The 115,343-nt window shown below is 62.6% G+C and carries 97 protein-coding genes, 1 tRNA gene and 3 pseudogenes (1 of these 101 running past the window's edge); 59 read left to right on the top strand and 42 right to left on the bottom strand.

Annotation, left to right across the window (positions count from 1 at the left end):
* The 4 genes from CAG46_RS05640 to vasI all read right to left on the bottom strand — a co-directional run.
* Positions 1-2,158, bottom strand: the 5' portion of a protein-coding gene (locus CAG46_RS05640) for a hypothetical protein (RefSeq protein ID WP_085614389.1). 227 nt of this gene lie to the left of the window's left edge; 2,158 of the gene's 2,385 nt are visible here — the first part of the coding sequence; it begins with the start codon at positions 2,156-2,158; the stop codon falls past the left edge of the window.
* 151 nt (positions 2,159-2,309) lie between these two features.
* Complete coding sequence (gene tssM, locus CAG46_RS05635; protein ID WP_085614390.1) at positions 2,310-5,918, bottom strand: type VI secretion system membrane subunit TssM; 3,609 nt, start codon at positions 5,916-5,918, stop codon at positions 2,310-2,312.
* Positions 5,893-7,383, bottom strand: coding sequence for a type VI secretion system protein TssA (gene tssA, locus CAG46_RS05630; protein ID WP_085614391.1), 1,491 nt, complete (start codon positions 7,381-7,383; stop codon positions 5,893-5,895). The genes tssM and tssA overlap by 26 nt, the downstream gene beginning before the upstream one ends.
* A complete protein-coding gene (gene vasI, locus CAG46_RS05625) occupies positions 7,371-8,003 on the bottom strand; it encodes a type VI secretion system-associated protein VasI (protein WP_178080680.1) in 633 nt (210 codons plus the stop codon). Before vasI ends, tssA begins: the two co-directional genes overlap by 13 nt.
* Before the next feature lie 298 nt (positions 8,004-8,301).
* Here vasI and tssB point away from each other — a divergent pair, with 298 nt between their 5' ends.
* The 17 genes and pseudogenes from tssB to CAG46_RS29285 all read left to right on the top strand — a co-directional run.
* Positions 8,302-8,805 (top strand): type VI secretion system contractile sheath small subunit, encoded by a 504-nt coding sequence (tssB, locus tag CAG46_RS05620; RefSeq protein ID WP_025339893.1) that lies wholly within the window; start codon positions 8,302-8,304, stop codon positions 8,803-8,805.
* Between the two features lie 17 nt (positions 8,806-8,822).
* Complete coding sequence (tssC, locus tag CAG46_RS05615; protein WP_025339894.1) at positions 8,823-10,313, top strand: type VI secretion system contractile sheath large subunit; 1,491 nt, start codon at positions 8,823-8,825, stop codon at positions 10,311-10,313.
* A complete protein-coding gene (tssE, locus tag CAG46_RS05610; protein ID WP_025339895.1) occupies positions 10,310-10,720 on the top strand; it encodes a type VI secretion system baseplate subunit TssE in 411 nt (136 codons plus the stop codon). The genes tssC and tssE overlap by 4 nt, the downstream gene beginning before the upstream one ends.
* 3 nt (positions 10,721-10,723) lie before the next feature.
* Positions 10,724-12,490, top strand: a complete 1,767-nt coding sequence (gene tssF, locus CAG46_RS05605; RefSeq protein ID WP_085614392.1) for a type VI secretion system baseplate subunit TssF — start codon at positions 10,724-10,726, stop codon at positions 12,488-12,490.
* Positions 12,454-13,470 carry a type VI secretion system baseplate subunit TssG gene (tssG, locus tag CAG46_RS05600; RefSeq protein WP_085614393.1) on the top strand — a complete coding sequence of 339 codons (1,017 nt, stop codon included), beginning with the start codon at positions 12,454-12,456 and terminating at the stop codon, positions 13,468-13,470. The genes tssF and tssG overlap by 37 nt, the downstream gene beginning before the upstream one ends.
* Entirely contained in the window at positions 13,467-14,024 is a 558-nt protein-coding gene (locus CAG46_RS05595; protein ID WP_085614394.1) for an FHA domain-containing protein, read from the top strand. Before tssG ends, CAG46_RS05595 begins: the two co-directional genes overlap by 4 nt.
* Entirely contained in the window at positions 14,021-14,815 is a 795-nt protein-coding gene (tssJ, locus tag CAG46_RS05590) for a type VI secretion system lipoprotein TssJ (RefSeq protein ID WP_085614395.1), read from the top strand. The genes CAG46_RS05595 and tssJ overlap by 4 nt, the downstream gene beginning before the upstream one ends.
* A gap of 52 nt (positions 14,816-14,867) precedes the next feature.
* Positions 14,868-16,205 carry a type VI secretion system baseplate subunit TssK gene (gene tssK / locus CAG46_RS05585; protein WP_085614396.1) on the top strand — a complete coding sequence of 446 codons (1,338 nt, stop codon included), beginning with the start codon at positions 14,868-14,870 and terminating at the stop codon, positions 16,203-16,205.
* A 1-nt stretch (position 16,206) separates the two neighbouring features.
* Positions 16,207-17,076 (top strand): type IVB secretion system protein IcmH/DotU, encoded by an 870-nt coding sequence (gene icmH, locus CAG46_RS05580; protein ID WP_085614397.1) that lies wholly within the window; start codon positions 16,207-16,209, stop codon positions 17,074-17,076.
* Positions 17,077-17,210: 134 nt separating this feature from the next.
* Entirely contained in the window at positions 17,211-17,726 is a 516-nt protein-coding gene (locus CAG46_RS05575) for an Hcp family type VI secretion system effector (RefSeq protein ID WP_085614398.1), read from the top strand.
* Positions 17,727-17,798: 72 nt separating this feature from the next.
* Positions 17,799-19,784 (top strand): type VI secretion system Vgr family protein, encoded by a 1,986-nt coding sequence (locus CAG46_RS05570; protein ID WP_085614399.1) that lies wholly within the window; start codon positions 17,799-17,801, stop codon positions 19,782-19,784.
* A 48-nt stretch (positions 19,785-19,832) separates the two neighbouring features.
* A complete protein-coding gene (locus CAG46_RS05565; RefSeq protein WP_025339904.1) occupies positions 19,833-20,264 on the top strand; it encodes a DcrB-related protein in 432 nt (143 codons plus the stop codon).
* Positions 20,265-20,316: 52 nt separating this feature from the next.
* A complete protein-coding gene (locus tag CAG46_RS05560; protein ID WP_256575054.1) occupies positions 20,317-24,879 on the top strand; it encodes an RHS repeat-associated core domain-containing protein in 4,563 nt (1,520 codons plus the stop codon).
* Positions 24,880-25,311 carry a hypothetical protein gene (locus CAG46_RS28865; RefSeq protein ID WP_178080679.1) on the top strand — a complete coding sequence of 144 codons (432 nt, stop codon included), beginning with the start codon at positions 24,880-24,882 and terminating at the stop codon, positions 25,309-25,311. It begins immediately after the preceding gene.
* Positions 25,312-25,564: 253 nt separating this feature from the next.
* Positions 25,565-25,864: an RHS repeat domain-containing protein gene (locus CAG46_RS05550; protein ID WP_085614400.1), complete on the top strand. Its 300-nt coding sequence runs from the start codon at positions 25,565-25,567 to the stop codon at positions 25,862-25,864.
* Positions 25,865-25,949: 85 nt separating this feature from the next.
* Positions 25,950-26,363 (top strand): SMI1/KNR4 family protein, encoded by a 414-nt coding sequence (locus CAG46_RS05545; RefSeq protein WP_085614401.1) that lies wholly within the window; start codon positions 25,950-25,952, stop codon positions 26,361-26,363.
* Between the two features lie 229 nt (positions 26,364-26,592).
* Positions 26,593-26,724: pseudogene (locus CAG46_RS29285) on the top strand (hypothetical protein); the annotation flags it as partial.
* 308 nt (positions 26,725-27,032) lie between these two features.
* On the opposite strand, the gene CAG46_RS05540 reads toward CAG46_RS29285, so the two are convergent.
* The 7 genes from CAG46_RS05540 to CAG46_RS05510 form a co-directional block, all read right to left on the bottom strand.
* A tRNA-Gly gene (locus CAG46_RS05540) sits at positions 27,033-27,108 on the bottom strand.
* Between the two features lie 64 nt (positions 27,109-27,172).
* Positions 27,173-27,733 carry a CDP-diacylglycerol--glycerol-3-phosphate 3-phosphatidyltransferase gene (pgsA, locus tag CAG46_RS05535; protein ID WP_025339908.1) on the bottom strand — a complete coding sequence of 187 codons (561 nt, stop codon included), beginning with the start codon at positions 27,731-27,733 and terminating at the stop codon, positions 27,173-27,175.
* Between the two features lie 32 nt (positions 27,734-27,765).
* On the bottom strand, positions 27,766-29,589 hold the full coding sequence (gene uvrC, locus CAG46_RS05530; protein ID WP_013973365.1) for an excinuclease ABC subunit UvrC: 1,824 nt from the start codon (positions 29,587-29,589) through the stop codon (positions 27,766-27,768).
* A gap of 6 nt (positions 29,590-29,595) precedes the next feature.
* Positions 29,596-30,234 (bottom strand): UvrY/SirA/GacA family response regulator transcription factor, encoded by a 639-nt coding sequence (gene uvrY, locus CAG46_RS05525; RefSeq protein WP_015271036.1) that lies wholly within the window; start codon positions 30,232-30,234, stop codon positions 29,596-29,598.
* A 63-nt stretch (positions 30,235-30,297) separates the two neighbouring features.
* A complete protein-coding gene (locus CAG46_RS05520) occupies positions 30,298-30,687 on the bottom strand; it encodes a helix-turn-helix domain-containing protein (protein ID WP_025339909.1) in 390 nt (129 codons plus the stop codon).
* A gap of 117 nt (positions 30,688-30,804) precedes the next feature.
* Positions 30,805-31,236, bottom strand: a complete 432-nt coding sequence (locus CAG46_RS05515) for a GNAT family N-acetyltransferase (protein WP_085614402.1) — start codon at positions 31,234-31,236, stop codon at positions 30,805-30,807.
* Positions 31,237-31,420: 184 nt separating this feature from the next.
* A complete protein-coding gene (locus CAG46_RS05510; protein WP_085614403.1) occupies positions 31,421-31,807 on the bottom strand; it encodes a DUF488 domain-containing protein in 387 nt (128 codons plus the stop codon).
* A 125-nt stretch (positions 31,808-31,932) separates the two neighbouring features.
* Between CAG46_RS05510 and CAG46_RS05505 the strand changes: the two genes are divergently transcribed.
* Positions 31,933-33,549: an inorganic phosphate transporter gene (locus tag CAG46_RS05505; RefSeq protein WP_085614404.1), complete on the top strand. Its 1,617-nt coding sequence runs from the start codon at positions 31,933-31,935 to the stop codon at positions 33,547-33,549.
* A 173-nt stretch (positions 33,550-33,722) separates the two neighbouring features.
* Here CAG46_RS05505 and CAG46_RS05500 read toward each other — a convergent pair whose 3' ends face one another.
* The 3 genes from CAG46_RS05500 to CAG46_RS05490 form a co-directional block, all read right to left on the bottom strand.
* The gene (locus tag CAG46_RS05500) at positions 33,723-34,418 is read right to left on the bottom strand and encodes a glutathione S-transferase N-terminal domain-containing protein (protein WP_085614405.1); all 696 of its coding nucleotides are present in this window, start codon (positions 34,416-34,418) and stop codon (positions 33,723-33,725) included.
* Positions 34,419-34,505: 87 nt separating this feature from the next.
* Positions 34,506-35,003 carry a PaaI family thioesterase gene (locus CAG46_RS05495; RefSeq protein WP_085614406.1) on the bottom strand — a complete coding sequence of 166 codons (498 nt, stop codon included), beginning with the start codon at positions 35,001-35,003 and terminating at the stop codon, positions 34,506-34,508.
* A gap of 60 nt (positions 35,004-35,063) precedes the next feature.
* Positions 35,064-36,446, bottom strand: a complete 1,383-nt coding sequence (locus tag CAG46_RS05490; RefSeq protein WP_025339914.1) for an amino acid permease — start codon at positions 36,444-36,446, stop codon at positions 35,064-35,066.
* A gap of 255 nt (positions 36,447-36,701) precedes the next feature.
* On the opposite strand from CAG46_RS05490, the gene gcvA reads away from it, so the two are divergent.
* A complete protein-coding gene (gene gcvA, locus CAG46_RS05485; protein WP_085614407.1) occupies positions 36,702-37,598 on the top strand; it encodes a transcriptional regulator GcvA in 897 nt (298 codons plus the stop codon).
* A gap of 235 nt (positions 37,599-37,833) precedes the next feature.
* The gene (locus CAG46_RS05480; RefSeq protein WP_085614408.1) at positions 37,834-39,087 is read left to right on the top strand and encodes an aspartate aminotransferase family protein; all 1,254 of its coding nucleotides are present in this window, start codon (positions 37,834-37,836) and stop codon (positions 39,085-39,087) included.
* Between the two features lie 13 nt (positions 39,088-39,100).
* Here the strand turns inward: CAG46_RS05480 and CAG46_RS05475 are convergent, their stop codons facing one another.
* Entirely contained in the window at positions 39,101-39,403 is a 303-nt protein-coding gene (locus tag CAG46_RS05475; RefSeq protein ID WP_013973376.1) for a hypothetical protein, read from the bottom strand.
* 246 nt (positions 39,404-39,649) lie between these two features.
* Between CAG46_RS05475 and CAG46_RS05470 the strand changes: the two genes are divergently transcribed.
* Both CAG46_RS05470 and fusA read left to right on the top strand, forming a co-directional pair.
* A complete protein-coding gene (locus CAG46_RS05470; RefSeq protein ID WP_039613107.1) occupies positions 39,650-40,075 on the top strand; it encodes a hypothetical protein in 426 nt (141 codons plus the stop codon).
* Positions 40,076-40,148: 73 nt separating this feature from the next.
* Positions 40,149-42,260 carry an elongation factor G gene (gene fusA / locus CAG46_RS05465; protein ID WP_085614409.1) on the top strand — a complete coding sequence of 704 codons (2,112 nt, stop codon included), beginning with the start codon at positions 40,149-40,151 and terminating at the stop codon, positions 42,258-42,260.
* 112 nt (positions 42,261-42,372) lie between these two features.
* On the opposite strand, the gene CAG46_RS05460 is transcribed toward fusA, so the two are convergent.
* Positions 42,373-43,815, bottom strand: a complete 1,443-nt coding sequence (locus CAG46_RS05460) for a SulP family inorganic anion transporter (protein WP_025339918.1) — start codon at positions 43,813-43,815, stop codon at positions 42,373-42,375.
* An 84-nt stretch (positions 43,816-43,899) separates the two neighbouring features.
* Complete coding sequence (locus CAG46_RS05455; protein WP_085614410.1) at positions 43,900-45,606, bottom strand: S8/S53 family peptidase; 1,707 nt, start codon at positions 45,604-45,606, stop codon at positions 43,900-43,902.
* A 155-nt stretch (positions 45,607-45,761) separates the two neighbouring features.
* Between CAG46_RS05455 and CAG46_RS05450 the strand changes: the two genes are divergently transcribed.
* Entirely contained in the window at positions 45,762-46,526 is a 765-nt protein-coding gene (locus CAG46_RS05450) for a secretin N-terminal domain-containing protein (protein WP_178080678.1), read from the top strand.
* Between the two features lie 489 nt (positions 46,527-47,015).
* Positions 47,016-48,341: an isocitrate lyase gene (gene aceA / locus CAG46_RS05445; RefSeq protein WP_013973380.1), complete on the top strand. Its 1,326-nt coding sequence runs from the start codon at positions 47,016-47,018 to the stop codon at positions 48,339-48,341.
* 174 nt (positions 48,342-48,515) lie between these two features.
* Here aceA and CAG46_RS27770 read toward each other — a convergent pair.
* Both CAG46_RS27770 and CAG46_RS05435 read right to left on the bottom strand, forming a co-directional pair.
* Positions 48,516-48,653: pseudogene (locus CAG46_RS27770) on the bottom strand (DUF3077 domain-containing protein); the annotation flags it as partial.
* Positions 48,654-48,809: 156 nt separating this feature from the next.
* Complete coding sequence (locus CAG46_RS05435) at positions 48,810-49,019, bottom strand: hypothetical protein (protein ID WP_085614412.1); 210 nt, start codon at positions 49,017-49,019, stop codon at positions 48,810-48,812.
* Positions 49,020-49,237: 218 nt separating this feature from the next.
* Here CAG46_RS05435 and CAG46_RS05430 point away from each other — a divergent pair, with 218 nt between their 5' ends.
* The 14 genes from CAG46_RS05430 (at position 49,238) to nuoN (ending at position 65,249) form a co-directional block, all read left to right on the top strand.
* Positions 49,238-49,900 carry a lysoplasmalogenase gene (locus tag CAG46_RS05430; protein WP_085614413.1) on the top strand — a complete coding sequence of 221 codons (663 nt, stop codon included), beginning with the start codon at positions 49,238-49,240 and terminating at the stop codon, positions 49,898-49,900.
* Between the two features lie 383 nt (positions 49,901-50,283).
* A complete protein-coding gene (locus CAG46_RS05425; RefSeq protein ID WP_003251427.1) occupies positions 50,284-50,697 on the top strand; it encodes an NADH-quinone oxidoreductase subunit A in 414 nt (137 codons plus the stop codon).
* A gap of 9 nt (positions 50,698-50,706) precedes the next feature.
* Positions 50,707-51,384, top strand: coding sequence for an NADH-quinone oxidoreductase subunit B family protein (locus tag CAG46_RS05420; RefSeq protein ID WP_003251429.1), 678 nt, complete (start codon positions 50,707-50,709; stop codon positions 51,382-51,384).
* Positions 51,385-51,462: 78 nt separating this feature from the next.
* Entirely contained in the window at positions 51,463-53,244 is a 1,782-nt protein-coding gene (nuoC, locus tag CAG46_RS05415; protein WP_013973384.1) for an NADH-quinone oxidoreductase subunit C/D, read from the top strand.
* Positions 53,245-53,246: 2 nt separating this feature from the next.
* Positions 53,247-53,744: an NADH-quinone oxidoreductase subunit NuoE gene (gene nuoE / locus CAG46_RS05410; RefSeq protein WP_003251433.1), complete on the top strand. Its 498-nt coding sequence runs from the start codon at positions 53,247-53,249 to the stop codon at positions 53,742-53,744.
* Positions 53,741-55,105, top strand: a complete 1,365-nt coding sequence (gene nuoF, locus CAG46_RS05405; protein WP_025339923.1) for an NADH-quinone oxidoreductase subunit NuoF — start codon at positions 53,741-53,743, stop codon at positions 55,103-55,105. Before nuoE ends, nuoF begins: the two co-directional genes overlap by 4 nt.
* Positions 55,106-55,238: 133 nt before the next feature.
* The gene (gene nuoG / locus CAG46_RS05400; RefSeq protein WP_075045810.1) at positions 55,239-57,953 is read left to right on the top strand and encodes an NADH-quinone oxidoreductase subunit NuoG; all 2,715 of its coding nucleotides are present in this window, start codon (positions 55,239-55,241) and stop codon (positions 57,951-57,953) included.
* Entirely contained in the window at positions 57,950-58,957 is a 1,008-nt protein-coding gene (nuoH, locus tag CAG46_RS05395) for an NADH-quinone oxidoreductase subunit NuoH (RefSeq protein WP_003251440.1), read from the top strand. The genes nuoG and nuoH overlap by 4 nt, the downstream gene beginning before the upstream one ends.
* Before the next feature lie 11 nt (positions 58,958-58,968).
* Positions 58,969-59,517 (top strand): NADH-quinone oxidoreductase subunit NuoI, encoded by a 549-nt coding sequence (gene nuoI / locus CAG46_RS05390; protein ID WP_003251442.1) that lies wholly within the window; start codon positions 58,969-58,971, stop codon positions 59,515-59,517.
* A gap of 10 nt (positions 59,518-59,527) precedes the next feature.
* The gene (gene nuoJ, locus CAG46_RS05385; RefSeq protein WP_085614414.1) at positions 59,528-60,028 is read left to right on the top strand and encodes an NADH-quinone oxidoreductase subunit J; all 501 of its coding nucleotides are present in this window, start codon (positions 59,528-59,530) and stop codon (positions 60,026-60,028) included.
* Positions 60,029-60,031: 3 nt separating this feature from the next.
* Positions 60,032-60,340, top strand: coding sequence for an NADH-quinone oxidoreductase subunit NuoK (gene nuoK / locus CAG46_RS05380; protein WP_003251446.1), 309 nt, complete (start codon positions 60,032-60,034; stop codon positions 60,338-60,340).
* A complete protein-coding gene (nuoL, locus tag CAG46_RS05375) occupies positions 60,337-62,190 on the top strand; it encodes an NADH-quinone oxidoreductase subunit L (RefSeq protein ID WP_025339925.1) in 1,854 nt (617 codons plus the stop codon). Before nuoK ends, nuoL begins: the two co-directional genes overlap by 4 nt.
* Positions 62,191-62,239: 49 nt before the next feature.
* Positions 62,240-63,772, top strand: coding sequence for an NADH-quinone oxidoreductase subunit M (gene nuoM / locus CAG46_RS05370; protein ID WP_015271056.1), 1,533 nt, complete (start codon positions 62,240-62,242; stop codon positions 63,770-63,772).
* A gap of 7 nt (positions 63,773-63,779) precedes the next feature.
* Complete coding sequence (nuoN, locus tag CAG46_RS05365) at positions 63,780-65,249, top strand: NADH-quinone oxidoreductase subunit NuoN (RefSeq protein ID WP_025339926.1); 1,470 nt, start codon at positions 63,780-63,782, stop codon at positions 65,247-65,249.
* Between the two features lie 79 nt (positions 65,250-65,328).
* Here nuoN and CAG46_RS05360 read toward each other — a convergent pair whose 3' ends face one another.
* Positions 65,329-65,592 (bottom strand): ogr/Delta-like zinc finger family protein, encoded by a 264-nt coding sequence (locus CAG46_RS05360; RefSeq protein ID WP_085614415.1) that lies wholly within the window; start codon positions 65,590-65,592, stop codon positions 65,329-65,331.
* Between the two features lie 200 nt (positions 65,593-65,792).
* On the opposite strand from CAG46_RS05360, the gene CAG46_RS05355 reads away from it, so the two are divergent.
* Positions 65,793-66,185 (top strand): helix-turn-helix domain-containing protein, encoded by a 393-nt coding sequence (locus CAG46_RS05355; protein ID WP_085614416.1) that lies wholly within the window; start codon positions 65,793-65,795, stop codon positions 66,183-66,185.
* Here CAG46_RS05355 and CAG46_RS05350 read toward each other — a convergent pair.
* Genes CAG46_RS05350 through CAG46_RS05340 form a run of 3 tightly spaced genes read right to left on the bottom strand, consistent with a single transcriptional unit; the run spans position 66,182 to position 67,144 of the window.
* Positions 66,182-66,544 (bottom strand): hypothetical protein, encoded by a 363-nt coding sequence (locus CAG46_RS05350; protein ID WP_075045812.1) that lies wholly within the window; start codon positions 66,542-66,544, stop codon positions 66,182-66,184. The genes CAG46_RS05355 and CAG46_RS05350 overlap by 4 nt on opposite strands.
* Positions 66,537-66,884 (bottom strand): head completion/stabilization protein, encoded by a 348-nt coding sequence (locus tag CAG46_RS05345; protein WP_085614417.1) that lies wholly within the window; start codon positions 66,882-66,884, stop codon positions 66,537-66,539. Before CAG46_RS05345 ends, CAG46_RS05350 begins: the two co-directional genes overlap by 8 nt.
* A gap of 11 nt (positions 66,885-66,895) precedes the next feature.
* Positions 66,896-67,144, bottom strand: coding sequence for a helix-turn-helix domain-containing protein (locus CAG46_RS05340; RefSeq protein ID WP_085614418.1), 249 nt, complete (start codon positions 67,142-67,144; stop codon positions 66,896-66,898).
* A 220-nt stretch (positions 67,145-67,364) separates the two neighbouring features.
* Between CAG46_RS05340 and CAG46_RS05335 the strand changes: the two genes are divergently transcribed.
* The gene (locus tag CAG46_RS05335; RefSeq protein WP_085614419.1) at positions 67,365-69,431 is read left to right on the top strand and encodes a TonB-dependent receptor domain-containing protein; all 2,067 of its coding nucleotides are present in this window, start codon (positions 67,365-67,367) and stop codon (positions 69,429-69,431) included.
* Between the two features lie 172 nt (positions 69,432-69,603).
* On the opposite strand, the gene CAG46_RS05330 is transcribed toward CAG46_RS05335, so the two are convergent.
* A complete protein-coding gene (locus CAG46_RS05330) occupies positions 69,604-70,164 on the bottom strand; it encodes an NADPH-dependent FMN reductase (protein WP_054572488.1) in 561 nt (186 codons plus the stop codon).
* Between the two features lie 157 nt (positions 70,165-70,321).
* Between CAG46_RS05330 and CAG46_RS05325 the strand changes: the two genes are divergently transcribed.
* Positions 70,322-70,540 (top strand): hypothetical protein, encoded by a 219-nt coding sequence (locus CAG46_RS05325; RefSeq protein ID WP_003261019.1) that lies wholly within the window; start codon positions 70,322-70,324, stop codon positions 70,538-70,540.
* Here the strand turns inward: CAG46_RS05325 and CAG46_RS05320 are convergent.
* From CAG46_RS05320 to CAG46_RS05305, 4 genes are all read right to left on the bottom strand, one after another.
* Positions 70,524-72,773 carry an Orn/Lys/Arg decarboxylase N-terminal domain-containing protein gene (locus CAG46_RS05320; protein ID WP_085614568.1) on the bottom strand — a complete coding sequence of 750 codons (2,250 nt, stop codon included), beginning with the start codon at positions 72,771-72,773 and terminating at the stop codon, positions 70,524-70,526. The two genes, CAG46_RS05325 and CAG46_RS05320, sit on opposite strands and share 17 nt — an antisense overlap.
* A 174-nt stretch (positions 72,774-72,947) precedes the next feature.
* Positions 72,948-73,706: a DNA polymerase III subunit epsilon gene (gene dnaQ, locus CAG46_RS05315; protein ID WP_085614420.1), complete on the bottom strand. Its 759-nt coding sequence runs from the start codon at positions 73,704-73,706 to the stop codon at positions 72,948-72,950.
* Positions 73,707-73,757: 51 nt separating this feature from the next.
* Positions 73,758-74,204: a ribonuclease HI gene (gene rnhA / locus CAG46_RS05310; protein WP_003261021.1), complete on the bottom strand. Its 447-nt coding sequence runs from the start codon at positions 74,202-74,204 to the stop codon at positions 73,758-73,760.
* Between the two features lie 13 nt (positions 74,205-74,217).
* Entirely contained in the window at positions 74,218-74,991 is a 774-nt protein-coding gene (locus CAG46_RS05305; RefSeq protein WP_085614421.1) for a class I SAM-dependent methyltransferase, read from the bottom strand.
* 85 nt (positions 74,992-75,076) lie between these two features.
* On the opposite strand from CAG46_RS05305, the gene gloB reads away from it, so the two are divergent.
* The 9 genes from gloB (at position 75,077) to CAG46_RS05260 (ending at position 86,438) form a co-directional block, all read left to right on the top strand.
* A complete protein-coding gene (gene gloB / locus CAG46_RS05300; RefSeq protein WP_013973400.1) occupies positions 75,077-75,856 on the top strand; it encodes a hydroxyacylglutathione hydrolase in 780 nt (259 codons plus the stop codon).
* Between the two features lie 100 nt (positions 75,857-75,956).
* Positions 75,957-77,387, top strand: a complete 1,431-nt coding sequence (locus CAG46_RS05295) for a lytic transglycosylase domain-containing protein (protein ID WP_025339937.1) — start codon at positions 75,957-75,959, stop codon at positions 77,385-77,387.
* Between the two features lie 279 nt (positions 77,388-77,666).
* On the top strand, positions 77,667-79,496 hold the full coding sequence (locus CAG46_RS05290) for an extracellular solute-binding protein (protein ID WP_218191805.1): 1,830 nt from the start codon (positions 77,667-77,669) through the stop codon (positions 79,494-79,496).
* A complete protein-coding gene (locus CAG46_RS05285) occupies positions 79,493-81,328 on the top strand; it encodes an extracellular solute-binding protein (protein ID WP_085614423.1) in 1,836 nt (611 codons plus the stop codon). The genes CAG46_RS05290 and CAG46_RS05285 overlap by 4 nt, the downstream gene beginning before the upstream one ends.
* A 1-nt stretch (position 81,329) precedes the next feature.
* Positions 81,330-82,403, top strand: a complete 1,074-nt coding sequence (locus tag CAG46_RS05280) for a microcin C ABC transporter permease YejB (protein WP_009686399.1) — start codon at positions 81,330-81,332, stop codon at positions 82,401-82,403.
* A 1-nt stretch (position 82,404) separates the two neighbouring features.
* A complete protein-coding gene (locus CAG46_RS05275; RefSeq protein WP_085614424.1) occupies positions 82,405-83,424 on the top strand; it encodes an ABC transporter permease in 1,020 nt (339 codons plus the stop codon).
* Position 83,425: 1 nt separating this feature from the next.
* On the top strand, positions 83,426-85,039 hold the full coding sequence (locus CAG46_RS05270) for an ABC transporter ATP-binding protein (protein WP_085614425.1): 1,614 nt from the start codon (positions 83,426-83,428) through the stop codon (positions 85,037-85,039).
* A 736-nt stretch (positions 85,040-85,775) separates the two neighbouring features.
* A complete protein-coding gene (locus CAG46_RS05265; RefSeq protein ID WP_023661222.1) occupies positions 85,776-86,018 on the top strand; it encodes a hypothetical protein in 243 nt (80 codons plus the stop codon).
* Between the two features lie 156 nt (positions 86,019-86,174).
* A complete protein-coding gene (locus CAG46_RS05260) occupies positions 86,175-86,438 on the top strand; it encodes a DUF3077 domain-containing protein (protein WP_015271070.1) in 264 nt (87 codons plus the stop codon).
* 192 nt (positions 86,439-86,630) lie between these two features.
* On the opposite strand, the pseudogene CAG46_RS29040 reads toward CAG46_RS05260, so the two are convergent.
* A pseudogene (locus CAG46_RS29040) lies at positions 86,631-86,805 on the bottom strand (ATP-binding protein); the annotation flags it as partial.
* Between the two features lie 138 nt (positions 86,806-86,943).
* Here CAG46_RS29040 and CAG46_RS05255 point away from each other — a divergent pair.
* From CAG46_RS05255 to CAG46_RS29035, 6 genes are all read left to right on the top strand, one after another.
* A complete protein-coding gene (locus CAG46_RS05255; RefSeq protein WP_085614427.1) occupies positions 86,944-89,874 on the top strand; it encodes an aminotransferase in 2,931 nt (976 codons plus the stop codon).
* A gap of 74 nt (positions 89,875-89,948) precedes the next feature.
* Entirely contained in the window at positions 89,949-90,854 is a 906-nt protein-coding gene (locus tag CAG46_RS05250; RefSeq protein ID WP_025339945.1) for a LysR family transcriptional regulator, read from the top strand.
* Between the two features lie 122 nt (positions 90,855-90,976).
* Positions 90,977-91,930, top strand: a complete 954-nt coding sequence (locus tag CAG46_RS05245) for a hypothetical protein (RefSeq protein ID WP_085614428.1) — start codon at positions 90,977-90,979, stop codon at positions 91,928-91,930.
* A 2-nt stretch (positions 91,931-91,932) separates the two neighbouring features.
* Complete coding sequence (locus tag CAG46_RS28860; protein WP_178080677.1) at positions 91,933-93,303, top strand: T6SS effector BTH_I2691 family protein; 1,371 nt, start codon at positions 91,933-91,935, stop codon at positions 93,301-93,303.
* 27 nt (positions 93,304-93,330) lie between these two features.
* On the top strand, positions 93,331-95,133 hold the full coding sequence (locus CAG46_RS28855; RefSeq protein ID WP_178080676.1) for a hypothetical protein: 1,803 nt from the start codon (positions 93,331-93,333) through the stop codon (positions 95,131-95,133).
* A complete protein-coding gene (locus CAG46_RS29035) occupies positions 95,115-95,885 on the top strand; it encodes a DUF6708 domain-containing protein (RefSeq protein WP_256575051.1) in 771 nt (256 codons plus the stop codon). Before CAG46_RS28855 ends, CAG46_RS29035 begins: the two co-directional genes overlap by 19 nt.
* Before the next feature lie 296 nt (positions 95,886-96,181).
* On the opposite strand, the gene CAG46_RS05230 is transcribed toward CAG46_RS29035, so the two are convergent.
* From CAG46_RS05230 to CAG46_RS05170, 13 genes are all read right to left on the bottom strand, one after another.
* Positions 96,182-96,877, bottom strand: a complete 696-nt coding sequence (locus CAG46_RS05230) for a response regulator (RefSeq protein ID WP_085614429.1) — start codon at positions 96,875-96,877, stop codon at positions 96,182-96,184.
* Positions 96,874-99,528: a sensor histidine kinase KdpD gene (locus CAG46_RS05225; protein ID WP_085614430.1), complete on the bottom strand. Its 2,655-nt coding sequence runs from the start codon at positions 99,526-99,528 to the stop codon at positions 96,874-96,876. The genes CAG46_RS05230 and CAG46_RS05225 overlap by 4 nt, the downstream gene beginning before the upstream one ends.
* A 156-nt stretch (positions 99,529-99,684) precedes the next feature.
* The gene (gene kdpC, locus CAG46_RS05220) at positions 99,685-100,236 is read right to left on the bottom strand and encodes a potassium-transporting ATPase subunit KdpC (RefSeq protein WP_085614431.1); all 552 of its coding nucleotides are present in this window, start codon (positions 100,234-100,236) and stop codon (positions 99,685-99,687) included.
* A gap of 10 nt (positions 100,237-100,246) precedes the next feature.
* Positions 100,247-102,301, bottom strand: a complete 2,055-nt coding sequence (gene kdpB, locus CAG46_RS05215; protein WP_085614432.1) for a potassium-transporting ATPase subunit KdpB — start codon at positions 102,299-102,301, stop codon at positions 100,247-100,249.
* A gap of 9 nt (positions 102,302-102,310) precedes the next feature.
* Positions 102,311-104,005, bottom strand: coding sequence for a potassium-transporting ATPase subunit KdpA (kdpA, locus tag CAG46_RS05210; RefSeq protein WP_085614433.1), 1,695 nt, complete (start codon positions 104,003-104,005; stop codon positions 102,311-102,313).
* A 9-nt stretch (positions 104,006-104,014) separates the two neighbouring features.
* Positions 104,015-104,104: a K(+)-transporting ATPase subunit F gene (gene kdpF / locus CAG46_RS05205; RefSeq protein ID WP_003251485.1), complete on the bottom strand. Its 90-nt coding sequence runs from the start codon at positions 104,102-104,104 to the stop codon at positions 104,015-104,017.
* A gap of 238 nt (positions 104,105-104,342) precedes the next feature.
* Positions 104,343-105,395, bottom strand: coding sequence for an AI-2E family transporter (locus CAG46_RS05200; protein ID WP_085614434.1), 1,053 nt, complete (start codon positions 105,393-105,395; stop codon positions 104,343-104,345).
* Positions 105,396-105,407: 12 nt separating this feature from the next.
* A complete protein-coding gene (locus CAG46_RS05195; protein ID WP_025339954.1) occupies positions 105,408-106,202 on the bottom strand; it encodes a DUF4892 domain-containing protein in 795 nt (264 codons plus the stop codon).
* A 109-nt stretch (positions 106,203-106,311) separates the two neighbouring features.
* On the bottom strand, positions 106,312-107,166 hold the full coding sequence (locus CAG46_RS05190) for an alpha/beta hydrolase (protein WP_025339955.1): 855 nt from the start codon (positions 107,164-107,166) through the stop codon (positions 106,312-106,314).
* Positions 107,163-107,951, bottom strand: coding sequence for an alpha/beta fold hydrolase (locus CAG46_RS05185; RefSeq protein ID WP_025339956.1), 789 nt, complete (start codon positions 107,949-107,951; stop codon positions 107,163-107,165). Before CAG46_RS05185 ends, CAG46_RS05190 begins: the two co-directional genes overlap by 4 nt.
* A gap of 305 nt (positions 107,952-108,256) precedes the next feature.
* Positions 108,257-108,715 (bottom strand): phosphohistidine phosphatase SixA, encoded by a 459-nt coding sequence (gene sixA / locus CAG46_RS05180; RefSeq protein ID WP_015271084.1) that lies wholly within the window; start codon positions 108,713-108,715, stop codon positions 108,257-108,259.
* Positions 108,712-109,059, bottom strand: coding sequence for a DUF4389 domain-containing protein (locus CAG46_RS05175; RefSeq protein ID WP_025339957.1), 348 nt, complete (start codon positions 109,057-109,059; stop codon positions 108,712-108,714). Before CAG46_RS05175 ends, sixA begins: the two co-directional genes overlap by 4 nt.
* Positions 109,060-109,095: 36 nt before the next feature.
* Complete coding sequence (locus CAG46_RS05170; protein ID WP_085614435.1) at positions 109,096-110,121, bottom strand: NAD(P)H-dependent glycerol-3-phosphate dehydrogenase; 1,026 nt, start codon at positions 110,119-110,121, stop codon at positions 109,096-109,098.
* 221 nt (positions 110,122-110,342) lie between these two features.
* Here CAG46_RS05170 and CAG46_RS05165 point away from each other — a divergent pair, with 221 nt between their 5' ends.
* Genes CAG46_RS05165 through CAG46_RS05155 form a run of 3 tightly spaced genes read left to right on the top strand, consistent with a single transcriptional unit; the run spans position 110,343 to position 115,314 of the window.
* Positions 110,343-112,496: a TonB-dependent siderophore receptor gene (locus CAG46_RS05165; protein WP_178080675.1), complete on the top strand. Its 2,154-nt coding sequence runs from the start codon at positions 110,343-110,345 to the stop codon at positions 112,494-112,496.
* Positions 112,496-113,386 (top strand): ABC transporter substrate-binding protein, encoded by an 891-nt coding sequence (locus tag CAG46_RS05160; protein ID WP_085592764.1) that lies wholly within the window; start codon positions 112,496-112,498, stop codon positions 113,384-113,386. Before CAG46_RS05165 ends, CAG46_RS05160 begins: the two co-directional genes overlap by 1 nt.
* Positions 113,383-115,314 carry an ATP-binding protein gene (locus tag CAG46_RS05155; RefSeq protein ID WP_085614436.1) on the top strand — a complete coding sequence of 644 codons (1,932 nt, stop codon included), beginning with the start codon at positions 113,383-113,385 and terminating at the stop codon, positions 115,312-115,314. Before CAG46_RS05160 ends, CAG46_RS05155 begins: the two co-directional genes overlap by 4 nt.
* The last annotated feature ends 29 nt before the right edge of the window (positions 115,315-115,343 follow it).

Raw genomic sequence — 115,343 nt, 5'->3', positions numbered from 1 at the left:
GGACCGCCTCCCGGCCCGTCGGGTCAACTTTGGCACTGATCACTATCGGGGTTTTACTCCCCATTTCGGTGACCAGCACACATTCGCAAATTTGTTTGCTCACGGGGTCCTGCACCTGGACCTCTTCAACGACAAAGGCAGCTGTGCCAGTGTCCGCAGGGCTGGTGACCGACATGGCCTGCCCCTTGCCCAGGGGCTTGCCTTGATATTGCCATTGCAATGCAAGGGGGTCACCGAGCACCCAGGCATTGAAGTCCACTTTGCTGTTGGGCGGTGCAACCACGATCGAAGGGTTGGCATGCAGTGTCTGGCTCACCACCGTTATCAAGGCGCAACGTTGAATGGCGCGGTTCGCCTTGTCGGTCGCCGTCACCAGCACCTGGGCAAACGACTTTGTCATGTCGCTGGCCGCTGGTGCGGTCAGAACACCCTTGGGGTCAATGGAAATCCGCACATTATCCGCCAAACCAGACACTGCTTCGGCGGACCACTCCACATTGCTTGAGGCAGGCTCGGTCACGAATGACTGCCTAGCAGTTGCAAGCAGGGTTTTCTCCATCGGGCTGATAGTGAAACTGGCTGCTGCAGGGTTAACCTGGCCGAAATAGACTGTGTCGCTTGGTGTCTGCAGGTTTGTGCCCTTGATGGCGTTATCAAAATTGAGCCGCACAATGTCGTTTGCCAGTGCCTGTGTGGTAGGTAACACAGACATGTCGTGTTTCAACTTCGCTAACAGGATGTCCTGAATACTGGTCAACTTCGGAGAAGCAAGCCCTTTGAAAAGGTCTCTGAGTCCGCTTGTCAACTGACTGATAATAGGCCACAACAGCAAGTTTGTTATAGGGTCTACCCCCCAACCTGCAGGCGGCTTGATTTTAGCGAAAGCAGGCTGATAAGCGATCGATTCGCTAAATGCATAGGAATCATGTACCAGGCGCATCTCGGCACGACCATCCAGATGATATTCGAACAGCATATGATAATGAAATCTGCCTTCGGCAGGTTTCAGAAAATCACTTTGATCAAACTTGAACTCATCCAACATCCGCTGGAGGTCGCCAGTGGTATCATCGAAGGCCAGGATCTCGGCGAACACGGAGCCATGCGGAGACAGACTAAGCGTAACCTTGTCAGCGGTCTTGGAGATAACCACTTCACCGCGCATGTCCAGACTGGCTTCTTTCAGTTCAAGTTCCGCGTTGACCTTCCAAACCCTGGAAGGCGTTGTAATATCGAACGTCTCTTTCACCCGCTGTGTCGGCAAATGGATATGTCCCGTCGTACAGGAAAGGAATTGCCGTTGATCAAGGGCTTGACGCATTGTGAACTCAGCCCCTTCGATCACTTTCTTCAGTTGCTCTGCCACTTGGGCCAGCATCAGGCGTTCTGTATCAAACAATATGCTAGCGGAATAATCACCGTCATTGGGTATCGCATACCTGTAATCCGCACCGGGGTAATTCCCGCCTGCCCCATCCTGCATGTCGACAAGAACCATAACTCCACCTGCCGCATCGGACGACGACCTTGCCCTGGCCCGAGTACGCAGGGCAAACGAGGCCGGGCGGTGCAGCTCGATCGCACTTCCTGCCAACTTGCCGAGAGGAAGCTGACGTTGAGCATCACCCCATGCAGAAAACTTCTGCCTGAAAAACTCGGTCAACAGTCGACTTTCGCCGTTATAGTACGGCATGGAAAATTCTTCACTGTTGCTGAGGTCAAGTTTTATCATGCAATCGGAGTCCACCGTACCGCCTGACGCCGCCAAAGCAATATCCAGGTTCAGTACAGCAGCTTGCACAGGCGCTATCACATTCAGTTGGAGCAAACGCCATTGACCTCCTTTGTTCACCATTGAGTACGCGTTCGCTTCTGCAATTGCCATTTGCAGGTGAGCCTTGTTCTGGGCAAGGTCGGCATCAAACACCAATCTTGGCAAATTCAGGCTACACTTGGACAAGGCAAAGCGATGGGCCGCCCCATTGCGGATATAACCGGAAATGGGCGGCCATTTTTCCGCCGTTCTGGAGCGCCTGATGGATTCTTCCTTCAAGACAAGGTTGATCTTGTCTCCATCAATAAAGCAGAGCATATCCCATCCCAGCAAGCGTGTTTCCTTGCCCAGCCATGCGAGGAGTTCGGAGGTTGAATAATCCATGTTCTTCTCCGTTGGTGTTCTCAAAACGGTAAAGCCTATTACGCCGAGAATTTGCTTACGCAACAACTGGCAGTTCTGATAGGCGTCATGCCTGGAGCACGGGGGTAAACTACTGCGCTGCTTCTTCAGAGCAGAAAACGAGACGCCAACCTCACAAGCCGGCCTGCGTGGTCGGCCCCAGCTTGGGCGACTTCTGCAACAACCCTCGTGGCAACTGGAAACCTTTGAAAGGCTCCTGCGTTATAGGGTTGTAGGCTTTCTGCGCGTTAAGCCTGTAGCGCATCACACCATCGCCGGCCCTGAAGCTCAGGTCCACGCTGGTCGCCGTGCGCCCATTGAGCGAGCCACGGCTGAGCAAGCGGAACATCGACCAGGGGCCACGGTACTCAAGGCTGCTGCTGTTCCCGTTCTGCCGGAGCAAGGTCAGGTTACTGCGCACCTGCTGCCCCAAGGTATTGGGCCAGACGATACCGGTGATCTGGCTCGGGCCATGGGTGTAGGGAATCAATTGACCGTCCAGGTCCAGCAAGCTTGTACGCTGGTTGGCACTCAGGCCCAACGGCTCGATGCTGAACTGCACACTGAGGTTGCCGCGCTGATCGAAGAAGGTCTCACGGATACGATCTGCCCGCTCCAGCTGTTCGAGCACATCACTGCGGATCAGCGACTGCCCCTGCTGGCCGGCCTGCAGGGCTTCGAGGTTATCCCTCAGGAAGACCTTCAGGTATTGATCATGGAACTGCTGCAGCCGCCCCTTCGGCCCGAAGAAGGCTTCAAAGTCGTCCAGCGAAGCGTCGGGAGCTTTCACGACGAAGGGGTAGCGCCCTGCCAGGCGCTGCTGGAAGAAGCTGTACACCTCGGCGTCCCAGCGTCGCTCCAATTCGCGCAGGGCTTCGACATTCAGCACTTGTGCTGTTTGATCGGCCATTTTTCTGACCTGGTGGTTGATCGGTTCCGGTAAGCCGGTGGCCACCCGCTGCAGGGTGCCGATGGGGTCTTGCCCTGTCATCGAGAATCGCTGATGCACGGCCTGCAGCGCGGCCTTGCCTCGGTCGGGGCTGTCCTGCACCGCCTTGGCATAGTCGTGCACGGCCGCGATAGCACCAAGAGTCTCATCGTAGTAGCTGGGTTTCTCACCGGTTGCCTGCAGCATGGCACTCAGCCCGGCAAAGGCCCGCTGAATGGCCCAGGCCTGTTGTTGATCAGGCCTGCCACTTGTCGGCTGCAACGCTTCGACCTCCCCGGCAGCCTCAGCGACAACGGCTGATGAAAGCGAAGTGTTGTCCCTCACTGTGTCCAGCAACCGATGCAGGGGTGCTGCTGGCCCGGTCAACTGCTGCAGGATCGCGACACCATGATCCAGGTCGCGGAAGTCGGCCACCGAGAAAGCGTTCAAGGCACGGCGCCAACTGTCAATGAAGTCGGCGCTGTACAGGTTACGTAGCCGCTCGCCCAGCGCCTCCCGGTCGGCATCCGAGTAATCGAGCTGATCGCGCTCGCCCAGTGCCCACTGGTCGATCATCGCCATCTCTGCAAACCGCTGGCTACGTGGTTCGAAGTACTCTTTGAAGCCCTTGGCGGTGAGCATTGGCGCTATCAGGACACCCTCCCCCTGCCTGAAGCCGGGAGAGGACTGATACACCACATCGAACGCTGGCCCCACCTGATGACGCAGGTCCAGGCCGGCATTCAACTGCTCGCCAGCCTGCTGTTTCAGGCTCGCGTAGACCCGCTCTGGCAGTGGTACCTTGCGCAGCACCTGCTGCACCTGTGCCATACGCTGGCTGTACTGCGGAAGTTCGGTATCGGCATAGGCCAAGGCATACTTCAAGTGCCGCATGAGGTCGCGTTGCAATTGCCCCTGCCCGGGGAACTTCAGTTGCCACTGGCGGGCCATCCAGTCCTCGACCCATTCGGGGCGGCGGCTCTGGCGGTCCTCCAGCATTCGATAAACCCGAAGCGCAGCCATCTGCTGTTCGCTGCCCGGCGGCGCGGCGTCCATGGCATCGATCACACCGCTGGCCAAGGCTGGCAGGAAGCGCCTGGACAGCAGGCTCAGGTAGGCCTCGTCGACGCGAGGGCCAATGGCGCGCCCCTGATACAAGCCAAGGTCGGAAACACCCGGCCACGCGGCACGATAGTTGCCAAACACCGACACGGCATCGCGTATCTGGTCCAGCGGCTCCAGCAGGTTGCGCCCGGTGGGGTCCAGACGCTGGTCCACTTCGTGATGACTGTACTCTCTGCTCTTGGCGAGCACATTGGCGGCCTTGGCGCCATTGATGTCAAAGTAGCGTTGCCAACTGGCGATGGCGACACTGAAGGCCAGCACGCCTACTGCAGAACCCACCCAGAGCAACCGACGTTTGCTGCGCGCTACCTTGATGTTGTCCCCGGCAAGGCCGGCCTCCTGGTAGATGACCCGCCGGAAGGCGTGCTGAATGAAGTAGACCAGCGCCTGCCCCTGCGCCTTGCCTTCACGCAGCGGAAACTCGGTCTTGTACGGCTGTGCCGCCTCACGCACGAACGCATTGAGCATGTCGCCCTGCTGCAAGACCGAAGACCAGTACACGCCGCGTACCAAGGCAGGCGTGGTGAAGCGGTCACTTGCGAGGGTTTCTTTCAGGAAGGCCAACAGTATCGGACGCAGCCCGATGAACTGGGCATGCAACGAGAACAAGCGAACTCGCAATGGCGCACCGCCCAATACATCGAGCCGGTCCACTACCTGTTCAAACAATCGCCTGATCAACCGATCGTAATGATCGCCATATTCATCCAGCCAGGCATCGAACGTGCCGGCCGCATCCAGCTTGAAGGTGAAGCCCAGCATGGTTTCCCGCATGGCGGCGGGAAGCCCAGCGTACAGCTGGTCGAAACCGTCCAGCAGATCGAATTTGGCCAGTACCACATACAGCGGCAGGCGCGAGCCCGACTGACTGCTCACTTCATACAGCCGCGTGCGTAGCACATGTGCCAAGGCGACACGTTGCTCAGGCGTGCCATGCAATAGCGCAGGCAGGTCAACGACCAACAGCAAGCCGTTTAGTGCTCTCTGGCTTCGGTTACGCACCAGCCAGCCCAGCATGTGTTCCCACAACCTGGCCGAGGTGGCGGGTGGTGCTTTCGACGTGTCCGACTCCTCGGCTGATGACCCTGCCAACGATTCCTGACGGACGAAAGCGCCCGGCGGGTCGATGATCACCGCATCGTTGCTGACCCACCAGCCTATCGGATAAGCCAGTACCTGCGCTTGCCTACCTCGCGCTTGTGCCTTGTCGATGCGGGTCAGGGAAAAACTCTGTTCGGTACGGTCGATGAAGCTGGTCTTGCCGGCCTGTTGGTCGCCCACCACCAGGTACCACGGCAGTCGGTACAAGGCACGCCTGCCACCCGCATTGTCCAGATAGCGTGCCAGCCCTTGGTCCAAGGCTTTCTCTTGTGCCTGGACGAAAGGCAACACGTTGTCCAGTTCAGCGTCCACCGCCTGCTTGCGTTCGCCCTGCAAACGGCGAAAACGCCTGCGCAGCACCACAAGCCAGCAGAGTAGCGGCACCAATACAAGCGCAAGGCTGGCCAAGCCGCGATGCGCCACGCTAGCCAGCGGCTGCTGCTCGCGCCAGACCCATTGCGGGCCGAGCCACCAGATTGCAACCAGCATCAATGCGGCACCTAGCCCGAGCAGCAGCGGCATGGCCAGGCCGATGCGGGCCAGCAGGGGCAAGCCCCAACGTTTAAGATGCTTCCACAGTTGATTCATCCTGACTCCCGTTCCTTGTTCCAATCAGCCCGTGATGGACCGTGCACGCGTACTGCTGAAGGCGTTGAAACACCTCAGGTTCCCAGGCGCTGGCGGTGGTTTCCTGCATCGTTCGGGCAACGCCTGCGCACAAGTCCTGGGCCAACCAGGACACGCCCCGAGCAGCCAGCAGATCAGCCGCGATCACCGTGGTATGGCAGCGCTCACGCAGGCTGCGGAAGTCCGCCTGCATGCCCTGCAGCCTGAGCAACACCGCTTCCACGCCGCTGGTTTCCAGTTGGCAGGCCAGCTCCTCTCGCAACGTGGCGAATTCCTGAGAGGCCGCGTCCGAATCGGATTGCCCTTGCGCCCCCCTGAGCCACGCCAGACATTGGTCATCGACAAATACCTTGCCGTCGCTGAAGCACAACTGCTGCAGCGCGGGCATGCGCTGCACGAACCGCGCGGTCGTAGCGCGAATGGCCTCAGCCACCTCGCCCATCGCCAGCCGCGTGGCAGCGCTCGCTGCCAGAAAGCTGCCGCGAATCCAGTAGGGGCAAGCCGTCACGCTCTTTTCGATCCGCTGCAGCAGGGCCGCGTCGATTGCAGTAGCGGCAATGGCATCTTCATAGTCCCCGGCAATGTCCTGCGGCACCGCCATCAGCTCCGTGCGGTTGCCCTGCCTGGTTTGAGGCGGCGTCTGGATGTGCGCCCACAAGCCGAACCGACGCAATTGGTAGCCAGCAGGATCGTAAGGGTCCTGTTGATTGATCAGCTCGGCCATGGTCAGCATGGCCCTTCGTGATTCCCGCTCGTTGCCCAACGACACACGGGGCATCGGCGTGGCGATGACCTCGGCCAGTGGCGCAGCCTTGATGCCCTTTGCAGGGGGCTTGTCCGTGGTGGGCTCGGCAAGGCCGTTTGAAAGTTCCGTGTGCTTGCGTAGCAGGCGCTCCAGTTCGCCAAGGGCCGCTTCATCGAGCTGCGCTGCTTCCCGCTGCTGTTGCAGGCGTTGCAACGCGCCCTGAGCCGCCGCGGCGAGCGCGGGGCTGAACGTGAAACGGTCCAGGCGCGGCAACGCCACGAGCAAACGGTTGAGCATCAGGCCAACCAGCTTGCGCTTGCCGAGGAACCCTTTGGGGCCCGGTTTCGGGTATGCGCTTTCCCAATAGGCTTCGACCATGCCGGCCAGCAGTGCGAGGGTAAAACCCCAGCGCTCCCAGCATTGGCTGCGCAGCCAAGCGACACCCAGGTGGGCGGCGATGCGCAGGTGCTTGCACTCTTGGCCCAGGTACTGGCGGGACGCTTCTTCGATATACGCCCAGTCGATGGAAGGCTCCTGCAACCCACCCAGCTTGACCATTTCCTGGTCGATGGCCTGGTAGGTTTCGTTCTCCACATCAAACAGGCCGGCAGGGTTCTGCGCGTCGATGGGCGCAAGCAACCGGGCAATTTCCTGTGCGGTGACCTCTGCTACCAGCGACATGCCTTGCGCGCCTCATCGATGAGTGGGTCCAGCCCCTGAGCGTCGAAAACCAGCCCATCAACGGCTGGGCTGTCGCTCTCGACCTGAATGCGATGGGCCCCGATCAGTGGCTTGATCTGCTCGATGCCCGGCAAGCCTCTGCCAGCGTCAAGCACCTGGCCGTTCTCCGTCACCTGCCAGGGGGTAGCGAGAGTGGAGCCACGCTCCCCCTGCAATCGCACCATCACCCGGCCGGCATCGATGGGTTGTGCGGTAACCAGTTGCAACCTGGAAATGTTCTGCACACAACTGATCACCAGGTAGGGGTACGGTGCGACCGAAGCGATTGCGGGCGCCGAGATCATCAGCCCGTCATCCCCTTTTTCGAGGCGAAACGTCAGCTCTTCCGGCGACCGCCCCGCCTCATGGGTCATCACACGGCGCAGCGTGGGCGAATCCTGCTCCGGCGCGGACCATTGCAGTTTCGTCACATGCGCCGGGGTGCCAGCGGCCTGGTCGAAACAAGCCAGACGTTCGACGTTGGAGACTATCTGCGGGCAGTCCCTGGTCTGGCTCGCCAAACTTGGCGCCAGGGAGAGCAACATCGAAAGCCCAACGCCATATGCATAGCGGACAATCATTGGTTTCACTCACTCATCAAATACGGCAACAGCGCTACCCGACTGGCCAGTCACGCTTCAACAGTAGTCATCAAATACAATTACTGGATAGTGGAGCATCGAAACGAAACAAAGGCTAGTACAGACAAAACAATATTCACAACCAAATATTTCCTTACACTTTCACGCTCGACGCACAATATTTTTTCGGTGCATGGTTTTTTACACGCACATAGCGAGAAGCCAATTACGTTTAATTTAAACATAACTTTGTAGGACGCTTCCTACATATATTAAAACTTCACGAAGGCTGAAACTCATGAGTAAAAGCTCAGGCTCCGTTGCACCCAAAGAACGCATAAACATCAAGTACGTACCGGCCACCGACGGCGAACAAGCCGAGGTAGAGCTGCCGCACAAGATGTTGGTCCTAGGCGATTTCGGCCTGGATGATGCCCGCGCACTGGAAGACCGTTCGATCATGCGAATCGACAAACACAGTTTCAACAATGTGTTGAACGACGCCGATGTCAGCCTCGCCATGTCCGTGCCATCCATGCTCAGCACTGCCCCCGACGCAGAGCTGGCGGTCAACCTGCAGTTCAAGTCCATCAACGATTTCGGGCCAGACAGCATCGCCCGCCAGGTACCGGAGCTGAACAAGCTGCTGGAGCTTCGCGAGGCATTGGTCGCACTGAAAGGCCCACTGGGCAACGTGCCCACGTTCCGCAAGCAACTGCAGCACCTGCTGAACAACGAACAGGCACGCAAACAACTGGCAGAAGAACTTGACCTGGTGCTCGAGGCGCCAAAAGAAGACTGAGACAACGGAGCGTCCCCATGCCAAAGCAAAACAGCACGACCGTCGCGGTTGAAACAACAACCGAAACACTGAGCAACGCCACCCTGCTCGACCAGATCATGGCAGAAACCAAGTTGGTACCTACTCAAGAGGGCTATCAAGTCGCTCGCCAGGGTGTATCTGCTTTTATCGCCGAAATCCTTAAAAGCCATGACCCTGATCAACTTATCAACAAACATCGCGTCGACCAGATGATCGCTGAGCTGGATCGGGTGCTCAGCAGGCAGATGGATGCAATCCTGCATCAGCCCGAGTTCCAGCAACTTGAATCCGCGTGGCGCAGCCTCAAACTTTTGGTCGACCGAACCGACTTCCGCGAGAACATCAAGCTCGAAGTCTTGCATGTCAGCAAAGATGACTTGCTCGATGACTTCGAGAATGCCGCCGATATCACTTGCAGCGGCATCTACAAGCATGTTTACACCGCAGGTTATGGCCAATTTGGTGGTGAACCCGTTGCTGCGATGGTTGGCAACTACAGCTTCGGCCCCTCTTCTCCCGATATAAAGCTGCTGAGTTACATGGCCTCGGTCGGTGCCATGGCACACGCCCCTTTTCTCGCAGCGCCCTCTCCTGAGTTCTTCAACCTGAGCAGCTTTGAAGAGCTGCCCAATCTGAAGGAGATCAAGGACATTTTCGCCGGCCCCCGGCATGCCAAGTGGCGTGCGTTCCGTGAGAGCGAGGATGCCCGTCATACCGGGCTGACCGGGCCGCGATTCATGCTCCGCTCTGCCTATCACCCGCAAGAAAACCCGGTCCAGAGCTTCACCTACGACGAGGACATCGCCGGGCGGCACGACAACTATCTGTGGGGCAACTCCGCCTTCCTGCTGGCCAGCTGCATCAATGACAGCTTTGCCCGCTACCGCTGGTGCCCGAACATCATCGGCCCGCAGTCGGGTGGTGCCGTCGAGGACCTGCCGGTGCACCTGTACGAGTCACTGGGTCAGCTGCAGGCCAAGATTCCGACCGAAGTCCTGATCTCCGACCGCAAGGAGTTCGAGCTGGCCGAAGAGGGCTTCATCGCCCTGACCATGCGCAAGGACAGCGACAACGCCGCGTTCTTCTCGGCCAACTCGGTACAGAAGCCGAAGAACTTTCCCAAGACCCCGGAAGGCCTGCAAGCGCAAACCAACTACAAGCTCGGCACCCAGCTGCCCTACCTGTTCATCGTCAACCGGCTGGCCCACTACATCAAGGTGCTGCAGCGCGAGCAGATCGGTAGCTGGAAAGAGCGCAAGGACCTTGAGTCCGAACTGAACAAATGGATCAGGCAGTACGTCGCCGACCAGGAGAACCCGTCAGCCGATGTGCGCAGCCGTCGCCCATTGCGTGCTGCAAGGGTCGAGGTGTCGGACGTTGCCGGTGACCCGGGCTGGTATCAGGTCTCGCTCGCCGTGCGCCCGCACTTCAAGTACATGGGGGCGAATTTCGAGATCTCCCTGGTCGGTCGGCTTGATACCCAATGAGTGGATTTTTCGACCGTTTGGTGACGGATCAACTCGCAAGCCGGGTGCCCTCCAGGCAAGAGAACGCTACCCAGAAGTTCGCCGCCATCAAGCGCCACCTGGAAACGCTGCTCAATGCTCGCCAGGGTTGCTCGCAAAGCAGCCCTGAGCTGGGCCTGAGTGACTTCAACGGGCACGACGCAAGCAGTGGCGACCTGCTGAAACAGGTGAGCGCGGACATCCGCCGCACCATTCAGCGCTTTGAGCCGCGTGTGCACGTGCGCGCGCTCAAGGCCGTCCCCGATTGCCATGCCCCGCTGGAACTGCATTTCAGGCTGGACTGCCACGTGCAGGTCAACAACCACACGGAGCAGCTGCAACTGGAGCTGCTGGTCAATGGCCATAACCGCCACACCCGAGTGAGGTGACCTATGTCACTCAAGGACCGATTCAGCGAAGAGTTGCGTTACCTCCATGAACTGGGGAACGACTTCGCCCAGGACAACCCACAACTCGCCCGCCTGCTCGGCAAGGGTGGCAGCGACCCGGATGTCGAACGCCTGATGGAAGCCTTTGCATTCCTCACGGCCAAACTGCGGCTCAAGCTGGAGGACGACCTGCCCGAGCTGACGCACCCCATGCTGCAGTTGCTGTGGCCCAACTACCTGCGGCCCCTGCCGAGCGCCACGATCATCCAGTTCACGCCGCGCAAGCAAGCGCTCAGCCAGTCGCAACCCATCGCCAAAGGCTCGCGGTTGTTCTCCAGCCCCGTGGATGGGGTGCCCTGCGAGTTCCGCACCTGCACGGCGGTGGACATTCACCCGTTCGAGATCGAGTCGGTGAATGCAACCCAGACACTCGACAGTTCGGTGGTTCGCATCGGCCTGCAAACCTTGGTCGAGCGGCCGCTGAACACCCTGGGCTGCGCCAGCCTCGACTTTCACCTGAGCGGTGACACCCAAACTGCCCGCACGCTGTACCTGTGGATCGCTCAATACCTCAAGCATGTCTGCGTGACAGTCAATGGTGGGGTACGCCGGCTGCCGGCCAGCAGCATCGTGTTCCCAGGCTTCAGCCCGGACGAAGCGCTGCTGCCTTACCCACAGAACGTCTTTGACGGTTACCGGATCCTGCAGGAGTACTTCGTATTTCCCGAGCGTTTCCACTTCGTAAGCATCACCGGCCTGGAGAAAATCTGGCCTGATCAAGCGACTCAGCGAGTCGACCTCGAGTTTCACTTCACCCGACAGTTACCGGATTCGCTGCGTGTCGGCAAAGCAGACTTCAGCCTGTTCTGCACCCCGGCAGTGAACCTGCTCAGCCACAGCGCCGAGCCCATCGACCTGTCCAACCGGCCCGCCCAGGTCGAGCTTGTGCCCAGAGGCAAGGAGCGGCACGCCTATGAAATCTTCAGTGTCGATCGGGTCATCAGCACCCGCACCACGACTGACGGAAGTACCGGCGAGCACCTGAGAACCTTCCGTCCCTTCGAGTCGTTCGCCCATGAGATCGAACATGTGCAAGGGCGCACGGCGTTGTACTACCGCTACACACTCGAGGACTCCCTGCGCGGCGATGGCGTCACCCATCGCATCGCTTTCGTACGCGCCGATGCCAACGCCTACATCGGCGAACTGGAAACAGCGTCCATCGACCTGACCTGCACCAACCGCGACCTGCCGCTGGCGTTGGGCATCGATGACATCAACGTGCTCACCGAGATCACGCCGCCCCTGGCCACCTATACCAACATCCGCGCCCCCACCCGCCCCTACCGGCCGGTGCTGGATGGCCAGTTGCAGTGGGCCCTGATCTCCAACATGTCGCTCAACTACCTGTCGCTGCTCTCGGCCGAGCCGCTGAAAGCGGTCATCCGCGCTTACGACTTCGCGGCCTTGCACGACATCCAGCAGACACGCACCACCCGCAAACGCCTCGATGGCATCCGTGATGTGCAAACAGAACCGCTGGACTGGCTGATCAAGGGCCAGCCCATTCGTGGCTTGCGTACGCGCCTGAAGCTGGATCAAAGCGCATTCCTCTGCGAAGGCGACCTGTACCTGTTCGGTTGCGTGCTCGCGCACTTCTTCGCCCTGTACGCCAGCATCAATTCCTTCCACCAACTGGAAGTGATCAACACCACCAACAACGAGCACTACACATGGCCAATCCAGACCGGCAAACAACCGCTGATCTAGCCGACAAGCTGTTCGCCGAGGCGCACCAGTACAACTTCTTCCAGTTGCTGGAACGCCTGCACGGCTTGCACGGGGATGACCTGGAACCACGCTGGCCAGATCAGGCCACCCGGCTGAGGGTGCGGCTTGCCAGTGACCCGCGGCTGAGCTTCCCGGTTTCCGACATATCCAAGGTCGAACGCATGCCCGGGGAAGCTGACCGCTACCGCGTGTGCACCACCTTCATGGGTTTGCATGGCACCGACTCGCCGCTGCCCACCTATTACCTGGAGCAGGTGGCATACGAGCATGCACAGGGCATCGGTGTGCGGCCGGCGTTCTTCGATTTCTTCAACCACTACCTGCTCAGCCTGCTGCATCGCATCTGGCGTAAATATCGCTACTACATCCGCTTTCAGCCGGGAGCTACCGATGGGTTCTCCCAGTACATCTTTGCCCTGCTCGGGTTGAATGACAGACAGTTGCGCGGGGACACGGCACTGCCGTGGAGCCGGCTGCTCAGTTTCGCCGGCGTCATTGCCAGCCGCAGCCGTGCGCCGGGCACGGTCGCCGGCATCATCGCCCACTGCTTCGACTTGAAGCAGGTACAGATCCGCGAGTTCGAAACCCGCTCGGTCCCCACTGCCGCCAGGCAACTGGTCAGCCTTGGCCGCAGCAACGGCGAACTGGGCAGCACTTTCATGGTGGGCAGCCGCACGCGAACACGCAGCAGCAAGTTCACCATCGTGATCAGCGAACTCGACCCAGCGCAATTGCGTGACCTGCTGCCCAGCGGCATCAACTTCGGCCGGTTACGGGCATTGATCGACTTCCTGCTGCGTGATGGCCTGGCCTACGACCTGGAGCTGCGCCTGAAGCAGAACGCACTGCCGCCCTTTTGCCTGCACCGTAGCCTGGGTGCCTACCTGGGCTGGACCAGCTTCGTCGATGACCGTCATGGCCAGGGCAGCCCTGTGGTGCGGTTCCGGGGGCGCTCATGAGCATTTTGACCTTGAGCATCACCAACCTGGATCAGTTGCAACACAACGTCACTGCCCGACATCAGTTCGATTGCACAGGCGGCACCATCGGCAGCGCGAAGGCCACCTGGCAGATCAACGACCGTGACCAGACCGTTGCACCGATCCATTGCGAGATCCGCTGGATCGAGGGCAGCTTCTGCGTCATCGATCGCTGTCAGCGTACCTACCTGAACGACAGCCTCCACAGCCTGGGGTCGCTTACCGCCAGGCGGCTGCTCGAGGGTGACCAGTTGCGCATTGGCGCCTATCGGCTGCAGGCCCAGCTTGCGCAGGCCGACGCACGCTCACTGGACGACCTGTTCAGCCCTGAACAGAGAACCCTTGATCACTGGTTGCTGGATGTTCCACCCGAGGCTTGTCATGCCGCTGCAGCCGCCCCCCAGACAGTCGCGGACATCTGCTCGGCATTCGAACCAGGCATGGGCAACGACCCCTTGGCGGCACTGGACACAGAGGCAGCGCCAGCGCAGCAGAGCCCACTGGAACGCCTGATTGCAGGAGAGCGACCATGATGCGTCCAACATGCGTGGCCGGCCTGCTGACGGCGCTGATCGGGCTCTCGGGTTGCACCTCCCTGAGCAAGATTGGCCAGGTGGTGATGGACCCTTCATTGCCCGTCGGACCGCCAGGGGAACACCCCACCCAGGTCGCGTTCAGCATCAACGCCAGCCCAACGCTCAATGGCAACCCGAACAGCCTTGAGGTGGCGCCCGAGCCCGGGCCGGTTGTGGAGCCCAGCCCTTACGCGGTCAACCTGAGTGCAGGCGACCCCTACGTGCTGACCGAGAAAGTCGGGGCCTTGTTCGAGTACCTGCAGGAACAATTCCCGGCCATGTCGCCCGTCGATTCGCCGGTTGACGATGGCGAGGATCCGGCGCGCTCCCCCATGGAAGAAAGTACCCCGGGCAGCTACGACGACCCGACCGTGGTGCTGACCTTGCCGCGCACCACCACCGTGGCCGCCGAGCCCGTCGCTACGCCCATGGCCGTGAAGATCCTGCAACTGCGCGACGACTCTCTCTTGCGCAACAGCGTTTACGAACTGCTGGACAAGGACCCTGCCGAGGCGCTGCGCAGCACCTACATACGCGATGACGATTACCTGCTGCGCCCTGGCCAGTTCAAGTTCATCCCCTTTGCGCCCATCGAGGCCGAAACGCGCTTCGTCGCGGTGATCGCCGACTACCGGAACCAGGAAAACGCCACCTGGAGCCAGGTGCTGCGCATTCCGCCCCGCGGGCACCAGATCATCCTGTCGGTGTTGCTCAACGACACGCAGCTCCTGCTCAAGGAGGAAGACTGATGGCGCCTGTAACCCTGCCCTTCTCGCTTACTCACGCTGACATGGAGCGCTCATGAGTTCACGTAACCCTGTCCTGTGGCCGGAAGGCCTGTTCGTCAAACCGCAGCATTTCCAACAGGCCACCCGTGCCGCCGAAGCGGCTTTGCATCAACGTCTTGGCAGCCTGAACGCAGCCTTCTATGGCTTCAGCGAGCTGCAGTTGAACGACGAGTATCTGAGCCTGGGCAAGGTCGCCATCACCCGTGCACGGGGCATCATGCCGGACGGCACGGTGTTCGATATCCCTGCAGACCTGCCACCACCGCCACCGCTGGAAATCGAAGACGACGGCGCGAAAGACAGCGAGATCTACCTGTGCCTACCGCTGCGCACCGAAGGTGGCCGTGAGGTGAGCTGGCCCGATAACCCCGCCAACTTCCGTTACAGCGCCCAGGCCCTGGAAATCAAGGACACGCACAGCGCCGACGGTGACCTGGTGCAGGTCGACCTGGCGGTGCCCAACCTGCAGCTCAAACGCAAGGCCGACGACAGCAGCGCCTACACCCGCCTGGCCGTGACGCGCATTCTGGAACGGCGCCCCGATGGCAGCCTGCAACTGGATGAAGGCTTCTATCCCACCAGCGTTTCAGTGCGCGCCGTACCCGCGCTGCAACGGTATCTGGAAGAAATCACCAACTCCCTGCGCGAACGTGCGCGTAACCTCGCCGCCCGCATTGGCGCCTCAGGGCAGTCCGGCATCGCCGACATTCGCGACTTCAACCTGCTGCAGGCCATGAACCGCTGGTGGCCATGCTTCCAGCATCTGGCCAGGCAAGGGCAGACCCACCCCGAACAGTTGTACCTGTGCATGAGCCAGGCCTGTGGCGAGTTGGTGACATTTACCGACGAGAGCCGGCTGCCGCAGGAATACCCCGCCTATCACCATACCGCGCTGCGCACCTCCTTCAAGCCGCTGGAGGACACGCTACGCCGGGCACTGAGCACGGTGCTGCAACCCCGCGCCGTTTCGCTGCCGCTGGAGACGCTGGAGTACGGCTTGCTGACAACCACGCTGGAGGATCGCCGCCTGATCGACGAGGCCGACTTCATTCTGGCTGTGCGAGCCCACATGCCGCCTCAGACATTGCGTCGAATGTTCGTGCAGAAGGCAAAGGTCGTCTCGCTGGAGTCGTTGAACGAGGTAGTGCCGCTGCAGCTTCCAGGTATTCCACTGGTGCCGCTGCCCGTGGCACCTCGGGATCTGCCCTTCCATGCAGGCTTCACCTACTTCGAGCTGGACCGTCGCTCCCCGGCCTGGGCGGGCATGGAGGCATCCAGTGGCTTCGGTATCCATGTCGCGGGGGAGTTCCCGGGGCTGGAACTGCAGTTCTGGGCGATCAGGAGTGAATGAAATGAAAGAAGAAAACAGCCCCCCAACTGATGCCGAACAGGTCGAAAGCGAGCAACTGCACGCGATGCTCGAGGCGTCATTGTCCAACGACTCACCCGCACCAACAGCGGCTGATGGCGCTGAGCGAAAGCCGAAGGCAGAGCCGGTGTATGAAGGCTACCCGGCAGACCCAGACTTCCAGCTACGTGGCGGCTACGACAACCTGATGCTGGATGCAGCCGCGCCGCTGTTCGGCCTGGTGATACGCCTGCGCACACTGGATGCGCTGCCCAACATCAAGGAGGTGCACCAGCAGGTGCGCAACCAGATCGAAAACGTGCGGGAAGAGATGCGCCAGCACGGCTACGAGCCCGCTCAGTTGCTGGCGTACTCATACGGTCTTTGCCTTTTCATCGATGAAGCTGTCATGGACAGGCCTTGGGGTAAAACCAGCTGCTGGAGCCAGGAACCCCTGCTCAGCATCTTCCACGACGAAACCTGGGGTGGAGAGAAAGTCTTCACCGTACTGTCGCGCCTCATGCAGGAGCCCAAACGTTATCAGGACGCGCTGGAGTTCATGTACTTCGCGCTGTGCCTTGGTTTGAAGGGCAAGTACGCCATCGCGCCGAAGGGCGAAGAATCCCTCAACGCATTGATACACCAGCTCCACGGGATTATCCGAGAACTGCGCGGCCCTACGCCGGAGACCGTCTGCGATCCGTACACCAACGTCGCCCCAAGCAACTTCCGCATGAACCGGCAATGGCCGTGGTGGAGTCCGTTGGTCATTTCCGCCCTCGCCATGGCGGTGGCATACGGCATCTACAGCTACCGGCTGCACCTCATTACAACCGAGGTGCTGGAGTCGCTGAACGGCATCTTGCAGCAGTAACAGATCGGCGCGTGTCGCCACGGATTTCAACGAATTAGCGAAGCGTTTGCTTCGTTGACAAGCCCATCGTTCCCGATGGCCACGCCACCCTGGGTGCGCGTGTTTATATCCACATGGACGCAGGAGAAACTGCCATGCCAACACCCGCTTACATCAAGATCGAAGGCCAAACCCAAGGCAACATCACCGCAGGCGCCTTCACTTCCGAATCGGTGGGCAACGTGTTCGTCGAAGGCCATGAAGACGAGATTCTGGTGCAGGAAATCAAGCACCAGATCACCGTACCCAAAGACCCGCAAAGCGGCCAACCCACAGGTCAGCGGCTACATAAGCCGTTCATCTTCACCAGTTCGCTGAACAAAGCAACACCCTTGATGTACGCGGCCCTGTCCAGCGGCGAAAGACTGACGACCGTCGAGATCAAGTGGTATCGCACCTCGGTGGAAGGCACGCAAGAGCACTTCTTCACCACCAAGCTGGAAGACGCCACGATTGTGGACATCCAGACCACCTTACCCCATGCACAAAACAAGGAGAACGCTGACTTCACCCAATTGGTCGAGGTTTCGATGGCGTACCGCAAGATTTCTTGGACACATGTAACCGCGGGCACCGAAGGCTCAGACGACTGGCGTAAACCGATCGTCTAACCCGGCTGAGCATCCCTGGCAGGCGCACTCTGCCAGGGGTTTTCGAATTCTCAGACGGCGGATGGACTGCTTATGCCTAGCCAATCTGACTTGCGTTACAGCTTCCAGCCGCTGGTTGGAAAAGCTGAATTCGAAGTGGTGTCGTTCGAACTCCGAGAGGGGATCAGCAAGCCCTTCGAGCTGGAGCTGAAACTCATCAGCTTCGAAAACGATATCGACTTCGGCCACCTGCTCGACAAGCCCGTACTTTTTACCATCTGGGACGGCGAACGCCCGGTGCGTTACGTGCACGGCCTGGTCAGCCGATTCAGCCAGGCTGAAAGCGGCTTCTACCGCACCTACTATCACGCGCTGGTCGAGCCCCAGCTGGCCCGGGCCGACCTACGCTCGAACTGGCGCATCTTCCAGCAGAAGACCGTTCCGCAAATTCTCGAGCTGATGCTCCAGCGCCAGGGCATCAACCAGTACGAACTGCGCGCCAGCATGGACCATCAGGTCCGCGAGTTCTGCGTTCAGGCCGGTGAGACGGACCTGGCGTTCATCGCCCGCCTGGCTGCCGAAGAAGGCTTCGTCTACCGCTTTGCGCACAGTGAAAAGCTGCACAAGCTGATCATTACAGATCGGCTGCAATCATTCGGGTTGATCAGCCATGGGACCATCAAGGCCGAGGATGACGACGAGGGCTTCTTTGATGCCGACGAGCCTGTAGACCCTGACAGCGTGCTGTACCAAGCCACCGGCGGTGGCGATCAAGCCATGCCGTGCCTTCGCCGCTTGCGCTACAGCGAGCAGGTGCGCACCGCTCGCCAGGTTCAGCGCGACTACACCTTTACCAACCCGGCCTACCGCCAGGAACACAGAGCTGCCGGGCCCTTCCTGGAGCATCAGTCCAACGAGTACGAATTCTTCGATTACCCAGGCCGTTACAAACGCGATGCGGTCGGCAAGCCGTTCACTGAAAACCGCATCACTGCGCTGCGCCATGATGTGCGTATTGCCGAGGTCAAGGGTGACGATGTTCGCCTGCAACCGGGCCTGAGCTTCACCCTGACAGGTCACCCACGTGACGACCTCAACGCGCATTGGCGAGTGAACACGGTTACCCACAAAGGCAAACAATTCACCAGCCTGCAGGAAGAAGCCGCTGGCGCAGATGTAAGCACGCACTACGAGCAGACCGCCGTGCTGGTCCCCGGCCGGACCGAATGGCGCCCTGCCCCACTATCAAAACCACGCGTTGATGGCCCGCACATGGCTACCGTGGTCGGCCCGAAGGGAGAAGAGATCTATTGCGATGAGTGGGGCCGGGTGAAGGTCAGCTTTCCCTGGGACCGTGAAAGCCAGAACAACGAGTTCAGCTCCTGCTGGGTGCGTGTATCGCAAGGCTGGGCCGGTGGCAGCTGGGGCGCGATGGCGATCCCGCGCATTGGCCAGGACGTGATCATCCAGTACGTCAACGGTGACCCCGACCAGCCGATGATTACCGGGCGTACCTATTGCGGCGATCAGCTCCCGCCCTACGACCTGCCCGACCACAAGACCCGCATGACCATCAAGAGCCAGACCCACAAGGGGGATGGTTTCAATGAGCTGCGCTTTGAGGACGAACTGGGCAAGGAAGAGGTGTTCATCCATGCCCAGAAGGACCAGAACACCCAGGTCAACAACAACCAGTCTCTCACCGTCGGTGTTGATAGGACCCAGAGCATTGGCCAGGACGAGTCCGTTGCCATCGGCCGCAATCGCCTGCGCGTGGTGAAAGCCAACGACACCCTGAAAGTCGGCGGCGGCAAAAACGACCTCATCGCCGGCGACTACGAGATCGAAGCAGGCAACACCCTGCGCCTCAAGTGCGGCAAGACACTGATCGAGATGCAGGCCAACGGCACGCTCAATATCACCTGCGAGACCTTCAACCTCACCGGGCAACAGACCGGACAGATCAACACGCCCGCAGCGAAGCTCGACCTCAACCCTGAGGGCGGAGCGGCGGGTGCCGCAGCGGATGGACGCGATAGCAGTGCACTGAAAGCCGATGTGGATGGGCATTTCAGGTAGCTGCTTGCACTTGCCCGTACGTAAAGACCTCCTGAAAGGACTCCCGCAATGACGGAATACCTGACTCACGACCTGATCCTCAATCTAGGCGAGGAAGCACCTGAAGACCTCACGCTCAACATGCTGCGCTTTCGTGCCCGAGACACCACGTTGGTAATGGCGCGCAGCCCCGTCGCCAATGACAAGACCCTGGACCAAGCCATCGATGACCAACTGCGGATGCTGCGAAAAAAGTCCGGGGCAATGACCATCACACCCACGAAGATCGCGCGTTTGGGGGGCGGTGAACACTCCGTCGAAGCCCGCGAAATGGCCATTGAATTCAAGGTGGGGGACAAGCCCAATTTCCAGCTCCAGGCCGCCTGCATGATTCCAGGCCAGCACCGGCTGCTGGTGATCAACTACAGCAAGCCAAGCCCTTTGAGCAGCGACGACATCGAGCACTGGCGCGCAATCAAACAACAGCTCCGGTTCACCTGACCCCTTCACCACCCAGGTCAACCTCATTCAGAACTTTTGGAGCTTGCAAGCCATGGCGCAGATCGTTCACGCCGCCCGCATGGGCGATGAAATATTGCATCCGTCCCTGATCGCCGAAATGGTCAGTGCAGTTGCAGAGGCCGTCATTTATGCCGCAGCCACCGCCGCCGTGGCTGCCGCTATCAGCCTGGCCGTTGTCGGTACTGTCGCGACGGGGGGCGCAGCTGGCATCGCCATCGCCGCCGTTGCGGGGGTGGCGGTCGGTGCGATGAGCACCCTTTCGGTCGGTGAAGACCAGACTGTCGGCGATGCCATCTCCCGCTTTTGCGACAGCCTTGGCAACAGCGTGGATGCACCCGACCCCTATGGAAAGATCGAAAGCGGGTCACACAACGTGTTTGTCAACAGCAAGCCCGCCGCTCGCGCAGCCGGTATCACAGGGCCGCCAGGAGGGGGAGCGGCCGATGCAGAGCAAGCAGAGCCTTCGATTCTGGAGAATGTGGGTTCCATGGCCATGGCGGCGGTGCCCTACCTGCTCCCGGTGGTGGGGCTGGGCATGGCGATACGCGACATCTTCAACCCGCCCGTCACCACGCCAAAGGACCCCGGCGCGGAATCCAAAGAGCAGGACAAGATTTCATGCAGCCGCCACCCGCCTCTGCCCGAAAACCATATTGCGCAAGGGTCAGACAAGGTCTTCATCAACGGCCAGCCTGCAGCGCGATCGGGTGACAAGACCACCTGCGATGCCACGATCGATGTGAATGAGAAAGTATCGCCGAATGTGCGCATTGGCGGCGGGACAGCGACGGTTCGGGATATTCGCAATGGCAAGAGCAAGGTTGCGATGTTTACCGGGATCATTGCGGGGATACTCATTTCACGACGTTTTGGGCGCATCAAAGGTTGTAAATTGGGCAACCCCGTTGCGGTCGCCACGGGTAGCAAGTTCCAGGACGGTCCAGAGGATGTTGATTTCAACTTACCTGGCTTGCTGGGAATCCAATGGGCTCGTAGTTACGACAGTAGAGACTTACGCACCGGCGGCCTGTTCGGAAAGGGCTGGAGTGTTCCTTATGAAGTTGAACTGGTCCGCGTCCCGCATCCTGAAGGCGGCGAGTTGTGGATTTACGTCGATGAAGAAGGCAATCGCCTGGAACTCGGGCGCCTGCGCGCCGGCGATGCCTTTGTCAGTGTTGTGGACGGCTTGGCTTTCTTCCAGTTGGAGGATGGCCAAACGGTTGTCGAGGACATTCATGAGGGGCGCTACAAGGTTTTTGATGTCGACCCGCAAGAGCCCAGTCGTTCAAGACTCATCAGGCTGAGCGACCGCAATCTCAATTACGTAGATGTGCTTTACGACAAACAAGGTCGCCTTCAAGCGCTCTATGACAAGTACGGCCAGACGGTTGTCCAGCTTCACTATGATGCTGCGCATGCAAGGCGCGTATGCAAGGTGTCGCGGCTCTTCCTATCAAATAACGGTGAGCCCGCTATCGAGCGGAACGAGCTGCTGGTCAGCTACAGCTATACCGACAGTGGGCAGTTGCAGGAAGTTCTGGATGCGACAGGTCAGGTGGTGCGCCGCTTCAGCTATACCGAAGAGGGCTATCTGAAGCGCCACCAATTGGCTAGCGGCGCCGTCCGCGAGTACGAGTGGGAGCGCTACACCATCCCTGAAAAACGCCCTTTGCCTGTAAGAGCAAATGGCACACCCTATCGCCTGCCACCGTTACTTGAACCGCAACCTGACCACGAATGGCGGGTGGTTCGCCACTGGGGTAGCGATGGGGAGGAGTACAAGTTCGAGTACAACCTCGAAGAAGGCGAAACCCTCGTAACAGACGGACTGGGACGTATAGACCGCTATTTCTGGGGCCCGCTGTACGACGTTTACAAGCATGTCGATGCACTTGGGAACTGCTGGCAAGCAGAGATCGTCGCCGGCCAGTTGGTCAAACGAACTGATCCACAGGGCGGCGAGTGGGGATACAGCTATGACGATATCGGGCGTCTGATCGAGACGCGTGACCCGCTTGGGCGAAGCGAACGCATAAGCTATCTGCGCCACTGGGCTTTGCCCGTTCAGGTCACAGACGGAGCAGGACGTACCCGGCGCTACGGCTACGATGCTCATGGCAATTTGCTGTGGGAGCAGGACCCACTGGGCCGGAGCACGCAGTATCAATACAACCCGGAAGGTCGCGTCACCCGCGTCACCGATGCCCTCGAAAAGACCAAGCACCTGGGTTGGAACACCCGTGGCCAGCTTCTCAGCTATCGCGACTGCAGCAACAACCAGACGCTGTACCACTACGACTTGCATGGCCGCCTGAGCGAAAGCATCAATGCCCGCGGAGAACAGACCCACTTCCGCTATGACGCTCGCGGCTACCTCATAGAAAGCGAACGGCCCGATGGTCGTATCGACCGCTACGAAGTTGATACCGCCGGCCAGCTGACGCGCTACATCGATCCTGCGCAAAAGAAGCTGCAATTTCGCTACGACCGCAGCGGGCGTATGGTCGAACGGCTGGACGCCATGGGTCACAGCGTAAGATTTCGCTATGACGCCTACGGCCGACTGCTACAGCTCACCAACGAGAATAATGAGTCGTATCGCTTTGGTTGGGACAAGCTGGACCGCCTAATCGCGCAGGAAGACCTGGATGGCAGTGGTCGCATTTATGAATACGACGTGCTGGATGGGGTCACCAGCCTCACCCACGTGCCCTCTCCCCATGAACAAGCGCCTTTGTCCGAGAACGCCCCAGCAACTCGAACAACGCCGATTCGCCACGACTTCGAACGTGATGCCGTCGGCCGCCTGCTGAGCAAGCGCACCGAGGATGGCATTACCGACTACAGCTACGACACCGCCGACAACCTGTTGTCCATCACTTTCACAAATAATCAGGGTAAAGAACAGCAGCTTGAATACACCTACGACCCCGCAGGGCAACTGTTGAGCGAAACTAGCAGCGCCGGGCTGTTGCAGTATCTCTACGACGAGTTGGGCAACCTGCAGACGCTCACCCTCCCCGATCAACGCAATATCAATTACCTCTACTACGGCAGTGGGCACCTGCACCAGATCAACCTGGACGGCCGGGTCATTAGTGACTTTGAGCGTGATGCCGTGCATGACGAAGTCATGCGCACCCAAGGCAACCTGATTACGCGCACCCGTTATGACAAAAGCGGGCGCTTGAGTGGCAAGGCAATCCACTACCGCGATGCCCCCGCTGAAGTTCTTCCGTTACTGGACAAAACCTATCGTTATGACGCCAGCGACAACCTTGTCGCCGAAGTGCTGACTCAGACCCAGCGCAAAGGCATGTCCTGCGCTGCCAACGATGAACATGCCGACCTCGAAAAAATAATTGGCCGATTCCACAACCTGCCCCACACAGGCAGAAGCTACTCGGGCAGAAATCGATATGGCTACGATCCCAACGAACAACTTCAGACCGTCCAGCAGTCACGCCCTAACTGGCAGGCGACACAGGTCGAGGACTACAAGTACGACAAGGCCGGAAATATATTCGACGGACCGAAGCTCAACGGCCTGATCAAGCACAACCGTGTCCTCGTTTATCATGATAAGCGTTACCGCTATGACGGCTTTGGCCGCTTATGCGAGAAGCGAATCGGCAGCCATCGAGTGCAGCGCTTCGAGTATGACGCCGAACAGAGACTGGTGTGCATGGTGCAGGAGGGATATGGTGAGGTCGAGCGCATTGTGTTCGGCTACGATCTGCTAGGACGCCGGATAAGCAAGGCCATTTACAAGCAAGGCGAATCCAGGCCGACATTCCAGACACTCTACCACTGGCAGGGGTTGCGCTTGCTACAGGAAATACAGAATGGGCTACCCAGTCTGTATGTCTATGCAAATTCGAGCAGCTACGAGCCAATAGCACGAATAGAGGGAAAACCAACCAAAGAAAAAATACAGTATTATCACACCAACTTGGCCGGGCTACCCGAACAACTAACGGATGAGCATGGCCTTACGCTTTGGCGCAGCGATTATCATGGGCGGGGTAGCACACGCGATGAGTGGCACGATCCACGGCATGGCCGTGAGCAAAACTTACGACATCAAGGACAATACCTTGACCGTGAGACGGGACTGCACTATAACACATTTAGATATTATGACCCTGACGTAGGCTGTTTCACTCAAGTTGACCCTGTAGGCTTGGTGGGGGGGCTGAACTTTTTCCAGTATGCGCCAAATCCACTCAGCTGGATCGATCCACTAGGACTTACATGCTGGCCATCTGCAAGGCGCAAATATTGGAGAGCAGAGGCTAAAGCAGCACCAAAGGGCATGTATTCATCAGTGAATATGTTTAGAATGCGCCTAGGCCTTGCCCCACGGATTCGAGTCAGAGAGTTTCATTTCAAAACCCAAGAGGAAAGAACTAGAAACGTCTCGATCGAGCTAAACCACCGCCACTGGCCTCAACGCGACGGCAAACACATTCACACCCCATACAACCTTGAAAAAGTAACACCTTGGGAGCATGCAGCCAAAGATCCCTACAGACACCCAGGGAGTGAGTTAATTGAGGTACTGCAAGATCTAAGCAATTACAAAGGATTTTAAATGAAACTTTCAGAACTTATGCAGTCCGACACCTACACAACATTCCTTGACGACCTAGACAAGCACATCCCCGAGAAAATAGACAGAAGTTCAAAAGCCCACGAAACCATTATAAATCTAATGGAAAAATGGATGCAACATGCCTCGCTTTCTTGCGAAGACTTGCTGTACATCATATCAAACCACCAAAAACATTTAATTGCCTACATCATAAAAAAACAAGCCACCTACAGAGAGCCAAACGGAGGCAGAGACAATATAATCAATCACGCCCCCAAGGTAAATTTCCCAATCGGCCACACTATTGAATACTACATGATATCGAAAAGAAAAAGCGAACTATCAGAATACATAACAAAGATCCGAATACCCTACCCCAGGCAATACGCAAGGGAAATCGAAAGAATATTCACTGAAACCAAGCCCTCATGACCAAAGTTGCTGTAGCGGGAAAATTCTAACAAATCTCCCCGAGCTGCAATAAGCAACTTCTTGACGCAGCAAAGTCGATTTTTCAGGCATCGATCGCCTCCAAGCCAGGGCCTTGCCCTGGTTCGTGGATGCTGCAGGCGCACCCCACCCTCAGCGCTCAGTAGCTGCTGACGCGCCATCCACAGTATCAATACAACCCGGAAGGTCGTGTTAGCCGCGTCACCGATGCCCTCGAAAAGACCAAGCACCTGGGTTGGAACACCGTGACCATTTGCTCAGCTATCGCGACTGCAGCAACAACCAGACGCTGTACCACTACGACTTGCAGGGTCGCCTGAGCGAAAGCATCAATGCCCGCGGAGAACAGACCCACTTCCGCTATGACGCTCGCGGCTACCTCATAGAAAGCGAACGGCCCGATGGTCGTATCAACCGCTACGAAGTTGATGCCGCCGGCCAGCTGATGCGCTACATCGATCCTGCGCAAAAGAAACTGCAATTTCGCTACAACCGCAGCGGGCGTGTGGTCGAACGGCTGGACGCCTCGGGATAACTCACAATGGTGGCGTAAGTCAGTACGCAGCCGCGACAGGCAAAATGTAGACACATCCAGCCAGATTTTCTAAAGGAGCAAAACCGTGCCCGTAAAATTAATAGAAAGTGAACAACCCATATCCAAAAGTGACTTTCTTGAATTCACAAAATCAATAAATGCACACCCAACAAGTGAATTCATGAACTTTTATCTGACCAATAACGGCGGATTCATTGATGATAAAAAACACACCGAATCCGAGCTTCTTATAAATAGCTTTTTATCGATAAAACATGGTGAAGCCACGATCGAAAACGTCTACAAACAACTAGTCAAAAGCACCCCTTCGCTAGCCGGACTCATACCATTTGCCTATGACGACTGCGGCAACCTATTCCTACTATCAACAAATAACGACGACAATGGCTGCGTTTACCTATGGTTACCAAGCGAGAGCGAGAAATTCCCAATTTCTGATACATTCAATAGCTTTCTTCACATTCTCAGTTCTGCATAAAAGGGCCACCATGAATAACAAAATTTAATAATTCGAAAGATCCTATCTGCAGGCATTAGCCCTGACCTCCCTGCACACTATTGTGCAAATACATGTAGGATAATTAGGGCGAAATGACGATAAACTTCAAACGGAATTTCACCAGCATAAGTGTACGCAACCGGACTTGTCGACCAATGAGATGTCCATGCAGTTCATGCACGAAAAACACCATGGACCTCATCGTCACATCGGCGGAGCACACGAGGCTACCGTGGTCGGCCCGAAGGGAGAAGAGATCTATTGCGATGAGTGGGGCCGAGTAAAGGTCAGCTTTCCCTGGGACCGTGAAAGCCAGAACAACGAGTTCAGCTCCTGTTGGGGCGGGTATCCTAAGGCTAGGCCGGTAGCTGCTGGGGCTTGATGAGGAGCTCGGAGACCACACCCCACACCTCGTCCGAGTATTCATAACGCTTTGCCATCACAGAATGCCTTTCCGTCGATGCGGGGGGACTCTGCAAAGTTTCAGCGTTCGAGGGGCGGTGATTGGGTTACTTGGGATTTCGTACAAAGCCTGGAAAGGCCCGAATGCCCATGGATCCTGATGGATCTGACTGAAACGAAAAAAGACGCCGAAGCGTCTTTTTTCAATGATTTACAGACTTCCATGGAACCCTGTAAATCTATATTTGGAGCGGGAAACGAGACTCGAACTCGCGACCCCGACCTTGGCAAGGTCGTGCTCTACCAACTGAGCTATTCCCGCGTCGTGATGGGTGCCATTCTAGCGATTTCTAAAATAGCGTCAACCCCTTGATTCAAAAAAACTTTTATTTCTGCTCAGAGCCTTCGCGCAGGTGCGGCCAGGCGGCCAGCAGGTAGTGCACCATCGACCACAGTGTCAGCCCCGCCGCCACCAGCAGCAGCGCGTAGCCGAGGATTACCCAGAAGGTCACCGCTGGCGGGTTGCCCAGCAGGATCACCAGCGCCAGCATCTGCGCCGCGGTTTTCCACTTGCCGAGGTTGGACACCGCCACATGCGCGCGCGCGCCCAGTTCGGCCATCCACTCGCGCAGCGCCGAAACCACGATCTCGCGGCCGATGATCACCGCGGCCGGCAGGGTCAGCCAGAAGTTGGCGTGGGTCTGCACCAGCAGCACCAGGGCCACCGCCACCATCAGCTTGTCGGCCACAGGGTCGAGGAAGGCACCGAACGGCGTGCTCTGCTGCAAGCGGCGCGCCAGGTAGCCATCCAGCCAGTCGGTGGCGGCGGCAACGGCGAACACGCTGCTGGCGGCCATGTAGCTCCAGTGATAGGGCACATAGAACAGCAGGATGAAGATCGGGATGAGCAGGACGCGTAGAACGGTGAGCAGGTTTGGAATATTCATCGGTACGACTGGCCGCAAGTTGAGCCCGCATTCTACTCGCTATGCAGGCTGGCATAAATCGACTCGGCAAGCTTTTTACTGATGCCGGGTGCTTTGGCGATTTCATCGACACTGGCGCGGTTGAGCTCCTGCAGGCCGCCGAAATGTTTCAGCAGGTCGCGCCGGCGCTTGGGCCCTACCCCGGCCACATCCTCCAGGCTGGACACCCGGCGGGCCTTGCCGCGGCGGGCGCGGTGGCCGGTGATGGCGAAACGGTGGGCCTCGTCGCGGATCTGCTGGATCAGGTGCAAGGCCGGTGAGTCGCCCTTGAGGGTGAACTCATGGTGCACGTCGTTCAGGTACAGGGTTTCGAAACCGGCCTTGCGCGTCACGCCCTTGGCCACGCCAAGCAGGGTCAGGTCGCTGAAGCCCAGCTCCTGCATCACGTCACGGGCCATGTTCAGCTGGCCTTTGCCGCCGTCCACCAGCAGCACGTCGGGCAGCTTGCCCTCGCCATCCTTGATGCGCCCGTATCGGCGGGTCAGGGCCTGGTGCATGGCGGCGTAGTCGTCACCAGCGGTGACGCCTTCGATGTTGAAGCGGCGGTAGTCGGACTTGAGCGGGCCTTCGGGGCCGAACACCACGCAGCTGGCCACGGTGGCTTCGCCGCTGGAATGGCTGATGTCGTAACACTCCAGGCGCTGCGGCACCTCGTCCAGGCCCAGCACCTCGGCCAGGGCCTCGAAACGTGCGGCCATGTGCTGGCGGTTGGCCAGGCGCGCATTGAGCGCCTGCTCGGCGTTGGTCACCGCCAGCTGCTGCCAGCGGGCGCGGGTACCGCGTACCCGGTGGCTGATGGTCAGCTCGCGGCCACGCAGGGTCTGCAGGGCTTCGCTGATGGCGGCGAAGTCTTCGTGCACCACGTTGACGATCAGTTCGCCCGGCAATTCGCGCTCGGCATTGCCCAGGTAGTACTGGGAAAGGAACGCGGCCATCACTTCGGCCACCTCCTCCTCGATGCCTACCTGCGGGAAGAAGTTCTTGCTGCCCAGCACCCGCCCGCCACGCACGCTGATCAGGTGCACGCAGGCGCCACCGGGGTTGACGAAGGCGGCGATGACGTCGACGTCGCCGCTGCCGCCTTCGATGTACTGCTGGTCCTGAACGCGGCGCAGCAAGGCGATCTGGTCGCGCAACTCGGCGGCCTTCTCGAAATTGAGGGCCATGGCGGCCTTCTCCATCTCGGCATTGAGCTCGTTGCCCAGTTGCTGGCTACGCCCTTCGAGGAACATCACCGAGTGGCGCACGTCCTCGGCATATTCCTCGGCGGTCACCAGGCCCGTGCAGGGCCCTTTGCAGCGTTTGATCTGGTACTGCAGGCATGGCCGGGTGCGGTTGGCGTAGTAGCTGTCTTCGCACTGGCGCACCGAAAATGCCTTTTGCAGCAGGCTGAGGCTTTCGCGAATGGCGCCGGCGCTGGGGTACGGGCCAAAGTAGCGGCCCTTGGCCTTCTTCGCCCCACGGTGAATGCCCAGCCGCGGAAACTCGCCGTCGGAAAGGAACACGTAGGGGTAGGATTTGTCATCGCGCAGCAGGATGTTGTACGGCGGCCGCCACTCCTTGATCAGGTTCTGCTCCAGCAGCAGCGCCTCGGTTTCGTTGGCGGTGATGGTGGTTTCGACCTGGGCGATGCGGGCCACCAGCGCGGCGGTCTTGGGCGCCAGGCCGGTCTTGCGGAAATAGCTGGCCAGGCGCTTCTTGAGGTTCTTGGCCTTGCCCACGTAAAGCAGCCGGGCTTCGCCGTCGAACATCCGGTAGACGCCCGGGCGACCACTGCAGGTAGCCAGGAATGCGCTGGCATCGAAAACTTGGGACATGAGGTTTTACAGGCTTGCGTCGACCATACCGTGGCGAACGGCCAGCAAGGTCAGTTCGACGTCGCTGGTGACCGAGAGTTTTTCAAAGATCCGATAACGGTAAGTATTGACGGTCTTGGGCGAGAGGCACAACTTGTCGGAGATGATCTGCACTTTCTGGCAGCCGACGATCATCAGGGCAATCTGGATTTCCCGCTCCGACAAGGCATCGAACGGCGAACCCTGTGGCTGGAATGGCTTCAGCGCCATCTGCTGGGCAATCTGGGGGCTGATGTAGCGCTGGCCGGCGAAGGCCAGGCGGATGGCCTGGACCATTTCGTCAAGGCCGGCACCCTTGGTCAGGTAGCCAGCAGCGCCGGCCTGCAGCAGGCGCGTGGGGAACGGGTCTTCCTCGCACACGGTCACGGCAACCACCTTGATGTCCGGGTGGCTGCGCAGCAGCTTGCGGGTGGCCTCCAGGCCGCCGATGCCGGGCATTTTCACGTCCATCAGCACCACATCCGGCTTCAGTTCACGGGCCAGCCTGAGCGCCGACTCGCCCGAATCGCCCTCACCCACCACCTGCAGGCCATCGATGTCGGCCAGCATGCGTGTAATACCGGTTCGTACCAGATCGTGATCGTCGACCACTAAGACCCTAATCAAGCACACACCTCGTCAGCAGGGCGATTGGATCCCGCCACCTTAACAAAATTTTTCACGGCGGACCTAACGCATTCCTTCTGTCAGAAACACCTGACGTTCAACCGTAAGCGGCCTCACTGTCTGCCGGGATTTGTCGTTGTTGGTCAAACGCCGCAACAAGTGCCAGAGTGCCGCCTGATCGTCGCACGATAACTGCCGGAAAGCCCCCAGCAAACCGGACTCATCGGCGCTCAGCCCCTCGAGCGGTGCCGGGGTGCGGATACCGCTGAGCACATAGAGTGCATCCACGCCCCGGGTTGCCAATGCCGCCAGGTAATCGACCCGCGGCGAGCGTTCACCACTCTCGTATTTGCCCTGGGCATTGGGTTCGACCCCGCCGATATCGCCAAACACGCGCTGGGTCATCCCCAGACGCTCACGCTCTTCCCGCAGCCGCGGACCGATTCCATTCATGGGGGTCTCCTTATCCCTGATCACACTCATGTACGGCCTACCCACCTGCAGGCGGCCGTGAACGCCTGAGGTCACTATGCCGATGCTCACCAGTCGCGACAAGCCATCATTGAGCTATTAGTCGATCGTGCGCTGCATGCGCACAAAGCATTCGTCCTCACCCATTTCGGCGAAGCCGTGGCGCTGGTAGAGCACGCGCGCCGGGTTGCTGCGAAACACCATCAGCCGCAGCAGCGGCAGGTGCCGCTGGCGGGCCCACAGTGCCAACTGCTCCAGCACCCAGCTGCCGACCCCACGCCCACGGTGCTCGGGTAGCAGGTGCAACTCGCGGATGAACAGCGCCTGGCGGTCCTGGCTGAGGCTGCAGAAGCCGAGTACCGCGTCGCCTTCGGTCACCAGCCACTGCTCGCGCCAGCCCCAGGCTTCGTCGAAGGCTTCCTCTAGCCACAGCAGGTCGTATTCGCGGTAGTACGGCAGCATCGCGCGGCGCGTGAGGTCGCGGGCGAAGGTGCGGTGGGTGTCGTTGGCGGGGGTTAGTTGTAGAGGCATGGGTTCTCTGGTCTGGCAGCTCTTGCACTGTCGTTTGTAGGAGCGGCCTTGTGTCGCGACAGGGCTGCACAGCAGCCCCGGGATTTCGGCATGGAGCCATTATTGCCGGGGCCGCTCTGCGGCCCTGTCGCTACACAAGGCCGCTCCTACAGGGGTCAGCACAGTCCCGATAAATCATTATCGCTCATTGGGCGTAGCACACGGGCGAACTGCCGGGCCCACGGCGATCCAGTTCGTCCTCCAGCCATTCGGCCAACACCCGGGCATTGTTGTGCTCGGTATCCTTGCCCGCATAAAGCAATGTCAGCGTGCCCTTTCCGGCCAGGTCCAGCAGCGGATACCAGTGCTCGGGGTGGGCCGCCAGCTCTTGCTGGTAACGCTTGGTGAAGCCGGCGAAATCCACTTCACCCTGGTGAAACGCCTTGCGCAACTCATCCGAGGGTGCAACTTCGCGCAACCACTGCCCGTGCAGGTCTTCCTTGCGCTTGTTACGCGGCCAAAGGCGATCGACCAGCACGCGCTGACCGTCGTCTTGCTCAACCGCATCGTAGACACGCTTGCAGCGAATCATGGGTTTCTCCTGCCACTACCGTCCGTCTTGAGCCTAGATAAATCATTGATCGAGGTCACGGCCGGGTTACGAATTGTTTCTATGCTCAAGGCCTTCGGCACCCTTGCCCCCCGACCGGAGCCACCATGGCAACCCCTTCACTGGCCAGCCTGCCGCAACTGGCCCAACTCGATGCCCGCCCGCAACTTGCCCACAAGCCCGGGCGAGCCACCCTGGTGTTGTTCTTCGGCCTGCTGCTGGCCGGTATCGCCTACACCGCCTGGAGCCTGAAGCAGGATGTGACTGCCAGCGGCACGGTAATCACTACGGTCACACCATTCCTGCTGCTGGGCCTGGCGTTGTTGATTGCCCTGGGCTTCGAGTTCGTCAATGGCTTCCATGACACCGCCAACGCAGTGGCCACCGTCATCTACACCCACTCGTTGCCTGCCCCCGTCGCCGTGGTCTGGTCCGGGCTGTGCAACTTCCTCGGTGTGCTGCTTTCCAGCGGCGCGGTGGCGTTCGGGATCATCGCCCTGCTGCCGGTGGAGCTGATTCTGCAGGTCGGCTCCTCGGCCGGCTTCGCCATGGTCTTCGCCCTGCTGCTGGCGGCGATCATCTGGAACCTCGGCACCTGGTGGCTGGGCCTGCCGGCCTCATCCTCGCACACCCTGATCGGTTCGATCATCGGCGTGGGCGTGGCCAATGCGCTGATGCACGGGCGCGACGGTACCAGCGGCGTGGACTGGGCCCAGGCCAGCAAGGTCGGTTATGCCCTGCTGTTCTCGCCACTGATCGGCTTTGCCTGTGCCGCCCTGTTGCTGCTGGCCCTGCGCGCGCTGGTCAAGCGCAAGGCGCTGTACCAGGCGCCGGAAGGCCAGACACCACCACCGTGGTGGATTCGCGGCGTACTGATCCTGACCTGCACCGGGGTGTCCTTTGCCCACGGCTCCAACGACGGCCAGAAAGGCATGGGCCTGATCATGCTGATTCTGGTTGGCACCCTGCCGATGGCTTACGCATTGAACAAGACCATGCCCAATGAACAGGCCTTGCAGTTTTCCGCGGTCGCCGAGGTAACCCGCCAGGCACTGGTACGCGGCGCCCCACAAGCGGCACCGGCCGACCCACGCCAGGTGCTGACCACGTTCATTGCCGAGCCCAGGGCCAACCCGCAACTGATACCGGCGCTGGCGGCACTGACCGGCATGATCGGCGAAGAGGTCAAAGGTTATGGCTCGCTCAAGCGGGTACCGGCCGAAGCCATGGCCAACGTGCGCAACGACATGTACCTGACCAGCGAAGCCATCCGCCTGATCGAGAAGAACCAGCTGGTGGTGTTCGACGCAGGCACTCGCAGCCAGGTGCTGCTGTTCAAGACCCAGCTGGACGACGCCACCCGCTACATCCCGCTGTGGGTGAAAGTGGCCGTGGCCATCGCACTGGGGCTGGGCACCATGGTCGGCTGGCGGCGCATCGTGGTGACGGTAGGCGAGAAGATCGGCAAGGCCCACCTCAGCTATGCCCAAGGGGCTTCGGCCGAAGTAGTGGCAATGTGCACCATTGGTGCGGCGGACATGTTCGGGTTGCCGGTGTCGACCACCCACGTGCTGAGTTCCGGGGTGGCCGGGACCATGGTGGCCAACGGGTCGGGAATACAGAAGCGCACGCTGGTCAACCTGCTGATGGCCTGGGTGCTGACCTTGCCGGCAGCGATGCTGTTGGCCGGCAGCCTGTACTGGCTGCTGCACCACATTTTCTGAAAAGCTGGAATACGCCCCTTGTAGGAGCGGCCTTGTGTCGCGAAAGGGCTGCAAGGCAGCCCCGGCGAATTATGCATCAGTGCTGAAATCCCGGGGCCGCCTTGCGGCCCTTTCGCGACACAAGGCCGCTTCTACAATGGCCGGTGCATGCACATAAGGCCAGTGTTGCCTGATCAGCCTGGGATTTTCAGGCCCCGCTGCACGGCCGGCCGCTCGAGGAACGCCGCCAGCACCCGCTGCACTTCCTTGAACTGATCGAAGCCGACCAAATCTCGGGCGTTGTAACGCTCAACCAGGTTACGCACCCACGGGAAGATCGCGATATCGGCAATGCTGTACTCGTCGACCATCCATTCCCGGCCTTTCAGATGCCGGTCCAGAACACCGAGCAGGCGCTTGGACTCGTTGACATAACGGTCCCGCGGGCGCTTGTCCTCGTATTCCTTGCCAGCAAAGAAATGGAAGAACCCGACCTGGCCGAACATCGGCCCGATGCCACCCATCTGGAACATCAGCCACTGCAAGGTCTGGTAACGCTGGGCCGGGTCCTGGCTGAGCAACTGGCCGCTCTTCTCCGCCAGGTACTGCAGGATCGCTCCCGACTCGAACAGTGGCAGCGGCTGGCCGCCCGGGCCATTGGGGTCGAGGATGGCGGGGATCTTGTTGTTGGCGCTGAGCGAGATGAACTCGGGGCTCAGCTGGTCATCGTTGTCGAAGCTGACCTTGTGCGGCTCATAGGCCAGGCCTATCTCTTCGAGCATGATCGACACCTTGACGCCGTTGGGCGTCGGCAGCGAATACAGCTGCAGGCGCTCGGGGTGTCTGGCGGGCCACTTGCGGGTAATGGGGAAAGCACTGAGATCGGTCATGATCAACCTTGCCTGGGGAATGAACCTCTCACTCTAGAGACATCCCCGGCCGCTGACCATCACCGACCACTCATCAGCACCGGCGGCTCAGGCCTGGCCGTGGGCCTTGAGCTTGAGCTTTTCGGTATCGACGCGAACGAACACCGAGTCGGCAGTCACTGTCAGCACATCGTCGGCCCAGACTTCGCAGAGCACCCGGGTCTTGCGACCTACTTCACCTTCCACACGCGCCTTGAGCAACAATTCGACGCCCATGGGTGTGGGCTTGAGGTAGTTCAGGCCAAGGCTGCCAGTGACACAGTCGATGCGCGGCAGGCTGCCCGCTTCGCGACCTTCGTTGCGGTAGTGGTAAGCCATCGCCGTCCAGTTGGAGTGGCAGTCGACCAGCATCGCCAGCAGCCCGCCGTAGACCAGGCCGGGCCAGCCGATGAAGGTGCTGTCAGGCGCGTGCCGGCACACCAGGTGGATGCCGTCGTCGTCCCAGTGGCTTTGCAGGTGCAGGCCGCTGGGGTGGGAGCAACCGCAGCCGTAGCAAGTGCCGTCGGGGGCGGCGAGGGCCTGGAGGGAAAGGGAGTGGTCGTTCATACGCTTCCTGTGCTTATTGATATGGGGGGCGCGCAACGCCCCCACATTAAAGCAGAAACATCAGGCCGTCTGGGCGACCACCCTGGCGCGCCGCTGGGTCAGCGAAACCAGCAGGATGAACGCGGTCACCCCGGCGGTCATCAGCGTCTCGTAGCGGTAGGCATCGCTGAACAGCATGTAGCCCAGCACCATGACGATGGTGCCGATCACCAGCCAGGTCAGCCATGGGAACAGCCACATCTTCAGTTCCAGCGGCCGCCCTTCACGCTCGGCACGGGCCCGCATGCGCAGCTGCGAAACGGCAATCACCAGGTACACCAGCAAGGCGATGGCGCCGGTGGTGGACAGCAGGAAGCCGAATACCTTGCCCGGGAACACATAGTTGACGAAGCACCCGGCAAAGCCGGCCAGGGTCGAGAAGATGACCGCCACGGTCGGTACGCCAGAGCCGGAAATACGCTTGGTAACGCTCAGCGCCTGGCCGCGGGCACCCAGCGAATAGAGCATGCGCGACGCGGTGTACAGGCCCGAGTTCATGCAGCTGGTCACGGCCACCAGCACCACGATATCCACCAGCAGCTTGGCGCCCGGCACGTTCAGCACTTCCAGCACGCGCTGGAACGAACCCACTGCTTTCAGGCCCGGGTCGTTCCATGCCACCAGCGATACCACCAGGAAGATCGACGCCAGGTAGAAGATGGCGATGCGGTACACCACCAGGTTGGTAGCGCGGCGGATCTTGTCTTTAGGGTTGGCGGTTTCGTCAGCGGCAATGGTGACGATTTCGGCACCGAAGAACGAGAAGATGGTGATCAGCACGCCACCGAGCACGGTGCCGAAACCGTTGGGCATGAAGCCGCCGTTATCCCACAACCGGCTGACCCCGGACACCTCGGCCAGCGGCCAGACGCCGAACACCGCCAGGCTGCAGACCACGATGAAGGCGATGATCGCCACCACCTTGACCAGCGCGAACCAGTACTCGAAGGCACCGAAGTTCTTCACGCTGATCAGGTTGGTACCCGACAGCACCAGCATGATCAGGAAGGCGAACAGCCACGACGGCACACCAGGGAAGTAGGCATGCAGGATGTCGGCGCCGGCAATGGCCTCGACCGGAATGATCAGTACCCAGAACCACCAGTACAGCCAGCCGATGGTAAAGCCCGCCCAAGGGCCGATGGCTTCGGAGGCATAGGTGGAAAACGAGCCGCTGTTGGGGTTGGCGATGGCCATTTCGCCCAGCATGCGCATCACCAGCAAGACCAGCAGGCCGGTCATGGCGTAGGAGATGAGGATGGCCGGGCCGGCGGTGGCAATGGCGTTGGAGGAGCCGATGAACAGGCCGGCACCGATGATGCCGGCGATGGAGATCATGGATACCTGACGGGACGTCAGACCGTGCTGCAGGGAGCGCTGTTTGTTGTTGTGTAGCGAAGCCATGAAGAACCCTCGAATGGGTCGGCCGCAGCGGGGCGGCTGAAGACTGGAGCAGAATTCTTATAAATTTCTGATGTTCGTTGTTGTTGTTTTGCAGATGCCGGAAGCGGGTACTGACCTCCTCTTCGCACGACCGGTTGTAATCGTTGATCCAGGTCAGTATTAATCTATAGGCCGGGGTCAACAAACGACCTTTTCGAAACACATGATTCCGTTACGGAATGAACTCCTTCCTTTTTTGCTCGGTATTTGCCCGTCATGTCCAAACGCCTGATGCCTTCGACCACCGCCCTTCAGTGCTTCGAAGCGGCCGCCCGCCACCTCAGCTTCACCCGCGCGGCCCAGGAACTGCACCTGACCCAGAGCGCCGTCAGCAAGCAGGTGGCACAGCTCGAGGACATGCTGTCGCACTCGCTGTTCCAGCGAATTCGCCGGCGCCTGCACCTGACCCCGGCAGGCGCGCTGTACCTCACCGAAGTGAACAAGATCCTCACCCAGATCGATATTTCCAGCCGCTACATCCTCAGCTACGGCGATGAGACCGAAGTGCTGCGCATCGCCACCCAGCCCACCTTCGGCGCGCGCTGGCTGGTACCCCGGCTGAAGGGTTTTGGCGACCGCTACCCGCGTATTCACCTGGATATCCGCAATGAGCTGGAGCCGTTCGACCTGGTGCAGGCCAAGGCCGACATTGCGTTTTTCTTCGGCCAGGGCACCTGGCCCGGGGCAACCTGCATCGAGCTGTTCAGCGAGGAAGTGGTGCCGGTGTGCAGCCCGCAGCTGCTGGCCAACCACCGGTTCGACAGCGCCCAGGCACTGACCGAACACCGCCTGCTGCAGTGCGTGTCGCGCCCGGAGGCCTGGCACGAATGGTTCCTGGGGCTGGGGCTGCATAGCCAGAACAGCTACCACGGGCCCCGCTTCGACACGTTCTACCTGTGCATCCGCGCAGCCATTGCCGGCTGCGGTATCGCCCTGATTCCGCGCTACCTGGTGGCCGAAGAGCTGAGCGAGGGCAAGCTGGTGGTGGCCTGGGACCACCCGGTGGCGAGCAATGGCCGGCACTTCATCGCCCATGCCGAGCATGCGGCCGAAGTGCCCAAGGTCAGGGCCTTCGTGCAGTGGATTCGGGAGCGGGTGGCCGAGGGGGAGTGATATCACCTGGGCGGGCCTCTTCGCGGGTAAACCCGCTCCCACAGGGATCGCACACCTTTCAAGCGTGGCGCCGTACCTGTGGGAGCGGGTTCACCCGCGAAGAGGCCAGTGCCAGCAATACAAAATCAGCCAAGATCAAGAATCCAGGGAATGACCGCAATCGAATAATTCGTTTGCGGAATAACCTGCCAACACGCTTGGATAATAAGAAATTCGAACAAAGGTCCGCGTGCCCATGAACCAGGAAAGTATCAGCCAATCCATTGCCATCGTTCACCCGATCACACTTTCCCATGGCCGTAATGCCGAAGTCTGGGACACCGACGGCAAACGTTACATCGACTTCGTCGGCGGTATCGGTGTACTCAACCTGGGCCACTGCAACCCGGCCGTGGTCGAGGCGATCCAGGCCCAGGCCGCTCGCCTGACCCACTACGCCTTCAACGCAGCCCCCCACGGCCCATACCTGGCGCTGATGGAACAACTGAGCCAATTCGTACCGGTCAGCTACCCATTGGCCGGCATGCTCACCAACAGCGGCGCGGAAGCTGCGGAAAACGCCCTGAAAGTGGCCCGTGGTGCCACCGGCAAACGCGCCATCATCGCCTTCGACGGCGGCTTCCACGGTCGCACCCTGGCCACCCTGAACCTCAACGGCAAGGTCGCCCCGTACAAGCAGCGGGTCGGTGAACTGCCGGGGCCGGTGTACCACCTGCCCTACCCCAGCGCCGACACCGGGGTTACCTGCGAACAGGCCCTCAAGGCCATGGACCGCCTGTTCAGCGTCGAGCTGGCAGTGGAGGACGTGGCGGCGTTCATCTTCGAGCCGGTACAGGGCGAAGGCGGCTTCCTCGCCCTTGACCCAGCCTTCGCCCAGGCTCTGCGCCGCTTCTGCGACGAGCGCGGCATCCTGATCATCATCGACGAGATCCAGTCGGGCTTCGGCCGCACCGGCCAGCGCTTCGCCTTCCCGCGTCTGGGCATCGAGCCCGACCTGCTGCTGTTGGCCAAGAGCATTGCCGGCGGCATGCCGCTGGGTGCGGTGGTCGGGCGCAAGGAGTTGATGGCAGCACTGCCCAAGGGTGGCCTGGGTGGCACCTACTCAGGCAACCCGATCGCCTGCGCAGCGGCCCTGGCCAGCCTGGCGCAGATGACCGACGAGAACATCGCTACCTGGGGTGAGCGCCAGGAGCAGGCAATCGTGCGCCGCTTCGAGCATTGGAAGGCCTCGGGTCTGAGCCCGTTCATCGGCCGCCTGACCGGCGTCGGCGCCATGCGCGGGATCGAGTTCGTCAATGCCGACGGCAGCCCGGCACCGGCGCAACTGGCCAAGGTGATGGAAGCGGCGCGGGCCAAGGGCCTGTTGCTGATGCCCAGCGGCAAGGCGCGGCACATCATCCGCCTGCTGGCACCGCTGACCATCGAGGCCGCAGTGCTCGAGGAAGGCCTGGATATCCTCGAGCAGTGCCTGGCGGAGCTGGGCTCCTGAGAGGAACGGGGGCTTAAAGACCCAGTTCCTGCGGGGTGAGCATGTCGGACTCGAAGGCAATCCAGCCGCCTTCGAGTTCGGCGTGGCCGTTGACGATCGGGCCGTAGTAGGTCAGGCCGTTCTCCAGGGTCACGCAGATGTGCGTGGCGTTCTTTTCGGGGGCTGCGAGCGTACCGACGAAATGCACCTTCTTCAGCGTTTCGGTCACCGCTTCCAGGCCAACGCGCATGTTGGGGTTTTCCGAGGCCTCGGCGTCGCCGCCACGGTCTTCGGCGCTGACGGTGATGGTGGCGATGTACGGGTACTTGGTGCTCAAGCGGGTTACCTCTGTGGGTGTGTAGGCGTATGGGCGCGTAGAGTACGGCAGGTGATCTCTATTGTCTCTACCGGCCTCTTCGCGGGTAAACCCGCTCCTACAGTGACCGCACATTGCCCAAGGCCTGCGCAGTACTTGTGGGAGCGGGTTTACCCGCGAAGAGGCCGGGCCTGCAAAAGGTGATCTGAATGCCCCCGATCTGTTAGGGTGCCCGCCGATGCACGCCACACCACACGAGGATCCCGAGTGAGCGCCGAAGAACCCCTGATCGCCGACCTGTTCGAGGTCGACAAACGCCTGTCCCTCAAGCCCGTGGTGGACTTCAACAGCTACCTGCGCAACGCCTTCGGCGAAGGCCCGTGCCGTTGCCATCGCTGCACCGAAGGTGGCGACCAAGGCACCTACAGCCACGCCCACACCTTCACCTTCGATGGCCGCCAATGGCACCGTCGCTTCGCCAGCACCTCCGGCAGCGACGTCGCCCAGGCCCTGAAAAAGGCTTGGCTGTCGTACACCAAGGCCGATCTCAACCTGATCGGCGCACTGGACCTGGCCACCCTCAAGACCTTCACCGAAGCCGCCCTGCACACGCGCCTGCTGGCCCTGCTGCCTGCCAGCGGCCTGGCCCGCGAAGTGGATGGCCAGTGGCTGCTGCAAGCCCAGGCCGACTGACGGCCCGGCGGTAAAGCAGGATTCTCCCGTTCTGCTACCGTGGGAGAATCCGCTCATCCGCAGGTAGTCCGCCATGGCCCGTACAACGCCCATCGAGCTGTACCGCAATATCGGTATCGTCGCCCACGTGGACGCCGGCAAGACCACGACCACCGAGCGGATCCTGTTCTACACCGGGGTCAACCACAAGATGGGCGAAGTGCACGATGGTGCCGCGACCATGGACTGGATGGCCCAGGAGCAGGAGCGTGGCATCACCATCACCTCGGCGGCGACCACTGCCTTCTGGCAGGGCTCGACCAAGCAGTTCGCCCACAAGTACCGCTTCAACATCATCGACACCCCGGGCCACGTCGACTTCACCATCGAGGTGGAGCGCTCGCTGCGCGTGCTCGATGGCGCGGTAGTGGTGTTCAGCGGCGCGGACGGGGTCGAACCGCAGTCCGAGACCGTATGGCGCCAGGCCAACAAGTACCATGTGCCGCGCCTGGCCTACATCAACAAGATGGACCGCCAGGGCGCCGACTTCCTGCGCGTGGTCAAGCAGATCGACCAGCGCCTGGGCCACCATCCGGTGCCGATCCAGCTGGCCATCGGCAGCGAAGAGAATTTCATCGGCCAGATCGACCTGGTGAAGATGAAGGCCATCTATTGGAACGATGCCGACCAGGGCACCAGCTACCGCGAAGAAGACATCCCTGCCGAGCTGCAGGCGCTCGCCGACGAGTGGCGCGCGCACATGGTCGAGGCAGCGGCCGAGGCCGATGACGAGCTCACCATGAAGTTTCTCGATGGCGAGGAACTGAGTATCGACGAGATCAAGGCCGGCCTGCGCAAACGCACCCTGAACAACGAGATCGTGCCGACCATCCTCGGCTCGTCGTTCAAGAACAAGGGCGTGCCGCTGATGCTCGACGCGGTCATCGACTACCTCCCCGCCCCGTCGGAGATCCCGGCCATCAAGGGCACCGACCCGGATGACGAAGAAAAGCACCTGGAGCGACACGCTGTCGACAGCGAGCCGTTCTCGGCCCTGGCATTCAAGATCGCCACCGACCCGTTCGTCGGCACCCTGACCTTCGCCCGGGTCTACTCCGGCGTGCTCAGCTCCGGCAACGCGGTACTCAACTCGGTAAAGGGCAAGAAGGAACGCATCGGCCGCATGGTGCAGATGCATGCCAACCAGCGGGCTGAAATCAAGGATGTGTGCGCCGGCGACATCGCCGCGCTGATCGGCATGAAGGACGTGACCACCGGCGACACCCTGTGCGACATGGACAAGCCGATCATCCTCGAACGCATGGACTTCCCCGACCCGGTAATTTCCGTGGCGGTGGAGCCCAAGACCAAGGCCGACCAGGAAAAAATGGGCATCGCCCTGGGCAAGCTGGCCCAGGAAGACCCGTCATTCCGCGTGCGCACCGACGAGGAGACCGGCCAGACCATTATCTCGGGCATGGGCGAGTTGCACCTGGACATCATCGTCGACCGCATGCGCCGCGAGTTCAACGTGGAGGCCAACATCGGCAAGCCGCAGGTGGCCTACCGCGAGAAAATCCGCAACACCTGCGAGATCGAGGGCCGCTTCGTCCGCCAGTCCGGCGGCCGAGGCCAGTACGGCCACTGCTGGATCCGCTTCGCCCCCGGCGACGAGGGCAAGGAAGGCCTGGAGTTCATCAACGAGATCGTTGGCGGCGTGGTCCCACGCGAATACATCCCGGCTATCCAGAAAGGCATCGAGGAGCAGATGAAGAACGGCGTGCTGGCCGGCTACCCGCTGATCAACCTGAAGGCGGCGGTGTTCGACGGCTCGTACCACGATGTCGACTCGAACGAAATGGCCTACAAGATCGCCGCCTCTATGGCCACCAAGCAGCTGTCGCAGAAAGGTGGGGCGGTGTTGCTGGAGCCGGTGATGAAGGTGGAAGTGGTGACCCCGGAGGAGTACCAGGGTGACATCCTCGGCGACCTGAGCCGGCGCCGCGGGATGATCCAGGACGGTGACGAAACGCCGGCCGGCAAGGTGATCCGTGCCGAGGTGCCGCTGGGCGAGATGTTCGGCTACGCCACCTCGATGCGCTCCATGACCCAGGGCCGGGCCAGCTTCTCGATGGAGTTCACCCGTTATGCCGAGGCACCGGCGAGCATTGCCGATGCCATCGTCAAGAAGAACCGCGGGGAGTGATTCGTTCGCCTGTGCTGGCCTCTTCGCGGCTAAAGCCGCTCCCACAGGGAATGCATACCCCCTGTAGGAGCGGCTTTAGCCGCGAATAGGCCGGCACAGGCAACAACCCTTCTCAGTGCTGCTCCCCAGCCCGCTTCAGCAGCTTCTTGCAACGCTCGGACAGATGCACTACCCGCAACTGCTTGCCCGCCCTCGCATACCGCTCCCGCAACGTCTTCAACGCCGCAATCGCCGAATAATCGACAAAGCTCAAATGCTGGCAATCCAGGGTCACCTTGGCCGGGTCGTTAGCCGGGTCGAACTGGTTCAGGAACACCGTAGTCGAGGCAAAGAACAGCGTGCCATGCACCTGGTAATGCTTGCCCTCCTCCGCATCCTCATGGCTGTCGGCATACAGCTCCCGCGCATGCTGCCAGGCAAAGTTCACCGCCGCGATGACGATGCCGAACAGCACCGCCACCGCCAGGTCGGTGAGCACCGTCACCACGGTCACGGCAATGATCGCCAGCACATCGCTCAGCGGCACCTTGTGCAGCACCCGCAACGACGCCCAGGCGAAGGTCTGCTGCGCCACCACGAACATCACCCCGACCAGCGCCGCCAGCGGAATACGCTCGATCAGCGGCGACAGGAACAGCACGAACAGCAGGACCATCACCCCGGCCACCACACCTGACAGCCGGCCACGGCCATTGGAGCTGAGGTTGATCACCGTCTGGCCGATCATCGCGCAACCACCCATGCCACCGCACAGGCCGGAAACCATGTTGGCCGCGCCCAGCGCCACGCACTCGCGGTCGGGGTAGCCACGGCTCTCGGTGATTTCATCGGTCAGGTTGAGCGTGAGCAGGGTTTCCAGCAGGCCGACCATGGCCATCAGCACCGCGTAGGGGGCGATGATCTTCAGGGTCTCGAGGTTCCACGGCACGTCCGGCAGGGCCAGCTGCGGCAAGCCACCGGCGATGCGCGCCATGTCGCCCAGGGTGCGCGTGGGCAGGCCGAGCAGGTACACCAGCAAACCAACGCCAAGGATCGCCACCAGCGCTGGCGGCACCGCACGGGTCAACTTCGGCAGCACGTAGACTACCGCCATGGTCAGCGCCACCAGGCCGATCATCAGGTACAGCGGCGTACCGCCGAGCCAGTGCCCGCCCTCTTTGAAGTGCTCCAGCTGGGCCATGGCAATGACGATCGCCAGGCCGTTGACGAAGCCGAGCATCACCGGGTACGGCACCAACCGCACCAGCTTGCCCAGGCGCAGCAAGCCGAACAGGATCATCACCACGCCGCCCAGCAAAACCGTGGCCAGCAGGTACTGCGCACCGTGCTGCACCACCAGCGCAACGATTACCACCGCCATCGAGCCGGCGGCCCCGGAAATCATCCCCGGTCGACCACCGAACAGCGCCGTCAAGGTGCAGATGATGAAGGCGCCATACAGGCCCATCAGCGGGTTGAGGTGAGCCACCAGGGCAAAGGCGATGCACTCGGGCACCAGGGCGAATGAGGTGGTCAGGCCGGCGAGCACGTCGGCGCGAAGTCGGGCGGGTTTCATGGGCATCCTGTGGTGCAGTCCGGATGGACGGATCGAAAACAAGCGGGCGCGATGTTACGGAATTTGTCTGGCAGCGGCCACCGTTCAGCGCACCCGCTCCCGGCTTTGCACGGCCAGGTCCAGAGCGCGCTGCATGTCCAGGCGCGCCGAACGCCCAAGGTCGGGGTGGTTCAGTTGGCCGCCACGCTCAGACGGCAGGATCGGCGCCGTCAGGTCCTCGGCGTCCATCGCTTCGAAATCCTGCTCGGCGCCCAAGGTCAAGGCGCTGCGCCGCAACAGCATGCGCACCTGTTCGGGGGTCAGCGCCGGGTTGATCGACAGCATCGTCGCCACGGTTGCGGTCACCAGCGGTGTTGCGTACGACGTGCCACAATGCGCAGCGCCCGCACCCGGGCGAATGCAGGCCGCCGCACTGACATCCACGCGCATGTCGATGTTGGAGCTATGGCGCTTGCGCACATGGCCAGGGTGTTCGACCGCCACTGACTTGTCACTGCGCTGGTGCCCGCCCACCACCAGCAATTGTTCGGTAATGAACGACGATGGCAGGCGATATTCATCGGTACCCGACCAGGACGCACCATTACCCGCCGAGTTGACCACCACCACATCAGGGTGCTCGGCGCGCAGCCACAGGAAGAACTCCTCGAGCAGTTCCTCATAGCCACTCATGGCCAGCCCGGAACGCACCAGCGAATCGACTTCGTCACCTTTGACATCGCGCGCCCCTACCCGATGGATGCCCCAGCTCCAGTTCAACACCCGCACCCCATCCTCGACCAGGTTCACCGATGCAGCGATGTTGGCGGTGATACCGGCATCCGAGTTGCGCTCGACAATCACCTCGAAGCCAGGACTGTGCTTGCCCAGCCTTGGCAGAAAGCCTTCATCCTGGTTCGCCAGGATACCGGCCACATGGCTGCCGTGACTGCCTGGGCGATCACCGTCGCGCGCATACAGGCATGTCTGCGCCTGCTCGCAGCGCCCTCGATAATGGCTGAAGCCTGGCGCGTCGAAGTCCACCTCTCGCTCGATCACACCGACCCGCACCGGTTGCACCGGCAAGCTGGAAGCGGCAATTCGCCGCTGGTAGTAGTACAGCGCGTCCATGAAGCGGTTGGCGGCCCACTCATCCGCCTGATCGATGGCCAGGGCGTCACGCCCGCTGCCTTCCTCGCCACGCTCCGGGGCAGACTCCTCGACAATCACTGCATCCACGCTGACTTCACTGCCCATGCGCAGGATCATCGCGTCGCGCTGCACCAGGTCGCCCACCGGCAAGCGCAACTGGTAGACATTCAGCGGCGGTATGGCACCCACGACCTGGGCGCCGTACTTCCCGGCGATCCGTCGGGCTTCGCCGAGGCCATCATGTTTTTCCTCGATCAAAAGGCTTACCAGGTCCACGTAGGTGGTGAGGCCATCCATGTTCTTCGCCACTTCATCAGGCCCGGCGGCCACAACATGGCTGCGCTGACGGGTCAGCCAAACCGGGTTGCTGGTGCGCTCGCCGTCTTCCAGCCACAGCGGAGCACTGCGCAGGGCTTGTTTGGCCAATTTCAGCGTAAGCCGGTCACCTTGCCGCTCGAAATCGGCTGTCGGCAGCCGCACACCACCGAGCCAGACCGTCGGCAGCTGCGCCCCGAGCCCCTCGGCGCGCAGGCACCATTGCTGCTGGCCATCGCCAAACAGGTCGCCGCAACGCTGCAGCTGTTTGATGCGCAACGAATCAGCTGCAGCCTGGGCACCAAGGCTGCAAAGCCACAACAACAGGATCAGACCACGCTTCATGCCATCAGCCCCACTTACTCCCTGTGAATGCGACTGACGGGAAAGATCAAAGGTTCAGCTATGGCGGACAGCCGTCTCGCCCCAGGTGCTTTCGTAGCCACTTCCCCATTATCGACATGATCCAGACCCGGCAGGAAGTCAGTAAATTTGCCATCATGTCCATTCCACCTGCGGAGATCATGGACATGCCGCTACGCCCCCTATTCGCCGCCTTGCTGCTGGCCGCCAGCCTCACCGCCCAGGCCGCCACCGAGGTATTGCCGCTACAACACCGCAACAGCGCCGAGCTGCTACCTGCCGCGCAGGCATTCATCGGCAAGGATGGCACGGTCAGCGCCTTCGAAAACAAGCTGATCGTCAACGCCAGCCCCGAGCGCATCGACGACCTGCGCACCCTGCTGCAACAGCTGGACACCGCACCCAAGCGCCTGCTGATCAGCGTCGACAACAACGACAGCAACTTCCAGGACAACCGTGGCAACGCACGTGTCATTCACTACGGCACCAGCAACCGTGATGGCGGCATGCAGCAGATTCAGGCCAGCGAAGGCCAGCCGGCGCTGATCCAGGTCGGCCAGAGCATCCCGATCACCAGCACCAGCACCGACGGCTACGGGCGCATCCAGAGCAATACCGAATACCGCAACGTGACCCAGGGTTTCTACGTCACCCCCAGCTTGAGCGGCGATACGGTTCGTCTGCAAATAAGCACCAATAATGACCGCATCAGCCAGGAACGTGCTGATGTAGTGAAAGTGCAAAGCACCGACACGACAATCACCGGCAAGCTAGGAGAATGGATTACCCTGGCCGGCTACAACCAGCAGAGCCAAGCCGACCGTAGCGCTTCAAGCCACAGTTACAGCACCCAACGGGGTGAAAACATGACTTTGCGTGTCAAAGTCGACCTTCTCGACTGATCCCAGGCAATTCAAGGCCTCGACCAAAGGCCTTGAAACTGACTGCCAAGTCGCATTAGACCAAAGATGTAGTAAGTGAAAAAAACCACTACAAAACATTTGACAGGGTCTTTTTCCCAAGGGCATGATGGCCTCGCTCCCGCTAATCAGGGGCCCTGGCAAGGGCCTTCGAGGCGCACTCCTCCCACCCCTGGAGGCGTCTCGTGTCTATACGGCCCACAAGGCGGTTCGACGGGATTGCGACTGCAACGAAGAAGTTGTCCCGAGGGACGGAAGCGCATCACCGCAGTACTGGCAATCGCGTAGCACAGCAGCAAGGCAACCACGAGCCAACCTGCCGGAGCACCCTTTCGCCTGGCCTGCACACCCTTCCCCTTCGAGCCTTCGCGTTCGCCGCCGCACTCCTGCGAACAGGACAGCCGCCAGCTCCTGATCTGCTCCGAGCATCAGCACAATTACCCCAAGATCGATGCGACGAGGTTTATTTCCATGGCACTGACACGCGAACAGCAAATTGCAGCCCTCGAGAAAGACTGGGCCGAGAACCCGCGCTGGAAAGGCGTGACCCGTACCTACACCGCCGCTGATGTCGTTCGCCTGCGTGGCTCCCTGCAGCCGGAGCACACCCTGGCCCGCCTGGGTGCAGAAAAACTGTGGAAGCTGGTCACCGAAGGTGCCCACCCGTCCTTCCGCCCAGAAAAAGATTTCGTCAACTGCATGGGCGCCCTGACCGGCGGCCAGGCAGTGCAGCAGGTCAAGGCCGGCATCCAGGCCATCTACCTGTCCGGCTGGCAGGTTGCCGCCGACAACAACTCCGCCGAGTCCATGTACCCTGACCAGTCGCTGTACCCGGTCGACTCGGTACCGACCGTGGTCAAGCGCATCAACAACGCCTTCCGCCGCGCCGACCAGATCCAGTGGAAAGCTGGCAAGAACCCAGGCGACGATGGCTACATCGACTACTTCGCACCGATCGTGGCCGACGCCGAAGCCGGTTTCGGCGGCGTACTGAACGCCTACGAGCTGATGAAGAACATGATCGAAGCAGGCGCCGCCGGCGTGCACTTCGAAGACCAGCTGGCCTCGGTGAAAAAATGCGGCCACATGGGTGGCAAGGTACTGGTACCGACCCAGGAAGCCGTGCAAAAGCTGGTGGCCGCGCGCCTGGCAGCTGACGTATCGGGCGTGCCGACCATCATCCTGGCCCGTACCGACGCCAACGCCGCCGACCTGCTGACCAGCGACTGCGACCCATACGACCAGCCGTTCGTGATTGGCGAGCGCACCCGTGAAGGCTTCTACAAGGTACGCGCCGGCCTCGACCAAGCCATCGCCCGCGGCCTGGCCTACGCACCGTACGCCGACCTGATCTGGTGTGAAACCGCCAAGCCGGACCTGGACGAAGCCCGCCGCTTCGCCGAAGCGATCAAGAAGGAGTACCCGGACCAGATCCTGTCGTACAACTGCTCGCCTTCCTTCAACTGGAAGAAGAACCTGGACGACGCGACCATCGCCAAGTTCCAGCGCGAGCTGTCGGCCATGGGCTACAAGCACCAGTTCATCACCCTGGCCGGCATCCACAACATGTGGCACGGCATGTTCAACCTGGCGCACGACTACGCCCGCAACGACATGACCGCCTACGTGAAGCTGCAGGAGCAGGAATTCGCTGACGCCAACAAAGGCTACACCTTCGTGGCGCACCAGCAGGAAGTGGGCACTGGCTACTTCGACGACATGACCACCGTGATTCAGGGTGGCGCATCGTCGGTGACTGCACTGACCGGTTCGACCGAGGAAGAGCAATTCCACTGATAGTGGGTTGCTGTTGAAGAAAGGCCCGAGGCTTGTTCAAGCCCCGGGCCTTTCTTTTTGGTCTGTACCCAGAAATACACGGACCCTGTAGGAGCGAAGCCCTGCACTACCTCAGTGCTTCATGCCCAGTTCCGCATCATCCATCAGGCCGGTGATGGTCAGTTCGCGCACCTAACCCATCAATACCGAGGACTGCTCGCGGGCGTCTCGACAGGGAATGCCTGGCTCGATGCGGAACAGTGGGTGGGTGCCGTTTTCGCCTTGGTAGAACGTGGTCTTGCCGACAGTGAATTGGGTGTCTCCTGTGGTCATTTTTGAATCCCCTGAAAATTCTCGACTGCCTGGACGGGCCCTTTCGCGGGTAAACCCGCTCCCACAGGGACTGTGCAAGCCTTGAAGACTGTGGTGATCCTGTGGGAGCGGGTTCACCCGCGAAGAGGCCCGCCCAGACAACACATCACTCAAGCCTCAGTGCAAAGTCCGAGGCTCAGCAGGCATCTGCACCTGGATCAATGCCGACTCAAGCAAAGCCCGCAGCGCCTCAAGCTCATGCATCGAGGTCATCATCAGGATCGACGCCGGGGATTTGGGCTGCAGCAGCAAGGCCTGATGCACCACGGTCGCCGCGCACAGTGCGTAGTCGGTGGCCTGGATCAGGGTATCTTCGAAATCCGACATCTCAGGTGTTCTGCGCCCGGTTGCGTCAGGGCGGCGAGGTGCCTGCCTTGGTTTTTGCGGTGTTGCATAGATCGAGCGCCGCCCGCGCGGCGCTCGGTCTCACAGGCGCCACATTCCTTTCATCAAGCCCATGGCAGCCCCAACACAATCCAAAGGCATCACCGGCAAAACCCACGATCAGGTCTATGCTTGAGGCAGCACAGCCGCAAGGACCGCCCATGCTTCGTCCAAGCCACCTGATGATTCTCGCCCTGGTCGCCGCCGCCCTCTATATATATGCACTGGCCAGCGACAACACCCTGCTCGCCCTGCTGGCGAAACCGATCCCGGTACTGGCCCTGATCGCCTGGCTGCGCAGCGCTCCCGCCACACCTTATCGCCGCTGGATAACCCTCGGCCTGGCATTCTCGGTACTCGGCGACATCCTGCTGGCCATCCCAGCCGACCTGTTCGTGTTCGGCCTGGCCGCCTTCCTCTGCGCCCACCTGGCCTACCTGCGCGCCTATTGCAGCCAGACCCTGCGCCCAGCCCTGCCCGCACTGCTGCTGAGCGCCATCACCGGCATCACTTTGCTCGGCGTGCTGGCCAGCCACGGCCTCGGCCCGCTACTGATCCCGGTCGTGCTCTATGCCTTGGCCATCAGCGCCATGCTCTGGCGCGCCCTGGCCTGTGGCGGGCTCGCCGCGCTCGGCGCCTGCCTGTTCGTGCTCTCCGACAGCCTGATCGGTATCGACCGCTTCGTCAGCCCGTTCGCCGCCGCGCCGTACCTGATCATCCTCACCTACTGGCTCGGCCAGTGGGCGATCGCTTCATCAGCCAGTCATCGCTCAATCGATAAAGTATTGACCCAGAGCGGGGCAAGCGGCGTCGGAAGCTGCTAGAACAGGCGTTTTTCGCATTTGCAAGTAGGGGGAATCGCCAGATGAACTTTACAAGACGCAGAACAGGGAAATTATCAGGCATCAGGTCAAATGATATCAATTATCATTACGAAACTTGCAATTCGTTACCCGTCGCAAGAAACATAATTAACAAAACCGCACGCAATGCCCGAATCTCAAGGCTTTCAGCCAGTTACAAGCGGCTTTTGTACTTAATCCTACGAATAAATTTGCGACAGAAATTTTACTTGCACGGGGTTTACCCATAAAATCAGCGCGATTGATTCAGCTGCGACATTTGGTCACTGCATGTGCGACACCAAGTCGCCGCTCTACACTTATTTCAGACTGCAGAGCTGGGTCTCTGTATAAGGATCTCTAGCATGTCCGATTCGGCAGGACTCATCGCCCACAACTGGGGCTTTGCCATCTTCCTCCTGGGTGTCGTCGGCCTGTGCGCCTTCATGCTCGGCCTGTCCAGCCTGCTCGGTAGCAAGGCCTGGGGCCGCGCCAAGAACGAACCCTTCGAATCCGGCATGCTGCCCGTCGGCAGCGCCCGCCTGCGCCTGTCCGCCAAATTCTATCTGGTCGCGATGCTGTTCGTGATCTTCGATATCGAAGCCCTCTTTCTCTTTGCATGGTCTGTGTCCGTCCGCGAAAGCGGCTGGACCGGATTCGTCGAAGCACTCGTTTTCATAGCAATTCTGTTGGCTGGTCTTGTCTACCTATGGCGCGTCGGGGCACTTGATTGGGCTCCCGAAGGTCGCCGCAAGCGGCAAGCGAAGCTGAAACAATGAGGCTTTGGCATGCAATACAATCTCACCAGAATCGATCCGGATGCGCCCAACGAGCAGTACCCGGTCGGTGAACGGGAAACCGTCACCGATCAACTGCTGGAGGACCAGGTCCACAAGAACATCTTCATGGGCAAGCTTGAAGATGTGCTGCGTGGCGCGGTCAACTGGGGTCGCAAGAACTCCCTCTGGCCGTACAACTTCGGCCTGTCCTGCTGCTACGTGGAAATGACCACGGCCTTCACGGCACCCCACGACATCGCCCGCTTCGGCGCCGAAGTCATCCGGGCATCGCCGCGTCAGGCCGATTTCATGGTCATCGCCGGTACCTGCTTCGTGAAGATGGCGCCGATCATCCAGCGCCTGTACGAGCAGATGCTCGAGCCGAAATGGGTCATCTCCATGGGTTCGTGCGCCAACTCCGGCGGCATGTACGACATCTACTCGGTCGTTCAGGGGGTCGACAAGTTCCTCCCCGTGGACGTCTATGTGCCTGGCTGCCCGCCACGCCCTGAGGCTTTCCTGCAAGGCTTGATGCTGCTGCAGGAGTCGATCGGCCAAGAACGACGCCCGCTTTCCTGGGTTGTTGGTGATCAAGGTATTTACCGTGCCGAGATGCCAGCCCAGAAAGACCTGCGTCGTGAGCAGCGCATTGCAGTAACCAACCTGCGCAGCCCCGACGAAGTCTGATCCAGCGACCTGCCGCCCGCTCCCCTGGAGCCGGCGGCCTGGCTTCATTCTTAACGTTGACCCAAAGCGACCGAGACCATGACAGCGGACAACGCTATTTTCATTCCGCCCTACAAGGCTGACGACCAGGATGTGGTCGTCGAACTGCACAACCGTTTTGGCGCCGAAGCATTCGTCGCCCAGGAAACCCGCACCGGCATGCCCGTGCTGTGGGTCAAGCGCGAGCAGCTCAAGGAAGTGCTCAGCTTCCTGCGCGGCGTGGCCAAACCGTACAGCATGCTGTACGACCTGCACGGCGTCGACGAGCGCCTGCGCACCCAGCGCCGCGGCCTGCCAGCTGCCGACTTCAGCGTGTTCTACCACCTGCTGTCGATCGAGCGTAACAGCGATGTGATGATCAAGGTGTCGCTCAGCGAAGGCGACCTGAACCTGCCGACCGTGACCGGTATCTGGCCGAACGCCAACTGGTACGAGCGCGAAGTCTGGGACATGTTCGGCATCGACTTTGCCGGCCACCCGCACCTCAGCCGCATCATGATGCCGCCCACCTGGGAAGGCCACCCGCTGCGCAAGGACTACCCGGCCCGCGCCACCGAGTTCGATCCCTACAGCCTGACCCTGGCCAAGCAGCAGCTTGAAGAGGAATCGGCACGCTTCAACCCGGAAGCCTGGGGCATGAAGCGCCAGGGCGCCAACGAGGACTACATGTTCCTCAACCTCGGCCCCAACCACCCTTCCGCGCACGGTGCGTTCCGTATCGTCCTGCAGCTGGACGGTGAAGAGATCGTCGACTGCGTACCGGACATCGGCTACCACCACCGTGGCGCCGAGAAAATGGCCGAGCGCCAGTCCTGGCACAGCTTCATCCCCTACACCGACCGTATCGACTACCTCGGCGGGGTAATGAACAACCTGCCGTACGTGCTCGCGGTCGAGAAGCTGGCCGGCATCAAGGTGCCACAGAAGGTCGACACCATCCGCGTGATGCTGGCCGAGTTCTTCCGTATCACCAGCCACCTGCTGTTCCTGGGTACCTACATCCAGGACGTCGGCGCCATGACCCCGGTGTTCTTCACCTTCACCGACCGTCAGCGCGCGTACACCGTGATCGAAGCGATCACCGGTTTCCGCCTGCACCCGGCCTGGTACCGCATCGGTGGCGTCGCCCACGACCTGCCGCGTGGCTGGGACAAGCTGGTCAAGGACTTCGTCGAATGGCTGCCCAAGCGCCTCGACGAGTACGAAAAGGCTGCCCTGCAGAACAGCATCCTCAAGGGCCGTACCATCGGCGTTGCCGCGTACAACACCAAGGAAGCCCTGGCCTGGGGTACCACCGGTGCCGGCCTGCGTGCCACCGGTTGCGACTTCGACCTGCGTAAAGCCCGCCCCTACTCCGGCTACGAGAACTTCGAGTTCGAAGTACCGCTGGCCCACAACGGCGATGCCTACGATCGCTGCATGGTCCGTGTCGAGGAGATGCGCCAGAGTATCCGCATCATCGACCAGTGCCTGCGCAACATGCCGGAAGGCCCGTACAAGGCGGATCACCCGCTGACCACGCCGCCGCCGAAAGAGCGCACCCTGCAGCACATCGAAACCCTGATCACGCACTTCCTGCAAGTCTCGTGGGGCCCGGTCATGCCGGCCAACGAGTCGTTCCAGATGATCGAGGCGACCAAGGGCATCAACAGTTACTACCTGACGAGCGATGGCGGCACCATGAGCTACCGCACCCGGATCCGTACCCCGAGCTACCCGCACCTGCAGCAGATCCCTTCGGTGATCAAAGGCAGCATGGTCGCCGACCTCATTGCGTACCTGGGCAGTATCGACTTCGTTATGGCTGACGTGGACCGCTAAGCATGAACAGCACGCTTATCCAGACAGACCGTTTCGCCCTGAGCGAAACCGAGCGCTCGGCCATCGAGCACGAAATGCATCACTACGAGGACCCGCGCGCGGCGTCCATCGAAGCCCTGAAGATCGTCCAGAAGGAACGTGGCTGGGTGCCGGACGGCGCCATCCACGCCATCGGCGAAGTACTGGGCATCCCGGCCAGCGACGTCGAAGGTGTCGCCACCTTCTACAGCCAGATCTTCCGTCAGCCGGTCGGCCGCCACATCATCCGCGTGTGCGACAGCATGGTCTGCTACATCGGCGGCCATGAATCCGTGGTCAGCCAGATTCAAAGCGAACTGGGCATCGGCCTGGGCCAGACCACCGCCGACGGGCGCTTCACCCTACTGCCGGTGTGCTGCCTGGGCAACTGCGACAAGGCCCCGGCGCTGATGATCGACGACGACACCTTTGGTGACGTGCAGCCGGCTGGCGTTTCCAAACTGCTGGAGGGTTACGTATGACCATTACTTCCTTCGGCCCGGCCAACCGCATCGCGCGCACGGCCGAAACCCACCCGCTGACCTGGCGCCTGCGTGACGACGGCGAGCCGGTCTGGCTTGCCGAGTACGAATCGAAGAACGGCTACGCTGCCGCCCGCAAGGCGCTGGCGCAGATGTCGGCCGACGACATCGTGCAAAGCGTCAAGGACTCCGGCCTCAAGGGCCGCGGTGGTGCGGGCTTCCCCACTGGCGTGAAGTGGGGCCTGATGCCCAAAGACGAATCCATGAACATCCGCTACCTGCTGTGCAACGCGGACGAAATGGAGCCGAACACCTGGAAGGACCGCATGCTGATGGAGCAACAGCCCCATCTGCTGGTCGAGGGCATGCTGATCAGCGCCCGCGCCCTGAAGGCCTACCGTGGCTACATCTTCCTGCGTGGCGAATACACCACCGCAGCGAAAAACCTCAACCGCGCCATCGAGGAAGCCAAGGCCGCCGGCCTGCTGGGCAAGAACATCCTCGGCAGCGGTTTCGATTTCGAGCTGTTCGTGCACACCGGTGCCGGCCGCTACATCTGTGGTGAAGAAACCGCACTGATCAACTCGCTGGAAGGCCGCCGCGCCAACCCGCGCTCCAAGCCGCCCTTCCCTGCCGCCGTTGGCGTGTGGGGCAAGCCGACTTGCGTGAACAACGTCGAAACCCTGTGCAACGTCCCGGCCATCGTCGCCAACGGCAACGACTGGTACAAGTCGCTGGCCCGCGAAGGCAGCGAAGACCACGGCACCAAGCTGATGGGCTTCTCCGGCAAGGTGAAGAACCCGGGCCTGTGGGAACTGCCGTTCGGCGTCACCGCCCGCGAACTGTTCGAAGACTATGCCGGCGGCATGCGCGACGGCTTCAAGCTCAAGTGCTGGCAGCCAGGCGGCGCCGGTACCGGCTTCCTGCTGCCCGAGCACCTCGACGCGCAGATGTACGCCGGCGGCATCGCCAAGGTCGGCACCCGTATGGGTACCGGTCTGGCCATGGCGGTGGACGACAGCATCAACATGGTTTCGCTGCTGCGCAACATGGAAGAGTTCTTCGCCCGCGAGTCGTGCGGCTGGTGCACTCCATGCCGTGACGGCCTGCCGTGGAGCGTGAAGATGCTGCGCGCACTGGAAAAAGGCCAGGGCCGCGCCGAAGACATCGAGACGCTGCTGGGCCTGGTCAACTTCCTCGGCCCTGGCCGTACCTTCTGTGCTCACGCACCGGGTGCCGTCGAGCCGCTGGGCAGTGCCATCAAATACTTCCGCTCGGAATTCGAGGCAGGTGTCGCTCCAGCTGGTGCTGGCGATGCGCTGCGTCCGAACCTGGCGAAGCCGATCGTGGTCGGCGCATAACAAGATGATTGAGGCGGGTGGTCCGTGCCACTCGCCAGCTTGCCGGCAGGCCCGAGAAATCGTGGCGTGTCGCAAGCTCACCGATTTCCATTAGCCACGCCCGCTCACGCGGGCCAACGAAGAACTTTGAACAATGGCCACTATCCACGTAGACGGCAAAGCGCTCGAAGTCAACGGTGCAGACAACCTGTTACAGGCCTGTCTGTCGCTCGGCCTCGACATCCCTTATTTCTGCTGGCACCCGGCGCTTGGCAGCGTTGGCGCCTGCCGGCAGTGCGCGGTCAAGCAGTACACCGACGAGAACGACACCCGCGGTCGTATCGTCATGTCCTGCATGACCCCTGCCTCCGACGGCACCTGGATCTCCATCGACGATGAAGAGTCCAAGGCATTCCGCGCCAGCGTCGTCGAATGGCTGATGACCAACCACCCGCACGACTGCCCGGTGTGCGAGGAAGGCGGTCACTGCCACCTGCAGGACATGACGGTAATGACCGGCCACAACGAGCGCCGCTACCGTTTCACCAAGCGTACCCACCAGAACCAGGACCTCGGCCCGTTCATCGCCCATGAGATGAACCGCTGCATCGCCTGCTACCGCTGCGTGCGCTACTACAAGGACTATGCCGGTGGTACCGACCTGGGCGTTTACGGCGCCCACGACAACGTGTACTTCGGCCGCGTCGAAGACGGCGTGCTGGAAAGCGAATTCTCCGGCAACCTGACCGAGGTCTGCCCGACCGGCGTGTTCACCGACAAGACCCACTCCGAGCGCTACAACCGCAAGTGGGACATGCAGTTTGCCCCGAGCATCTGCCACGGCTGCTCCAGCGGCTGCAACATCAGCCCGGGCGAGCGCTACGGCGAACTGCGTCGGGTGGAAAACCGCTTCAACGGTTCGGTCAACCAGTACTTCCTGTGCGACCGCGGCCGCTTCGGCTATGGCTACGTCAACCGCAAGGATCGCCCACGCCAGCCACACCTGGCCGACGGCACCAAGCTGGGCCTGGACGCCGCCCTGGACAAGGCCGCCGACCTGCTGCGCGGCCGTACCATCGTCGGTATCGGCTCGCCACGCGCCAGCCTGGAAAGCAACTACGGCCTGCGTGAGCTGGTCGGTGCCGAGTACTTCTACTCGGGCATGGAAGCCGGTGAACTGGCCCGCGTACGCCTGGCCCTGAACGTGCTGAACAACAGCCCGCTGCCGGTGCCGACCCTGCGCGACATCGAAGACCACGACGCCGTGTTCGTGCTCGGTGAAGACCTGACCCAGACCGCTGCCCGCGTCGCCCTGGCCGTGCGCCAGGCCACCAAGGGCAAGGCCGAGGCCATGGCCGAAGCGATGAAGGTGCAGCCGTGGCTCGACGCCGCCGTGAAGAACATCGGCCAGCACGCGCTGTACCCGCTGTTCATCGCTTCGCTGGCTGAAACCAAGCTGGACGACGTTGCCGAAGAATGCGTGCACGCCGCCCCGGCCGACCTGGCCCGCATCGGTTTCGCCGTGGCCCACGCCATCGACCCGAGCGCCCCTGCCGTAGAAGGCCTGGACGCCGAAGCGAAAGCCCTGGCCCAGCGCATCGCCGACGCCCTGGTCGCAGCCAAGCGCCCACTGGTCGTGGCCGGTACCTCGCTGGCCGACCCGGCGCTGATCGAAGCCGCCGCCAACATCGCCAAGGCGCTGAAGCTGCGCGAGAAGAACGGCTCGCTGAGCCTGGTGGTGCCTGAAGCCAACAGCCTCGGCCTGGCCATGCTCGGTGGCGAGTCGGTCGATGCCGCGCTGGACGCGGTCATCAGCGGCAAGGCCGACGCCATCGTCGTGCTGGAAAACGACCTGTACGCCCGCGTACCGGCCGCCAAGGTCGATGCAGCCCTGGCCGCGGCCAAGGTAGTGATCGTTGCCGACCACTCGAAAACCCCGACTGTCGACCGCGCCCACCTGGTGCTGCCGGCCGCCTCGTTCGCCGAAGGCGACGGTACCCTGGTCAGCCAGGAAGGCCGCGCCCAGCGCTTCTTCCAGGTCTTCGACCCGCAATACCTGGACAGCAGCATCCAGATCCACGAAGGCTGGCGCTGGATGCACGCCCTGCGTGCCACCCTGCTGAACAAGCCGGTCGACTGGACCCAGCTGGACCACGTCACCAGCGCCTGCGCCGAAGCCGCCCCGCAACTGGCCGGCATCGTCAACGCCGCGCCAAGCGCCGCGTTCCGCATCAAGGGCATGAAACTGGCCCGTGAGCCGCTGCGCTACTCCGGCCGTACCGCCATGCGCGCCAACATCAGCGTGCACGAACCGCGTACTCCGCAAGACAAGGACACCGCGTTCGCCTTCTCCATGGAAGGCTACTCGGGTTCGGCCGAACCGCGCCAGCAGGTGCCGTTCGCCTGGTCGCCGGGCTGGAACTCGCCGCAAGCCTGGAACAAGTTCCAGGACGAGGTCGGTGGCCACCTGCGTGCCGGTGACCCGGGCGTTCGCCTGATCGAATCGCAAGGCGACCGCCTGCACTGGTTCAACGCCATTCCGGGCGCCTTCAACCCGGCCCGTGGCACCTGGACTGCCGTGCCGTTCTTCCACCTGTTCGGCAGCGAAGAAAGCTCCTCGCGCGCCGCCCCGGTACAAGAGCGCATCCCGGCAGCCTACGTGGCCCTGGCCAAGTCCGAAGCCGACCGCCTGGGCGTCAACGACGGTGCCCTGCTGAGCCTGAACGTTGCCGGAGTGGCCCTGCGCCTGCCGCTGCGTATCAATGAAGAGCTGGGCGCTGGCCTGGTCGCGTTGCCGAAAGGCCTGGCCGGCATTCCGCCTGCCATCTTCGGTGCATCCGTCGAAGGTCTGCAGGAGGCAGCACAATGAGCTGGTTCACCCCCGAAGTGATCGATGTGATCCTGACCGTGCTGCGGGCCATCGTGGTCCTGCTGGCGGTGGTGGTCTGCGGCGCGCTGCTCAGCTTCGTCGAGCGCCGCCTGCTGGGCTGGTGGCAGGACCGTTACGGTCCGAACCGCGTCGGCCCGTTCGGCATGTTCCAGATCGCTGCCGACATGCTGAAGATGTTCTTCAAGGAAGACTGGAACCCGCCCTTCGTCGACCGCGTGATCTTCACCCTGGCACCGGTAGTGGCCATGAGCGCCCTGCTGATCGCCTTCGTGGTCATCCCGATCACCCCGACCTGGGGCGTCGCCGACCTGAACATCGGCCTGCTGTTCTTCTTCGCCATGGCCGGCCTGTCGGTCTACGCGGTGCTGTTCGCCGGCTGGTCGTCGAACAACAAGTACGCCCTGCTGGGCAGCTTGCGTGCCTCGGCACAGACCGTGTCGTACGAAGTGTTCCTGGGCCTGGCGTTGATGGGCGTGGTGGTGCAGGTGGGTTCGTTCAACATGCGCGACATCGTTGAATACCAGGCCCAGAACCTGTGGTTCATCATTCCGCAGTTCTTCGGCTTCTGCACCTTCTTCATCGCTGGCGTCGCCGTGACTCACCGTCACCCGTTCGACCAGCCAGAAGCGGAACAGGAACTGGCCGACGGCTACCACATCGAGTATGCCGGCATGAAATGGGGCATGTTCTTCGTCGGTGAGTACATCGGCATCATCCTCATCTCGGCGCTGCTGGTAACCCTGTTCTTCGGCGGCTGGCACGGCCCGTTCGGCATCCTGCCGCAACTGTCGTTCCTGTGGTTCGCGCTGAAGACCGCGTTCTTCATCATGCTGTTCATCCTGCTGCGCGCCTCGATCCCGCGCCCACGCTATGACCAGGTGATGGACTTCAGCTGGAAGTTCTGCCTGCCGCTGACCCTGATCAATTTGCTGGTGACCGCTGCGATCGTGCTCTACAACACACCAGCCGTCGCGGCCCAGTGAGGATTTGACCCATGTTCAAGTATATCGGCGACATCGTTAAGGGCACCGGCACCCAGCTGCGCAGCCTGGCAATGGTGTTCTCCCACGGGTTCCGCAAGCGCGACACCCTGCAATACCCCGAAGAGCCCGTGTACCTGCCGCCGCGCTACCGCGGCCGCATCGTCCTCACCCGCGACCCCGATGGCGAGGAGCGCTGCGTAGCGTGCAACCTCTGCGCGGTGGCCTGCCCGGTCGGCTGCATCTCGCTGCAGAAGGCCGAGACCGAGGACGGCCGCTGGTACCCGGAGTTCTTCCGCATCAACTTCTCGCGCTGCATCTTCTGCGGCCTGTGTGAAGAAGCGTGCCCGACCACCGCGATCCAGCTGACTCCGGATTTCGAAATGGCCGAGTTCAAGCGTCAGGACCTGGTGTACGAGAAAGAAGATCTGCTGATCTCCGGCCCCGGCAAGAACCCTGACTACAACTTCTACCGTGTTGCCGGCATGGCAATCGCTGGCAAGCCGAAGGGCTCTGCACAGAACGAAGCCGAGCCGATCAACGTGAAGAGCTTGCTCCCATAAGGACAGAAAGATGGAATTCGCTTTCTACTTCGCATCCGGGATCGCCGTGGTCTCCACCCTTCGGGTGGTGAGCGGCACCAACCCCGTGCACGCCTTGCTTTACCTGATCATTTCGCTGATTTCCGTGGCCATGATCTTCTTCGCCCTGGGTGCGCCGTTCGCCGGCGCCCTGGAAGTGATCGCCTACGCCGGCGCCATCATGGTGCTGTTCGTGTTCGTGGTGATGATGCTCAACCTCGGGCCGGCTTCGGTCGCCCAGGAACGGGGCTGGCTCAAGCCCGGTATCTGGGCCGGGCCGGTGATCCTCGCCGCCCTGCTGCTGCTGGAGCTGCTGTACGTGCTGTTCGTCACCCCGAGCGGCGCCGGCATCAGCGGTACCACCGTGGGCCCGAAAGAAGTCGGCATCAGCCTGTTCGGCCCCTACCTGCTGGTGGTCGAACTGGCTTCGATGCTGCTGCTGGCCGCGGCCGTCACCGCCTTCCACCTGGGCCGCAACGAGGCGAAGGAGTAAATCATGGGTGCTATCCCTCTCGAGCATGGTCTGGCAGTCGCCGGCATCCTGTTCTGCTTAGGTCTGGTTGGCCTGATGGTCCGCCGCAACATCCTCTTCGTGCTCATGAGCCTGGAAGTCATGATGAACGCCTCTGCCCTGGCGTTCGTCGTCGCCGGTGCCCGTTGGGTCCAGCCCGACGGCCAGGTGATGTTCATTCTGGTGATCAGCCTGGCAGCCGCCGAGGCCAGTATTGGCCTGGCCATCCTGCTGCAGCTGTATCGCCGCTTCCACACTCTCGACATCGATGCTGCCAGTGAGATGCGCGGATGAACCTTCTCTTCCTGACTTTCGTCTTCCCCCTCGTCGGCTTCCTGCTGCTGTCGTTCTCGCGCGGGCGGTTCTCGGAGAACCTGTCCGCCCTGATCGGCGTCGGCTCGGTAGGCCTTTCGGCCGCCACCGCCGCCTACGTCATCTGGCAATTCAACGTCGCCCCGCCTGAGGGCGGCGCGTACAGCCAGCTGCTGTGGCAGTGGATGTCGGTGGACGGCTTCGCGCCGAACTTCACCCTGTACCTGGACGGCCTGTCGGTCACCATGCTCGGCGTGGTCACCGGTGTCGGCTTCCTGATCCACCTGTTCGCCTCCTGGTACATGCGTGGCGAAGCCGGCTACTCGCGCTTCTTCGCGTACACCAACCTGTTCATCGCCAGCATGCTGTTCCTGGTGCTGGGCGACAACCTGCTGTTCATCTACTTCGGCTGGGAAGGCGTGGGCCTGTGCTCGTACCTGTTGATCGGTTTCTACTACAGCAACCGCAACAACGGTAACGCGGCACTCAAGGCATTCATCGTCACCCGTATCGGCGACGTGTTCATGGCCATCGGCCTGTTCATCCTGTTCGTCCAGCTGGGTACCCTGAACGTGCAGGAACTGCTGGTGCTGGCCCCGCAGAAGTTCCAGGCTGGCGACACCTGGATGGTGCTGGCAACCCTGATGCTGCTGGGTGGTGCGGTCGGTAAATCGGCCCAGCTGCCACTGCAGACCTGGCTGGCCGACGCGATGGCCGGCCCTACTCCGGTCTCCGCGCTGATCCACGCGGCAACCATGGTGACCGCGGGCGTGTACCTGATCGCCCGTACCAACGGCCTGTTCCTGCTGGCGCCGGACATCCTGCACCTGGTAGGCGTGGTCGGTGGCGTGACCCTGGTACTGGCCGGCTTCGCCGCGCTGGTACAGACCGACATCAAGCGTATCCTCGCCTACTCGACCATGAGCCAGATCGGCTACATGTTCCTGGCCCTGGGCGTTGGCGCCTGGGACGCGGCGATCTTCCACCTGATGACCCACGCCTTCTTCAAGGCCCTGCTGTTCCTTGCCTCCGGTGCGGTGATCGTTGCCTGCCACCACGAGCAGGACATCTTCAAGATGGGCGGCCTGTGGAAGAAACTGCCGCTGGCCTACGCCAGCTTCGTGGTCGGTGGCGCTGCCCTGGCTGCACTGCCGATCGTGACCGTGGGCTTCTACTCCAAGGACGAGATCCTCTGGGAAGCCTTCGCCAGCGGCAACACCGGCCTGCTGTACGCCGGCCTGGTCGGTGCGTTCATGACCTCGCTGTACACCTTCCGCCTGATCTTCATCGCCTTCCACGGCGAAGCCAAGACCGAAGCCCACGCTGGCCACGGCATCAGCCACTGGCTGCCACTGGGCGTGCTGATCGTGCTGTCGACCTTCGTCGGCGCCTGGATCACCCCGCCGCTGGCAGGCGTGCTGCCTGAAAGCGCCGGCCACGCCGGTGGCGAAGCCAAGCATGCGCTGGAGCTCACTTCGGGCGCCATCGCCATCGCCGGTATCCTGCTGTCGGCCCTGCTGTTCCTGGGCAAGCGCCGCTTCGTCAGCGCCGTCGCCAACAGCGGTATCGGTCGTGTCCTGTCGGCCTGGTGGTTCGCCGCCTGGGGCTTCGACTGGATCTACGACAAGCTGTTCGTCAAACCTTACCTGCTGATCAGCCACATCCTGCGCAAGGACCCGGTTGACCGCAGCATCGGCCTGATCCCTCGCCTGGCTCGCGGCGGCCACGTCGCCATGAGCAAGACCGAGACCGGCCAGCTGCGCTGGTACACCGCTTCGATCGCCGTTGGCGCAGTGCTGGTACTCGGCGCTGTGGTAGTGGCCGCGGTATGACCATGAATCTTGCGAACCTTGCGACCCTGCAAAAGGAAACGAACCCGTCATGATTTTGCCTTGGCTGATCCTGATCCCCTTCATCGGCGGCTTCCTGTGCTGGCTGGGTGAGCGCTTCGGCGCCACCCTGCCGCGCTGGATCGCGCTGCTGACCATGTCCCTGCTGCTCGGCATCGGCCTGTGGCTGTGGGGTAACGGCGACTACACCCTGGCCCCCGCTCCGGGCGCCGAGCCTGCCTGGGCCCTGGAATACAAAGTCCAGTGGATCCAGCGCTTCGGCATCAGCATCCACCTGGCCCTCGACGGCCTGTCGCTGCTGATGATCCTGCTCACCGGCCTGCTCGGTGTGCTGTCGGTACTGTGCTCCTGGAAAGAGATCCAGCGTCACGTCGGCTTCTTCCACCTCAACCTGATGTGGATCCTCGGCGGCGTGGTCGGTGTGTTCCTGGCCCTGGACCTGTTCCTGTTCTTCTTCTTCTGGGAAATGATGCTGGTGCCGATGTACTTCCTCATCGCGCTCTGGGGTCACAGCTCGTCGGACGGCAAGAAGACCCGGATCTACGCGGCGACCAAGTTCTTCATCTTCACCCAGGCCAGCGGCCTGATCATGCTGGTGGCGATCCTCGGCCTGGTGCTGGTCAACTACACCAACACCGGCGTGATCACCTTCAACTACAGCGACCTGCTCAAGGCCGAACTGCCAGCCGGTACCGAGTACCTGCTGATGCTGGGCTTCTTCATCGCCTTCGCGGTGAAGCTGCCGGTGGTGCCGTTCCACTCCTGGCTGCCTGACGCTCACGCCCAGGCACCGACCGCAGGCTCCGTGGACCTGGCCGGTATCTTGCTGAAGACTGCGGCCTACGGCCTGCTGCGCTTCGCCCTGCCGCTGTTCCCGAACGCTTCGGCCGAGTTTGCGCCAATCGCCATGACCCTGGGCCTGATCGGTATCTTCTACGGTGCCTTCCTGGCCTTCGCGCAAACCGACATCAAGCGCCTGGTCGCCTTCTCCAGCGTCTCGCACATGGGCTTCGTGCTGATCGGTATCTACTCCGGCAGCCAGCAGGCCCTGCAAGGCGCGGTGATCCAGATGCTGGCCCACGGCCTGTCCGCTGCCGCGCTGTTCATCCTGGCCGGCCAGCTGTACGAGCGTCTGCACACCCGTGACATGCGCCAGATGGGTGGCCTGTGGCACCGCATCGCCTACCTGCCAGCCATCAGCCTGTTCTTCGCCGCCGCCTCCCTGGGCCTGCCCGGTACCGGCAACTTCGTCGGCGAGTTCCTGATCCTGATCGGCAGCTTCGCCAGCGTGCCGTGGATCACCGTGATCGCCACCACTGGCCTGGTGTTCGGTTCGGTGTACTCGCTGATCATGATCCACCGCGCCTACTTCGGCCCGGCCAAGACCGACACCGTGCTGGCCGGCATGGACGGTCGCGAACTGATCATGGTCCTGGGTCTGGCGGTACTGCTGATCCTGCTGGGCGTGTATCCGCAGCCGTTCCTCGACACCTCTGCCGCCACCATGAGTGGTGTGCAGCAGTGGCTCGGTTCCGCTTTCACTCAACTCGCTTCGGCCCGGTAAGAGCGCTATGGAATTCACCACTCAACACTTCATCGCATTGGCGCCGATGCTGATCACCACCATCACCACGGTGGTGGTGATGCTGGCGATCGCCTGGAAGCGCAACCACTCGCAGACCTTCCTGCTGTCCACCGTGGGCCTCAACCTGGCCCTGCTGTCGATCCTGCCGGCGCTGAAGGTTGCGCCGCTGGCGGTCACCCCGCTGATCACCATCGACAAGTTCGCCTGCCTGTACATGGCGATCATCCTGGTGGCGACGCTGGCCTGCGTCACCCTCGCCCACGCCTACCTCGGCGAAGGCTCCAAGGGCTTCCCGGGCAACCGTGAAGAACTTTACCTGCTGCTGCTGATGTCGGCCCTCGGTGGCCTGGTGCTGGTCAGCGCCAACCACCTGGCCGGCCTGTTCATCGGCCTGGAGCTGCTTTCGGTACCGGTCTACGGCCTGGTGGCGTATGCCTTCTTCAACAAGCGCTCGCTGGAAGCCGGCATCAAGTACATGGTGCTGTCGGCCGCTGGCTCGGCCTTCCTGCTGTTCGGCATGGCCCTGCTGTACGCCGACGCCGGCAGCCTGAGCTTCGACCAGATCGGCAAGGCCCTGGCCGCCACCAGCATGCCAAGCCTGGTGGCCCAGCTGGGCCTGGGCATGATGCTGGTCGGCCTGGCCTTCAAGCTGTCGCTGGTACCGTTCCACCTGTGGACCCCGGACGTGTACGAAGGCGCCCCGGCACCAGTCGCTGCCTTCCTGGCCACCGCCAGCAAGGTTGCGGTGTTCGCCGTGGTCGTGCGCCTGTTCATGCTCTCCCCTGCTGCCAGCAGCGGCGTGCTGAGCACGGTACTGGCGGTGATTGCCGTGGCCTCGATCCTGATCGGTAACCTGCTGGCACTGACCCAGAGCAACCTCAAGCGCCTGCTCGGTTACTCGTCCATCGCCCACTTCGGTTACCTGGTCATCGCCCTGGTCGCCAGCAAGGGCCTGGCCCTGGAAGCCATGGGCGTGTACCTGGTCACCTACGTGATCACCAGCCTGGGCGCCTTCGGCGTCATCACCCTGATGTCCTCGCCTTACGGCGGCCGTGACGCCGATGCACTGTACGAGTACCGCGGCCTGTTCTGGCGCCGTCCGTATCTGACTGCGGTACTGACCGTGATGATGCTGTCGCTGGCGGGCATCCCGCTCACCGCCGGCTTCATCGGCAAGTTCTACATCATTGCCACTGGCGTCGAGTCGCACCTGTGGTGGCTGGTCGGTGCCCTGGTGATCGGTAGCGCCATCGGTGTCTACTACTACCTGCGCGTCATGGTCACCCTGTACCTGGTCGAGCCGAACCTGCGTCGCCACGACGCCCCGCTGAAGTGGGAACAGCGCACCGGCGGCGTCATGCTGCTGGCCATCGCCATTCTCGCCTTCGTGCTGGGTGTGTACCCGCAACCGCTGCTGGAAATGGTCCAGCAAGCCGGCCTGCAACTGATCGGCTGATCGCCCCGGCAAAACAAGACACCCCGCTCATGCGGGGTGTTTTTTTATCTGCGCGCTTTTTATCCGTGAGCATGAAGGCTCATTCACCAGAGTTGTCCTGGGCGGCCCCCGGCAGCGCTGCCTTGCGTAAATCACCATTGGCCGAAGGCAGGTACACTTCCGGATTGGGCATGCCGCTGGGCGAGAGTTCATGGGTCATTTCGAACTCGGCGCGCACCGACCAGCCACATGCCTCGTTGGTGCATTGCAAATAGGCGATCCGCAGGAAAATATGACGCCCTTCACTGGTGCGTATGCGCATCCGGCTGTGGCAATGCGGGCAAACCAGCTTGTATGTACTCACGGCAAGTACCTGCAAGCATTGTTCAGGCTTACCTTCTGTGAGAATAGTCGTCCGGTTTTATCAGTATTGGCTGCATATATAGGTGTATTCTTCAGTTTGATGCTTCTCATTGCAGGAACGCTCCTTAAAACGCAGGGCTGTATTCATAACGAGTAGTTTAAGCCCATGGAATATCATTAAACCAGTCATGGATATTTGTTATGAGTACCCACGTACTTGCTTCGGTGCTGACCCGGCTGAAGCTTCTGACCGCTACGGAATCTGACGCCGAGCTGTCCAGAGCGCTTTCGATCAGCCCGCAGACATTGAGCAGCTGGAAGGTGCGCGACAGCATTCCTTATTCACTTTGCATAGACATCGCCAGGCAATATGCATGCTCACTGGACTGGCTTCTGCTGGGTGAACCCGAACGACATCGCGCAGGCCTGGACGAAGACGGCTGGGAACACGACATGCTCGCGCGCCTGCGCACCTTGTCGCTTGCCGATCGCCAGGCCGTTCTCCTGCTGGTCCAGGACAAGCAACGCATCCAGCAGCTGGAACGGCAATTGAGCGCGCTGACCAGTCGCTTGCCCAATGCCGCCAGCGGCTAGCCCCGGCGGCGCCAGCGCTGGATGAGTTCGCGCGGGTCCAGGGTATCCAGCCAGACCATCACCTTGAGGCTGATGGGGATCACCACCACGGCTGCCACGAACGCCGCCATGCCACGGCTCAGCAGGGGCACCAGTGACGAGACCAGTGGCTCGAACAGGTGGCCCACCCCCACGGTCACGAACACCAGCAACAGTTTCTTGCCCAGTGTCAGGCGCCTGGCCTTGTTGGTGATCAACCGGTCGCGCGCCGCGCTCACCAACAAAGCCCCCAGCAGCGCGGCAAACAGGACATTGCCATCCACGCCCAGCAACTCCACCAGCGCCGGGGCCAGGCTGTCGAAAACAGATTCTTCAGTCATGGGCAGCCCCTCGGTGCGCAGTGGCCAGGTAGGCGGACGAGCCCAGGCTATGCATGACCGCGGCTTCGACAAAGCGGATGTAGCACACCCGCAATGCACGCCCCTGGTCATGCCCGGCCACATCCTCGAGGCGCTTGTAGCCCCGTTCTCGCAACACCGCGCGCCAGCGCGCGAACTCGCGTGCCGCGTCGATGGCCGCGCAGCGTGCGGCCACTTCCAGCGCAGCCTCACTGACAGGCCGCTGCAGCTTCAGGCGCTCACGCAACCTGCCCAGGTCCACCCGTGGCCAGAACGGGTCATGGCAGTCGGCAAAACGCGGTAACCGAGGATCGTTGCCCATGCTTCACCCCCTCACTGCTCGGCCAGCATGCCGTAGCGAATGGCCTTGATCACCGCAGCCACCCGCGTGGGCACATCGAACTTGCGCAGGATGTTCGACACATGGAAGTTCACCGTCGATTCCTTGCATTCCAGGATCCGGCCAATCTCCCACGAGCTCTTGCCGTAGGCACACCACAAAAGCACTTGCCGTTCACGTGGCGTCAGGCGAACCGGGGCGTCCGCCAAGGGTTGCTGCGAGTTTCGTGCGTTGTCAGTCATGTTTGAACTCCACGGGTGATTGAGCGAGGCATCGCTGCCGGTCTGCAATCACCTTACGAAGCGCGGGTCGCCCTGCTCCATCGCTACGGCTTGTAAAGAACTTTCGTACAAAACCGTCTGACGAAGGTTGCGCGATATTTGTCGACTTTCCTCGTGCTCCAAGCGGCATTTCGCTCGTCTCAACGCCGTTGTCCATTCGCCTTTCGCCTGGAGTCGTACAATGCGTTGCGTTTTGCCCCCACCATCCTGCCTCGGCCTGCTGGCTGCTTTCGCTGCCTCCCAGCCCGCCCTGGCGGCACCTTCGGTCGAGTTGGGCCAGGTGCTGATCACCGATGAGGAGCAGAACGACCTGACCGCCGCCAGCGAACGCCTGCACGAAGTGCCGGGCGCCAGCAACCTGGTGGACATGCAGCGTGTAGGGCAAGGCCGGGTTGCCAGCAACCAGGATGTACTTGCCTACCAGCCCGGGGTGTTCGCGCAATCGGCGGGCAACGATGGCATCAAGCTGTCGATCCGCGGTTCGGGCATCAACCGCGCACCGGGGGCCCACGGCTCCGGGGTGTACACGATGTTCGACGGCCTGCCCCTGACCGGCCCGGGCGGTACGCCCTACGAGCTGTTCGAACCGCTGTGGCTGAGCCGTGCCGAAGTGCTGCGCGGCGCCAACGGCTTCGACCACGGGTCCCTCGCCCTTGGCGGTGCGATCAACTACGTCACCCATACCGGCTACGACGCCGCGCCGCTGCAGGTGCGCTACGAAGTCGGCAGCCGCGGCTACCAGCACCGGCACATCAGCTCGGGGCAGGTGCTGGGCAACCTCGACTACTACGTGGCACTGACCGATTCGGAATATGACGGCTACCAGGCGCACAGCAGCGGCAGCGCCAAGGGCGTTGCCGCCAACGTCGGCTACCGCTTCAACCCGAACCTGGAAACCCGCTTCTACCTGCGCTATCGGGAAACCGAGAACGAGTTGGCCGGGCGCCTGACCAAGGAGCAGATCAAGCACCACCCCCGCGCCGCGAACCCAGCCTACCTGGCCCGCGACGACAGCCGCCCGCAACCGGGCAGTACCTGGGTGGGCAACAAGACCACCTTTTACCTCGACGACGATGCGCGCCTGGAAGCCGGCCTGGTCTACCACGACTACCCGATGGACCTGCGCGAAGGCCCGATGCGCCTGAAGGTGGCCTATACCGATGTGAGCGGCACCTTGAACTACTTCCGCCGCGACACGCTGTTCGGCCACGAGAGCAAGACCACCGTCGGCTGGCGCACCACCAAGCACCTGCCCAACAGCGGTGCTTCGCAGTTCACCCGCAATGGCGACGTGTTCGGTGAGCGCACCCGCGACTTCACCTACCAGGGCTCGGACACCGTGCTGCATGTGGGCAATGACCTGGAGCTGGTACCGAACCTGTGGCTGACCACTGGCCTGGCGATGATCTATACCCGCCGTGAAAGTGATGTCACTTACCACCCTGCCGGGGGCGGCAAAGTGAGCCAGCATGACTGGGACTATGCACCACGCCTGGGGCTGCGCTATGACATCAGCCCGGACCTGCAGGTGTACGGCAACCTGAGCCGCTCGGTCGAACCACCCCATCCCTGGGCCCTGATCTGGAGTGCGCCCACAGCCAACCAACCGATCGAAATGCAAAACCAGACGGCCACCACTCTGGAACTGGGCACACGCGGCGAATCGGCATTGGGGCATTGGGACCTGGCGTGGTACTACTCGCAGGTTCGCCATGAATTGCTGGCGGTGGAGATCGTGCAAGGCGCTCCGGCCAAGGAATTCAACGCCAGCGCCACCGTGCACCAAGGCGTGGAAGCCGGCCTCGACAGTACCCTGTGGGAACGTGTTGGTACTGGCAGGCTGAGCCTGCGCCAGGCCTATACCTTCAGTGACTTCCACTACCGCGATGACGACAAGTTCGGCGACAACCGCCTGCCGGGCATTCCGATGCACTACTACCAGGCCGAGCTGCGCTATGACTGGCCGAGCGGTTTCTACGCCGGGGTGAACACGCAGATGGCGTCGAAGGTGCAGGTGGACTACGCCAACAGCTACCACGCCGATGAATATGCCTTGCTCGGCGCACGCCTGGGCTGGGATTCACCGAAACAGGACTGGCAGACCTGGCTGGACCTGCGCAACCTGACCAACAAGCGCTATGCGGCGACGGTGACACCTGGCTACAACGATGCTGGAAAGGATGAGGCCCGTTCGACGCCGGGCGAAGGCTTTGGCGTGTATGCCGGGGTTTCCTACAGCTTCCGCTAATCCGCTGCGCACAGCTTTTTGTAGGAGCGGCCTTGTGTCGCGAAAGGGCTGCGCAGCAGCCCTGGCAATTTATGTTGCGAAGCTGAAATCCTGGGGCTGCTGCGCAGCCCTTTCGCGACACAAGGCCGCTCCTACAGGGTTCGTGCGCTCAGCGATGATTGCTCAAGGCAGGTCAAACTGCCCTGTTCAACTTCACCCAGGAAGCGAACTTGTCGATAAACGCCTGCAAGAACGGTCGGGTCTTGTCACTGAGCTTGCCCGCATCGTCGAACAGGCTAGCCGCGCCGCCAATGTAGGCCTCGGGCATCTGCATGCACGGCATGTCCAGAAACACCAGCGACTGGCGCACGGCATGGTTGGCGCCAAACCCACCAATGGCACCAGGCGACACACTGACCACTGCCGCCGGCTTGCCACTCCAGGCGCTTTGCCCGTAAGGCCGCGAGCCCACATCGATGGCATTCTTCAGGCCGCCAGGTACCGAGCGGTTGTACTCCGGGGTGACGAACAGCACCGCATCACTGCGGCGGATCTCGTCGCGAAAACGCTTCCACGCTTCCGGCAGCGCTTCGGCCTCGACATCCTCGTTGTACAACGGCAAATCGCCAATCTCGACGATTTTCAGGGCAAGGCTGGACGGCGCCAGCTCCGAGAGTGCGCGGGCGATCTTGCGGTTGTAGGAGTCCTTGCGCAAGCTACCGACGACAACCGCTACCGAATACACCTGGCTCATGGCAATTTCCAACCTCTGCTGGGTAAAGGGACGTTGTAGTTATAGATGACCGTTCCTCGGCGCTTTGGTTTTTTTTCCGCGGGGCGAAAACTTCCGACGCTGTTCCACGGTCTATGCCTGCAGACATTTCCCACGTAATTCAGAGGTTTCCACCCAAATGGCAGCAGTAATGGTCGGCCAATTCCACGCCCGTGACGCCGAAGGCCGCATCTACCCCGTGCACGAGTTCCAGGAATCGACCCTGCAAACCGACGGCAGCACGCTGGGCGCCCCCATCACCACCTATCGCCTGGCCATCGGCGACAAGGTCAACCACCTGGGTGAAAACCGCTTCGAACTGGCGCGCAGCGGCGTCGAGATCATTCGCATTCCTTGATGCAATCCACCGTGTAGCGGCCGCTTTCGTTCTGCAGGCCGTGCACGTCAGCGACGAAACCTGGGAAGCCCTGGTTGAACGCCCGGGCGAAGGCCAGGTAATCGACTATCGAGCGGGTCGCCTCGGTGAACCGCTCCCCCGGCATGATCAGCGGAATACCAGGCGGGTACGGCACCAGCATCACCGCCGCCACCCGCCCCAGCAGCGCCTCGATCGGCACCGCCTCCACCTCACCGCGCACCATCTGGTCATAGGCCCGGGCCGGGCTCACGGCTACCTCCGGCAAGCGCGTGAACAGCCGCTTCAGCTGCTTGGCCGTGGCATTGGCGCGGTAGCAGCCATGCAACTGGTCGCACAGGTCGCGCAGGCCCATGCCCTGGTAGCGTGAGGCATCGGCAGACACCACACTCGGCAGGCAGTTGCTCAGGGCGGTATTGCCGTCATAGTGGCGCTTGAACTCCAGCAACTCGGTGAGCAAGGTGCTCCACTTGCCCTTGGTGATGCCCATGGAGAACAGCACCAGGAAGCTGTACAGGCCGGTTTTCTCCACCACCAGCCCCCGCTCCCAGAGGAACTTGCTGACCACTGCCGCCGGGATGCCATGCTCGCCCAGCGCACCGCCCGCGCTCAGGCCTGGCATTACCAGGGTCACCTTCAGCGGGTCGAGCAGCACATAGTCGTCCGCCACTTCGCCAAAGCCATGCCACTCCGCCCCCGGCTGCAGCAGCCAGTCCTGCGCGGCCAGGCGGTGGATGCCTTCGGCGCTCGGCGGCTGCCAGATGCTGAACCACCAGTCGTCGGCGGCGATGTGCTCGCGCAGGTTGGCCAGGGCACGGCGAAAGCTCAGCGCCTCGTCGAACATTTCTTGCAGCAGCGAACGCCCGGCCGGCCCTTCCATCATGGTCGAGGCCACGTCCAGCGAAGCGAGAATGCTGTACTGCGGCGAGGTCGAGATGTGCATCATGAACGCTTCGTTGAAGCGGTCACGGTCCAGCTGGCGCCTGGCCCCGTCCTGCACATGAATCATCGAGGCCTGGCTGAACGCGGCCAACAGCTTGTGGGTGGAATGGGTGCTGAACACCAGCGGGCTGTCTGCCGCGCAGGCCGTGCCCATGGCATAGCGCCCGGTGAAGAACTCGTGGAACGCCGCATAGGCGAACCAGGCCTCGTCGAAGTGCAGCACCTCGACACTGGCGCCCAGGGTCTGCTTGATCAAGCCGGCGTGGTAGCACAGGCCGTCGTAGGTGGAGTTGGTCACCACCGCCAGCTTGATGCGCTGCCCGCGATCACGGGCGAGAGGGTTGGCCTGGATCTTCGCCTGGATCGCCTCGGCGCTGAACTCGCTGAGCGGGATAGGGCCGATGATCCCGAGTTCGTTGCGCTCCGGGCACAGATAGAGGGGAATGGCACCGGTCATGATGATCGCGTGCACCACCGACTTGTGGCAGTTGCGGTCCACCAGCACCAGGTCGTCGCGGCCGACCATGGCGTGCCAGACGATCTTGTTGGCCGTGGAGGTGCCGTTGATGACGAAGAAGGTATGGTCGGCGCCAAAGTTGCGCGCAGCCCTGGCTTCGGCTTCGGCCAAGGGGCCGGTGTGATCGAGCAGCGAGCCCAGCTCCGGCACGGAAACGGACAGGTCCGAGCGCAGTGTGTTTTCCCCGAAGAACTGGTGAAAGGCTTGGCCCACCGGGCTTTTGCGATAGGCCACGCCGCCGCCGTGGCCCGGGGTGTGCCAGGAATAGTTGGACTGCGCGGTGTGCTGCACCAGGGCCTTGAAGAACGGCGGCAGCAGGCCGTCGAGGTAGATATGTGCGGCACGCGCCACCTGGCGCGCAAGAAACGGCACGGTGTCTTCGAACAGGTAGAGGATGCCGCGCAGCTGGTTGAGCTCGCTCATGGCTTCGGCGGGGGCGTTTTCCAGGGTCACCTGTTCGCCCAAGGCGAAAATCGGCAGGTTGGGGGCACGCAGGCGGGCCAGGCGGATCAGCTCGGCCATGTTCTGCAGCAGGTGGGTGTTCTCGCCGACGCCCTCGGCGGCAATCAGCATGCAGGCCAGGCCGTGGTGGGTGGCAGCGACCAGGCAGGCCTCGGCATGGTCGGCGGCGGCGAGGATGGCAAAGCCGTCCTGACGCAGTTCCTCGGCGATGCCCCGCACACGCTCGCCAGCGACGCTGTCGGCCTTGATGGCGCGGTGCACGATGAGGATGGGGAACTTGAGGTCCTTGTACATCAGGTGGCTACCTCCGAAGGACATGGCGTCCATTTCAGGGTAGTTGAGCCTTGTATTGCCTGTGCAGGCCTCTTCGCGGGTGAACCCGCTCCCACAGGGACCGCATTGCATTCAAGGCCAGTCGATTTCCTGTGGGAGCGGGTTCACCCGCGAAAGGCTGGAGCAGGCGAAAGATCAGCCAGCAGGTGTCTCGGTCAGGGCCTGCCACATGGACGGCCCACCCGCCGACTTGGCAATGGCCGCCAGGCGCTCGGCATGCGCCTCCAGCTCCTCGGCACTGGCCATGATCACCCGCCCGGGCGCCCGCCCGGTAATACGGCGAATCTCGCTGCCACCAGCACCCGCCCCTTCATCCCCGGCCTCTGCCCCATGCCCGGCCAGCGACAGGCTGGTCTGGCCACCGGTCATTGCCAGGTAGACATCAGCCAGCAGTTCCGAGTCGAGCAATGCGCCGTGCAACTCACGGCCCGAGTTGTCGATGTCGTAGCGTTTGCACAGCGCATCCAGGCTGTTGCGCTGCCCCGGGTGGCGCGAACGCGCCAGCAGCAGGGTGTCGAGGATGGTGCAGTGCTGCGAAATGTCCGCGCGGTCCGGCTGGCCCACCAAGGCAAATTCGTTGTTGATGAAGCCAACGTCGAACGCCGCGTTGTGGATGACCAGCGTGGCGCCCTGGATGAACTCGAAGAACTCCTCGGCAACATCGCCAAAGCGTGGCTTGCCGACCAGGAAGGCATCGGTGATGCCGTGGACGTTGATGGCGCCCTCGTCACTCTCACGGTCCGGCTGCAGGTAGACGTGGAAGTGCCGCCCGGTCAGGCGCCGGCCGATGACCTCGACACAGCCGATCTCGATGATCCGGTGGCCTTCGCTGACCGGCATACCCGTGGTTTCGGTATCGAGAATGACGAACCGTTTATCTTGCTGCTGCTCCACGCGGGGCGCTCCAACTTGCATCAGTTACAAAGGCCGGAATTGTACCCCAGCTCAACGCTTGGCGCGCACCTCATCGACCCCACGGTTGGCCAGCTGGTCGGCGCGTTCGTTGCCGGGGTGGCCGATATGCCCGCGTACCCACTTCCAGGTCACCTTGTGGCGGTTGACCTGCTCATCCAGCTGCTGCCACAGGTCGGCGTTCTTCACCGGCTCCTTGGCCGCGGTTTTCCAGCCGCGCTTCTTCCAGTTGGTCATCCATTCGTTGATGCCCTTCATCACGTACTGCGAGTCGGTGGTAAGCACCACTTCGCATTCGCGCTTCAGCGCCATCAAGCCCTGGATCGCGGCCATCAGTTCCATGCGGTTGTTGGTGGTTTCGCGTTCGCCGCCCCACAGTTCCTTCTCGACGCCCTTGTAGATCATAAGGACGCCCCAGCCGCCAGGGCCAGGGTTGCCCTTGCAGGCACCATCGGTAAACATCTCGACGCTTTCGCTCATGTACCACTCATGTTCAGTGCTTTTCAGTATCCGGGTTGGCCGCCGCGCGGTTCACCTTGGCGAGTGGCAGCGGCAGCAGCTTGCCCATCGGCTCGCGACGCTCCTGGCGCAACGGCCGCAGGCCCACCACCATCTTGCGCGCTACCAGCAGGTACACCCCGCCACCGGAGCTCTGCCAGCCGCCGGCCACCCGTTCCCAGCCCGCCAGGCGCTGCTGCCAGGCCGGTGAGGCAAGCGGCGGACGATAGCACCCGAAGCGGCGTTTCTCCAGCGCGAAGCCCAGCAGGTTGAGCCAGTCGCCCACCCGTGACGGCGAGATGCAACGGGCCTTGCGCAAGGCGCCGTGGCTGAAGAAATGGCGCATGCCCCAGCTGCTCCAGGGGTTGATCCCGACGATCAGCAGGTGCCCGCCCGGGCGCACCGCGCTGGCCGCCTCGCGCAGCAGGCCGTGGGGCGAAAGGCAGAAATCCAGGCCATGCTGCAGCACCACCACATCGGCGGCGTGCTCGCTCAGCGGCCAGGCCTGCTCCTCGCAGACAATCTCCACCCCCGGCAGCGGTGCACCGAGGCGCACGTTGCGCTGCACCTGGGGCGCGCTGGGCGGTGGCTCGGCGCAGGGCCCGTAGTGCACAAGGTAACCCCCGAAGAAGCGCCCGAGCTCTTCTTCCAGCAGTTTTTCCTCCTCCCTGAGCATCAGTTGGCCGAGTGGGCCGTTGAACCACTCACGGGCCAGGCTGATCAGCTTGACCCAGTCCGGGTCTGCCTGGGCAAAGGCTTGGTCGGTCATTGCGCTCTCCCTCGAAGGTTCTCGCACCGCGCCATCGCGGATAAGATGCCTTCATGTGCCACGCTAGGCGAATCGGATCCGCACCATGATACAGATCGATGCTCTCCCCGCTTTCTCCGACAACTACATCTGGTTGTTACAGGATACTGCCAAACGCCGCTGCGCGGTGGTCGATCCGGGTGACGCCGGCCCAGTGGAACGCTGGCTGTCAGCCAACCCCGGCTGGGTACTGAGCGACATCCTGGTCACCCACCACCACAACGACCACGTCGGCGGCGTGGAACGGCTCAAGCAACTGACCGGCGCGCGGGTTTGCGGCCCGGCCCACGAGCGCATTCCCTGCCGTGACCTGGCGCTGGACGAAGGTGACCAGGTGACCGTGCTGGGCGTGACCTTCCAGGTGCTGGCCGTGCCCGGCCATACCCTGGGGCATATCGCCCTGTTCAGCGACCAGCCGGCAACGCCGGTGCTGTTCAGTGGCGACACGCTGTTCGCCGCCGGTTGCGGGCGCATGTTCGAAGGCACCCCCGAACAGATGCAGCCAGCCCTCGCCCGCCTGGCAGCCCTGCCAGAGCAGACCGAGGTGTACTGCGCCCACGAATACACTCTGAGCAACCTGCGTTTCGCCAAGGCGGTGGAACCCGAGAACCCGCACGTTCAGCAGCGGTTCGAGGACGTTACCCGTTTGCGTGCTGACAATCGCATCACATTGCCATCAACGATCGGTCTGGAGCGCCTGACCAACCCCTTCCTGCGCACCTCTGAAACATTAGTTAAACAAAAAGCAGACGAATGGAAGGGACATTCAAACCCCTCGCATGTCGCTGTTTTTGCTGCCTTGAGGTCTTGGAAGGACACCTTCTGATAACCTCAAGATATATCGCAAGCGATGGTCAAAGGTTGACCAGGCCCGGAGCGGTTTCTAGAATCGCCGAAATTTTTCGCCCGGAAACCTGTGTCAGCCGATGTCTTCCCGTAGCCGCAGAACCTCTCATTCCGTCGCCCTGACGCGCCTGGCCCAAATCAGTGCGCTGGCCCTGGCCGCCACGTTGGTGGGCTGCCAGAGCACTCGTCAGCTCGACGAATCCGATAGCGTTCGCGCTCACAACTACCAGGCGCGGATCAAGCACAAGCCTTCACCGTTGCTGGTCAAGCCGGCCGAGCAGGCGCCACAGGACGTATGGGAACGCATGCGCCAGGGCTTTGCCCTGCAGGACAACATCGACGTCAACCCGCGCATCGAGCAGCAGCGCCTGTGGTTCGCCAGCAACCCAAGCTACATCGAAAGCGCCGGCGAGCGTGGCAGCCTCTACCTGCACTACATCGTCGAGCGCCTCGAGGAACGCGACATGCCGCTGGAACTGGCCCTGCTGCCAGCCATCGAGAGCGCCTACAACCCGATGGCCTACTCGCGCGCCCATGCCGCGGGGATGTGGCAGTTCATTCCGTCCACCGGCCGCCACTTCAATCTGCGCCAGACCAACTTCTACGATGGCCGTCGCGACGTGACCGCCTCAACCAACGCCGCCCTGGACTACCTCAGCCGCCTGCACGACATGTTCAACGGCGACTGGCTGCTGGCCCTGGCTGCCTACAACGCCGGCGAAGGCACGGTCAGCCGCGCCATCGAGCGCAACGAACGGCTCGGCCTGCCCACCGACTACTGGAACCTGCCGCTGCCGCAGGAAACCCGCGACTACGTGCCCAAGCTGCTGGCCCTGTCGCAGGTGGTACTCACGCCGGAAGCCTATGGCGTGAACCTGAACCCGATCGCCAACGAACCCTACTTCGAGGCGGTGGCCATCAACGACCGCCTCGACCTGTCGCGGGTAGCGGCCTTCGCCAACATCGACGAAGACGAGCTGATCCAGCTCAACCCGGCATTCAAGAAGCGCATGACCGTGGATGGCCCGCAGCAGCTGCTGGTACCCACCGCCAAGGCGCAGCTGCTGAGCGACAGCCTGTCCAACCTCAAGCCCGAGCAACTGGTCAGCCTGCAGCCGAACAAGGCGGTGTTCGCCCGCGCCGTGGCCGAAGCCAAGGCCCCGGTGGCGGCGCGCAGCTACCGGGTCAAGCGCGGCGACAACCTGGGCGCCATCGCCAAGGCCAACCGCGTTTCGGTCAAGGACATCAAGCGCTGGAACCGTCTCTCCGGCAACAGCGTGCGCGCTGGCCAGGTCCTGGCCCTGCGCGGTGGCAGCGCGCCGAGCGCTGCTGGCAATCGGGTAGCCGCCTCCGGGCAGCGCTCCACGCAGTACAAGGTACGCAAAGGCGATTCGCTGTACCTGGTGGCCAAGCGCTTCAACGTGGAAATGAAGCACCTCAAACGCTGGAACCCGCGCAGCGGCCATGCCCTGAAGCCAGGCCAGACCCTCACCGTCTACCTCTCGCATTGATCCCCGCCCGCCGCATTGACGCGGTGGCTGTAGGAGCGGCCTTGTGTCGCGATCGGGCTGCGCAGCAGTCCCAGATTATTGAAGGTGATGCCGATATCGCTGGGGCTGCTGCGCAGCCCGATCGCGACACAAGGCCGCTCCTACAGCTACCGCGTCATTCCCATTGGACAGAAGCAGGCACGCCCGCCAACCCCACCTTCAAAACCTCTCTTTTTCCAACCCCACCAAGCTGTTACTGTACCCCGATCAAAGCCCAACGCCTCTGGATCGGATGCCGACTTGATACGTCCCCTCCTGCTGTCACTCAGCCTGGCCTTGAGCTTTCCCGCAGCCGCGATGGTGAGCGAAAGCCACGGATACGCGCAGTTCGGCACGCTCAAGTACCCAGCCACATTCACCCATTTCGACTGGGTCAACCCGCAAGCGCCCAAGGGCGGCACCTTGCGGGCCATGGCTTTCGGTACCTTCGACACCCTCAACCCCTACACCTTCAAGGGGTCGAGCCCGATTACCACGCCCAATTTCCAGCAATACGGCATCAGCGAGCTGAACGAGCCGCTGATGGTCGGCACCGGCCAGTACGACCCGTCCGGCGACGAGCCGACCTCCAGCTACGGCCTGATCGCCCGCTCGGTGGAGTACAGCGAGGACCGCAGCTGGGTGGTGTTCAACCTGCGCCCGGAAGCCCACTGGCATGACGGCAAGCCGATCACCTCGGCAGACGTGGCTTTCTCCTACCGCACGCTGCTCAAGGATGGCCACCCGATCTACCGCACCAACCTGCAGGAAGTGCAGCGGGTGGACATCCTCGGCCCGCTGCGCATCCGCTTCGTGTTCAAGCGCGCCGGCAACCCGCTGCTGATCCTGCGCCTGGGCGAAATGCCGGTGCTGCCCAAGCACTACTGGCAAAAGCGCGACTTCAAGGCCACCACCTTCGAGCCCCCGCTGGGCAGCGGCCCCTACCGCATCACCCAGGTCCAGCCTGGGCGCCGGCTGGTGTTCGAACGGGTGAAGAACTACTGGGGCAAGGACCTGGCGGTAAACCGTGGCAAATACAACTTCAACCGCGTGGAATACGAGTTCTACCGCGACGCCACGGTCGCCTTCGAAGCGTTCAAGGCCGGCGAGTTCGACATCTATATCGAGCACCAGGCGAAGAACTGGGCCAACGGCTACAACTTCCCGGCCGTGCGCCGGGGCGAGGTGATCAAGGCGCAGATCCCGCACCGCATCCCCACGCAAACCCAGGGCCTGTTCATGAACAGCCGCCGGGCCACCTTCAGCGACCCACGGGTACGCCAGGCGCTGGGGCTGATGCTCGACTTCGAGTGGACCAACCGCGCCCTGTTCAGCGGCGCCTACCGCCGCTCGACCAGCTACTACCCCAACAGCGAATTCGCCGCCACCGGCCTGCCCACCGGCAAGGAGTGGCTGCTGCTGGCGCCGTTCCGTGACCAGTTGCCGGCCAGCTTGTTCAGCGAACCCTACAAGGTCAGCCAGACCGATGGCCGTGGCATCAACCGCCAGACCTTGCGCCAGGCCCTCGGCCTGCTCGCCGAAGCCGGCTGGAAGCTGAACGGCCAGCGCCTGGTCGACAGCAAGGGCCAGCAGCTGCGCATGGAGCTGCTGCTGGTAAACCCCAACCTTGAACGCATCCTGCAACCGTATGTCGAAAACCTGGCCAGCATCGGCATCGATGCGCGCTTGCGTACCGTGGACCGCGCCCAGTACAAACAACGCCTGGACCAGTTCGATTTCGACATGATTCTGATGACCCTGAACCAGACCCTGAGCCCGGGCCTCGAACAGTGGCTGTACTTCCACTCCAGCCAGGCCACGACCAAGGGCAGCAAGAACTATGCTGGGGTCAAAGACCCGGTGGTCGACCATCTGCTCGACACCCTGCTCGCCGCCCGTACCCGCGATGACCAGGTCGCCGCCGCCCGCGCCCTGGACCGCGTGCTCTCATGGCAGTACTACATGATCCCCAACTGGTACCTCGACAATCATCGCCTGGCCTACCGCAACCGGTTCGCCTTCGTCACCACGCCGCCCTACACCCTTGGGCTGAACAGCTGGTGGATCAAGACTTCGGAGAAAGCCCAATGACGCCAACGCACCGACTGCGCCGGCTGGCCGGCAGCCTGTTGCTTGCCTGCCTGAGCCTTCCCGCCCTGGCCGCACCGCAACATGCGCTCACCCTGTACGACGAGCCACCCAAGTACCCCGCCGACTTCAAGCACTTCGCCTACGTCAACCCTGACGCACCCAAGGGTGGCACCTTCCGCCAGTCCAGCTTCGGCGGTTTCGACAGCCTCAACCCGTTCATCAACAAGGGCGTGCCGGCCGAGAACATCAGCAGCATCTACGACACCCTGATGCGCCAGAGCCAGGACGAGCCGTTCACCGAGTACGGCCTGGTGGCCGGCAAGATCGAAAAGGCCCCGGACAACAGCTGGGTGCGCTTCTACCTGCGCCCCGAGGCACGCTTCCACGACGGCCACCCGATGCGCGCCGACGACGTGGTGTTCACCTTCAATGCCCTGATCAAGGACGGCGCGCCGCTGTACCGCCAGTACTACGCCGACGTCGCCGAAGTGGTCGCCGAAGACCCGCTGACGGTGCTGTTCACCTTCAAGCACAAGAACAACCGCGAGCTGCCGCTGATTCTCGGCCAACTGCCGGTACTGCCCAAGCACTGGTACGAAAGCCGCGATTTCAACCGCGGCAACCTGGAAATCCCGCTGGGCAGCGGCCCGTACAAGGTCGCCGAGGTCAAGGCCGGGCGCTCGGTGCGCTACGAGCGGGTCAAGGACTACTGGGCCAAGGACCTGCCGATCAACCGTGGCTTCTACAACTTCGACGTCATGACCTTCGACTCCTACCGCGACACCACCGTCGCCCTGGAAGCACTCAAGGCTGGTGCGTTCGACTATGCGCTGGAAGTCAGCGCGAAGAACTGGGCCACCGCCTACAACGTACCCGCCGTACGCGATGGTCGCCTGATCAAGGAAGAGTTGCCCAACGGCAACCCCACCGGCATGCAGGGCTTCATCTTCAACATCCGCCGCCCGGTGTTCCAGGACGTGCGCGTGCGCCAGGCGCTGAGCCTGCTGCTGGACTACGAGTGGACCAACAAGCAGCTGTTCAACGGCGCCTACACCCGCACCGGCAGCTACTTCGAAAACTCGGAAATGGCCGCCCGCGGCCTGCCCGGCCCCAACGAGCTGAAAATCCTCGAACCGCTGCGTGGCAAGGTCCCCGAGCAGGTATTCAGCGAAGCCTTCCGCAACCCGGTCAGTGACGGCAGCGGCATGATCCGCGAACAACAGCGCCAGGCCTACAAGCTGCTGCAGGAAGCCGGCTGGAAAATCGTCGACGACAAGATGGTCGACGCCCAGGGCAAGCCGGTGAGCATCGAGTTCCTGCTGGCACAGACCGAGTTCGAACGCATCCTGCTGCCGTTCAAGCGCAACCTCGCCGACCTTGGCATCGACCTGAACATCCGCCGGGTCGACGTGTCCCAGTACATCACCCGCCTGCGTTCGCGCGACTACGACATGATCGTCGGTGGCTACCCGCAGTCCAACTCGCCGGGCAACGAGCAGCGCGAGTTCTGGTCCAGTGCCGCCGCCGACAACCCCGGCAGCCGCAACTTCATCGGCCTGCGCGACCCGGCCATCGACCAGCTGGTGGAACAGCTGATCAATGCCGATTCGCGACAGAGCCTGATCGACCACTGCCGGGCCCTCGACCGCGTGCTGCTGTGGGGCTACTACGTGATCCCCAACTGGCACATCAAGACCTGGCGCGTGGCCTACTGGAACCACATCGGCCACCCGGACGTCTCGCCCAAGTACGACATCGGCATCGACACCTGGTGGATCAAGCCCGGCGTAACCCCGGCCGTCAGCGAAACCACTGCGGACGAGGCCGAATAACATGCTGGCCTACATCCTGCGCCGCCTGCTGCTGATCATCCCGACCCTGTTCGGCATCCTGATCATCAACTTCATCATCGTCCAGGCCGCCCCCGGCGGCCCGGTCGAGCAGATGATCGCCAAGCTCGAAGGTTTCGAAGGCGCCACCAGCCGCATTGCCGGTGGTGGCGCCGAAGTGTCCGTGGCCGGCTCCAACTACCGGGGCGCCCAGGGCCTGGACCCGGCACTGATCGCCGAAATCGAACGCATGTACGGCTTCGACAAGTCGCCGCCCGAGCGCCTGTGGATCATGATCAAGAACTACGCCCGGCTGGACTTCGGCGACAGCTTCTTCCGCGATGCCAAGGTCATCGACCTGATCATCGAGAAGATGCCTGTGTCGATTTCGCTGGGGCTGTGGAGCACGCTGATCATGTACCTGGTGTCGATCCCGCTGGGCATTGCCAAGGCCGTGCGCCACGGCAGCCATTTCGACGTGTGGACCAGTTCGGCGATCATCGTCGGCTACGCCATCCCGGCGTTCCTGTTCGCCATCCTGCTGATCGTGCTGTTCGCCGGCGGCAGCTACTTCGACTGGTTCCCGCTGCGCGGCCTCACCTCCAACAACTTCGACGAGCTGAGCACCACCGGCAAGGTGCTGGACTACTTCTGGCACCTGGTGCTGCCGATCACCGCGCTGGTCATCGGCAACTTCGCCACCATGACCTTGCTGACCAAGAACAGCTTCCTCGACGAGATCAACAAGCAATACGTGGTCACCGCCAAGGCCAAGGGCCTGAGCCGGCCACGGGTGCTGTACGGCCATGTGTTCCGCAACGCCATGCTGCTGGTGATTGCCGGTTTCCCTTCGGCGTTCATCGGCATCTTCTTCACCGGTTCCTTGCTGATCGAGGTGATCTTCAGCCTCGACGGCCTCGGCCTGATGAGTTTCGAGGCAGCCATCAACCGCGACTACCCGGTGGTCTTCGGCACCCTGTTCATCTTCACCCTGCTGGGGCTGGTGGTGAAACTGATCGGCGACCTGACCTACACCCTGGTCGATCCACGCATCGACTTCGCCAGCCGGGAGCACTGACATGGCCTTGTCCCCCCTCAACCGCCGGCGCTTCGAGCGCTTCAAGGCCAACCGCCGTGGCTGGTGGTCGCTGTGGCTGTTCCTGATCCTGTTCGGCCTGAGCCTGGGCGCCGAGCTGATCGCCAACGACAAGCCGATTGCCGTGCGCTACGACGGCGAATGGTATTTCCCGGCGTTCAAGCGCTACCCGGAAACCACCTTTGGCGGCGAATTCCCGCTGGAAGCCAACTACAAGAGCCCGTACATCCGCGAACTGCTGGAGAAGAAAGACAGCTTCGTGCTGTGGGCACCGATCCCGTTCAGCTACCAGAGCATCAACTACGACCTGCGCGTACCCGCCCCGGCCCCACCGTCGGCGGACAACTTGCTGGGTACCGACGACCAGGGCCGCGATGTGCTGGCACGGGTGATCTACGGCTTCCGCATTTCCGTGCTGTTCGCCCTGACCCTGACCGTGCTCAGCTCAATCGTCGGCGTGATCGCCGGTGCCTTGCAGGGCTTCTATGGCGGCTGGGTCGACCTGGCCGGGCAACGTTTCCTGGAAGTCTGGTCGGGCCTGCCGGTGCTGTACCTGCTGATCATCCTTGCCAGCTTCGTGCAGCCCAACTTCTGGTGGCTGCTGGGCATCATGCTGCTGTTCTCGTGGATGAGCCTGGTGGATGTGGTACGCGCCGAGTTCCTGCGCGGGCGCAACCTGGAATACGTGCGCGCAGCCCGCGCGTTGGGGATGCGCAACGGCGCGATCATGTACCGGCATATCCTGCCGAACGCCATGATCTCGACCATGACCTTCATGCCGTTCATTCTCACCGGCGCCATCGGCACCCTCACCGCCCTGGACTTCCTCGGCTTCGGCCTGCCGCCGGGCGCACCGTCGCTGGGCGAACTGGTGGCCCAGGGCAAGTCCAACCTGCAGGCCCCATGGCTGGGCATCAGCGCCTTCGCCGTGCTGGCGCTGATGCTGAGCCTGCTGGTGTTCATCGGCGAATCCGCCCGCGATGCCTTCGACCCGAGGAAGTGACATGAGTGAACAGAACCTGATCGAAGTGCGCGACCTGGCGGTGGAGTTCGTCACCGGGGACCAGGCCCACCGCGTTGTGAACGGCATCAGCTTCGACATCCGCAAGGGTGAGACGCTGGCACTGGTGGGCGAGAGTGGCTCGGGCAAATCGGTTACCGCGCACTCGCTCCTGCGCCTGCTGCCCTACCCCCTGGCCCGCCACCCCAGCGGCAGCATCCGCTACGAGGGCAAAGACCTGCTGCAGCAGAACGAGAAGACCATGCAGCGCATTCGCGGCAACCGCATTGCAATGATCTTCCAGGAGCCGATGACCTCGCTGAACCCGTTGCACTGCATCGAGAAGCAGATCAACGAAATCCTCCTGCTGCACAAGGGCCTGACCGGCAAGGAAGCAACCGCGCGCACCCTGGAACTGCTGGAGATGGTCGGCATTCCCGAGCCACGCAAGCGCCTGAAGGCCCTGCCCCATGAGCTGTCGGGCGGGCAGCGCCAGCGGGTGATGATCGCCATGGCCCTGGCCAACGAGCCGGAACTGCTGATTGCGGACGAGCCGACCACGGCGCTGGACGTGACCGTGCAGTTGAAGATTCTCGAACTGCTCAAGGAACTGCAGGCGCGTCTGGGCATGGCCCTGCTGCTGATCAGCCATGACCTGAACCTGGTGCGGCGCATCGCCCACCGTGTGTGCGTGATGCAGCACGGGCAGATTGTCGAGCAGGCCGAATGCGCCAGGCTGTTCAGCGCACCGCAGCACCACTACACGCAGATGCTGATCAATGCCGAGCCCAGCGGGCTACCGGCGCACAACCCGGTGGGCGCGCCGTTGCTGGAGGTGGATGACCTCAAGGTGTGGTTCCCGATCAAGAAGGGCCTGCTGCGGCGCACGGTCGACCATGTGAAGGCGGTGGACGGGATCAACTTCAGCTTGCCGCAAGGGCAGACGCTGGGGATTGTCGGCGAGTCCGGGTCGGGCAAGTCGACTTTGGGTTTGGCGATCTTGCGGCTGATCTCCAGCCAGGGCGGCATTCGCTTTCATGGGCAGGATCTGGAAGGGCTGAACCAGAAGGCCGTGCGCCCGTTGCGCCGGGAAATGCAGGTGGTGTTCCAGGACCCGTTCGGCAGCCTGAGCCCGCGCATGTGCGTGGAGGACATTGTCGGCGAAGGGTTGCGCATTCACCGCATCGGCACGGCGCAGGAACAGGAAGCGGCGATTATTGCGGCCCTGGAGGAAGTCGGGCTGGACCCACGCACGCGGCATCGCTATCCGCATGAGTTTTCCGGTGGGCAGCGCCAGCGCATTGCCATTGCCCGGGCGTTGGTATTGAAGCCGGCGCTGATCCTGCTGGATGAACCTACCTCGGCGCTGGACCGCACGGTACAGCGGCAGGTGGTGGAGTTGCTGCGCAATCTGCAGCAGAAATACAACCTGACCTACCTGTTCATCAGCCATGACCTGGCGGTAGTCAAGGCGTTGAGCCACCAGTTGATGGTGATCAAGCATGGGCATGTGGTGGAACAAGGGGATGCGCAGGCGATCTTCCATGCGCCGCAGCATCCGTATACCCGGCAGTTGCTGGAGGCGGCGTTCTTGGAAGTTGAGGCGGGTTCGCCTTAAGTTTTGTAGAGTCCTCAAGATCGAGCGCCGCCCGCGCGGCGCTTCGCGGGTGTTCGTCTTGACACTTTCTGCGCCTGTGAGACCGAGCGCCGCCCACGCGGCGCTTCGCGGGACAAGTCGGATCGCCGCACCGCCGCTCCCACATTTGTTGCAACGTGGCCATGCCTGTGAAAGAGGCGTTGTCAGCCTTGGTGCAAGGCCTGAGGTAAATGGGGCGGCAGCAGTGCCAACTCAGAAATCCAGCCAGCCCACCAAAGTTGGCCACCATGGCCTGACAGGTTCGGCACGTTGCAACAAATGTGGGAGCGGCGGTGCGGCGATCCGACTTGTCCCGCGAAGCGCCGCGCGGTCGGCGCTCGATTTTCGCGCCACCACAGAAATCAAACCGGTCACCTCCCGCCCTGACGCAATCGGGCGCAGAACACCTGACATGTCGGATTTAACCCCTTCCCTGTAGGCCATTTCCCAAACATACTCCTGCCGCGTGTTTTCCGTTGCGGCTGCTCTGGCTGGGCTCTAGTCTCGGTTGGTCGCTGAAGATCAGCGATACAGCTTTGACAGGCTGTGACGGTTAATTCACGCAGGCAGTCTCCGCTTCATGGTGGCTGTGCGTGTGGGCACGCTTGCGTGCGCCGGAACTTTTGCGTGATTTACCGCCGGTCTGTCAACCCACGTACAGCTGCCACCCGACTGTTTGACAGCAGACAGGTGGCCGCACAGCCAATGGTTAATCACGATGCTGAAGATTGTCCCCGATCCAACCCACACCCCCCATTCCCTCGAAGACACCCTGATCCAGGCCACCGACTACGCGCTATGCGCGGCCACCGTGGTGCATCAGGCCTTGCTACTGCAGCCCAAATCGCCGGCTTCGATCCTGATGATGACCTCGATGCATGAACTGGAGGCGCTTCGGACTTTGCTTGAGTCGGCACTGGTTCAGGTGCAGATGCCCGCTGAGCCTCGGACTTTGCACTGAGGCTTTAGTGTTGCGTTGTCTGGGCTGGCCTCTTCGCGGGTAAACCCGCTCCCACAGGATCTCCACAGGCCTTGAGGTAGATGCAGTACCTGTGGGAGCGGGTTCACCCGCGAAAGGGCCCGTCCGGGCAGTCGAGAATTTTGAGGGAATTCAAAAATGACCAAAGAAGACACCCAATTCACTGTCGGTAAAACCACGTTCTACCAAGGCGAACACGGCACCCACCCACTGTTCCGCATAGAGCCCGGCATTCCCTGTCGCGATGCCCGCGAGCAATCCTCAGAGCTGATGGGCTATGTACGCGAACTGACCATCACCGGCCTGATGGATGAAAAACCGATGATGATCTGGGCTGCCCACTACCTGAGTGCGATGGCCAAGGCGCTGATGGATGATGCCGAGCTGGGCATGATGCGCTGATTGGCATCACAGGCCATAACGCACATATGGGAACGGTCTCGTGTCGCCAAAGGGCTGCAAAGCAGCCCCGGCGATTTATGCTTTCATGCAGAAATCCGGGGCCGCCCTGCGGCCGTTTCACGACACAAGGCCGTCCTACGGGAGATTGCATACCCAGGGAGACCGGCGCCAGCTGGCCTAGGCTGATGCAGCTCAGAGCCGGCCCAACAACTCCTGCCGCTCGCGCCAGATCTCCTGTACAAAGGGGTCGGTCACCCCATACAGCCCATGCCCCCGACGCATGATCAAGTTAGCGGCCAGCAGTTCGTTGGCAACCGGCTGTATCTCCGACACGCACTTCACGCCCCACAGACTTTGAATACTCGGCCTTATTTAAAGTAAAGGCGTTAGAGGCAGGTCGGCTCGAAAGCCATCATCAAATTTTCTGACAACAATCGTCTTCCATCATCAGCCAGATCGGGCATAAATTCTCCACCGTCAACCCAAGCAGCAACGGTAGAGCCCCATGTCCAGCCCACAACACCAGCCCGCCTCCCCTGCCCTGACCACGCTGATCCAGCGCTCCGGCCTGCCCAGCCCTGCACTCGGCGAAGCCCAGGCACATGCCGTGCTGCAAACGCACTACGGCATTACCGGCAACCTCTCGGCACTGGGCAGCCAACAGGACCTGAACTTCCGTGTAGACGCACCACAAGGCCGTTTCGTGCTCAAGGCCTGCCACGGCAGCTACGCCCAGCTGGAACTCGAGGCCCAGCACGCGGCCCTGGCCTACCTGTGCGAACAGGGCTTGCCGGTGCCCGCCGTGCGCCCGACCAGCGATGGCCAGATGCTGCTGGCGCTGGAAATAGACGGGCAACCGCTGCGCATGCGCCTGCTCGACTACATCGACGGCCAGCCACTGACCCGCCTCAAGCACATGGAACCACGCCTGATGGCCGAGCTCGGCGGGCTCTGCGCGCGGCTGGACAAGGCCTTGGCCACTTTCGACCACCCGGGCCTGGCGCGCACCCTGCAATGGGACCCGCAACATGCCCAGGCACTGATCCAGCACCTGCTGCCGGTGCTGGGCAACGCCGCGCAACGCGCCCGCATCGAGCAGGCCACCCAGCTGGCCGCCGAGCACCTGGCGCCGCTGGTCGACCAGCTGCCAAGCCAGGCCGTGCACCTGGACATCACCGACGACAACGCCGTCTGGGCCCGCGATGGCGAGCGCCAGTGGCAGCTGCAAGGGGTGATCGATTTCGGTGACCTGTTGCGCACCTGGCGGATCGCCGACCTGTCGGTGACCTGCGCGGCGCTGCTGCATCACGCCGAGGGCGACCCGCTGCGCATCCTGCCGGCCGTGCGTGCCTACCAGGCGCTCAACCCTCTGAGCGAAGCCGAACTGCGGGCCCTGTGGCCACTGGTGCTCAACCGCGCCGCCGTGCTGGTGCTGAGCAGCGAGCAGCAGCTCGCCGTCGACCCCGGCAACCAGTACACCCGCGACAACATCGCCCATGAATGGGAAATCTTCGACACGGCCACCGCCGTACCTTTCGCATTGATGGAAGCGGCCATCCTGCAGGCTGCGGGCTTGCAGCCTGCCACGCCGGACCTGAGCGGCTGCGTCCCCCTGCTGCCGGAACTGGATGGGCAGGCAGTGACGCGCGTCGACCTGGGCGTGCTCAGCGAGCATTGCGAGGCGGGCAACTGGGAGCAACCGGGCTTCGACCAGCACCTGCTGACCACGCAACCGGCCCCGGCCTGCAGCCTGCACGGGCAGTATCGCCTGTCGCAAACCCATATCGACCGCCCCGAAGAGCCTGCCACCTGTGCCCTGGGCGTCGAGCTGCATGTACCCAACGGCACCCTGGTGCAAGCGCCAGATGCCGGCACCTGGAAGCGCCATGGCGACGGCCGTGGCTGCCTGCGCAGCGCGCACTGGGCGTTGTGGCTGCAAGGCCTGGAAGACGCGCCTGCAGATGGCCAGGCCGTGGAAAAAGGCCAGTCGCTGGGCAGCAGTTGTGGCTTCCTCAGCGTGCAGCTGTGCCTGGATAGCGGCATTCAGCCGCCGTTCTTCGCCACCCCATCCCAGGCGGCCGCCTGGCTGGCCCTGTGCCCGTCGCCAGCTGCGTTGCTGGGCTTCGACTGCAATGCCGAGCCGCTGCCCGACCCACAGGCCCTGCTGGCCCGCCGCGATGCCAGCTTTGCCCGCTCGCAGAAGCACTACTACGCGCAACCGCCTCACATCGAACGCGGCTGGCGCAACTACCTGATCGACATGCAGGGCCGCTCGTACCTGGACATGCTCAACAACGTCGCGGTGCTGGGCCACGGCCACCCGCGCATGGTCGCCGAGTCGGCACGGCAGTGGTCGCTGCTGAACACCAACTCGCGCTTCCACTACGCGGCCATCACCGAGTTCTCCGAACGCCTGCTGGAGTTGGCACCCGAAGGCTTCGACCGGGTGTTCATGGTCAACAGCGGCACCGAAGCCAACGACCTGGCGATTCGCCTGGCCTGGGCCTACAGCGGCGGGCGCGACCTGCTCAGCGTGCTGGAGGCCTACCACGGCTGGTCGGTGGCCACCGATGCCATTTCCACTTCCATCGCCGACAACCCGCAGGCCCTGGAAACCCGCCCGGACTGGGTGCACCCGGTCGAGGCGCCGAACACCTTCCGCGGCCGCTTCCGTGGCGCCGACAGCGCCACCGACTACCTGCACGACGTCGACGCCAAGCTGGCCGACCTCGACGCCCGTGGCCGCCAGTTGGCGGGCATCATCTGCGAGCCGGTGTACGGCAATGCCGGTGGTATTTCGTTGCCGGCCGGTTACCTGCGCGAGGCCTATGCCAAGGTCCGCGCCCGGGGCGGTGTGTGCATCGCCGACGAAGTGCAGGTCGGCTATGGCCGCCTGGGCGAGTACTTCTGGGGCTTCGAGGAACAGGGCGTGGTGCCCGACATCATCACCATGGCCAAGGGCATGGGCAACGGCCAGCCACTGGGCGTGGTCATCACCCGCCGCGAGATCGCCGAAGCGCTGGAGGCCGAGGGCTACTTCTTCTCCTCGGCCGGCGGCAGCCCGGTCAGTTGCCGCATCGGCATGGCGGTGCTGGATGTGATGCAGGAAGAAGGCCTGTGGGACAACGCCCGCGACACCGGGCGCTATTTCAAAGCGCGCCTGCAGGCACTGGTGGACAAGCATCCGCTGGCCGGTGCGGCGCATGGTTCGGGCTTCTACCTGGGGCTGGAACTGGTGCGCGATCGCGCAACGCTGGAACCGGCAACCGAGGAAACCATGGCCCTGTGCAACCGCCTGCGTGACCTGGGCATCTTCATGCAGCCGACCGGTGATTACCTGAACATCCTCAAGATCAAGCCGCCGATGTGCACCACCCGGGCGAGCGTGGACTATTTTGTCGACAGCATTGATCGGGTGCTCTCCGAAGACCTGTAAAGCATTGCGAAGCTGGCCGAGGAGTGTTCATACTTTTCGGCCACAACGCTTCCTCGTCATCAGGTTTACTGACAATGGCCTTTACCAGCGACTCCCTGGCAATCTTCCTCGCGGTGCTGGAGGCAGGCTCGTTCTCTGCCGCCGCGCGCAAGCTGGGGCGTGTGCCTTCGGCCGTGAGCATGGCCATCGCCCAACTGGAGGCGGAGCTGGACCTGGTGCTGTTTGACCGGGCCACGCGCAAAGCCTTGCCCACCAGCGCCGCCCTGGCCCTGGAACCCCAGGCCAGGCAGGTGATCTGCCAGCTCAACCTGCTCGACGCCCAGGCCCTGCAACTGCACAAGGGCCTGGAAAAGCGCCTGACCATCGCCATGGCCCCCGAGCTGCAGACCGGCCGCTGGAGCCAGCCGCTGGAAACCCTCGCCCAGGAATTTCCCAGCCTGGAAATCGAAGTGCGCTCGGCCACCCAGGCAGAAGCCATCCGCCTGCTGCATGACGGCAGCGTGCAACTGGCACTGGTCTTCGAACGGCCTGGCATCGACGAGCGCGAGTCATTCCTGGAGGCCGGCAGCCAGTTGCTGGTGGCCGTCGCCTCCCCCCGCCATCCAGCCGGGCAGAACAACGGCATGCCGTTGCCGGAAGAGGCTTTCGCCGAACAGCGGCAAATCATCGTGGCTTCGGGCAAGGCCACCGGGTCGGACCCGCGCATGGTGCTGTCGCGGCGCATCTGGCTGACCGACAGCTACCTGGCCACGCTGGACCTGGTGCAATCGGGGCTCGGTTGGGCTTACCTGCCGCAGCCGTTGGTCGAGCCATTGATTGCTTCGGGCGCGCTGGCGGAGGTGCGCTTCGACAACATGGCCAGCCGGTTGCGCTTGTGGGTGGACATCATCTGGGTCAAGTCGCGCCCGTTGGGCCTGGGCGCACGGCGTTACCTTGACGTGATGCGCCAATGCTTTGAAACAGAATCCCCGAGGTCCTGAACGATACGACAGCCTCGTCCGAAAGCGAAAAATCCTACAACTGGTTAGGAAGCCAATAACTACCTGCGGCATTGATTCCCCGTTAGGTTTCTGCTCGCCATCAAGAAGAAAAGGAACTTCTCATGTCGAGCCAGTCCGCGCAGGGCTACGTGCAGTCGGTCGATCACTTCGCCAACCAGCAGCGCCAACCAGAAGAGACCCTCTACCTTTTACTGGACCCATTCGCCGGCTGCCCGCCTGAGCACCCGCTGGCCATCGCTGCCCTCAGCGAAGCGCTGGGTAGTGATGCCGTAACGCGCGTCGACTGCAGCGGGCTGGTGCAGGATCCTGAGTGCTGGCCAGCTCTGGTGCGGCTCGCCAAACCCGGCGATGCGCCCACAGCCCTTGCCCCATTAAGCGCGACCTGCGCCGCTCGTGAATCGGCAGCTACCTGGCACTACGTGTGTGGCTGGCTGATCAGCGATCAACCCGCCGACCTCATCGCCCAGCACATCAGCCAGCAGTGTCAGGTGCTGCGTCAACCAGAACCGCACGGTATCACCGCCTGGTTCGAACCCGTGCGGCTGGCGCTGCTGCGCGCAACCCTGAAAAACGCAGGCGAAGTCCTCGGGCCTGTTCGCAGCCGGCTACATCCCGATGGTTGTGGCAGTTGCGAGGTATTCGAGCGAGAACCCATGGCTGGCGAACTGGCCGTCCCAGAGGCCGTAAGGGCGACCCAGCACGTCGCACCACAGATCATTCAACTGCTCGGCGCCTGGCATCGCCTGAGTGCCGTGCAGCATCCCCATGGACCCTGGCACTTCGCAGGTTCCTCAGGCTTGCCGGAAAACGCCCCCACCCATGCCATGAATCTGATCCTCAAGGCCTTCAGGCAAGGCCTGCGCGACCGTGCCGATATCCAGTGCATGTGCCTGCACATGCTCATGATCCACCCACTGCTCCTTCAGCACCCGCCCATCCAGCACGAGGTGGAAAAGGCAGCGGCCGGCGAGCAGCGCCTGGCGGACCGCTTCGCCAGCTACGACGACTGCACCTGGTCGCACATCGTCGCCGGCCTGCCAAAGGCAAGGAGTTAATCATGAGCATCAGCAAAGCCATCCACATCGCCATGCAGGAAGAGATCCCCAACACCTACGGCACCTGTAATGCCTGCGAACGCTCCGGCTTGCCGATTCTGCTGCTCCGCGAGGCCTACGCCCCGCGCCCGGATACGGGGCGCCCCTATCGCCTGGCAGACGATAGCGAAATCATTTTCCACCCGATGCACACCGACCAGTTGCGCCTCCTGCGCCAGGGTTATGTCTACGTACTGCTCGACCAGGAAATCTGGCAGGCCTACGAGGTGGCGGCGGAAGGTACCTTGCAGCGCTTTCCGGTATCGCAGATGCCCTTCGGGCCACCCAGGTCGTTACCCAAGGTATGCGCCACCGAAGGCCACGATGTGATCGCCTCGTTCATCAACATCGATACCCTGCTCTACCGCAAGGCCTGGATCGCCTTCGCCAACGACCCCTGGCCCCGTGCGGTACTCGACCGCTATCGGCAAGGCATCGCCGACAGTGACCCGGGCACCCTCGCCCGCTTCGTCGAGGTGGACCTGAACACCGCACGCAACGACCCTGCCAGCCTCGGCATCGCCATGACCGACAGCTTCCGCTTCGGCCTGGAACAGGTGCTGGAGTTCTCTACCTTTTCCTCTGCCAGGTTTACCAGCGCTCATGGCTTTTACAGCCGCCTGGGCCGCTGGCATGAAACCCGCACGCATGTGCGCAATGTCATTCAGCAGGAACAACTGCCCAATGGCCTGCTGGCGCTGACGCTGCCCGACCCGGTCGGCATGGTCATGGAGCTCAACGCGCAACGCACTGGCTGGGTGCAGGCCCTGCAGGAATGGCGGGCGCAGCCGCAGCGGCACTTCGAATACTTCACCTCGCAAGCACTACTGGGCATCCGCGAACTGCACGCTGCCATGGCGGCCGTGCAGGGTGCCGAGGACGCGCAGCGGGAAGCCCGACAGGTCGAGCAGTGGAACGACAGCCCGATCGCGGCCAAGGCGTATCTGCCGCCGGTGGACATCGACGCGCAGGCCGAACGCAACACCGCGCGCAAGCAGCAGGACGCCCGCGAGCGGCTGGAAGAGCGTTACGACGAAAGCGCCCGCGCTGCGTTCCAGGCCGATTACGACCGCGAACTGAAAAACTGGCAGTCGATGATCGACCAGGTTGGCGATCTGTATGCGCGGCACTATGCCAAGCGGGCGTTTCAGCAGATCGGCTACTACGACTATGACGCGACCTCCCCCGTTTCGGTGGAGTACTTCATCCAGATGATGGCCGCCTGCCTGGCCGGCGGGCCTACCGAAACCCTGCCGCAGGAGGGTCAGCCACTCGGGATCACCCAGCATATCTGGCAGCAGCTGCTGGAAGACGACCGCAGCCTGCTTTACTAGGCACTACTGGCCAAGAACCAGACGCTGATGCAGCAAGTGGCCAGCGCGCTGTCCGGGGACGACTTCGGCAAGGTGTACGACATCATCAAGGGCATCGCCGGTACCGCAGACGGCCAACTGCTGATGATCAAGCCGATACAGGATGCCGTTGGCCAGTTGCTGGCCGCGACCAACAGCGCAGGGAATGCGCTCAGCCAGCACCTGAGTGAACGGACCAAGACCCTGATCGGCCATGTGCATCGCTCGGCGTTTGCCCTGTTTGCGGGGCAGCAGGTAACGCCGCTGCGGGTGTCGCTGACAGTGGGCGAATACATGAGCCTGCTCAATGAAGCCCTGGAGGCGAGGACCGATGCGTTTCTGCAGCAGGTAGACAAGCAGTTCCGTGACCCACTGGGCCGCAAGGTGCGGGCCATGGTGCTGAGTGGCGCGATCAATATTGCGGCAGTGGGTAACCGTAGCCAGATGATCGAGGTGATGCTCTGGACGTTGGAAAGTGCCGAGAGTTTGCAGGCGCGGTTGGTGCAGTTGCGCGAGGGTGCAGCCGGTGGCGTCGGGGCGCTGGTACGCAATGTTGCGATTGGTGCGGGTACGCTGCGTGCGCAGGTTACGAGTGGTTTGAAGATCAGTTCTACGGCCGCGCAAAGCGTGGCAAGCGATGCGATGCGCAGCCTGCGGGATGCTGCAGCGAGTAGCGGAAGTGCCGGGCTGTTATTTGCCTTGGGCAGCATGTGGTTCCATCAGGACAGCCTGGGCAAGAACTATCGAGCGTTGCAAGAGACGCATCAGGACAACCCGGAGGCGCTTGCGGCGATCTGGTCTTCCTCCCTGGGTTTGTTTGGGGCGAGTGTGGAGGCGGCAGGACTGGCTGTTGCACTCATACGCCCGAAGATACCGTGGCCCGGAACAGTGACGACAACGTCTTTGGGGACCGGTATTGCTCGATACGGCGCCGGTATTGCGGGAATAGCTGGAATGATGGATGGGGCACAGTACCTGTTCGCCAGCCTGCGTACTCATAAGCGCGGAGATTTAACGTCCGCAGATGGATACAGGACTGCGGGCATAATGGCTGGCGCTTCCGCCATTGCAGGTGTACTTGGAGCTTTCGGACCCGCCACATTATTTGGCCCAATCGGTATAGCTATCATTCTAGGACTGGCCGCCTATGCAATAGCTTCCGAGGCAAAGCAAAACGAATCCTCTTCAACAGAACTTTGGGCTCGTCAAAGCAGATGGGGATTATCTGAAGACAACCGTCTCTGGACCGAAGCGAAGCATCTTGACACTGCAATTGGTGCTTTGAATGCGGCAGCAATTGGCGTTCAAGCCGAGATTTCCATAAGGACTCAACTCACCAATCATACGAACATGCAGACTTCCGAACCAAAAGGGATGATCATCGGCAACGAGCCTGCAATACCCGCAGAATACACACTTAATTATTACTTCCTCTTGCCTAAATACGCCGAGGGTACATCTCGTCATGAGTGGCATTTAAGCATTCATCGTACTGGCGCTCAAAGAGAAATCATTACCGTATCGGGTGATAGTACTCCGACTAACCAATTGCAGATCAGCCTACCAAAGGGGAAGGGAGTCTTTGGCCATATTGACAACCCACAACCTTTGGTGCGTTTCAATAACAAGAACAATACGTTGACCATACAGGGAGCTCTGCCTTTACTGATAGATCATCACATCAACGCCATTGAACTTAGCCTGCGTTACTGGCCAGACAAGCAGGACGAACTTGGGCATGCCCATGTAACAATAACAGAAAACTACATGCACAGCTTGGAGCCCCTGACAAAATGGCCCGACCCATATTAAATCCTGCCTGCCCGGGCTGGAAGGAAGACCTCCCCGACCCTTACACAGTCAACTCAACAGAAAAATACATGGGCAATCAAATACCTAACCATCAGTGCATGACTTACTTAGAGATTCCGCGACAAAGCGTATCCTCACGAGGGGTGATTTCAACCTTCGCCTTCCTCTTGTGCATATTTTTCGCCTTTAGCCTTTACATGATGACACTTACGCTCGATCCCCGAAATTTTAAATCGCTGCTGCTCTCAATATCTGAAGTCTTCCTGGTTAGCTGGCTGGTTACTATAGGCCTTCGCATGGATATTTCTCCACCTCGCGACGAACCCATCAGGTTCAACCGTGCGCGCCAGAAAATCTACGCCTACAACTTCAAACGCCAATGGTGGAACCCCTTCGACAAAGGCAAGGTCGTGCCGGTCAGTTACGACTGGTCCCAAGTCCGCGCCGAGCGCTGGTCACAAACCGGCGCCCTGCCAAACGGTGGGGTCATTTTCAAATGGGGTGTCATGCTGTCCATCGTCGCGCCGGGCACGAACAACGTCATCGACCGTTTTCACCTGAGTACGATGGGTGCCGACCAGCATGCCTGGGCCTACATCTGCACCTACATGCAGGAAGGCCCCTCAGCTCTGCCACCACCCGGGGAACCCAAGGATCACAACGATGTGCTCTGGTGTGAGTTCGCCCTGCGCCTGGCACCCCGAGTAGAGTGGCCAGCGGAAATGGATCTGGAGTCGAGAACCGCCCCCTGAGCTTACTGTCTTACACTGCTTGCTCTGGCCCCATCGCCGGCATGCCAGCTCTCATAGAACTGCACATGACTCATTGAATTAGCAGGGACTCTGTGGGAGCGGCTTCAGCCGCGAACACCGGCGCAGCCGGTGCCATGCACCGCGTTGGATTCTTCGCGGCTAAAGCCGCTCCCACAGGGTACGCGGGCCGCTTGCGAATTCAGTTTTCTACGCGACAACGCAGCCCAAAGGGCTGGGCAATCTCTCTTGGACTGCACATGACTCATTGAATTAGCAGGGACCCTGTGGGAGCGGGGTTACATGGTCGGCGCCACCAGCCTGTATCCCACCCCTGGCTCGGTGATGATGAACCGCGGCGCCGTGGGGTCATCGCCCAGCTTCTGCCGCAGATGCCCGACCACGATCCGCAGGTAATGGGTGTTATCCACATGGGTAGGCCCCCAGATATCCTTGAGCAGTTGCTGCTGGGTAATCACCCGCCCCGGGTGCCCGGCCAGTTGCGCCAGCAGCGCATACTCCTTGCGGGTCAGCGCCACTTCCACGCCATCCAGGGTCACCCGGCGAAAGGCAAAGTCCACCATCAGCGGCCCAAAACTGGCCGCCACTTCCGAGCCACCGGCCTGCGGCACCTGCCGCAGCAAGGCGCGCACCCGCGCCAGAAACTCCTGGATGCCGAACGGCTTGGTCACATAGTCATTGGCGCCGCCATCCAGCGCATCGACCTTCTGCACTTCGCTGGCGCGCACCGACAACACCAGCACCGGCACCGCGCTCCATTCGCGCAGGTCACGCAGTACCTGCTGGCCGTCCATGTCCGGAAGGCCCAGGTCAAGCACCACCAGGTCCGGCTTGCCCAAGGCCGCCTGGGCCAGCCCTTCCGTGCCGGTGGCGGCCTCGAGCACCTTGTAGCCTTGCGAGGCCAGGCTGATGCGCAGGAACTTGCGGATCTGCGGTTCATCGTCGATGACCAGAAGGGTGGCGGACTGACTCATGGGGTTTCGCTTTCGGTTTCAGGTTGAGGAGGCAGCGGCAAGCATAAAGTGATGCTGGTGCCCTGGCCATCGATGCCTTCGCCCACCAGGATCTGTCCGCCATGGGCGCCGATCATGCCCTGGCAGATCGCCAGTCCCAGGCCGGTGCCCTGCCCACCGCGGTCGCCGCGAGCGGCGGTGTAGAACATGTCGAAGATCTTCTCGCGATCATCCACGGGAATGCCGGGGCCCTGGTCGCTGACGGCAAAGCACAACAGGGCATCCTGCACCGACACCTGCAGCTCCAGCCGGCCATTGGCCGGCGAGAAGCGCGCGGCATTTTCCAGCACGTTGACCAGGGCCTGCTCGATCAACGCCGCATGCACGAACAGCAACGGCAGCTCGGCCGGCACGTCGGTGTGTACCCGCAGCGGCGCCAGCACCGCGCGCAGGCGGTTGAGCGCGCTGCCGACGATGTCGGCCGGCGCCACCCAGTCGCGGGCCAGCTTGAGGCCGCCGTGGCCCAGGCGGGTCATGTCGAGCAGGTTCTGGATGTAGCGGTCGAGGCGTTCGGCCTCGTTGCGGGTACCCTCCAGCAGTTCGCGGCGGTCGGTAGTGGGGATCGCCTCGCCCAGCGCCAGCAGGCTGTCGATGCTGCCGCGCATGGCGGTCAGCGGGGTGCGCAAGTCATGGGAAACGGACGCGAGCAAGGCGCTGCGCAGCTGCTCGGTTTCACCATGCAGGCGCGCGGCCTCCAGCTGTTCGGCCAGGCGCGCGCGGGCCAGGGCCTGGGCCAGTGGCTGACCAAGGGCAGTGAGCAGGCGCCGACGCGGGTCGCTGAGCGGCTGGCCGGAACGTGGGCGCACCCCGAGCAGTGCCAGGGGCTGTTCATCCACCGCCAGCGGCCACCACCACCAGCGGCCATTGGGCAGGGTGTCGCTGCCATGACCGGCGGCCTGGCCGTGCTGCCAGGCCCATTCTGCGGCGGCGCGTTCGTTATCGCTGAAGGCATGGGCTTCGCCGCTGGCCACCTGCAACTGGCCTTCGACATTGCGCTCCAGCAGGCACACCTGCATGTCCTGCCAACCGTCCAGATGCTGGCCGGCGGCGTTGAACACCGCCTGGCGGTCGGTAGCCACGGTCAGCCGACGCGACAGGTCGAGCAACTGGCTGGTCTGCGCCTGGGTCTCGCGCAGCGCCTGCAACTGGCGGCGCTGACGGGCAGCCAGGTTGCCGGTGAGTGCAGCCATCAACAGGAAGAACACCAAGGTCAGCACGTCTTCTTCGCGCTGGATCCTGAACGACAGGTTGGGCGGGATGAACAGGAAGTCGTAGGTCAGGAACGACAGCACCGCGCAGGCCAGCGCAGGCCCCAGGCTGCTGCGCACCGCCACCAGCAACACCGCGGCCAAAAACACCAGCGAAATGTTGGGCAGGGCCAGCACACTCGACACCGCCCAGGCCAGGCCCGCGGCCATGAGCGTTGCCAGCAGCGCCAGCAGGTAATGGCGCCAGACCCACACCCGCCGCACCGCCGAACGCGGCGCTTGCGGCTGCGCGTCGCGGTCCAGCACGTTGATTTCCAGGCCGTGGCTTTCGCGCAGCAGCCGCGCGGCCACACCGGCACCGAACAGGCGCCGGCGCAGGCGGTCGCGGGACTGCCCGACCAGCACCAGGCTGGCCCGCCGTTCGGCGGCATGCTGGATCAGCGTGCGCACCACTTCGCCAGCACGCAGCAGTACCACCTCCCCGCCCAGGCGTTCGGCCAGTTGCTGGGCAGCTTGCAGGCGCTGGCGCGCGGTTTCGTCGCGCAGGCGGCCGTTGTCCACGTGCACCAGGCTCCAGGGCAGGTGGCGGCGTTGCGCCACGCGGCTGGCATGGCGCACCAAACGCTCCGCCTGGTCGTCGCCATCCACGCCCACCAGCAAGCGCCCACGCAGGGCCGGGGCTTCCTGGCCGCGTTGGCGATAACCGTGGGCCAGGTCGGCATCCACCTGGGCCGCGGCGGTCTGCATGGCCAGTTCGCGCAGGGCGGTAAGGTTGGTTTGCGAAAAGAACGCATCGATGGCGGCCCGCGCCTGCTCGGGCACGTACACCTTGCCTTCGCGCAGGCGTTCGAGCAGCTCCCGGGGTGGCAGGTCGATCAGCACCAGCTCGAAGGCTTCCTGCAGTACCCAGTCCGGCAGGGTTTCGCGCACTTGCACGCCGGTAATGTCGCGGACCTTGTCGTTGAGGCTTTCCAGGTGCTGGACGTTGACCGTGGTGTACACATCGATGCCGGCGGCCAGCAGTTCCTGTACGTCCTGCCAGCGTTTGGCGTGGCGGCTGCCGGGCGCATTGGTGTGGGCCAGTTCGTCGACCAGCACCAGGGCCGGCGCGGCCTTGAGCAGGCCGTCGAGGTCCATTTCCTCGAGGGTTACGCCGCGGTACTGGCTGCGCAGCAGGGGCTGCTGCTGAAGGCCAGCGAGCAATACCTCGGTTTCGGCACGGCCATGAGTTTCGACCACCCCGGCCAGCACCTGCACGCCCTGGCGTTGCTGGGCGTGGGCGGCCTGGAGCATGGCGAAGGTCTTGCCGACGCCGGGGGCGGCGCCAAGGAACACCTTCAACCGCCCCCGGCCGCTTCGCGGGAGGGTAGCCAACAGCGCGTCTGCGCGGGCGGAGTCACTCATCTTTCATCCTTTGCTATTTCCAGCAAGCCGCAAATCCAGGGACAAACACCGTACCTGTGGGAGCGGGTTCACCCGCGAATGCAGTAGTAGCGCCACCGACGCATTCGCGGGTAAACCCGCTCCCACAGGGTCCCTGCTAGCCCCTCAAGTCATCTATCAATGACTGAGGTTTTCCAAGGCCTGGTTCAAGGCCAGCACATTGACCACCGGCGGGCCGATCAATGGGTGGAGGGTGGCCTCTTCCAGCAAGCCTTGCAAGCGCTCCACCGGCAACTGCCGTGCCGCCGCCACCCGCGGGATCTGGTAGGCCACGGCCTCCGGCGGCAGGTGCGGGTCGAGGCCGCTGCCCGAGGTGGTGAGCAGCGCCTGGGGCACCGGCCCCTGCTGCGCCTGGTACAACGCAGCCGCATCGCCCTTGACCCGCTCGGCCAGCGCCGGGTTGCTCGGCGACAGGTTGCTGGCGCCGCTGGCCACGGTGGCGTAGGCGCCTGCCGATGGCCGCGCGTGGAACCAGCCATCGCCCTGGAAATCCTGGGCGATCAGCGCCGAACCGCGCACCTGGCCCCGGTCATCGCGCACCAGGCTGCCATTGGCCTGGCTGGGGAAAAACACCTGGGCAATGCCGGTCACCACCAACGGATACAGCGCGCCGGTCACCAGGGTCATCAACAGGGCCAGGCTCAATGCCGGGCGTACATAAGCATTCATGGTGGCCTCCTCAGACCAGGTGCAGGGCATTAAGCAGCAGGTCGATCAGCTTGATCCCGGCAAACGGCACGACAATGCCACCCAGCCCGTAGATCAGCAGGTTGCGCCGCAGCAGGTGCGCCGCACTGGCCGCCTGCACCCGCACGCCGCGCAGCGCCAGCGGGATCAGTACAATGATGATCAGCGCGTTGAACACGATGGCCGACAGAATCGCACTCTGCGGGCTGGCCAGGTGCATCAGGTTGAGCACGCCCAGCTGCGGGTAGATGGCGGCGAACAGCGCCGGCAGGATGGCGAAGTACTTGGCCACATCGTTGGCGATGGAGAAGGTGGTCAACGCGCCGCGGGTCACCAGCAGCTCCTTGCCGACCTGCACCACATCCAGCAACTTGGTCGGGTCGCTGTCCAGGTCGACCATGTTGGCCGCCTCGCGCGCGGCCTGGGTGCCGTCGTTCATGGCCATGCCCACGTCTGCCTGGGCCAGTGCCGGGGCGTCGTTGGCGCCGTCGCCGCACATGGCCACCAGGCGGCCGTCGTTCTGCTCCTGGCGGATGCGCGCCAGCTTCTTCTCTGGCGTGGCCTCGGCCAGCACGTCATCCACGCCGGCCTCGGCAGCGATGGCGGCAGCGGTCAGCGGGTTGTCGCCGGTCACCATCACCGTGCGGATGCCCAGCTTGCGCAGCTCGGCAAAGCGCTCGCGGATGGCGGGCTTGACCACATCCTTGAGGTGGATCACGCCGAGCAGGCGCTTGTCGATGCACACCAGCAGCGGTGTACCGCCGCTCTGGGCAATGCGCTCCACTTCACGGGCCAGTGCCAGGGGCATTTCCAGGCGTTGCATGCCGACGAACGCCAGCACGGCATCGACGGCGCCCTTGCGGTAGCGGTGCTGCTGCAGGTCGATGCCCGACAGGCGCGTCTCGGCGCTGAACGCCACCGCCTCGAATTGCCCGGCGGCCGGTTCGACGAAGTCATGCAACTGGCGCAGGTACTCGACGATCGACTTGCCCTCGGCGGTGTCGTCTGCCAGCGAGGCCAGCAAGGCGCCCTCCCCCAGCTCGCGGGCGGTGATGCCCGGTGCGGCATGCAGGGCGCTGCAGCGGCGGTTGCCGAAGGTGATGGTGCCGGTCTTGTCGAGCATCAGCGTATGCACATCACCGGCCGCCTCCACCGCGCGGCCGGAACGGGCGATGACGTTCAGCCGCACCAGCCGGTCCATGCCGGCGATGCCGATGGCCGACAGCAGGCCGCCGATGGTGGTGGGGATCAGCGTCACCAGCAATGCGGCGAGAAAGATCAGCGGCAGGCTGCCACCGACGAAGTGGGCGAACGGCTGCAGGGTCACCACCACGATCAGGAAGATCAGGGTCAGGCCGATCAGCAGGATGTCGAGGGCGATCTCGTTCGGGGTCTTCTGCCGCTTGGCGCCTTCGACCAGGGCAATCATGCGGTCGAGGGTCGATTCGCCCGGGTTGCTGGTGATGCGGATCAACAACCAGTCGGAGACCAGCCGGGTATTGCCGGTCACCGCCGAGCGGTCGCCGCCGGACTCGCGGATCACCGGCGCGGACTCGCCGGTGATGGCGGCCTCGTTGACCGCAGCGATACCTTCGAGCACCTCGCCGTCACCGGGGATCATTTCGCCGGCCACCACGCGCACCACATCGTCCTTGCGCAGCGCACTGGCCGCGACGGTCTCGTAGCTGCCATCGCGCTTGCGACGCTGGGCGGTCAGGCCCTGGCTGCCGGCCTTGAGGCTGTCGGCGCGGGCCTTGCCACGGCCTTCGGCAAGGGCCTCGGCGAAGTTGGCGAACAGCACGGTGAACCACAGCCACAGGGCGATCTGCACGGCAACGCCGGTGCTCACGCCGCTGCCGGGGGCGAAGCACAGGACGGTGGTCAGCACAGCAGTCAGGGCGACTACCAGCATCACCGGCGAGCGCTTGAGCTGGCGCGGGTCGAGCTTGACGAATGCCTGCACCAGCGCCGGGCGCCACAACGCGGCGAAGCGGGTCTGGTCCTTGGCACTATGCCGAGTTTGTACTTCAGGAATGGGCATGTTCATGGTCGGTCCTCAAAAACCCAGGCTCAAGTGTTCGGCGATCGGCCCAAGGGCCAGGGTCGGCAGGAAGGTCAGGCCACCGACCAGCAGGATGGTGACCAGCAGTAGGCCGGTGAACAGCGGGCCATGGGTGGGGAAGCTGTTCAGCCCTTGGGGCGCGCTTTTCTTCGCCGCCAGGCAGCCGGCCAGCGCCAGCACCGGCAGGATGTAGCCGAAGCGGCCGACAAGCATGGCCAGGCCGATCATCAGGTTGTGGAACACCGTGTTGGCACCGAAGCCGGCAAAGGCCGAGCCGTTGTTGGCCGTGCCCGAGGTGTAGGCGTACAGCAGCTGGCTGAAGCCATGCGCACCCGGGTTGCTGACCGCACCCGCCGGGCCTGGCAGGCTGGCGGCGATGGCGCCGAGCACCAGCACGCCGACCGGCATCACCAGCAGGGTCGCCACCAGCAACTGCACCTCGCGGGCCTGCAGCTTCTTGCCCAGGTATTCCGGGGTGCGGCCGATCATCAGCCCGGCCAGGAACACCGCGATCAGCACGAACAGCAGCATGCCGTACAGCCCTGCACCAACGCCGCCAAAGATCACCTCACCGACCATCATGTTGACCATCGCCACCATGCCGGTCAGCGGGTTGAGGCTGTCGTGCATGGCATTGACCGAACCGTTGGAGGCAGAGGTGGTAGTCACTGTCCACAGCACCGAACCGGTGGTGCCGAAGCGGCTTTCCTTGCCCTCCATGGGCGCGCTTTGCTGTACCTGCGCGCTCTCGAGGGCCGGGTTGGGCTGGTACTCGGACCACAACGCCGTGCTGCCGCCGATCAGGAACAGGGCAAGCATGCAGGCGAGAATGGCGCGGCTCTGGCGCAGGTCCTTCACGTAGTGGCCAAAGGTGAACACCAGCGCCACCGGAATGAGGATGATCGAAGCCACCTCGAACAGGTTGCTCCAGGCCGTGGGGTTTTCGAACGGGTGCGCCGAGTTGACCCCGAAGAAGCCACCGCCATTGGTACCCAGCTGCTTGATGGCGATCTGGCTGGCGGCCGGGCCCAGTGGGATGGTCTGCTCGGTGCCTTGCAGGGTGACCGCATGGGCGTAGTCGGCCAAGGTTTGCGGTACGCCCTGCCACACCAGCAGCAACGCCAGCAGCAGGCACAGCGGCAGCAGGCCGTAGAGGGTGGCGCGGGTCATGTCGACCCAGAAGTTGCCCAGCGTCGTGGCGCTGCGCCGGGCGATGCCGCGGCACAGGGCGACCAGCACGGCCAGGCCGGTGGCAGCGCTGACGAAGTTCTGCACGGTCAGGCCGAGCATCTGGCTCAGGTAGCTGACCGACGCCTCACCGCTGTAGGCCTGCCAGTTGGTGTTGGTGACGAAGCTGACCGCGGTATTGAACGCCAGCGACCATTCCTGGCCGGGCAGATGCTGCGGGTTGAATGGCAGGTAGCCCTGCAACAGCAGCACGGCGAACAGCAGCAGGAACCCGGCCAGGTTGAAGGCCAGCAGGGCCAGGGTGTACTGCTGCCAGCTCTGCTCCTGGCTGGCGCGCACGCCCGCCAGCCGGTAGCAGGCCTGCTCGACCGGGCCCAGCACCGGCGACAGCCAGGTGCGCTGGCCTTCCATGACCTTGAAGTAGAACCGCCCGAGCCAGGGTGCCGGTAGCAGCACGATGGCGAAAAATGCCAACAGCAAGGCGAAGTCGTAACTGTGCATGGCCGCTCCCTAGCTGCGATCGGCGCGCAGCAGCGCCACCAGCAGATAAAACGCCAATGCCACTGCCAGCAGCAGTGACAGCCCGTCGAGCATGTTCATGTGTGGTTCTCCCCGTGGTGCGGCTTGGGCCGCTTTGGGGAAATTGTCCGATCGAGGGGCGTAAAGGGGCGAGATTGGGGGGTGGGGATGGGAATAAAGAAGGTGTAAAGATCGGGGGTTGAGGTTGCCTGAACCGGCCTCTTCGCGGATAAACCCGCTCCCACAGGGACCACACCACTCTCCCGGGCTGCGGAGATCCTTGTGGGAGCGGGTTCACCCGCGAAGAGGCCAGTACAGGCTACGGCTGGGGCGGCTGCTGCGCCGCGTTGCGGCTCCAGTCCAGCAGCAGGCTGTAGCCGACCGCCAGCAAGGTCGGCCCGATGAACAGGCCAATGAAGCCAAAGGCGATCAAACCGCCGAATACCCCCAGCAGCACGATCACCAGGGGCAGGTTGCCGCCACGGCTGATCAGGTACGGTTTGAGCACGTTGTCCACGCCACTGATGATGAAGGTACCCCAAACCCCCAGGAATACCGCCATGCCGTATTCGCCCTTCCATACCAGCCAGCCCGTGGCCGGGATCCAGGCCAGTGGCGGGCCCATGGGGATCAGGCTGAGCATGAAGGTCACCAGCCCCAGCACGATGGCCCCGGGCACACCGGCAATCAGGAAGCCGATCAACGCCAGCACGCCCTGCGCGGCGGCCGTACCGATCACCCCGTTGACCACCCGCTGCACCGTACCGGCCACCAGCTCCAGGTAGTACTCGGCTCGGTCGCCCATCAGGCGGTGCAGCAAGCGCAGGACAAACGCCGACAAGCGCGGGCCGTCACGGTAGAAGAAGAACACGAATACCAGGCTGAGGGTCAGCTCCAGCACCCCGCTGCCGATCTGCGCGCTGCGCGCCAGCAACCAGTTGCCCACCTGCCCCAGGTGCGGCTTGACCGAGGCCAGCAAGGCCGCGCCCTGCTGGTCCAGCGATTGCCACCAGCTGACCAGGCGCTCGCCAACCAACGGGATGCCACCCAGCCAGGCCGGGGCATCGGGCAGGCCGTCCACCTGCACGTCACGCACGAACGCCGTCGCATCGCGAATGTGGTCGGCCAGGTTGAATCCCAGCCACACCAGCGGCAGCGCCACGATCAGGATCCAGGCAGTGGTCAGCAGGCTGGCCGCCAGGGTTTCGCGCCCGCCCAGCGCACGCGTCAGCAAGCGCATCAACGGCCAGCTGGCAAAGGCCAGGATGGCCCCCCACAACAGCGCTGAAATGAAAGGTGCCATCACCCACAGGCCGGCACCCAGCAGCGCCAGCAGCAGAATCTGGACCAGCAAGCGGTCATTGTTAGCCATGGTGGTGCCCGTTCAACGGATCAGTTCAAGGTGCAGGCCGTCGGTAGGCGCGCTACCGACTTCGAGGCGACCATTGCGCACCCCCGCCTTGACCAAGGCCTCGCGCCAGGCTTCAGCCTGGGCGCCACTGAGGCTGGCACGCAGGGTGCTGTCGAGGTTCAGGCTGCGGGCCAGCAGGTTCGCCCAGGCGTCTTGCGGCGCGGCCAAGTCAGGGTAGTCGAGCTTGCCGGTGTCGCGCATTTCGCGCAGCACCGTGGCGGCGGTCGGCAGCAGTTCGCCCAGCGGGCTGCCGGCGACGAACTCTTCCACGTGCAGGTAGGCGCGGCGGTTGCCGCGGGTGACGCTGTACAGCGCAACCAGGGTGTCGGCCTGCTCCGCCGAGCGGCGCAGCAGGATGAACGCCTGCTGCTCGTCGCCGCCGTTGAGGCGGGCATTGGCGAACACATCATTGGCCCACAGGCTGGCCTCGCCGCAATCGCGGCCCTGGCACCAGAACAGCGGGTAGCCGCCGTCGCGCTGCAGTGCTTCGCGAGCGCTGGTGAAGGCTTCGCGGGCGGTACGCTCGACCGGCAGTTCGTAGGTTACCGAGCTGACCTGGCCACGGCTTTCGACCTTGTCCTCGACCCGCAGGCGGCCGCTGATCTTGCGCAGCGGGCCCATGGGGTAGACACGCTCCTGCTCCACGGCCGGGCGCTGGTCGACCACCTTGGCGTCCACCGGTACCGGCAGGCTGCCGGCCCACAAAACGGGGCTGGCGAACACCAGGCAGGCAGCGAAGGCATTACGGATGGCAACAGGCGCGCTCATTGGCGAACCAGGCGGCGCTCAGCGCCGAGGTGAAGCTCCAGGATGTCTGGCAGTTGCATGGTTGTCTCCCTGTTCAACCCGCCAAGCCTCGACACTTGTCCGGTGCAAGTCAAGCAAAGCCAAAGAAGCGATTGAAACAGTCTGCGACAAGGGCCGCGCCCTGCTCATCGTTCAGGTGCAGGTGATGGCCACCGGGCAGCGTCACCTGCTCGAAGGGTAGCTGCTCCAGCAACCCTGTGTGGCGCGCCAGCATGCCGTCGGCAGCCACCACCAGGCGCGCCGGGCAACTTACCCGGCGCACGTAGGCCATGGCCTGGGCCTCGCTCAGGCGCACTGGCGAAGGCAGGGTCAGGCGGCTGTCGCTGCGCCAGCTGTAACCGCCGGGCACCGGCATCAGGCCACGCTGGGCCAGCAGCTCGGCTGCCTCGCGGCTGACCGCGACCATGCCTTTCATGCGTGCCTGCACGCCCTGCTCCAGTGTGGTGTACACCGACTTGCGCTTGCCATCCAGGCGTAACTGGGCCTGCAGTGCCATGCCCAGCCGCTCGCCGGCATCCTGCTCGGCGCCGGTCGGCGGGATGACGCCGTCGATCAGGGCCAGATGGCTGACCCGCTCCGGCAGCGCGCCAGCCAGTTGCACGGAAATGATTGCCCCCAGCGAATGGCCCAGCAGGGCGAACCGTTGCCAACCCAGCTGCTCGGCCACCCGCAGCACGTCATGGGCGTAGTCGGCCAGGGCATAGCCAGCGCCGAGCGGCCGGTGCTCGGAGTAACCATGCCCGGCCAGGTCCAGGGCGACGATGCGCAGGCCTTTCAGCTGCGGCGCCAGGCGGGCGAAGCTGTTGGCGTTGTCCAGCCAGCCATGCAGGGCGATTACCGGCAGCCCGTCCTCGGGGCCGAACAGGTGCGCTGCCAGTTCGATATGGCCCAGGCTCAGGCGGATTTCCTCGACCTGCGCGCTCATGCCTGGCTCCAGCGGTCGAACAAGCCCTTGATCAGGCTGGCGGTGTCGGTTGGTCGCTCCAGCGGGAACATGTGGCCACCCGGCACGCTGTGGAACTCGCCCCTGGGCATGCCGCGCACGGCCAGTGTGTGGTGGCGGCGAATGACGTTGCTGCGCTCGCCGCGGACCATGGCCAGCGGCACCTGCAATTGCCGCGCGGGCGCAGGGCTGGTATGCGGGATGCTGCGGTAGATGCTGATTTCCGTGGCCGGGTCGAAGCGCAACTGCAGCCCCTGCTCCATCGCCTGAAGGCCGTGCTCTATGTAGGCATCGAGGCAGTCGGGGTCGAAATGGCGAAACAGTGACTTGCCGGCGAAATAGTCTCGGGCACTGTCGCGGTCATTGAAGGTTTCGCGGCGCCCCAGGGTGCGGCCAGCCGGGGTGATACGGTCAATGAAGCCAAAGCGCTTGGCGGTGCGCAGCAGCCACTGGTCGGCGCGGGTGAGCACCGGCGAGTCGAGCATCACCACGCCGCGGTAGTACTCGGGGCAGCGCAAGGCTGCGTGCAGGTGCAACACCCCGCCCAGCGAATGGCCGACGCCCCATACCGGCTGGTCCTGCCGGGCCAGGTGGTGCAGCAGTTCATCGACCAGGCTCTGCCAGTTGTCGTCCACCGGAAAGCGCGGATCGTGGCCGTGCTGGGCCAGGTGCTGCACCTGATAGTCCGGTGCCAGGGCGGCGAACAGCTTGCCGTAGGTGGCCGAGGGGAAACCGTTGGCATGGGCGAAGAAGATCTGCTGCGACATGGCGCCGGGTCCGGATGGGGGATGATGGCCCATTGTCGGTATCGCGGGGCAGTTCGGCAACGTCCGGAAAGGTCATCGGCGAGGGCTATCAGGTCAGGCTTGCGGGAGATCGCCCAGCCCTTTGGGCTGCGCTGTCGCGTAGATAACTGAGTTCGCAAGCAATCCGCAAACACTGTGGGAGCGGCTTTAGCCGCGAAGAATCCAACACGGTGCATGGCACCGGCTGCGCCGGTGTTCGCGGCTAAAGCCGCTCCCACAGCTCAAGGCGGGGGCGGTACCTGTCCGCGCAGCGCCCCCCCTGGGTTTCAGGCCGGCGAGTTGATCGCCCGAAGGGTCATCAACCCAGCCAGCGGCCAGTCCCCTTCCAGCTCCGCCAGGCTTGCAGTGCTCATGCCTGCCGGTTGCTGCTGGTGGCCATGCTGCAACGCCCCTACCAGGGTACCCACCAGCGGCTGGTGGCTGACCAGCAGCACATGCTCCAGGCCCAAGCGCTCGATTTCGCCGATAACCTGCTGCACATCACTGTCAGGCGTCAGCCAGGGCACGGTGCGCACCGGTTCGGCGAAGCCCAGGGTGTCATGCACCAGGGCGGCCGTTTGCTGGGCGCGTACGTAAGGGCTGGCGATGATCGCCTGCAGCGGCTGGCCCAGCAGGCGGGCGGCGCTGTGCAGCACCTGCTCGCGACCATGGGCGGTCAGCCGGCGCTCGGCATCGCTGTTGGCCCGCGGCTCCGCTTCACCGTGGCGCAGCACCCACAGCTTCACAGCTTGGGCTCCTCGTCACGCACCGGGTGCGGGGCCGGGGCCACCGCGTGCGGCGCCTCGCCTTCCGGGGCACGCGGTGCCGGCCAGTCGGCGAACGGCCAGGGCTTCTGGTCGCTGTGGAAGCTGCCGAAGCGGCCGATCTGCGCCAGGTACTGGCTCAGGCTGTCGCCGAAGTTCATCAGGCTGGCGCTGGGGGCGCCGTACACCAGGCGGTAGATCAGTTGTACCAGCACCAGGCCACCGAGCAGCAGCTCGGCCAGCTGCCAGACCACCAGGAACACCACCATCCACAGGACCCGCAGGATGATCGACTCGCGCTGGGCGCGTTCGGGCGTATCGTTCATGTGTTGCTCCTTGCTGTTGTCAGAGCCGCTGAAGGCTCAGTTGAAACCGCTGATGGAAATGAAATCGACATCGGTCTTCGGCTCGGCACGCATCAGGTGCTCGATCACCTGGTTCAGCGTGCGGCCTTCGAACAGGATGGCATGCAGGCCAGCCACCAGCGGCATGTACACCTGCACTTCCTGCGCCTTGGCCTTGAGCACCTTGAGGGTGTTGACGCCTTCGGCCACTTCGCCCAGGCGGTTGACCGCCTGCTCCAGGCTCAGGCCCTGGCCCAGCGCGTGACCGACCTGGTAGTTGCGGCTCTTGGGCGAGGAACAGGTGACGATCAGGTCACCGACACCGGCCAGGCCGAGGAAGGTCATGGGGTTGGCGCCCTGGCTGACGGCGAAGCGGGTCATCTCGGCCAGGGCGCGGGTAATCAGCATGCTCTTGGTGTTCTCGCCCATGCCCAGGGCCACCGCCATGCCGGCGATGATGGCGTAGACGTTCTTCAGCGCCCCGCCCAGCTCGACGCCAAAGCGGTCGGCACTGGCGTAGACACGGAAGGTACGCCCATGCAGCACGGCCTGCACCTGCTGGCACAGTTTTTCGTCCTCGCTGGCAACCACCGTGGCGGTCAGCGCATGTTCGGCGATTTCACGGGCCAGGTTGGGGCCGGACAGCACGCCGATGCGCGCCTCGGGGGCGATTTCCTCGAGGATCTGGCTCATCAGCTTGAAGCTTTGCGCTTCGATGCCCTTGGTCAGGCTGACCAGGCCCTTGCCGCGCAGCAGCTCGGCATGCGGGGCCAGCACGCTGCGCAAGGCGCTCGATGGCAGGGCGACGAAAATCAGCTCGCTGGCCTGCAGGGTGGCCAGCATGTCGCTGACCGGCTCGACGCCGTCGTGCAGGCGGATGCCCTTGAGGTAGCGCGGATTCTCGCGATTGACGCGCATGGCCTCGGCCTGTTCCGGGTCGCGCATCCATTGGCGCACCGGCACACCGTTTTCTGCCAGCAGGTTCGCCACGGCGGTGCCGAAGCTGCCGCCTCCCAGAACTGCAACAGGTTGCTGTTCAGTCATATCCAATCCGTTAAAGCCAAAAGTTAAGTGGCGACCCGGCCATTATACGGCTCGCCTGCTACAGAACCAGTGTCAGTACCGGCCTCTTCGCGGGTAAACCCGCTCCCACAGGTACAACGAAGCCTTCAGTAGCGGTGCGGTCCTTGTGGGAGCGGGTTTACCCGCGAAAGGGCCATCACGGGTAATGCAGATCACTGGCAAATACGTCAAGGTCAGTTACCATGCCTGTTTCAATCCTGATACAAGGCCGCTTTGTGTTCCCTGGCACGCCCCCGTACCCGCGCCTGCTCATACTGACTGCCCTGCTCGGTGGCCCGGCCGTGGCCGATGACCTGTTCATCGACAACACGGACCTGCCGCAGGTTCTGACCGCCACGCGCCTGAAACAATCCCCCGCCGCAGTCCCGGGCAGCATGACCGTGCTCGACAGCGAGCTGATCCGCGCCAGCGGTGCCCGCGACATCCCCGAGCTGCTGCGCCTGGTGCCGGGCATGATGGTGGGCTACAACGCCGGCAACCAACCCACGGTCAATTACCACGGCAGCAACGTCAACGATGCCCGGCGCATGCAGGTGCTGATCGATGGCCGTTCGGTGTACCGCGCCGGCCTGGCCACGGTGGACTGGAGCGACATCCCCCTGGCCATGGAGGATATCGAGCGCATCGAGGTGTTCCGCGGCCCCAACACGGTCAGCTACGGCGCCAATGCGCTGATGGCGGTGGTCAACATCCTTACCCGCAACCCTGCCGACAGCCATGGCACGCGGCTGAAGATGACCCGCGGCCAGGACGGCATCAATGATTTCTACGCCAGCCACGGCTTCGGCTGGGATGGCGGCGACATGCGCCTGTCGCTGTCCGGCCAGCAGGACGATGGCTTCGACGAGAACCAGTTCGGCCAGGACTACCGCGACAGCCGCCGGCTGACCCGCTTCAATATCAACGCCAGCCACAGCCTGGCACACGACCAGACCCTGGAATGGCAACTGGCGGCGAAGGAAGGCAGCAACCAGCGGCCATATACCTATCAGCCGGTGTTCAAAAAATATGAGGCGGGAAACAACGCTGACGTCAATGCCAAGGACTACGCCGGCTCAGTACGCTGGACCAAGGATTTTAGCTCCGAGCACAGCCTCTATATCCAGGGTTCGGCCCAGCATTTTGACCGCCAGCAGGTCTGGCGCGCTTGCGATGCCTTGCAATCATTCAGCCCCGAACTGACTCAGATCTGGCAAATCAATCCCGATTTTGCCGAGAAAGTAGCTCGCGGAATCGCTGGAGGAACGCCACTTTCGACCAGCGACCCAGTCCTGAGTGAGCTCCTGGAAAAGGTGAAACAGCAATGGAAGGAGGGTGGAGATCAGCAGGTCTGCGGCGACGTCGACCAGAGCACCCGCGAAACCCGCTACGACCTGGAAATCCAGGACACACTGAGCCTGACCGACAGCCTGCGTCTGCTCAGCGGCATGAACTACCGCTATGATCGTGCCGACTCGCAGACCTACTTCAATGGCAGCATCGACGACCAGACCTGGCGCCTGTTCGGCCAGCTGGAGTGGCGCGCCGACGAGCACTGGATCCTGCAGGGCGGTGCCATGTTCGAGGACTCGCGCCTGTCCGGCAGCTCGCTGACCCCACGCGTGGCGGTCAACTACCTGATCACCCCGCGCCATGGCCTGCGTGCGGTGTATTCCGAGGCAGTGCGCTCGCCCGACATGTTCGAGAACAACGTCAACTGGAGCTACACGGTCAAGAACCTGAGCCCAACCCCCAATGCATTCAAGCTGCAAAACGGCGAATACTTCGTCAAGACCCGCGGCCCGGGCGACCTCGACCAGGAACGCATGCGCTCGCGCGAACTGGGCTACAACGGCTACTTCAGCGACATCGACCTGAACATGGATGTGAAGCTGTTCTACGACGAGATCACCGGAATGATCAGCGAGCCCCTGAAGAACAACCAGTACATCGCCAGCAACGCCAACAAGGCCCGTTTCAGCGGCAGCGAGGCGCAACTGGACTGGCGCCCGACTCTGCGCGACCGCCTGCGCCTTACCTACGCCTACGTGGATGCCTGGGCCAGCAACCCTGCCGACCGCCGCCTCAGCGCGCGCAACAGCGGCTCGGCCGGGTGGATGCGCGAGTGGGGCGACGGTTGGTCCAGTGCGCTGTTCTATTATGGCGACGATGCGCTCAACCAGTACCGCTACGAGCGCCTGGACCTGCGCCTGGCCAAGCGCTTCCGGGTGCATGGCAGCAACCTGGAGCTGGCGGCGCTGTGGCAACAGCGCCTGGACGATGAGCCGACCACGGCAATCCAGAACCGCTACGACAGCCGCCACCGCCTGAGCGTCAGCGCGGAGCTGGAGTTCTGATGGCCCTGCTGCTGCGCCTGTTGCTGTTGTGCCTGTGGCCGATGGGGCCGCTGTCCGCCAGCGAAATCGTGTTGGTAGGCGCGGAAGACCAGCCCGGCATTCGCAGTTTCGTCGCTGCGCTGGAAAGCCGCCGGCCGCACGATCACGTGCATTTCCAGACCACCGCCGACCTGCCACGCCCGGGCAAGCTCAAGGCTGACCAGCGCCTGATCTTGCTGGACAACGCCGCACTGGAATGGCGCCTTGGGGAAACCGCCGGCCCGCCGGCCCTGGCCATGAGGGTCAGCCGGGTACAGGCTGAACAGCGCCTGGGAAAGTCGCGGCCCGCGTTCCTCACGCTGCTGTGGAGCGACCCGCCGCTGGGCCGGCAGCTGCGCCTGGCGCGCTACCTGCTGCCGCAGGCCCAGCGCATTGGTGTGCTGTACGGCGAGCACAGCAGCTTTCTGCTCGAAGAGCTGCGCCATGCCGCCCGCGCGCTGGGCCTGGAGATCATTGCCCAGGATTGGCCAGACCCGCGCGACAGCCGCCCTCTGCAACATTTGTTGGCCAACAGTGACGTGCTGCTGGGCCTGGACGATGCCGACCTGTTCAACTCCAAGACTGCGAAGAACCTGCTGTTGAGCAGCTATGGCCGGCAGATGGCGCTGATCGGCCCGAACGCCGGGTTCGTCCGCGCCGGCGCCCTGGCCAGCACCTTCAGTGACCAGGACGATTGGCTGGCGGTACTCGACCAGTTGCTCGACCAGCCACCGGCGCGCTGGCCGCGCAGCCTGTACCCGGTGCGCTTCGGCGTCAGCGGCAACCAGCAGGTGGCGCGCGCCCTGGGCCTTGAACCGATCGATCCGAACGCCGCCGCCAAGGCCCTGGCCGAAGGAGAACCCACCCCATGAGCAAGCGCCTGAGCTGGGACATCCACACCCGCACCCAGATCATCAGCCTCGGCCCTGCCCTGCTGCTGACCTTGCTGCTGATCAGCTTCTTCACCTTCGTGCGTATCCAGGACCTGCGCCAGGAACTGAACCACACCGGGCAACTGATCGCCAACCAGCTGGCGCCAGCCTCGGAATACGGGGTGATCTCGGGCAACAACGAAGTGCTCGAAGGCCTGATGCGCGCCACGCTCAGCATCCCCCACGTGCGCTTCCTCGAGGTGCAGGACAGCCGCAACCACATCCTGGTGTATGTGGAGCAGTCCGACGAAAGCGCCAACCGCGCGCAGCGCGTCGAAGTGTTCCAGGCACCCATCCGCCTGCAGCAGATCCGCCTGGACAGCGACTTCCTGCAACAGGGCAAGGCCACCACCCCGGCCATCGGCGACGATTACCTGGGCCGGGTGATCGTCGGCATGTCCGATGACGCCTTCAGCCAGCGCCAGCAGGAAATCGTGATCAAGGCCGGTATCCTCGCGCTGTTCGCCCTGCTGTTCACCTTCCTGCTGGCGCGCCGCCTGGCCCTGAGCCTGGCCAAGCCGATCAGCGACATGGGGCATGCGGTCAAGGCCATCCAGCAGGGCGAGTACCACACCCTGTTGCCGGTGGTCGATGACAGCGAACTGGGCCACCTGGCGCACCACATCAACAACCTGGCCCACGCCCTGGAGCAGGCCAGCAATGAACAGAAGCAGGCCATTGCCGAACTGATCCAGGCCCGCGAGGAGGCCGAACAGGCCAACCGCGCCAAATCGGACTTCCTGGCGATGATGAGCCACGAACTGCGCACGCCGATGAATGGCGTGCTGGGCATGCTGCAGTTGCTGGAAACCACCCAGCTGAACAGCGAACAGGCCGAGTACACTGCGGTGGCAAGCGAATCCACCGGGCACCTGCTCAAGGTCATCAACGACATCCTCGACTTCTCGCGCATCGAACGCGCCGCGCTGCAACTGGAGCACATCGACTTCAACCTGGGCGAGCTGATCACCAGCAGCGTCCAGTCGTTCCAGCACAGCGCCCAGCAGCGCGGGCTTGCCCTGCACCTGCAACTGCCGGCGGGTATCGAGCAGCTGCAGGTGAACGGCGACCCCACGCGCATCCGCCAGATCCTGCTGAACCTGGTCGGCAATGCGCTGAAATTCACCGAACGCGGCCAGGTACAGGTCGAGGCGCGCTGGCAGGTGCTCGACCGCCAGCTGATCTGGCTGACCTGCAGTGTGCGCGACACCGGGATCGGCATCGACAACGAGCGCCTGGAAATGATGTTCGTCGCCTTCCAGCAGGCCGACAGCTCGATTTCCCGCCGCTATGGCGGCACCGGGCTGGGGCTGTCGATCGCCCGCACCCTGGCCGAACGCATGGGCGGCAAGCTGCGCGGCGAAAGCCGCGAAGGCCTGGGCTCGACCTTTACCCTGGAGATGCCGCTGGCCCTGGCCAGCCCTGCCCCGGTATCGCTGACGCTGCCAAGCGCTGCGCCGCCGGCGGTGGCCGACAATGATCAGGTGCTGCTGGTAGAGGACAATCCGGTCAACCAAAGTGTCATCGAGGCCATGCTGCGTAGCCTGGGCCTGGCGGTTTGCACGGCCGAGGACGGCCTGGAGGCGGTCGAACGGGTCAGCCGGCAGCGTTTTGCCGCCGTGCTGATGGACTGCCGCCTGCCGCACCTGGACGGCTATGAAGCCACCCGGCGTATCCGCCAGCTGCCCAACGGCGCCAGACTACCGATCATCGCCCTGACCGCCAACGCCTTGCAGGGCGACCGCGAGCGTTGCATGGCGGCCGGCATGGACGACTACCTGAGCAAACCCTTGCGCCGCACCGAACTGCAGCGCGTGCTGCAGCGCTGGCTACCCGGTCAGACAACCGCGACTGGCGATAAATGCTAAAGTGCGGCAGTCTTAAACACTGGACAGGA

The organism is Pseudomonas sp. B23(2017) (assembly GCF_002113725.1).
Lineage (GTDB): Bacteria > Pseudomonadota > Gammaproteobacteria > Pseudomonadales > Pseudomonadaceae > Aquipseudomonas > Aquipseudomonas putida_Z.
Note: the sequence above shows the minus strand (reverse complement) of the source record. Positions and strands in the feature narration are given on the sequence as shown.

What these genes read in the sequence shown, in the direction of transcription:
- CAG46_RS05455 (WP_085614410.1), bottom strand. Translation starts at nt 45,606, where the DNA reads ATGAAGCGTGGTCTGATCCTGTTGTTGTGGCTTTGCAGCCTTGGTGCC.
- pgsA (WP_025339908.1), bottom strand. Translation starts at nt 27,733, where the DNA reads ATGAATATTCCAAACCTGCTCACCGTTCTACGCGTCCTGCTCATCCCG.
- CAG46_RS05200 (WP_085614434.1), bottom strand. Translation starts at nt 105,395, where the DNA reads ATGGCTAACAATGACCGCTTGCTGGTCCAGATTCTGCTGCTGGCGCTG.
- nuoF (WP_025339923.1), top strand. Translation starts at nt 53,741, where the DNA reads ATGACCATTACTTCCTTCGGCCCGGCCAACCGCATCGCGCGCACGGCC.
- CAG46_RS05435 (WP_085614412.1), bottom strand. Translation starts at nt 49,019, where the DNA reads ATGTCGGATTTCGAAGATACCCTGATCCAGGCCACCGACTACGCACTG.
- icmH (WP_085614397.1), top strand. Translation starts at nt 16,207, where the DNA reads ATGAAAGAAGAAAACAGCCCCCCAACTGATGCCGAACAGGTCGAAAGC.
- CAG46_RS05190 (WP_025339955.1), bottom strand. Translation starts at nt 107,166, where the DNA reads ATGAGCGCGCAGGTCGAGGAAATCCGCCTGAGCCTGGGCCATATCGAA.
- CAG46_RS05320 (WP_085614568.1), bottom strand. Translation starts at nt 72,773, where the DNA reads ATGTACAAGGACCTCAAGTTCCCCATCCTCATCGTGCACCGCGCCATC.
- fusA (WP_085614409.1), top strand. Translation starts at nt 40,149, where the DNA reads ATGGCCCGTACAACGCCCATCGAGCTGTACCGCAATATCGGTATCGTC.
- nuoG (WP_075045810.1), top strand. Translation starts at nt 55,239, where the DNA reads ATGGCCACTATCCACGTAGACGGCAAAGCGCTCGAAGTCAACGGTGCA.
- nuoL (WP_025339925.1), top strand. Translation starts at nt 60,337, where the DNA reads ATGAACCTTCTCTTCCTGACTTTCGTCTTCCCCCTCGTCGGCTTCCTG.
- CAG46_RS05345 (WP_085614417.1), bottom strand. Translation starts at nt 66,884, where the DNA reads ATGGGCAACGATCCTCGGTTACCGCGTTTTGCCGACTGCCATGACCCG.
- CAG46_RS28865 (WP_178080679.1), top strand. Translation starts at nt 24,880, where the DNA reads ATGAAACTTTCAGAACTTATGCAGTCCGACACCTACACAACATTCCTT.
- gcvA (WP_085614407.1), top strand. Translation starts at nt 36,702, where the DNA reads ATGTCCAAACGCCTGATGCCTTCGACCACCGCCCTTCAGTGCTTCGAA.
- kdpA (WP_085614433.1), bottom strand. Translation starts at nt 104,005, where the DNA reads ATGCACAGTTACGACTTCGCCTTGCTGTTGGCATTTTTCGCCATCGTG.
- CAG46_RS05250 (WP_025339945.1), top strand. Translation starts at nt 89,949, where the DNA reads ATGGCCTTTACCAGCGACTCCCTGGCAATCTTCCTCGCGGTGCTGGAG.
- CAG46_RS05335 (WP_085614419.1), top strand. Translation starts at nt 67,365, where the DNA reads ATGCGTTGCGTTTTGCCCCCACCATCCTGCCTCGGCCTGCTGGCTGCT.
- uvrC (WP_013973365.1), bottom strand. Translation starts at nt 29,589, where the DNA reads ATGTCCCAAGTTTTCGATGCCAGCGCATTCCTGGCTACCTGCAGTGGT.
- CAG46_RS05295 (WP_025339937.1), top strand. Translation starts at nt 75,957, where the DNA reads ATGTCTTCCCGTAGCCGCAGAACCTCTCATTCCGTCGCCCTGACGCGC.
- kdpF (WP_003251485.1), bottom strand. Translation starts at nt 104,104, where the DNA reads ATGAACATGCTCGACGGGCTGTCACTGCTGCTGGCAGTGGCATTGGCG.
- CAG46_RS05280 (WP_009686399.1), top strand. Translation starts at nt 81,330, where the DNA reads ATGCTGGCCTACATCCTGCGCCGCCTGCTGCTGATCATCCCGACCCTG.
- CAG46_RS05480 (WP_085614408.1), top strand. Translation starts at nt 37,834, where the DNA reads ATGAACCAGGAAAGTATCAGCCAATCCATTGCCATCGTTCACCCGATC.
- CAG46_RS05225 (WP_085614430.1), bottom strand. Translation starts at nt 99,528, where the DNA reads ATGAGTGACTCCGCCCGCGCAGACGCGCTGTTGGCTACCCTCCCGCGA.
- CAG46_RS05175 (WP_025339957.1), bottom strand. Translation starts at nt 109,059, where the DNA reads ATGAACGATACGCCCGAACGCGCCCAGCGCGAGTCGATCATCCTGCGG.
- tssB (WP_025339893.1), top strand. Translation starts at nt 8,302, where the DNA reads ATGAGTAAAAGCTCAGGCTCCGTTGCACCCAAAGAACGCATAAACATC.
- CAG46_RS05285 (WP_085614423.1), top strand. Translation starts at nt 79,493, where the DNA reads ATGACGCCAACGCACCGACTGCGCCGGCTGGCCGGCAGCCTGTTGCTT.
- CAG46_RS05270 (WP_085614425.1), top strand. Translation starts at nt 83,426, where the DNA reads ATGAGTGAACAGAACCTGATCGAAGTGCGCGACCTGGCGGTGGAGTTC.
- CAG46_RS05340 (WP_085614418.1), bottom strand. Translation starts at nt 67,144, where the DNA reads ATGACTGACAACGCACGAAACTCGCAGCAACCCTTGGCGGACGCCCCG.
- CAG46_RS05350 (WP_075045812.1), bottom strand. Translation starts at nt 66,544, where the DNA reads ATGACTGAAGAATCTGTTTTCGACAGCCTGGCCCCGGCGCTGGTGGAG.
- nuoE (WP_003251433.1), top strand. Translation starts at nt 53,247, where the DNA reads ATGAACAGCACGCTTATCCAGACAGACCGTTTCGCCCTGAGCGAAACC.
- CAG46_RS05510 (WP_085614403.1), bottom strand. Translation starts at nt 31,807, where the DNA reads ATGATTCGCTGCAAGCGTGTCTACGATGCGGTTGAGCAAGACGACGGT.
- CAG46_RS05330 (WP_054572488.1), bottom strand. Translation starts at nt 70,164, where the DNA reads ATGAGCCAGGTGTATTCGGTAGCGGTTGTCGTCGGTAGCTTGCGCAAG.
- tssE (WP_025339895.1), top strand. Translation starts at nt 10,310, where the DNA reads ATGAGTGGATTTTTCGACCGTTTGGTGACGGATCAACTCGCAAGCCGG.
- CAG46_RS28860 (WP_178080677.1), top strand. Translation starts at nt 91,933, where the DNA reads ATGAGCATCAGCAAAGCCATCCACATCGCCATGCAGGAAGAGATCCCC.
- CAG46_RS05595 (WP_085614394.1), top strand. Translation starts at nt 13,467, where the DNA reads ATGAGCATTTTGACCTTGAGCATCACCAACCTGGATCAGTTGCAACAC.
- CAG46_RS05170 (WP_085614435.1), bottom strand. Translation starts at nt 110,121, where the DNA reads ATGACTGAACAGCAACCTGTTGCAGTTCTGGGAGGCGGCAGCTTCGGC.
- CAG46_RS05275 (WP_085614424.1), top strand. Translation starts at nt 82,405, where the DNA reads ATGGCCTTGTCCCCCCTCAACCGCCGGCGCTTCGAGCGCTTCAAGGCC.
- CAG46_RS05305 (WP_085614421.1), bottom strand. Translation starts at nt 74,991, where the DNA reads ATGACCGACCAAGCCTTTGCCCAGGCAGACCCGGACTGGGTCAAGCTG.
- tssC (WP_025339894.1), top strand. Translation starts at nt 8,823, where the DNA reads ATGCCAAAGCAAAACAGCACGACCGTCGCGGTTGAAACAACAACCGAA.
- nuoC (WP_013973384.1), top strand. Translation starts at nt 51,463, where the DNA reads ATGACAGCGGACAACGCTATTTTCATTCCGCCCTACAAGGCTGACGAC.
- tssA (WP_085614391.1), bottom strand. Translation starts at nt 7,383, where the DNA reads ATGTCGCTGGTAGCAGAGGTCACCGCACAGGAAATTGCCCGGTTGCTT.
- kdpC (WP_085614431.1), bottom strand. Translation starts at nt 100,236, where the DNA reads ATGAATGCTTATGTACGCCCGGCATTGAGCCTGGCCCTGTTGATGACC.
- CAG46_RS05195 (WP_025339954.1), bottom strand. Translation starts at nt 106,202, where the DNA reads ATGAGCGCGCCTGTTGCCATCCGTAATGCCTTCGCTGCCTGCCTGGTG.
- nuoM (WP_015271056.1), top strand. Translation starts at nt 62,240, where the DNA reads ATGATTTTGCCTTGGCTGATCCTGATCCCCTTCATCGGCGGCTTCCTG.
- CAG46_RS05570 (WP_085614399.1), top strand. Translation starts at nt 17,799, where the DNA reads ATGCCTAGCCAATCTGACTTGCGTTACAGCTTCCAGCCGCTGGTTGGA.
- CAG46_RS05155 (WP_085614436.1), top strand. Translation starts at nt 113,383, where the DNA reads ATGAGCAAGCGCCTGAGCTGGGACATCCACACCCGCACCCAGATCATC.
- CAG46_RS05325 (WP_003261019.1), top strand. Translation starts at nt 70,322, where the DNA reads ATGGCAGCAGTAATGGTCGGCCAATTCCACGCCCGTGACGCCGAAGGC.
- tssJ (WP_085614395.1), top strand. Translation starts at nt 14,021, where the DNA reads ATGATGCGTCCAACATGCGTGGCCGGCCTGCTGACGGCGCTGATCGGG.
- CAG46_RS05505 (WP_085614404.1), top strand. Translation starts at nt 31,933, where the DNA reads ATGGCAACCCCTTCACTGGCCAGCCTGCCGCAACTGGCCCAACTCGAT.
- CAG46_RS05425 (WP_003251427.1), top strand. Translation starts at nt 50,284, where the DNA reads ATGTCCGATTCGGCAGGACTCATCGCCCACAACTGGGGCTTTGCCATC.
- vasI (WP_178080680.1), bottom strand. Translation starts at nt 8,003, where the DNA reads ATGATTGTCCGCTATGCATATGGCGTTGGGCTTTCGATGTTGCTCTCC.
- CAG46_RS05430 (WP_085614413.1), top strand. Translation starts at nt 49,238, where the DNA reads ATGCTTCGTCCAAGCCACCTGATGATTCTCGCCCTGGTCGCCGCCGCC.
- nuoN (WP_025339926.1), top strand. Translation starts at nt 63,780, where the DNA reads ATGGAATTCACCACTCAACACTTCATCGCATTGGCGCCGATGCTGATC.
- CAG46_RS05490 (WP_025339914.1), bottom strand. Translation starts at nt 36,446, where the DNA reads ATGGCTTCGCTACACAACAACAAACAGCGCTCCCTGCAGCACGGTCTG.
- tssF (WP_085614392.1), top strand. Translation starts at nt 10,724, where the DNA reads ATGTCACTCAAGGACCGATTCAGCGAAGAGTTGCGTTACCTCCATGAA.
- tssK (WP_085614396.1), top strand. Translation starts at nt 14,868, where the DNA reads ATGAGTTCACGTAACCCTGTCCTGTGGCCGGAAGGCCTGTTCGTCAAA.
- aceA (WP_013973380.1), top strand. Translation starts at nt 47,016, where the DNA reads ATGGCACTGACACGCGAACAGCAAATTGCAGCCCTCGAGAAAGACTGG.
- CAG46_RS05420 (WP_003251429.1), top strand. Translation starts at nt 50,707, where the DNA reads ATGCAATACAATCTCACCAGAATCGATCCGGATGCGCCCAACGAGCAG.
- CAG46_RS05165 (WP_178080675.1), top strand. Translation starts at nt 110,343, where the DNA reads ATGCCTGTTTCAATCCTGATACAAGGCCGCTTTGTGTTCCCTGGCACG.
- CAG46_RS05245 (WP_085614428.1), top strand. Translation starts at nt 90,977, where the DNA reads ATGTCGAGCCAGTCCGCGCAGGGCTACGTGCAGTCGGTCGATCACTTC.
- CAG46_RS05450 (WP_178080678.1), top strand. Translation starts at nt 45,762, where the DNA reads ATGTCCATTCCACCTGCGGAGATCATGGACATGCCGCTACGCCCCCTA.
- CAG46_RS05500 (WP_085614405.1), bottom strand. Translation starts at nt 34,418, where the DNA reads ATGACCGATCTCAGTGCTTTCCCCATTACCCGCAAGTGGCCCGCCAGA.
- tssM (WP_085614390.1), bottom strand. Translation starts at nt 5,918, where the DNA reads ATGAATCAACTGTGGAAGCATCTTAAACGTTGGGGCTTGCCCCTGCTG.
- CAG46_RS05515 (WP_085614402.1), bottom strand. Translation starts at nt 31,236, where the DNA reads ATGCCTCTACAACTAACCCCCGCCAACGACACCCACCGCACCTTCGCC.
- CAG46_RS28855 (WP_178080676.1), top strand. Translation starts at nt 93,331, where the DNA reads ATGCAGCAAGTGGCCAGCGCGCTGTCCGGGGACGACTTCGGCAAGGTG.
- CAG46_RS05355 (WP_085614416.1), top strand. Translation starts at nt 65,793, where the DNA reads ATGAGTACCCACGTACTTGCTTCGGTGCTGACCCGGCTGAAGCTTCTG.
- tssG (WP_085614393.1), top strand. Translation starts at nt 12,454, where the DNA reads ATGGCCAATCCAGACCGGCAAACAACCGCTGATCTAGCCGACAAGCTG.
- kdpB (WP_085614432.1), bottom strand. Translation starts at nt 102,301, where the DNA reads ATGAACATGCCCATTCCTGAAGTACAAACTCGGCATAGTGCCAAGGAC.
- CAG46_RS05255 (WP_085614427.1), top strand. Translation starts at nt 86,944, where the DNA reads ATGTCCAGCCCACAACACCAGCCCGCCTCCCCTGCCCTGACCACGCTG.
- CAG46_RS05565 (WP_025339904.1), top strand. Translation starts at nt 19,833, where the DNA reads ATGACGGAATACCTGACTCACGACCTGATCCTCAATCTAGGCGAGGAA.
- CAG46_RS05495 (WP_085614406.1), bottom strand. Translation starts at nt 35,003, where the DNA reads ATGAACGACCACTCCCTTTCCCTCCAGGCCCTCGCCGCCCCCGACGGC.
- CAG46_RS05520 (WP_025339909.1), bottom strand. Translation starts at nt 30,687, where the DNA reads ATGAATGGAATCGGTCCGCGGCTGCGGGAAGAGCGTGAGCGTCTGGGG.
- nuoI (WP_003251442.1), top strand. Translation starts at nt 58,969, where the DNA reads ATGTTCAAGTATATCGGCGACATCGTTAAGGGCACCGGCACCCAGCTG.
- CAG46_RS05260 (WP_015271070.1), top strand. Translation starts at nt 86,175, where the DNA reads ATGACCAAAGAAGACACCCAATTCACTGTCGGTAAAACCACGTTCTAC.
- nuoJ (WP_085614414.1), top strand. Translation starts at nt 59,528, where the DNA reads ATGGAATTCGCTTTCTACTTCGCATCCGGGATCGCCGTGGTCTCCACC.
- CAG46_RS05185 (WP_025339956.1), bottom strand. Translation starts at nt 107,951, where the DNA reads ATGTCGCAGCAGATCTTCTTCGCCCATGCCAACGGTTTCCCCTCGGCC.
- CAG46_RS05560 (WP_256575054.1), top strand. Translation starts at nt 20,317, where the DNA reads ATGGCGCAGATCGTTCACGCCGCCCGCATGGGCGATGAAATATTGCAT.
- nuoH (WP_003251440.1), top strand. Translation starts at nt 57,950, where the DNA reads ATGAGCTGGTTCACCCCCGAAGTGATCGATGTGATCCTGACCGTGCTG.
- CAG46_RS05575 (WP_085614398.1), top strand. Translation starts at nt 17,211, where the DNA reads ATGCCAACACCCGCTTACATCAAGATCGAAGGCCAAACCCAAGGCAAC.
- CAG46_RS05460 (WP_025339918.1), bottom strand. Translation starts at nt 43,815, where the DNA reads ATGAAACCCGCCCGACTTCGCGCCGACGTGCTCGCCGGCCTGACCACC.
- CAG46_RS29035 (WP_256575051.1), top strand. Translation starts at nt 95,115, where the DNA reads ATGGCCCGACCCATATTAAATCCTGCCTGCCCGGGCTGGAAGGAAGAC.
- gloB (WP_013973400.1), top strand. Translation starts at nt 75,077, where the DNA reads ATGATACAGATCGATGCTCTCCCCGCTTTCTCCGACAACTACATCTGG.
- CAG46_RS05160 (WP_085592764.1), top strand. Translation starts at nt 112,496, where the DNA reads ATGGCCCTGCTGCTGCGCCTGTTGCTGTTGTGCCTGTGGCCGATGGGG.
- nuoK (WP_003251446.1), top strand. Translation starts at nt 60,032, where the DNA reads ATGGGTGCTATCCCTCTCGAGCATGGTCTGGCAGTCGCCGGCATCCTG.
- CAG46_RS05230 (WP_085614429.1), bottom strand. Translation starts at nt 96,877, where the DNA reads ATGAGTCAGTCCGCCACCCTTCTGGTCATCGACGATGAACCGCAGATC.
- CAG46_RS05265 (WP_023661222.1), top strand. Translation starts at nt 85,776, where the DNA reads ATGCTGAAGATTGTCCCCGATCCAACCCACACCCCCCATTCCCTCGAA.
- rnhA (WP_003261021.1), bottom strand. Translation starts at nt 74,204, where the DNA reads ATGAGCGAAAGCGTCGAGATGTTTACCGATGGTGCCTGCAAGGGCAAC.